The sequence below is a fragment of the Arcobacter roscoffensis genome, assembly GCF_024267655.1.
GTDB classification, from domain to species: domain Bacteria; phylum Campylobacterota; class Campylobacteria; order Campylobacterales; family Arcobacteraceae; genus Arcobacter_B; species Arcobacter_B roscoffensis.
The window spans coordinates 1,903,164-2,018,506 of record NZ_CP100595.1; the positions used below are offsets into that span (position 1 = coordinate 1,903,164).

A 115,343-nucleotide genomic window follows, 5' to 3' on the forward strand; every position below is an offset into this window, starting at 1 on the left:
TTGTCGGTTTATAAGATGTAAGTTTTACATCTCCACTAATAGTTGTTCCAGCTCCTGCGTCTGTCTTTTTGTTGTTAAACTCAATTTCAAAAGCAACTAGCTCATTTGCATCATAAGCAGCTTCTGCTTCTGCATGAAAACTACCTGCCGTTTCACCATAAGGTAATTGAAAATTAATAGACTCATACTCTTTAAATCCAACATTTAAAAATACTGTATCATCATAGGCAACTTTTTTACTTGTACTTCTTTGACTACCTAATCCGTTAACATCAAATAATGTACTAGTTACAACTTCTGTTCCTCCTGGTCTTGTTAGCTTTACCTTAACTTTTAAAAAACTTTCCATTTTAATACTCCTTAAATTTTATTTGGAATGTGATAATCTCTCTATGCCACTGAGTTTCTTCATCAAAATTATCTTCATAAGTTAATCTTTCTGGCAAATAATCAAATGAATAAAGAGCTTTTTTGACTTTGTATAAAATCGCTTTTAGTTCTGTATAAGATTTTGAAAAAATATCTAGTTGTACTTCTTCTATTTGTCCTACATAACCACCTAAAGAGCCTATATCCCCTCCCTTTGTAAAATATCTACAACATGGTGGATTAGTTTCTTTTGAAACTATATTTGCTTCAATTTTTCCTTGTAGCTCAGGAACATTGTCTTCAATATGTTGCATTAGTTTCTTTATCATCTTTTTGCATCTCCAATGATTTTATTTGCTCTTTTTACAAGATATTTTTTACCTGCTTCATATGCCTCATCATTCTTAGAGGTTGCCGTACTTAAAAAAGGTTTTGGCTGCATATATGCTGTACCTTTCTCTAAAAAAAAGGCTGCATAACCACTTGCTACCTCTCCTTTAATGCTCCATTTTTTACCATCAGATAAAGTAAACCTTTTTCTTTTAACTTTACTAGCTAATGGAACTACTCCATAATGAACTATATTTTTATCTTTACTTCTTTGTTTTTGAATAGTAAGGCTTTCTTTTGTTGAACCTGTATCAACAGGAACATTTTTCTTTGCTTCTTCTAATATGACTTTTGCACCTGCTCTTACCATTCCTGACAATGCCTTTTTTTGAACACTTTGAGGTAACTTTCTTAAAATACTTTCTGCAGTATCAAGTCCTTTTACTTTTACACCAATCATTTCACTAGTTCTCCAACAATAAGTAACTCTCTTTTTCTTCTTGATGGATCAACAACTTCTTTAATGTCATAATTCTCTTTTTCAAAAACTATTCTCATATCAGTTGTAACACCATCTATATATCTAAGACGAAACTTTTTGACTATTTTGTCAGTATATTTACCATTAAAATATTTTTCATTCGAACTTACATGAGATACTTGTGTTCTTGTTTCTACAAATGGTTCAAAAGTTTTTACTTTTTCTTTATATTCATTTGATGTGGTAATTGATTTTTCAATTACTATTACATCTCTCAATGAACCTGCTCTCATTACATTGACCTTATTCTATATCTATCTAAAACACTATCAACATGACCAAGTTTTGTACTTATAGTTCCAAGAACAAGTTCTTCTCTATGTTCATAAAGAGTATTAACTCTTACTTTCAGCCATTGTCTTAACATTGCAGGGAATTTATCTGCAGTTTCATATCCACTTGTAAAAGTGATTTTTACAGCTTGTGGATGAACTTTTAGACCTGGAAGATTTTCAAAGACTAAAGTTCCTACTTCTAACTCTTCATAAAAAAAGTAATTCGCAGTTTCTAATGTTTGATAATTTCCATCTTGGTCCATATACTCAATCTTTGAAACTCCTTGAATAGGATTCTTAGGAAGTCTCATATTTTGAGTAAATTTTGGAAGTGTTAACTCGTAAGTAGCACTTGCAAACTGTCTATTTGTAATATCTTCTGCATCATTTATTGCTGCTTTTATTAAATCGCTCATAACTTTGTCATCATGAGCTCCTACAATATTTGCAAATTCTTTTGCATCTTCTAAAGATAAAATAGCTTCAATAGATTCAGTTGTTGGTGCTACTGTTTGCTTTAACATCTACTTTCCTTTACTCTCTTGTGATAAATCATCTTTTTTACTGTCATTAGAGTTTTCATTTTTTGTACTCTCTTTCTTTGCTAAATCTTCTGCAAGTGCTACATAAGATTTATAGTATGTTGCACCATCACCAAGAGCATGAGTAATCTCATCAATTTGAGCTTGATGATGTTCTCTTTTTTCTTTTAACTCTTTTGCATGAAGAAGTGCAGTTGCTTTTTGTTCATTTTCTTCTTGAAGAAGTTTCTCTTCACTTAATTTTTTAAGATAGTCAGTATAAATTTTTTTATTTGTAGGTTCAGCTAATTCTCTTACTATCATTCTATGTGCGGCATCATCAGTAAATTCTTCTTCTTCGCCTACGGTGAAATCTTTATTTTCACCGCTTATATATGTTAAAAATCTAATTTTCATAATTTAGACCTATGAAGCTGGCATTTTTAATTTTTTTACTGCTTCAGGAAGTACTAATTTACCATCCACTCTTTTATCAATTCTAAATCCAACATGCCCTGTATCTGCATATTTTTCATTTAATCTTTTTAATGTCATAACTTTTCTATCTTTGATGTGATAATAAGAAAAATCACCATAAGCAATAGGAGTTGTATTAGCAGCAATATCAGGCATATACTTATTAATTCTAATTGGCTTATTATCAAAAGTATCTGGGTTTCCATTAAATCCTTGTACCCATAAATATTGGCCGTCTGAACCTTTTAATTTTCTAAGTTTTGCTCTTGTGTTTTTATTCATCATAAGCCATGCATTTCCTTCATAATCTTCATCCAATGAAGCCATAAAGTCAATCATTTCATCTCCAGATATTCCAATAGTAGCTGTTGTTAAACCTGTTTCTGCAGTTACTAAAACCCCTTTTGGTTTTTTTGTTCCATCACCACTAATAAATGCAGCTTCTTCTGCTTTTGTAGTTGACTTTGAAAATTTCATAGCAACATACCCTTCAATAGCTGGAACAGAATCTTCAAGTGCTTCATCTGTAACTTTTACAATTCTTCCTGTTTTCCATGCAGATAATTGAACATTCCCAATTGTTGGATCAGATTCAGGATAAGTTCCTTCTTCATCAATCCACCCATTTTCACCATCATCACCTTCAACTGGAATATTCTCAGTATGAGATGAAAGTGTAACTGTTGCCAAATCTCTAATATAAGATTTTTCAGTAGTTTTTTGGATAATAGTATCTGCGAAAGTCTCTGGAACTAAATACCCACCTTTTGAATCATTTGTTGTTACAAGTGCTCTTGATTCCTCAGGAGTCAATGCTTCATTTCTTGCCATTTTCCAAAAAGCTCTTTTCCCAATATCACTTGAATCTTCATCATCATTATTATCATTAGAAGTTCCATTTTCATATGCAGGATTTGTAGTTTCCTGATTCATGTAACTATTTCTTTTTGATGCTCTTTCTAATCTTTTAATTTGTTTTTCATCTCTCTCGTACTCTTCTTCAATTGAATCGTATCTTTGAGATTCTTCATGTGTTAAACCTTTTTCAGAATCAGCACCATCTAAAATTGCTTGTAATTGTTTAAATCTTTTAGCTTGTAAAGCTCTTAATTGTTCTAATGTCATTTTTGTTAACCTCTTTTTAATAAATTTAATTTTCTTTTATAGAACTCATGTGAGAATCTTTTCTCATCTTCAATATTTTCAGGTTTATTTTTTTCAATTTTAAAGGCTCCTGAATCTGCCCCTTTCCATACAGCTGACAATTCAACAATGTCAAAATCTGTCACTAAAATATGATTTGGTTGATCTTTATATTTTGTTTCTACTATTTCATTAATTCTATATCCAATAGAAACATCTGTTAAGATTCCCTCATCATATTTAAGCTTCACATTTTGAGAATATTCATCGCTGCAATATCTAACATCTGCAAAAAGTTCTTTACCTACTTTTTGTTTATTCTCAATAGCACCAATTGCAGTGTCTACTCTAGGATTATGATCTGTAAAAAAAGTTTTTAAGGCTTCATACTTAGCACCATCTAAAGACAATTCTTCAATAAATATTTCACCTTCCCACCAGTCATATCTTTCACAAGCATTGTTTTCTGAAATTAATACAAATCTGTGATTATTTTCATTTAATTCAGCTTGGTTATCTGCTCTTGATTCTTCATTTGATTTTGGAATTTGCATAACAGATGCATTTCTGTAAAAGACTTGTCCGCAAAGCAACTCTCTAATATTAATCTTCATTACTATTCCCTTCAGTAGTAGTCATATTTAATGGTTGTAAGTATTTTTCACCCCCTGGTATTGGATTCATTTCTTCTTTTGCTCTAATTTCATTAGCATTCATCCATCCTCCATTTCTTGCAACATTGTATGCTTCATATCTTGTTTTAACATCACCTCTTAATAGCCCCTCAACATTAAATTTTGCATAATATTTTTGTTTTTCTGATTTAGTTAATAATTGCTTATTTATTGATTGTTCAATTCTTATAATGTAAGGTTGATATGTATATTTAACTAGCTCTTGAGATTGTTCTTGAATATTATTAAAAGATGATTTTGATAAATCAGCAATCAAGTGAGGAGGAACTCTAAAAATTCCACAAATTTCACTCTTTTGAAATTGTCTTGTTTCTAAATATTGACTATCTCTATTTGAAACTGACATTGTTGCAATTTTCATTCCACCTTCTAAAATTGCAGGAACATGTTTATTTTTGCCACCTTGTGAAATTATCCAGTCTTTTTTGAGTCGTTCATATGCATCGTTTTTAAGTGTTGCTGGGTGTTCTAAAGCAAAATTTGGTGTTGCATCATTTTTAAAAAATCTTGCACCATGTTTTTCACTAGATTTTGCAAGTCCTAAAGTTTCAACTTGATAAGAAATTGGAGAAAGTCCTGTAAATCCATCTAAAGACATACCCATAACTTCAAATATTTCATTTTGTTCAAAGTGTATTGTTTTACCATTGATTTGGTACGTATAGAAAATCGTACCATCTTCAACTCTCCATTTTGTTACATTATTTGGAATAAATGGAATTAATCTAGTTACGTGTCCTAATCTATTTCTTATGATTTGAGCATAGAAATTTCCATATAAGCACAAATGCATAATTGACATTTCCCAAAAAGTGATAGCTGTATTTTCAGTATTTGGTTCAGATTGTAAAATATTGTATAGAGGATGTATTCTTGCTTTTTCTATATTTTCACCCTCTTGTTTATAAAGATGAAGAGGAAGAGAACTTATTCCCTCAGATAGAACTCTAATACATGAAAAAACTGTAGATATTTGCATTGCATTTTGTTTAGTAATTGACTCACCCGATTCTGTTTTATTACTACTAAAAATTTCACTCATTCCTTCTTTGTCAGAGGTTAGAACAGTATTGTTTCTAGTTTCCATAAAAGAATTAAAAAAATTTCTCATTTTTCAACTCCTTCATTAGCAAATATCAAAAATAAAACTACCATCACACAAGACATTATAAGCCCTAAGCCAAGCACATATACAAAAGTTTTAGCATAGAACAAGGCCGTTCCTATACTAAAAACAATCGAAATTAAAACGAATAAGAATAGTAATGCGATTGATAGTTTTATTTTTTTCATGAAGAAAGTTTAATAAATTGCCGACCACTTTTGTGGTCGTTAGCTTTTTTTTTAAAGAAATTTTCAAATTTATCAGTTTAAAGTTAATAAACCTCTACTTTCATAAATACTTGTTTCATCTGTTGCATCAAAGTAAGATAGTGCATTTATTATGGCAGCAGCTCCATCTATTTTATTGTCAGGGTCTTCTTTATCAGGCTTTATATTTCCCCCTGGTCCATTTAGAACTATTAGATTAAATACCATCCAGGTGGTAACTGGGTTTCCATCATGTCTAAATAAATTTAGCTTCACCAGGTCTTTAAAAAACTTTGTTGGAGAGGTAAGAGATAGATAACCTTGAGGTAAATTAGTCAATAACTCTTCATAACCATCTTCTGTAAATCTTTTTACTAGATGTTTAGCTTGAAAGGCATCATAAATAACACCATCACAATAATCAATACTTGGCTTCATATCCTCATAAATAAAATCATAGTCTATAACATCACCAGGTGTTGCATTTATATAACCTTGGTCTACCCAACTTCTAAGAGGTACATTTAGCTGTCTTGCTCTTTCATCGATATTATCATCAGGAATGTAGTAATTCATCTTTGCATAGAAGATTCTACCTATCTTATAAATTCTAGCATTAGCACTAAAGTCATCTGTAATTGAAAGGTCAAAACCTTGTACAAAGTTTTCTTCAATATCTTCTGCTAGTTCCCCAGTTATTAAGTTTTGCCATTTTTCATAAGGTATAAATGCATCAGCTGAGTTAGTCCATATATTCAAGTTCTTTATTTTAAAGTTAGGCAACTTCTCAGGTCTATCTTTTGCTTGTTTAGCTTGTCTTTCCATATAATCTTTTGTTACAGATATTCCATAGTTAGGATTTGCTTTAAACCATGTAAGCTCATCAAAAGGATCATCATCTTTATCAGGTTGTGCAACAAATGCAAAGAAGTTATCATCTTCAATTACACCTTCTAAAACTTTCTGTGCATGGTCATGCATCAGCTTTGCAGGACTTGTAATCTTTTTACCACTTGTAGTGATACTCATCATCAATGGCTGTTCTCTTGCACCTTGACTTGATTCTACAACTTCATATAGTGAATCATCAGGGTGTGCATGATATTCATCTGCAACACCAACTGATACATTTAGTCCATCTTCCGTATCACTATCTCTTCCAAGAGTATCAAAAGTAGTATCTATTTTTTTTAATGTAACTACTCCATATGATGAGTGATAATCTTTTTTTAAATCAGGATGTGCAGCAATCATCTTTTCTATACCATGCCATGCTAATTTAGCTTGTTTCTTTTTTGTAGCAAAGATTACAACTTCGCCACCTATTTCAAATCTAACTAAACTATCTACTATCGTGATAGCCGAGGCTAAAAGTGTTTTACCATTTTTTCTAGGAATAAAAATAAAGATAGTATTAAATCTTCTAACCCATTTCCCATCACTGTTTTTTTGTTCCCATCCAAAAGCAATAGCAATAACTTTCTTTTGCCAATCTTCAAGAATCAATGGTTGTTTAGCCCATTTACCTTTATAGTGTCTTAGGGTTTGAATAAGTTCTACATAAAGCTTACCTAGCTTTTTGTTATATCTAAGATTTGGCTTTTCGGCATTTCTTACTGCTTCTAAATCTCTGTAGTGTCTTTCAAATGTCTTTTCATAGTAACAGTATACTTCTTGACCTTTAAAGAATGCCATCTTGGTCCTCTTCATTTTCACTTGACTTATTAACACTTTCTATTATGTCGTAAATTGTTGTTTGGCCTTCATCCTCTTTTCCTAGATCTAATCCTATTTTCTTTCTTGCTGCTATTGACAATCCAAGCTGTTGAGCAATAGACACTAGACTCTTTTGAAGTGCAAGCATTGCAGTAAAGTTTGGTGACATATACTCTGTGCCTGTTTTCACACTTTTAGAGAGTATACCTCTTGTATTTAGTTCTTGTTCTAGTTCCAAATACCTTTCATAATTCTTAGCATACATCACAATTAGTGGTTCATCAACATTGCTGTACTTGTTCCCAAGTTCATCTTTAAGTTCAATCATCTTTCTAATTGCTATTTTGCCTAGAACTTTCTCATGTGCAGGCTTTTCAGTTCTTTTTTTAGTGGAATTATTGGAAGATTTGGAAACCTTTTTGGAAACCCTATGCGATATGTTCCAACCATCTTGTTTTGCAATTTGAATCAATTTTGTGTGGCTTACATCATGTTCTTTAGCTATTGCACGATATGACTGCTTTGTATTTTCGACTTTATCTTTTGCTAATTCATAGTTTTCCATTATACCCCACCCCTCGAAAATAGAGTTTGTAAAAATTCAAGAGGGGGTTCGGTGTTTAGGCTTTTACTCTGTAGGATTTGAACTACCCCTCCCCTTATGATTTTTACCATCTGTTACCTTCTTCAATTTCTTTTTTATTATGGCAGCTGTTACACATTGGCTGTAAATTATTTAAATCTAATTTTGCACCACCATCTTTGATTGCTTTTTTATGGTCAACCATTTGTGCAGGATGACCACACTCTACACAAAATGGATTTTCACTAAGAACTAAAGCTCTTGTGTTTTTCCATTCTTTGCTATGATAAAACTTATCAAGCTCTTTATTTCTTCTAGTTCTATCATAAGTTTTGTTTCTATCCTTTGTACATTTAGGACATCTTTGCTTTGCATGAGTTTGATTCCAAAACCCATGAATTGGACATATTTTCTTTTTCATTTATAAAATCCTAAAATAGTATTTTTAGTAAGCTTGATTACATGATCATACTCATCTACTTCACCAGGCTTAATCTTTGCACCAACAAATCCATCTTTAAGCAGCTTAATAATCTCATCATCTAATTTCACATAGATATGGCCATGCATATTTTGAATACTTGCTTTTATCTCATAACCTTTTCTAAGTGCAATTGAGAAATAACCTTTGTTTAGTTCGAGCTTCTTCTCAACATAGAATGCAAGCTGATAATCATCCCAGTTCTTAGGAATTGGAAAGTTAGTAAATATATCATTCAAAACTTCTTTTGAGATCTTATGTTTCTTTTCTACTTGCTGCATATAGTCAAGTAAGTTATCAGGAACTTTAGACATTAATCCTCCTTGATTCCAAAGTAATCATTTTTCATAAGCTTAGATACAAGCTCTGCATTTAGTGGAACTTCTTGACCTTTATCGCTTACAAACTTGTTTTCACTTTCGTGATATAAACCTTGATGGGTAATACCTTTAGCATCTTTGAACCATGCTCTTTGAGGTAAGTAACTATCTATCACACCATTTAAAAAACCATCAAAGTGTTTTTCATATCCTGGTGTCATTTCTTCTTTTGCTTTTTTAATAGCAATTTCTAAAAGTTCTAAGTCTGTATGTTTCCATCTTTTTTGAAAAATAGTTAAAGCTCTTTTTTTATTTGATTGTTTAACATCATACAAATTCCAAAGAATACTAAAATTTTTAGGATAGATTGTTTTTGATTTAGAAGAAGCATTTGTCGAATCATTTTCGACATTTATATTAATAAGATTCTTATTAGAATCTTTGTTCAGTTTTTGTTCAGTTGTGTTTTTAGTAGTGTTCAGTTGTGTTTTTGAAAGTTCCGATACTGTCGGTGTTTTATTGGTATTTAACTGTTCAGTTGTGTTTTTAGTAGTGTTCAGTTTTTGTTCAGTTGTATTTGCAACAGAGGTATGGTGTGAATCGTTTTGAATCATCCAATAACTAAAATATCTATCTATTTCATGCTTAAAATCTTTAATCCAGCTATTTACTGTTCCTACAGATTTTCCCCAACTCTTACCATAGAATCGAACAGAGTTAACAGTCTCATTGTGCATATCAAAGTAATACTCCATAAATGCACGAGCTTTATCTCTTTTGCCTGTCTGTTGTAAGTCCTCTATATAATTAGATGGAATAGTAACATAATGTTTTCTAGTTTTAACTTGGGCTTCTTCTTGTCTTGCCATGATTTATCCTCTTAAACTGGTATATTCTTATTTAAAAAATGTTAGGAACTTCTATTTGTTCCTCATCTTGATATGTCTTTGCTTGGCTATTTTCTGCACTATTTTCAAAAACTACTTCTACAGGTATATCCTTATTCCCAAAAAGATTATAAGGACCATTGAAGTAAGTATTTACTGTTCCACTTTGTCCGTCTCTGTTCTTAGGTATAATAAGCTCTGCAGGGTTTACATCTTCTTCCTTTTGATTTCTATCACTTCTTTTATAGTAAGACTCTCTATGAGGAAAGATAACAATATCTGCATCTTCTTCTAATGTTCCAGTCTCTTTGATGTCCGATAACTGAGGTCTGTTTTGTTTTCTATTTGTGATTTCTCTATTTAACTGAGTTAATATAAATAGATGTACTCCAAACTCATCACATATATTTTGTAAAAGCTGCGTACCTTCTGCTATCTCATTTCTTTTTTGAAATGGATTTGGTGTAAGTATCTTTACTTTTCCAACATGATCTATAAGCCATGCTTTGATAGGTCTGTCCTCTTTTTGTGCAGTTCTAAACACTTTCCTAGCTTTTGCAGCTAACTGCTTAAATGTAAGACCTTTTATATCATGTAGTATAAAGTTTTTATTTGCTGCATAGAATCTTAAAGAGTTTTGATATTTAACTAAGTTTTTTACAACACCTCTTTTTAAATCTGATAAACTCTCATGATTTTTACAAGCTATAAGTCTTTTAAGTATATCCTCTGCTTGCATTTCTAAACTATCTACTAGAACTGCACCATCTTTGTTTATTGATATATCTAAGAAATCATTTACAAAGTTACACATTAAACTCGTTTTACCCATCGACGGCCTAGCACCAATTACAGTTGTTTTACCTGGTTCAAATGCTCCTATTAGATTGTTTAGGTAACTAATAGATGTTTTTAAACCTATTGGTCCATTTTGTTCTTGTGCAAGTTTCATTTTTATTTCAAAATCTTTTACAATATCAGCTGTAGTTCTTACTCTATCAAGCTCATTGTCTATTGCATTTAGTTCTTTTTGAACTGTATCAAGCCCATCTGCTGCAGTAACTTCTGTATCGCTTGATAGCTTTTGAACTAATGGAGCAATTTTTAAAAGTTTTCTTTTTTTACTATTTTCTTTTATCTCATCTTGATAAGCTATGATATTTGAAATAGGTGTAGAGGATAATATCTCAACAAGTATTGTTTCATCAAGCTTATTTGCTTTATACTTTTTCTCTAAGAAAGACTCATCTATTGGTAGTTGTTCATAGTGCAGCTCTTGCATAAATGAAAAACATTTTTGATGTCCAAGATGATAAAAATCATCAGCTTTTATTTGTAGTTCTTCAAAAATAGAATTGTCAAATAGAATAGAGCTCAAAAGAGTTCTTTCCATGTTTACCAATAGTTGTGTATCTATCATCTATATATCCATGTAGTATTGTGAAATAGTTGTTTGCTTACTTACATGAAGTTGTTTTGATTTTATTTCATGTCCTGCTTCTTTTAAGTCTGCAACTCTTTGAGCTAATGTCATGCAACCAAAAAGCTCATAGGCATCTTTTGCAGTGATTTTATTTCCATTTTTCATATACTCTAAAATCTTTGCAGATTGACTTGTATTTTTAATTTGTCTTTGTTTTTTAGGGTTTTTACTCATGATGATTACTCCCAATCTTTTGCTTTTTCTGTTTTAAGATGTAGTTTCAAAGTTTGTACAAGTAACTTTTGAGTACATCTTGCTAGTTTTTTTGCTTCATATGTATCTAAGCTTGTATCTTCATCATCAAGTATCTTTGTAGCTTTTTCTGTAAGACTGCCAAGCTCACCCATTGTTTCTAAAACTGCATTTTTAAATTCAGATTCAGAATCATACTTCTCTACTTTTTGAGTAGTGATGATAGGATATGCATACTCACCTATCTCTTGAAGGATAAGTGCTACTTGCCATGATGTAAGATTTGTAGTGTTGAAAGCTTTGTTTACTTGTTCTGCTCCTGTAGGACTATTTGGAAAAAGTAAATCTCCAAAGTAGCAGCTCCAAGTAACACCTTTGTCATTTGCATATGCAATAACACTTGATTTTAGTTTTGCATGAAAATCTTTGTTTTCTTTGATTTGGTTATTATGTTTCACTTTATTTACTCCTAATAAACCTAAATTTGTTTTTGTTCATCTGTTAAACTGTTTTTAATAAAAGACTTTATATCTCTCCATGCATGGATAGGGATTCCATATTCATCCTCCAAAATAAATAGTTTTTTGGCAGGAGGACAAAACTTTCCTTGAAAAATTTTGTCAACAGAGTCTTTTTTATAACCGAGTTTAAGTAATTTTTTTTCCAATTCTGCTCTTTTCATGCATAATGGTATAAAAAGTCCTCTTAATTAAGTCTTAAGCGAGGTATTTAAAATCCTCCTATTAATGGTATTATTTATACCATAAGTTAAAAGGTATATTATGATTGAATTTGATAAGAAAAAATATAAAAATTTAGTACTAAGTAAATATGACAGTTATGAAAACTATGCATATATTCTGACAAATAGATTTGGTTTAGAGAAAAAGAAAGACGCAGTTACAAAATGGGGTCAATTAACAAACACAAATGTTCCCACAGCTAGAGACTTACCAATTGTTGCAAAATCATTAGATTTACAAGTTACAGACTTATATACAAATGCAGAAGAAGTTAGAGAAGAAATCACTAAAGAACAAATAAAAAAGAATCCAAATAAATATGAAGTTTCAAATAGTGAAAATGTTATTAACTTAACTTACTACAAAGATAATTATGTTTGTGCAGGTTCGAACGAGATTGTTAATGAAACTGTAAATACAAAACCTATTTCTTTTGATAGATCATTCCTAGAGGAGCAGCTAGGCAAAATAAACTTTGATAACCTTCATATAGTTAATACTATTGGTAATAGCATGGAACCTACAATTAAAGAGGGCTCTCAACTTGTTGTGAATCCTATTGAAAAAGAATCTGCAATTGTTAATGGTGCAGTTTATACAGTAATTTACTATGGAGCACCTCAGGTTAAAAGGATTCAGCACAACCCTAAAACAAATGAGATCACTTTAATTAGTGATAATAAAGACTATGAAAAAATTAATATTATTTTAGAAGAAGATGCAAATGATTTTAAAATAATTGGAAGAGTAGTAGCACATTTTAATTTTATTTAATTATTCTTTTGTTTTTAAATAACAATTAATCATCCTTTGGTATAATAAATACCATTATATCAAAGGTGGTTAAATGAATACTTCAAACACTTCAATAACCTATAATGGGACTAATTTAAATATCAAATTTAAAACTTTAGACAAACGCACTCGTATAAAAAAATGTATTAATAAAAAGGATGTTTATGGAACTAAAAGAACAATTAAAAAACTTATCGGAAAGAATTAAATCTTTAAAAGACAGTGTAAATACAGAAGAGGCTACAAAACACTCTTTTATTATGCCTTTTATAAGTACTTTAGGATATGACATATTTAATCCGAATGTAGTTATTCCTGAATTTACAGCAGATATAAGTAAAAAAAAGAATGAAAAAGTTGACTATGCTATTATGCATGATGATGATCCTTTGATTTTAATTGAAGCAAAATGTCATACAGAAAACCTTAATCATCATGCAACACAACTAGAAAGATATTTTACAGTTACAGAAAGTAAATTTGCAATCTTAACAAATGGTATTGAATATAAAATTTTTACAGATTTAGAGAAACCAAATAGAATGGATGAAGTACCTTTCTTTAGTTTCAATCTTCTAGAACTTAAAGATAGAGATATTAAAGAAATTTCTAAATTTAAAAGTGAAAACTTTAATATTGAAAACATTGTTAAAAGTGCAGGGAATAAAAAATATATATCTGGTATCAAAAGTATTTTTAAAGAAGAAGTTAAAAACCCTTCTGATGATTTTGCAAGATTTTTTGCTTCGAAATTATCTGATAAGGTTTTAAGACAAAATGTTATTGATGAATTCAAAGGATATTCTAAAATTGCATTTTCTGAAATAGTTTCAGATATGGCTCAAGAAAAGATTAATTCTTTAAAATCAAAACTTAGTGTTGAAATCTCAAGCGATGATGAAAAAGAAGTTGAGGATACTCCTGATGATGGAATTGTTACAACAGAAGAAGAGCTACAAGGCTTCTTTATTGTGAAATCAATATTAGCAGAAAATATAAACTTAGATAGAATACATGCAAGAGATACAAAAAGTTACTTTGGAGTACTTTTGGATAATAATAATAGAAAATGGATTTGTAGACTTCTTTTTAATACAAAACAAAAATATTTATCTATACATATTGAAGATAAAAAAGAAGAGAAAATAGCATTAGACAAAATTGAAGACATTTATAACTATAAAGAACAGCTTCAAAAAGTAATTCAAAGACTAGACTCATAATAACAATACCTCCTGCAGAAAAAAGGCTAAGTGTTTTCACTTAGCCTTTTTTTTATTTTCAAAAATTAAAACAGATTAAAAATACTTTCATTTTTTTCAATAAAAGGATTATTTATACCTTTATTAAGTTTATTTTAAGAGGATTAATAATACCATTTCAACATAGCTTATCAAAAACAGCTATTAAGTTCTTTTAAAACATATTGTTAAACCCTTGAAATATAAGGATGAAAATCAAAGCATTCTTATATGTATATATACAAGAAGTAGAATATATAAAGGTATCAATCGCCCTGGTGGTTAAAGATTGATTTGAGTTTATTGAGGTATGTGCACGGTACCAAGAAAAGAAAAACTGTGTAACTATATATAAGACTATAATTTGATACAATATTATATTAAAAAAAAGGTCTTATTCATGAATAAAAAAAACTATAATTTTATTTTAATTTTTTCTTTACCGTTCATAATTGGAGCATGTACAACAGGCTATTATCAAAATAAAATTGATAAATATAATGCTTTTGAAATTGCAAGTAAAATTGAATCTAATTACAATAAAGACTTAACAAGTAAAAATATAGAGAAATTCCATTCTGTCTTTATTAAATATGATTCAGTAAAAGCAGATAGACATATAGTTAAATCAAAGATTTCTATATATAATGCTAATAAGCTTGATAATATAGCTACATTTAGAGAAGACTTTATAAAAAGCATTTGTAGAGAGTCTGAAACAAAGGCAATATTTAATAAAGGTGTTGCTTATGATTTTAATATATCTTTTGATAATGGTATAAAAAATACAAATTTATTTATTGATAAAGATTTATGTGAGGTATTCTAAGTTTAAATACTTATATTCAAGTCATTTAGTTTGAAATGATTAGATGATTTGATAGTGAGTATAAAATTTAAGATTGGATTATATTATCTGAAAGGGTGGCAAGAACTTGTGGTGTTAGTTCTTGCCTAGTCATCACTAGTGACCACTAACCGCCTTGTAGAAATAAACAGCTCCAAGAGTTGTATATGCCGCAGCGATTATTAAAGTTGGGATATTAAAATTTATCCCTAAAAAAACGTTAATCATTGTAAATCCTTCTAGATGATTAAATAGATTAAACCCTAAAGGGAACCAGTATAAAAAAGAGCATATGGCACTGACCTACATTTCCACATCTGAAAGATGCAGTATTATCAGCGATGAAGTGCTTGACTTCTAGGTTCGGAATGGTTCTAGGTATTTCCACTTCTCTATAAGCACCATATTTTAAGCAAAAAAAAACTCAAGTATTTTAATACTTGAGTTTCTTTGCTCTTTTCTTATACTGACGATTAACAATTTTTTAGTTCAAAATAAAATATCCATAAAAAGGGTTCACCACAAACCCAAAGGATAATTATGAACTAACAGATAAACAGTTAATTCAACAAAACAACTTGTAAAGTTATCTCTATGAATAAACGATATATCTCTTTTTTGTATCTGTACTGTATCAAAGAAACTATCCTTTGTCAATAGTTTTATTATATTACTATAATAAAATTATACTATTTCGCTGTTTTGTAACTGTTTGTAACTGTTTGTAACCGTATGTAATCGTTCAATATAGTTCAAACAAGTACAAATTGCAAATACTTACACCAAAGAGCAATAACTAATATATCAACCAACCTTTAGAGGAGGAAGTACTTATATTTATTATTTTGTATGTGAAAAAGTTTTGCAATAGACAAATGTCATGATCTATTGGAACTTGGTGTTAATTGCTCTTTGATGTGAGTATCAAATAAGGAGATAAATGAATAACTTAAATATTTTGATTTATGCAATCCCTGCAGTTATTGTTTGTGGATTGCTGCTTAAAAAAGAATGGAACATAAGAAACAAAAACAAAAAGAGGTTTAAATGAATAAAGTAAAACAAAGTGTAGATGAGTTTATAGAGTGGCTTGATAGCTTGACTTATAGATTTGGGGATTTTGTCTTTTAACATCTAATTGAGGGATTATCTTATATCCCCTCTTTTAGGTGTTAGGCTTGTTTCCTTTGCCTAGCACCGAATGGTATATATTCGTTGTTTGCTTATTACCCCTTAATAAGACAAAGAACTTTTTTCTTGAAATGATTAGATTAAAATCAAGTTTGATTTTGTGTGCCAATCAAACACTTTTTAGAGGACACTATATCAGCTAGTGTCCTTGTGAAGGTGTTTAGCTTTTAGCTTTGCACCGTAGCATAATATGCTCTTTATAAAGTAAAACGAAATAGTTGCCCTTTTGGGTTAAATCCTTAACAGTGTAAAGAAAAATGTTGCCCTTTTGGGGTTAATCAAATTTTATTAATTTTTCACATTTAATTTATGTCGAGTCTGTTTTTCTCAATTCAGAGATTTAACCCATACTTAGCCAAAGTATGATTTGTTAGTTACTACTTATTTTTTGTCTATAAAAGGGATTTTTTTGAATGCTCTTTTATAGATTGCGAGAGTAAGAGTCGCCAGCTCTTGCTCTTTTATTTAAATTCAAGATTATGTGTAGGACATTTATGTCCCCAACATCAATGTTGGAGACATAGTTTTGAATTTGAGTAAATAAAAGTATTCAGAAAGGATTGCTATGCAAGCTTCATTATTTGATACGGATACTATTCCTATGATTGAAACCAAAGCTTCTTTTCAAAAAGAAAATAAGTGGTTCGAGCCTTGGGATAGTTTAGCTCAGTGGGCAAGTGTTCAATCTGTAGATTTTGTAGCTAGTAACTATTTTCATTCATTGCTAAAAGTTGGGGATAAAGTAAAAGTTGATATGTCTAGATTTAAAGACTCATATTACTGGGGAAAGTCATATCACAACAAAACAGGAGTTATAAAGTATTTAGGAATTAGTTCTGCAGATGTACTCTTTGAAGAAGAAAAACCAGTATATATGAATACTGAAGATATTTGTGAAGTTAATGGTAAAAAGTTTAAATACCAAGATTGTATTCCAACTATAAATAAAATGATAAATGATGAAAAGGTAAAAACATGAGTCAAAACCCAATAAAACTAATCGACCCAACACATGGTTATCTAAAAATATTTAATACTTTCAATATAGATGAAATAAAAAAAGAGTCTATAACATTAAATGATATGCAACTTATACCAGGACAAAAAACATCTTTAAATAACTTCTTTGATGAAGAGGTTGAATTTCTTGGTATTCATGATGGATATATGCAGTTCAAAGTTGGTGAATGCAATGACCTTTTTAGTGAAGTTTGGTGCAATGAATTTAAAAAGATAGATGAAAAAAGAATTTGCACCTCATATTCAAGAGGAACTGTAAGAGATTATATATTTAAAAATGGAGTTTGGAAATGAGTGCAAACCCAACCATAAGTAAGAACTGGATTAAAAAGAAGTATTGGGAAGAAGAAAAAACAGCTGAGGAAATGGCAGCTATGAGAAAAGTAAAAACCTCTTATGTTCAAGCTTTGATTTCTAAATACAATCTAACTAAAAAGAAAAATGGCATAAAAAGAAAAGGCAAAAAAGGCTACAAAATGCCTGAGTCTGAAAAAGATAAGCATAAAGCTCAACCTCATGCTAAACCAATAAATGTATTTAAAGTTGAAAGTAAAGCATTTGTAGGAACATACAGAAGTATTGCTCATGCTGCAAATGAACTAGGATTGTTAAGAACTCATATAAAAGATTGTTTGAATCCTTGTAAGCCTAGATGGTCTTCCAAAGGCTACACCTTTGAACATAGAAAGTATAAAGGTGAAATCATAATTGAGAGAAGAATGAATCTTGATTTTACTGTGGAATTTGAAAAAGTCTGTGTTGGATTAACTTCAAAACTTCCTGACTATCCATACCAGGAAAGAATCCAACACTATAACAACAAGCTTGCAAAAGTTTGGGAAGAACTAATAAAGAAAGGTAAATTATGAGTACTTTAGAGTTTGCAACAAATATGAGTCCAAGTAAGATATTGAAAGCTCATATAAAAAGAGAGCTTCTAGTAAACAATAAATACGCGCAAGGTTTCTATAAAGGTTTAATTAGTTGCTTGCTGGTGCAAGGTTTTATAACAAATTCAAGTTTTAATAGATTGGATAGATTAATAGATCATTATGAAGCAAAATTATTTGAAAAGGGAAATCATGTTAAATGAAGTACTTAGACTAACAAAAGGCAACTTTTCAAATGTATTCAAAAAAAAGAAACATTTGTGCAGCAGCTGCATAAATAAAAGAATATGTGACTGGGCTAATTATGGTCAAATGAATACACCTGTTCATAAGTGTGATGAATGGAAAGAGGTATAGTAATCATGGAAGTTCATAATAATTGTCAGCCAACTGGATTTTTTGATTCACTTGAAAAAGAGGTTTATGAAGGTGATTTTTTAGTAAAAAATGAGGGATATTCTTCGGAAGGTATATATTTAGTTGTAAGAAGCATGACATCATACTTATTTGAGGTAGCACCTTTTACAATGAAACTAGTTCGAAGTGGAAATAAAAAATACAATGGTTTTTTTATTAGTAGACTTGCTATTGATAATTCATTTAGAGTTATTGGAAATATTGCTCAAGACTATATTTTATATAACGCACTCATTAAGAATAGCAATAGAAAAGAACGATTGTTTTCTATTCAAAAGAGAATAGAAAATTATAAAGTGGGGAGAGTAAGATGAGCGAAAAAATCAAAGATAAAATAGAAAAACTCTTAAATCTTTCAATGAGTGACAATGAGCATGAAGCAAAACTTGCACTTGAAAGAGCTTTAAAACTTATGAATGAACATAATATAACAAAAGATGAAGTTTATCGTCAAAACTTTGTAAGTAAAGAATTTGATATGAATTATAAAAGACTACCCGATTGGGTGGTAACTCTTTATGATTTAATGACAACTGTTTCAGGTTGTAAATTCACTTGGAAAAGAAATTATATGAACTCTGATTATGTTCAAAGAGGAAGAATTACAGGAAGAGAAAGGGATGTTGAAAATGCTCAATATTTAATTAGTTTTTTATTGAGAGAAATTGATAAGAAATCAGCTGTTTATAAAAAAGAAATTCAGGAAGTTTACACAACTAAATATTTAAGAATTTTGATGAAGTCTTATAAAAAAGGAATTGTTGAAAGTGTCTTTGCTAGGCTTATGGAACAACACAAAGTCTTTTTTAACGAACAAGCAAAAGGAACTGATTTAGTTTGTGTTGATTTAGAAACTAAACTTAAAGATGCAAAAGCATTTCTTGAAGAACTACTTGATAATAAGCCTAAAACGCATACTTCAAAAGCTCAATACGAAAAAAGAGGCATTAAAGATGGAATGAATGATGGTGAAAAAATTGAACTTAATCAAGCAGTTTCAAAGCAAGATGAAGTTAGACAAATTGGGGTTAAAAATGAAAGACATATATAAGGACACATTTATATTTAAAGTATGTAATGAACTTGGAATTGATATTAAAGAACTTGCTTTAATTTTAAATAAAACTAATAAATGTATAGAAAATTGGAGAAAAGATGAAAGCAACATTCCTGCAAGAGAAAAACAATATTTAAAACTATTACTTGAAAACAATTCTTTAAAAAATGAAATTAGAAGAATGGAGAAGCATAAAGTTCTATTAAGTGAGAATATTGATTCAAATGAATTTGGGGCAAGCAAAATAGATATAGCAGTCAAAAATGGTGTTCTAAAAAGACTTTGTAAGTACAAGATAATACTAGAAGAGGTATAACAAAATGAAAACTCATAAAAAAGGTTTAGATTGTGGCACTTGTCACAGATTAGAAACTGAAAACAACAATGAAGTTACTTGTAAAAAATGTCTTAGACTTATTGCAGATGATAAGCCAAGCAAGTTATATGAAGTTAGTTTTAATGTTATAGAGAATCTTTTTATTGAAGCTCCTACAGCTTCAAAAGCAATATATAAAGCTTTTAAAATGTTTTACTATGATGGTGAAGCTTGTGAAAGCATTGGTGAACAGTTTAGAGTTTTTAGAGCATATGACAAACCAAAAGCTTCTTTATGTAAAGACTCTAATCAGAAAAGAACTCTAACATATGAAGAAGAGCATGAGTTGATTAAAAAAGAAACTCTGAAAAAAGCAGATAAATTTAACGCTAAATATCCAGTTGGTACAGATGTTTTGTTTCAAGGTGATGGCAAAGATAGCGTAGTAGTTACACAAACTAGAAGCAAAGCAACAGCTTATGATTCGTACATGACTATATTCCTTGAGGGGGTAAGTGGTAGCTATAAATTAGATGATAGGTTTGTTAGAGTTTTAACAGATGAAAATATGAATTTAGAAAGATTGAGGGATTAAATCATGAGTGCAGCAATCGCAACAAAAGAAGATTTTGATAAGTTCCAAAGAACTATAGTTAAAATGTTAAAAGAAGTAAATAATTCTACTCAAAAAGAATGGCTAACAAAAGAAGAGTGTTTATCTTTATATGGTATCAAAGATAGAACACTCACAGAATTAAGACAAACTAGGAAAGTTGTATTTAGTAAAGTTGGTAATACATGTATCTATAAACATGATAGTATTATTGAACTAATTGAAGAAAACAAAATTGAGGCTATGAGTCACTAGGCTTATATGCCTCAAATAAACTATCTACAACATTTTTCACACTATCTCTATGAACTTTTGAATATCTTTGAGTCATATTTGCAGTCGTATGACCAAGAGTCTTTCCTACAACTTCTAAAGTAAATCCATTATTTACTCCATATCCCCCTACTACATGTCTTAAATCATGCATATTAAGATTTGCAAGACCTGTAGCAATCCTGATTTTATTCCAATGATAATCCATACCACATTTACCTATTGTTTGCCCAGGTTTAACACTTGATTCAAATACAAGACCACTTTCTTTTATTCCATACTCTTTTAAAGCTTCTATTAATGTATCAGTTAAACTATATTGAAATGTTTTATTAATTTTAGAGATTTTACTATCAATAGTATATATATTGTTATGAAAATCAATATCTTCCCATCTTATGTTTAAAACCTCACCTTTTCTTCTACCATGCAACAACCAAATAAATATTGTTCTGATTTTTATATCTTTATATTTAAAAATTGCTTCAAACAGCTTTTTATTTTCATCTTCTGTTAATTCAATAACTCTTGTATTATCAAATTTAGGAATTTTTATTGCTCTTCCAATATTTTCTATATTCTTTATGCCCAGTTCAGGAAGAAATTTATAAATAGCTACAATTATCTCTTTTATAGATTTTGCAGTTTGAGGAGCTCTTCCTGAATCTAAAATATCATTTATAATCTTTTGGCACATGGCAGTTGTAATATCTTTTGGTTGTTTACTTCCTATTACATCTTTTAAATACTTATGATAATTCTTTTCACTTGCATATAAATATGTATCAGTAACAGTATTTTTTCTTAATTCTAAATATTCTTTAAATAGATCATTTAAATTTTTTTTGATATTTTTCAAAGAATGGCCACTTTCTAACTCTTCTAAAATATCAAGTCTTAATTTATTTGCTGTCTTTAAATTTAAATTTGGTTCTTTTCCTAATGTTTTAGTTGTATCTCTACCATTTTTATATATTCTTGCAACATAAACTTTTTTACCATTTTTATCTATTCTATAATATAAACCATCATATTTTGTCTTAGTTAAAGCCATATTTTTCCTTCACCGTGTTAAAAATGAACCGTGTCAAGTTTTTGACACGGAGTTTAACACGGTTATAGTTGTAATTGTATGTAATTCAATGTAATATTATAATGGTATATTTTTTAATAAAGGCTTATTTTGTAAGTGTTTGTAAGTCATTGTAAAGTTATAAGGTAAACCAATAAGCCGAGTTCTGTTTTTAAGACAATAATTTATCTAGTTAGCAAATTACTTAGCTAATCTTGCGAAGACCAAAAATGTGAAGTAAATACCGGGTCTTCTTGCTGCTGGTTGGGTTTACAAAGCACTTAAGATTACTCAAAAGTCTGGTGAGCTCTTACCTCACCGTTTCACCATCACCGATAAATCGGCTGTCTACTCTCTGTTGCACTATCCCTTAGGTTACCCTAGCCATTCTCTAAATGGAACCATACCTCACTGCAGCCCGGACTTTCCTCTTGAACTTATGTTCAAGCTATTGTCTGGTTTACCTTAAAGAGGCGAAATTATATCCAATTTTTCTTAAACTTTATTTTCTTATGATGTCATAATAATCAGGAGCTGTAAATTTAAAAATATTATCTTCTATTTTATCATTTATTATAGAGTCACTAAATTTGATAGTTACACTATTTTCTAGTCTATCTTTATATGAAATAGTATCTATTTTATTCTCTTCATTTGAAGTTCTTATAAGATAGTCTACATTTTGATAGTTTGCTAAAAAGCTGTTTTTTTCTACTTCTTTTGCACCTTGTAAAAGTCTGATGATATTTACTTCTGTTTCTAAAGTAGTATAAATAGCTTGTTCTAGCTCTGGTTCGTCAATAATTGCGAAGTTATTTAAAACATAAACATTTTTTATGATTGGTGTTTTGTATCTCCATAAAATCTTTCCATCTTTTTTTATAAAAACGGCACCTTTATACTCTATAGTTTTTCCTGTTGTTGATTTAATACTTTGAGTAAAATCTGATTTGAATGTATCTAATTTTTCTATATTAATCGAAGCATTTGAAACTAATGTGAAACCAATTAGAAACAATCCTATTTTATAAAACATACTTTAACCTTTTTTTCTATATAATCTTAGGGATTATAACAAAAAGGAATTAATTTTATGTTTAATGTTTTTTCAAAGATTTTTGGTACTCGAAATGATAGAGAAGTAAAACAATATAGAAAAAGAGCTGAAGCTATTAATGCCTTAGAAAGTAAATACGAAAGCTTAAGCGATGAAGAATTACAAGACAATTTCAACGAGTTAAAAAAACAAGTACAAGAAGAGAATAGATCACTAGATGAAGTACTAAACGATGCCTTTGCCATGACAAGAGAGGCTAGTAAAAGAGTTCTTAATATGAGACCTTACGATGTACAGTTAGTAGGTGCTATGGTACTTCATGAAGGTAGAATTGCAGAGATGAAAACAGGTGAAGGTAAAACTTTAGTTGGTTCACTTGTAGTTTCATTAAATGCCTTAAGTGGTAAAGGTGTGCACGTAGTTACTGTAAATGACTACCTTGCATCAAGAGATGCAGCAGAACTAGAACCATTATACAACTTCCTAGGATATAGCGTTGGAGCTATTACTGGTGATATTAGAGATGATGGACTAAGAAGAGAACAATATATTTCTGATATTACTTACGGTACAAACAATGAATTTGGTTTTGACTACCTAAGAGATAACATGGTTTTAGACATCAATGAAAAAGTTCAAAGAGAACATAACTTCGTAATCGTAGATGAAGTTGACTCGATTTTAATTGATGAAGCTAGAACTCCTTTGATTATTAGTGGACCTACAAATCACAAAAACTCTAACTATTTAAAAGCAAATGAAATTGCTTTAGGATTAGAAAGAGGTGAAGTTATTGAGTCAAAAGATCCAACAGAAAAAGTTAAAACTACTGGTGACTATACAGTAGATGAAAAAAACAAATCTGTTTCATTAACAGAGCAAGGTATAGAAAAAGCAGAAGAACTTTTTGAAGTTGAGAATCTATACTCTTTAGAAAATGCTATGTTATCACATAGTTTAGACCAAGCTTTAAAAGCAAACTATATTTTTGAAAAAGATGTAGATTATGTTGTAAAAGACAATCAAGTTATAATCGTAGATGAATTTACTGGAAGATTAAGTGAAGGTAGAAGATTTAGTGAAGGTTTACACCAAGCTTTAGAAGCTAAAGAAAATGTATCTATTCAAGAAGAATCTCAAACTTTAGCAGATATTACATTCCAAAATTACTTTAGAATGTATGATAAATTAGCAGGTATGACAGGTACAGCTCAAACAGAAGCAACTGAATTCGCAGAAATTTATAGCTTAGATGTTGTATCAATTCCTACAAATGTTGAAATTCAAAGAATAGATAAAAATGACTTAATCTATAAAAGTGAAAGAGAAAAATTTGAAGCAGTATGTAACAGAATTAAAGAGTTACATGAAAAAGGACAACCAGTTCTTGTTGGTACTGCATCAATTGAAAAATCAGAAGCATTACATAAAATTTTAAAAGACAAAAAAATTCCTCATACAATCTTAAATGCAAAACAGCATGAAAAAGAAGGTAAGATTATTGCAGATGCAGGACAAAGAGGTGCTGTAACTATTGCTACAAACATGGCAGGTAGAGGAGTTGATATTAAATTAACTCAAGAGATTTTAGACCTTGGTGGTTTAGTTATCTTAGGTACAGAAAGACATGAGTCAAGAAGAATTGATAATCAGTTAAGAGGTAGAGCAGGACGTCAAGGTGATGTTGGTGAATCACAATTCTTCTTATCACTTGAAGATAACTTACTTAGAATCTTTGGTTCAGATAAAATCGCTGGTATCATGGAAAGAGTTGGTATTGAAGAAGGTGAGCATATCGAATCAAGAATGGTTACAAGAGCCGTTGAAAATGCACAGAAAAAAGTAGAATCAATGCACTTTGAAAGTAGAAAACATCTACTTGAATATGATGATGTAGCAAATGAGCAAAGAAAAGTAATCTACTCGTTTAGAAATGACCTTTTAAAACCTGATTATGATATTGATTCAAAACTTGAAGAAAATAGAGCTGAATATATTGCAAATATTTTAGCTGGTGCTGAAATTATAGATGGTATGCCATCAGAAGATTACAACTATGATTATATTCTTGCGAAATTCAAAGAAGAGTTACACTTAGTAGTGAAACTAGAAGATATTCAATCAGATTCTTATGAAGAATTAGAACAAAATTTAATCTCTATCATCAAAGAAGTTTATGAGAAAAAAATGTCAATAGCAGCTCCTGAACAAAAGTCAGAGATTGAAAGAGTACTTTACTTACAAATCTTAGATAATGCATGGAGAGAGCATTTATACTCTATGGATACTTTAAAAACAGGTATTGGGCTTAGAGGTTATAACCAAAAAGACCCTCTTGTTGAATATAAAAAAGAATCATATAATATGTTTATTGAATTAATCTCAAATATCAAAAATGAGATTATCAAGATTCTATTTACAGTACAACTTCAATCAAATGAAGATACACAAAAAGAACAAGAAGCTCTAAATAAAATGAAAGAGCAAATGGAAGAGGTAAATGAAGGTGCTATTACAAACGTAGAAGAAGAAAAAATCTTCGCAAATGACAAAAAAATAGCAAGAAATGACCCTTGTCCTTGTGGTTCAGGTAAAAAGTATAAACAATGTCATGGAAAAAGCGGACCTAAAAGAGGTTTAGCAGCAGGTAATTAATTTGAATAAAAAGTTAATTAACTTTATTGTAAAGAAATACCTAAGATTTGATAAGAAAAACCCTTTTATTTCTATAAGTGCCATTTTGGCATTTATAGGGGTTTCTATTGGTGTTATGGTTCTTATTTTATCTATGGCTATTATGAATGGAACAGCAAAAGAGTTTGAAAAAAAACTTTTTACTATGAATTATCCTCTTACTATTTATTCTAAATTCCAAAATGGTTTAGATGAAAGTATCTTAAATCAACTTCAAGAAAAACATCCAAACTTAATGTTTTCACCATATATTTCATCACAAGCTATTATTCAAAGTGGTGATACTATGAGTGGTGGTATGATTTTTGGTGTAGTACCACAAAAAGAAGCCAAGATAAACTCTATTTATAAAGATGCCTTAGGTGATTTAGAACTTAGAAAGTACGATATTATAACAGGTCAAGGAATTAGTGATAAGTTATATCTAAATAAAGGCTCTAAAGCTACTTTATATTTTACAGATTTAAATCCAACTGGTTTTTCAATGATTCCAAAAATGAAAAGATTTACTTTTCAAGAGTCATTTAGATCAGGTTTAAATGCCTACGATAAAGCATATATGTATACATCTATTGAAGCTTTAAGAACTCTTCTTAAAAGAGAAGAAGGAAGCTATGATGGTATTCATGTATATTCAAAAGATGCCTTTAAAGATATAAAACTAATTGAAAAAGATTTAGAAGGTACAGGTGCAGGTGTTATTGGATGGTGGCAACAAAATGGAAACTTTTTTGCAGCTATGAAGATGGAAAAAACAGCTTTATTTATAGTTTTAATGCTTATTATTTTAGTAGCTTCATTAAATATCATTTCTTCCCTTCTTATGACTGTAATGAGTAGAAGAAAAGAAATAGCCCTACTTTTATCAATGGGAGCAAGTGAAAAAGAGATAAAATCAATCTTTTTAAGACTTGGTACTATCATTGGTTTTTCAGGTATTTTATGTGGTGTTGCTTTAGGTTTTATAGGTTATTGGGTTTTAGATACCTTTGATATTGTATCACTTCCTGCTGATGTTTATGGATCAGCAAAACTTCCACTTGATTTAGCTACAAGTGATTTTGTATCTATTCTTGTTGGTGCTGTAGTTATTGTACTTATTTCATCATATTACCCTGCTTCAAAAGCAACAAAAATTGATGTAATTGATGTACTTAGAAACGAATAGAAGTAACAAATACTTCATTCGTTTTATTTTGGAATTATTAAGTTAAAAGTGGTTCCTACTTTTTCTTTACTCTCACAAGTAATTGTTCCCTCTAGTTTTGTAGTAACTAAGTTATACACTATACTAAGCCCTAATCCACTTCCTCCACTATCTCTGCTCGTAGTATAAAAAGGATTAAAGATTTTAGATAAATTCTCTTTTTTTATTCCTTTTCCATAATCTTTAAAAGCTATCATAATACTATCTTGATTTTGATCAACTATTATATCAATACTATTTTCCTCATCTCTTTCATAAGCATGTTTTAAACTATTCATGATTAGATTTGTAAAAATTTGAGAATATACACCAGCATAACTATTAATAGAAATATCTTTTTTACAGTCAATATTTATTTTAACTTTGGTTTTTTTTGTGATATTATTTAAACTTATAAGTATCTCTTCTAAATACTCGCAAAGATTAAACTCTCTTTTTTCATCACTTGATTGATCAACTGCAACTTGTTTGAAACTTCTAACTAACTGGGCTGTTTTTTCAAGATTAAGATTTATTGTTTTTGATAATTCATTTGATGTTTGAATAAATTCTTCAAACTCTTCTTCACTTAAGTTTCCATCCTTATAATCTTTTTCAAGCTTACTTGCCATTGACATAAAGTGTGTGATACCTGTAAGAGATAAACCTACAGGAGTATTTATCTCATGTGCAACTCCAGCAACTAATTCCCCTAAACTAGCCATTTTTTCTGATTCTATTAAGTTTTCTTGTGTTCTTTTTAACTCATCCATTGAATCTTTTAACTCTTTTGTTCTTAGCTCAACTTTTTGTTCTAATGTTTCATTTAAAACTTTTATCTCTTCTTGAGCTTTTTTTCTAGCTTCAATTTCTTCATCTCTTTGATTTACTTTCTCTTCAAGTTGTGAATAATGCTCTGTTAAAAGCTTCTCTTTTTCTTTGAAATAGTTAATTTTTTCACTAAACTGTTCAGGTGTAATTTTCATATCTTTTAAAATTTTTGCATATACATTTGAAAGACTTATACTTTCTTCTTCTGTAAAAATTTCACTGTTTTTTAATACACTATAAGCCCCAGCAGTTCCAAGGGTTCCTGCTAAAATCTTTTCAATATGAGCATAAGTTTTTGATAACTGTAAAATATTCATTTTTTCTTTTTTATATAATTTAAACTCTTTTTTTAACTTTAATAAAATCATACTTGTTTTACGAGAGCTAAAATAGTCTGATAAAATAGCCTCATATATTTTCATCTTTTCTTTAACTATAATACTATCTTCTAATTGACCTTTATAATGATTTTGCTCTTTATTTTCTAAAATATTTATAAAGTCAATTGCTACTTTTGTTTCAATTTGTGTTGATTTATTAAGTAATGAAAAGATTATGTATGCACTAATATTAAATATCATACTAAATAAAACAGCGTGGGGAATAGAACTAAAACTATCTAATCCAAATAAAGCAGTAGGCTTTAAACTTTCAATTCCAAATAATCCTTTATCTATAATATACGATGAAATCCATTGACTTTTTTCAAATTGAGGAATAATTAATGTATAAAACCACACAGTAAAACCTGTAATCAAAGCAGCTAAGGCACCTTTTTTATTTGCTCTTTCCCAAAATAGACCTCCTAAAATAATAGGAGCAAACTGTAAAATTGCAGTAAAAGAAATAAGCCCAATATTAACTATTAAATTTGTTTTTGAAACAAAAAGATAAAACAAGTAACTCAAATATATAATTAAAGTTACTATAATCCATCTAATAAAAAGTAGCCTTTTCTTTAAAAAGCCTAGTCTTCTACTTGATTGAATTAATGGTAAGACAAAATAGTTGCTAACCATAATAGCCATTGCCATAGAAGTAATCATTATCATACTAGTTGATGCTGAAAAGCCACCAATAAATGCAATTAACGCCAGTATTGGTTTATTCATATCTAAAGGAATAGTAAGAACATAAAAATCACTTAATGTATGATCTGTGGATATAAGCTCCCCTGCTAAAGCAATTGGTATTGTAAAAAAAGTAATTAATAAAAGGTATAAAGGAAACACCCACATTGCTGTTTTAATATGGCTTATATCAGAGTTCTCAACAACACTAATATGAAATTGTCTTGGTAGAAACATTACAGCAAACATTGATAGTATTAAAATACTTATCCAAGAAGAGTAGTCAACTCCAACACTTGAATTAATTTGTTTAAATAATCCATTAGATGAAGCCTCATCTAATATGCTAGAAATATCTGGAAATAAAAAAAATGATACAAAAATACCAATAATTAAAATAGCAATCAATTTTACTATTGATTCAATGGCAACAATAAAAACCATACCAAAGTGCCGTTCTGAGGGGTCAAGTTTTCTTAGTCCAAATATTATTGTAAAAAATGTCATTAAAAAAACTATAAGTAAACCAATACTATCAGTACTAGTATTTTCATTTACAAAATTTGAATGATGATTGATAGTTAAAATATCAATAGATTGTATTATAGCTTTTAGCTGAATAGAGATATAAGGGATTATTCCCACAAGTGTACCAAAACTAACTATTGCACCAATTAGCATAGATTTATCATATCTTACTGAAATCAAATCTGCTAAACTTGTCACTTTATATCTGTTTTTAATTTTAATCAATCTTTGAAGAATTATAGGCCATAAAAATATAATAAGTGTAGGTCCTAAATATACAGCTAAAAATATAATACCACTACTTGTAACCTTCCCAACACTACCATAATATGTCCAAGCAGTACAGTAAATAGCTAAAGATAATGAGTATAAATATGCTCTTGTTTGAGATGAGAAATTAAATCTTTTATTTTCAAGAAAATAAGCAAAAATAAAAAGAATTAACATATAACTAGAAAATATAGTTATTACTTCATATAATTCAAACATAATATTACTCTTTTATTTTAACTGAAGTGGATATAAATTTTAAAAGTATAATTATCATAAACCAAGATACATAGACCATAAGAAAACTTTGAAATAAATCATCTTTATCAAAAGTAAATATTACATAAATATTTATAAAGATAAATATTAAAACAAAGGCTAAAACTTGAAACACTTTTGATTGAAATAATTTTTTCATAAATAATCCACCAATTATTTTATATTTAATAACATAATACACTATTTAAAGAAACAATGTCAAAAATATGTTATCATGTATGAATAAAATATGAAAAAAGGCTAATTTATGGCTAACTTAAAATTTGCAAAAAAAAGAAAAGATGAAAATCCCTTAAGTGAAGAAAAATGGAAAATATTAATATGTGATGATGAAATATCAGTACACTCAATTACAAAAACTGTATTAAATGATTTTACTTTTAAACATAAAAAATTAGAGTTTTTAAGTGCATATAGTGCAAAAGAAGCTTTAGAGATATTAAAAAATGAAGATGATATAGCTGTTGTTTTACTTGATGTTGTTATGGAAACAGATCATGCTGGTCTTGATTTAGTAAAGATTATTAGAGAAGAGTTAAATAATAAATTAATTAGAATAGTTTTAAGAACAGGTCAGCCAGGTTCTGCACCTGAAAAAGAAGTGATTCAAAAATATGATATAAACGATTATAAAGAAAAGACTGAGTTAACAGATATAAAACTTTTTACTACTATGATAAGTGCTATTAGATCATACAAAGATTTAAGTGCTATTCATAAAAGTAAAAAAGGCTTAGAAAAAATTATTGATGCAACAAAAAATATCTATGAAACAAACTCATTAAAGCTTTTTGCTAGTGGTGTTTTAAGTCAAATAATTTCTATATTAAAACTTAATGGTCACTCTTTTTTAATAAATGCTGATGGATTTTCTCTAGAAAAAGAAGATAAAGATATTAATCTCTTAGCAACAACAGGAAGTTTTAGTAACAAAAATATAGAAGAGATATTAACTCCCCAAATAAAAGAGTTAATAAATGAAGCTATAGAAAAAAAAGAGTCTATTTTTTTAGAAGACAAATATATAGGTTATATACAAACAGAGAATAACAAACAAAATATTATCTATATAAATGGCTTTAATAAACTAAATAAATTGGATAAAAACTTAATAAATATCTTTTCAAATAATGTGTCTAGTGCTTTTAATAATTTATATTTAAATAAAGAGATAATTGATACACAAAAAGAATTAATTGAAACATTAGGTGAAACAGTTGAGAGACGTTCAAAAGAGGCTTCTCATCATGTAAGAAGAGTTGCTAATATCTCTTATGAACTGGCTATTAAATATGGGCTTAATGAAGAAGAAGCAATTTTAATTAGAAATGCCTCACCTATGCATGATGTTGGTAAAATAGGAATACCTGATTCTATTTTATTAAAACCTGAAAAGCTAACTGAAGATGAGATGAAAATCATGAAAACCCATGCCCAAATAGGAAGAGATATTCTAGCTCACTCAAAAAAAGATGTTTTACAAGCTGCCTCTATTATTGCCTATGAGCACCATGAAAAGTGGGATGGGTCAGGTTATCCAAATAGCTTAAAGGGTGAAGAGATTCATATTTATGGAAGAATTACAGCTTTAGCAGATGTATTTGATGCACTACTTCATAAAAGATGCTACAAAGAGCCATGGAGCTTAGAAAATACGATTAACTTAATCAATGAACAAAAAGGTAAACACTTTGACCCAAAACTAGTGGAAATACTTTTTGAAAATATAGAAGTTTTTAAGAAAATAGAAGGTTTAGAATAAACTAAACTCTCTATTTATCACCTAAATCTTTAATAAACTCAAAAAGTTTAATAGGAGATTCAAGTACCCTTTTTCCTATATTCACAGGAACAGAAAAAGCATCTTTTGTAAGGTTTGTAGAGATTTTTGGATTCTTTAAATCTCCAAAAATATTAACTTGTGTAGCTACTCTTTTATTCTCTCCAAGTAATACATAATTTACAACAGGTATACTTCCAACTATAGAAGAGTAATCTTTAAAAAATATCAATTTTATCTTTGAATCAAGGGTCATATTATTTAAATCTACTTTTCCTTTACCATCAAAATCAATTCCATTTCCAACAGTCACAAGCTTATTTACATCAAGGTTTTTCTTTTTATTATCATACACAAATTCTAAAACCCCATCTATAATCTTGTAACCTGTAAGATTGAAACCTTTATTAGATGCCATTGAAACAACTGAGGGTACTGCTAATAAAGGATTTATTAATGCAGGTGAACTATGAATAAATATCAAAAGATTATTTATAATTGCTAAATCTTTAATCTTTACATTTGTGAAAATAGTTTTTCCCTTTAAATTATGTTCAAAGCCATTTGCAATAAACATTAACTTCCCACCCTCAACAATTTGTTTTTTAAAAATAGTATTTACAAATTCATCACTTATATCATTTGCATAAATATCTATTTTCCCCTCTTTTGATTGTTTATAGGTTACATCTGTTTTTTTATGCATTAAATGAAGATATTTACTAGTATCTTCTTTTAATCTGAATTCGTAAGAATTAGCTAAAAACTTAAAATCTTTATTGATAATAAGATTTGAATTTTTAGCTTTCAAATTTATAATATCAAATTCACTTTCTTCTTCACTTTTTAAGTCTACTAAAACATCATAAGAATTAATATCTAAATCAATTCTGTTTTCACCAATAATTTCTAATCTTAAACTATCATCAAGTGTTTTTATTTTAATTCTTTCTTTTGATAAGGAACCTTCTAAATTTAAAGAAGTTACCTTTTTATCATTTTTTGATAAAGGAATATCAAGATTTTTTACAAAAGCATTAAAAGAAATATTTTCATCATTTATATGGGCATTAAAAGTATTTAAATAATACTCTGCATCTTTATTTTTTAAGCGAATATCTTCACCTTTTACTAATAATTTTAATTTTTCATTAGTATTATTTTCATTACTTATATCAAGTAGATAATCTTTTAGAAAAAGCTCTACTCTTTCTCCATCTATAAATAATTTAACTTTTTCATTTACTGAATTAATATATGTTTTAGAATCTTGCACTTTTCCTTTAATCTCTAAACTATCAAGCTTTGTACTATTTTCAAATAAAGGAAAATTGAGTTTTGAAACAATACCATTAAAGGTTAAATTTTTTTCATCTTTTATTTTTAGCTTTAAATTACCTTCTTTAATAGAGTTTTCTTTAAGAACTTGTGAATATTCATAAATTTTAGATAAGTCTTTAATATTTACATTTATTAATTCATCAATATAGATGTCTAAAGCTAAATCTTCAAGGGAAATACCAACAGCCTTTGAAAAATCAAGATTGATTTTACTTTTTTTATCTTTTACATTTAATATCTTTTGAGTTTTTGTTTCTACATCAAAACTATTTATTAATACCTCACCTTTTGCTTTTAAAGTATTTGTATCTAATTCAAGATTATTAATTGTTGCTTTGAGCATATCCTTGTCACTAAAGTCTGACTTTTTTATTCTAATTATTGAACCATCTAAAATCACATTTGCTTTTTTCGTATAAAACTCAAAGTTATTTGCTTTTATTTTTGCATCTTTTACAATAAATTGACCTTGGGTACTCATCTTTTTACTTAGTAAATAAGGTACCTTTAAAACTAAAGCAGTACTTGTAATACCTGTTTGCTGTATTAATGGAATATTTATATTATAAGTTTTCAATAAGTCCAAAATTGTTTGGTTTAATTTTGATTTTGATTTTATATTTACTTCAACTACTCCATTTTTCTCACTAGCTAAATTTCTAATTACTACAAAACTTCCATTAATATCTACATCTTTGTATTTTGGCTTTAAAAGATTAATATAAAGGTTTCCTTTTTTAAACTCTAAATCAATTTGTTTACTGACAACTGGACTTGCACCTTTTTGAAAGTTTACTTTTGCATCATAAAGTTTTGCAGTACCTTTTAAAGACTTTTCAATAACTCTTTTTCTTTCTAAGTCAACTGTTCCATAAAAGTCTTCAAGTTGTATATCTGCACTTACATTTTCATACATCCAGTCTTCAGCATCAACAGAAAGCCTAAAAAACTCTTTTAAAAATGATAAACTTTTAAATTTATTTGAGTTTATATAAAACTGAGCAATTTTATCTGTCATTTCTAACTTTAGCTCACCATTTACATCTTGATAGTAGTATTTTCCAAAATAGTCTAATTTTTCATTAAAATAATCGATTTTTACTTTTCCATCAAGCAATAAATCAAGATCTTTTAAATGTAGTGAATACATATCAAAGACTACCTGATGGGCTATAAAGTTAAACTTTGAAGAAAAGTTCACATATTTATTATCTAAATATATTGCTTCTTCATTTATTGAAACTGTAAACTCATTTCCATCAATTTTTAGTCTTTCAATATGTACTTTTTTAAAAATTTTTAAGATATTTGGTAAAAGCTCAATATTCTTTTTTAGGTCTTCAAAGGAGCTGGTAACTTGAGATTTTTTTGATTTATATTCGATATTTTCTATATCTACAATAAGTTTTTTATCTAGTTTTATATAAAATTGCGAGACATTTATATTATTAAAAGAGAAAGAGTCTATTTTTATGCCTGATAATAACAGCGAAAACACCGAAACTATAGTCAAAAAAAGAAAAACTAATAAAAGTTTAATTATCTTTAACATTATTGAATTATTCCTTGTAAGTTTAATAGTAGTTTTATTTTATGTAACAATTCCGATGAATTCCACAAAAGTTTTGTTTATACCAAAAGGTAGTACTAATTTTATTATATCTTACCTAAATAAAAGTGGCTTTGAGCTTAATATAATGGATAAAGTTATCCTAAGAGGAATGGGTTTTATTCAAAGTGGATGGATAGACATAAATCAAAATGAACTTACAAAAATGGATTTTTTATATAAGCTTACTACTTCAAAAGCAGCTTTAAAAACAATCACTTTAGTTCCAGGTGAGACAAACTATATTTTAATAAAAAAACTAGCTGAGAAATTTAACTTATCAGAAAAAAAACTTTGGGAAGTATATAATAAACATGCCTACAAAGCTGATGGAAATATTTTAGCTGATACCTATTCTTTACCTTATGGAATGAAAGAAGATCATTTAATGCTTTATCTTTTATCACAAACAAGTAAAAAGTACGAAGCATTTTCCAAAAAAATATTTGGTATTTATGATAAAAAGAAATGGTATTACTACATAAGTCTTGCTTCTATTATTCAAAAAGAATCAGCAACAATAGATGAAATGCCAATAGTATCAAGTGTTATTCACAATAGATTAAAAAAAGGTATGAAGCTTCAAATGGATGGAACTTTAAACTATGGTAGATATGCTCATATTAAAGTAACAGCGAAAAGAATTAGAGAAGATGACAGTTCATATAATACCTACAAATACAGAGGATTACCGAAAAATCCAGTTTCAGCAGTAGGATTAAATGCTATTAAAGCTGCAATCTTCCCAGTAAAAAGTAGGTATTTATACTTTGTAAGAAATAACAAAACAGGTTTACATAAGTTTGCGAAAAGTTACAAAGAACACGTAAATAACATTAATGCAAATAGAGGTGTTAAAAAAAGTTACACTAAAATTAAAGCTGTTGAAACAAAGATTGATAAAGAAGCTAAAACAATCATGAATACCGATGTAAGCAAGCAGAAGCCTACATCTATTAAAGATTTATGGATGAATGTAAAATAATAATTGTGCAAAATTGAAACAAACATATTTTTGACATATTTTTAATTATAAATTTCATTTATGATGAATTTAATAAGTGATATGATATTGAATCATAAAAATTTAAAATTTAGGAAATAACATGTCAAAGATCATTTACACAAAAGTTGATGAAGCGCCAGCATTAGCAACATACTCTTTCTTACCAATTATCAAAGCTTTCACAAAAAGTTCTGGTATTGAAATGCTTACAAAAGATATCTCTCTTGCAGGAAGAATTCTTGCAAACTTCCCTGAGAACTTAACTGAAGATCAAAAAATCGGTGATCATTTAGCAGAACTTGGTGAATTAACACAAGATCCAACAGCTAATATTGTAAAATTACCAAATATCTCTGCTTCAATTCCTCAATTAAAAGCAGCAATTGCTGAATTACAAGAAAAAGGTTACAATGTACCTAACTATGACGAATCTGAAGAAATCTCTGCTAGATACTCTAAGATTTTAGGTTCTGCTGTTAACCCAGTATTAAGAGAAGGTAATTCAGATAGAAGAGCTCCAGGAGCTGTTAAGAATTATGCTAAAAACAATCCTCATAGAATGGGTGAATGGAAAAAAGATTCAAAAACTGATGTAGCTCACATGAGTGAAAATGACTTTTATGGTTCAGAAGTAGCAACAACTATGACTGAAGCAAATGACGTTAAAATTTCTTTCTTCAACGAAGCTGGAGAAGAGACTGTATTAAAAGCATCAACTCCTTTAGAAGCTGGTGAAATTATTGATGCAACTGTAATGAGCGCAAAATCATTACAAGAATTCTACCAAAAATCAATTGATGAAGCTAAAGAAAGAGGAGTATTATTATCTCTTCACTTAAAAGCTACAATGATGAAAGTATCTGATCCAATTATGTTTGGATTTGCAGTAAAAGTATACTTCAAAGACTTAATAGCTAAACACGGTGAATTATTTGATTCATTAGGTGTAAACTTCAACAATGGTTTAGGTGACTTATACTCTAAATTAGACCAAGTTGATGCAGATAAAAAAGCTGAAATTGAAGCTGATATTGAAGCTGTATATGCGAGTCAACCTAAATTAGCAATGGTTAACTCAAACAAAGGAATTACTAACTTACATGTACCTTCTGATGTTATTATTGATGCATCTATGCCTGCTATGATTAGAGGTGGTGGTAAAATGTGGAATGCTGATGACCAAGAAGAAGATACATTAGCAATGATTCCAGATAGATGTTACGCTAGATCTTTCCAAGCAGTTATTGATGATTGTAAAGAAAATGGTGCATTAGATCCAAAAACAATGGGAACTGTTCCAAATGTTGGACTTATGGCTAAAAAAGCTGAAGAATATGGTTCACATGACAAAACTTTCCAAGCGCAAGCTAATGGTCAAATCAAAGTTATTGACAAAGATGGAAATGATGTATTTGTATTTGACGTAGAAGAAGGTGATATTTTCAGAATGTGTCAAGCAAAAGACGCTCCAATCCAAGACTGGGTTAAATTAGCAGTTACTAGAGCTAGATTATCTGATACTCCTGCAATCTTCTGGTTAGATGAAAACAGAGCACATGATGCTGAAATGATTAAAAAAGTTAATGCTTACTTACCACAACATGACACAACTGGTTTAGATATTTCTATTGCTGCACCTGTTGATGCTACAAAAACTTCTGTTGAAAGAATGAGAAAAGGTTTAGATACTATTTCTGTAACTGGAAATGTTTTAAGAGATTACAACACTGACTTATTCCCTATTTTAGAGCTTGGAACATCTGCAAAAATGTTATCAATCGTTCCATTAATGAAAGGTGGAGGATTATTTGAAACTGGTGCTGGAGGATCTGCTCCTAAACACGTTCAACAATTCCAAGAAGAAGCTTACTTAAGATGGGATTCATTAGGTGAATTTATGGCACTAGCTGCTTCATTTGAACATTTAGGAAATACTCAAGATAATGCTAAAGCAAAAGTATTAGCTGATACTTTAGATAAAGCAACTGGAACTTTCCTTTTAAATGACAAATCACCTGCTAGAAAATTAGGTTCAATTGATAATAGAGGTTCACACTTCTACCTAAGCATGTACTGGGCTCAAGAATTAGCAGCACAAGATGTTGATGCTGACTTAAAAGCTGAGTTTACTCCAATAGCTGAAGCTATGACTGCAAATGAAGATAAAATTATATCTGAATTAGTTGCTGATCATGGAAAAGCTGTTGATATGGGTGGATACTACTTACCAGATGATGCTAAAACATCAGCTGCGATGAGACCATCTGCAACTTTAAATTCAATTATTGGTTAATAATTAAACCACTACTTTAAAAAGAGAAGTTTAACTTCTCTTTTTATCATAAAACAAGCCTAACTTAATCCTTCAAATAAGTCCCAATTCGATATAATTATTTAAAATATTTTTACTAAAGGTTTCTATTTTGAATAATAAAAAAGTCGGTATTATTGGTGTAGGAAATGTTGGTTCTACTTTAGCTTTCACACTTGCTTCAAAAAATAAATGTTCTCAAATTTTATTAAAAGATATAAGAGAAAATATTGTTCAAGCTATGGCTTTAGATATTTCACAAAGTGCAAATGCTGCCAAATCAAACACAATTGTAAAAGCATGTATTAAAGATGAAGAGTTCAAAGATTGTGATGTTGTTGTAATTACAGCAGGAATTGCTAGACGTCCAGGAATGAGTAGAGATGACTTACTTCTAACAAATGCAAAAATAATGACACAAGTAATTCAAAGTGCAATTACGTTTAATCCAAATGCAATAATTATAGTTGTTTCGAACCCCCTTGATGCTATGGTTTACACAGCATTAAAAGCTGCAAACTATCCAAGAAATAAAATCATAGGTATGGCAGGTATTTTAGATAGTGCTAGAATGTCACACTTTATTTTAGAAAAATTAGGATATGATGCTGGGCAAATTGAAGCTTCTGTAATGGGAGGACATGGTGATGACATGGTTCCACTTCCTAATTTCTCAACTGTCGCAGGTGTTCCACTATCAGAAGTATTAGAGACTGATGATATAAATGATATAGTTGAAAAAACAAAAAATGGTGGAGCTCAAATAGTAAAACTTTTAGAAACTGGTTCTGCTTATTATGCTCCTGCTTATGCTACTTCACTTATGGTTGAAGCAATTCTTGAAGATAAAAAAGAAGTATATCCATGTGCTGTAAGATTAGAGGGTGAATATGGATATGAAGATATTGTCTCAGGAGTTCCAGTAATGCTTGGAAAAGATGGAGTTGAGAAAGTAATTGAACTACATTTAAATGATTCACAAAAAGAAGAATTTAGTAAATCAATAGCTTCAGTTAAAGAATTAGTTGATACTTTAGAAAATAAGTTTTTCAAATAATACACACAATCTCAACACAAAAAATATATAATTAAATAAAAAGGTGCAAATTATGAAACAAACATTTGAAGTTTATAATGTAAAATGTGGAGGTTGTGCAAATACTTTAATTAACTCTTTAAAAGATGAATTTGGAGAAGTTGAAGTAGATCTAGAAGTAAACCCAAGAAAAATAACACTTCATATAGAAGATGAAAAAAAAGAAGAATTAAAATTAAAACTAAGAGCACTTGGTTATCCACTAACTTCTGATGAATTATCAGGTTTTGACAAGGCAGCTACAACAGCAAAAAGTTTTGTTTCTTGTGCTGTTGGTAAGTTCAATGTAGCCACAGGGAAATAAATTTTCTTAGAGGATAAACTCCTCTTTCTTTAAAATAAAAATACATTATTTTAACAATTGTCATATAGTTGTCGTAACCGACAAAACCTAAAAAATGGTAATATTGTCATATATTTAATTTAGGAAATAAAAATGAGTATAAAAGATTTAAGAATTAAAAATGGCTGGTCACAGGAATATTTAGCACAATTAACTAATTTAAGCTCTAGAACTATACAAAGAATAGAAAAAGATAATAAAGCTAGTTTAGAATCAGTAAATGCTTTAGCAAAAGCTTTTCAACTTGAAGTATCAGAACTAAAAGAATTAATAGAAAAAAATAAAAATCAAGAAGAACTTAATTCTATATCAACTAATAATTTTATTAACTTTTTAAAACATGATAAAGGTCTTGTAATTTTTTTATTTGTAAATACTTTTCTTATTATAATAAATCTAATCACAAATCCAGAAGTTTTATGGTTTATTTACCCATTGCTTGGATGGGGTATACCTCTTTTTTATAAACGATATAAAAAATACTACATATAGAAGCACTAATTTTTTAGTACTTCTTGCAAAATTTATTTTTTTCCTATATACTATACCCCACTATATTATATTAAAGGTTTTATATGTCAAGAGAAAAGAAAATTCTGCTTATTATAATTGTAAATATCATCATAATTATCTCTGAAATTGTATTTGGTATCTTATCAAACTCATTTGCCTTAATTGCAGATGCCCTACATAATACAGGAGATGTATTAGCTGTTGTAGTTACTTATCTAGCTTTAGTCTTAGGAGCTAAAACTACAACTTTTAAACAAACATTTGGCTATTTAAGGGCTGAAATGATGGCTGCATTTGTTAATACTTTATTTTTATATATAACAATGATATATATGATTTATGAAGCAATAAATAGATTTTTGAACCCTGAGATTATTAATCCAATATATATGATTATTGTAGGTTTTATTGCTGTTATTGCAAATGGTATTAGTGCTTATATTTTAAATAACATTGGTGTTAGTTCTTGTGCTCATGAGCACGATCATAATCATTCACACTCGCATAATCATTCGCATAATCAAAATGAAGATGCAAATATAAAATCAGCCTACTTACATATGCTAAGTGATGCTTTAATCTCTGTTGCTGTTGTAGTTGCTGGTATTTTTATTTACTTTTTTGAAGTCTATTTTATTGATTCTATTTTAACAGTAATATTTAGTATTTATATACTTTTTCATTCATACCCATTACTTAAAAAAAGTTTTTTATCTTTAATGGATATGAATATCATAGATATTTCACAAGAAAAACTTGAGTTAATAATAAAAGAAAATACTAATGTGATAGAATATCATGACTTACACATTCATAAGCCTAGTTCAAAGCATAATTTCATATCATTTCATTTAGTATTAAAAGATATTGAGATGAATTTAGAAGAGATTGAAAAGATTACAAGTAATATTGAGCATAAACTAAATCATTTAGGATTTAATCATGTTCTAATACAAGTAGACACATCAAAAAAAATAAAAAGACATACTAATTGTATTTTATAAAGGATTAAAATGTACCAATGCGATATAGAAAATAAAAAATTAATTAACAGAATAAACAGAATTCAAGGACAAGTAAACTCCGTGAAAAAAAAGCTTGAAGATGATATTGATTGTAAAGATGAACATTTAGATCCATATGAAGTAATAAGACAGCTTACAGCAATCAAAGGAGCTGTAAATGGTATGATAAACTCTTATGTTGAACATTTTGCTAAAGGTCATTTAGTAAAAGAGATACAAGAAGCAAAAACTCAAGCTGATGCTATGGCAAAGATGGATGAACTTGTAAATATCATGAAAAGTTATAGTAAATAAATTTACTATAACTTTGAAATAAGTGAATTTAAAATTGAAGCTTTTTCTTCACTTGAAATACCTTTTTGCATAGCATCAAGCTTTACAGTACCATCAAAAACTTCTTTTATACTTCCATCTTTTTGAACCTTATATACATAATATTTATTTGGAATAACACTATTTAAACTAAGAACTCTTATAACTGCTCCATTTGAATCATTTATAAGCTTATTATTAGTACCTTTATATAGCTCTTCAAGTTTTCCATCTACAGCTAGTTTTTTTATTAGCCAAGGTGTTTGAGATACATTTGCCACAAGTACAATATCTTTTTTTATATATTTATCAAGCTCATTAAAAACAGCTAAAGAGTCATGATTTAAAACTATAATAGTTTTTTCTTCACCTTTTGGAAATACAACTTCTTTTCTAAAGTAATTACCCTCGCCTATTAACTCAAAGTGACTTGGGAAATAAGCCACATTTTTTTGAACTTTCATTTCTTGCTTTTTAGGAGCAAGTCTATCTTCAGGAGCTGTTAAATAAACTAAGCCAGCAAACCCTACAATACCTAAAAATACAATCTTTAAAACATTTTTAATCATACACTTTCCTATTTCTTTTTATTTTTTAATCTCTTAGCCCATCTTGTAAATAGTCTATAAGTTTCTATATCTTCACTTATCTCTTTTTTATTTATAATATGTTCAACTAACTGTCTTGCTAAATAAGGTGATAACACAAAACCTCTTCCACCTACCCCATTTAAAACATAAAGATTATCAATCATTTCTAAATTTTCTTTTTTGATAAAACTTCCATTTAAGATATGAGGAAACTTCTCAATACTTTTTTTAGAATCAACTAGTTTTCCAAGCATTGGAAAATAATCAACACTAGAAGCTCTTGCTCCTATTTTTACATCTAAAAGCTCAACATCATTAAGTTTTTTTATATCATTTGCTAAATTTAAAAGTTTTGAGGTATCTTCATTCATAAGTTTTAAACTTTTTTCATCTGGCTCTATATGATTAAAATCTGCTGTTTTTAAATCATAACATGTTCCACTCATATCATCTTCAAATCTATTGTGTGTTGCGCCAATACTAATCAAATTCTTAGATGTATTATCAAAAGGTTTTGACTTAGATAAAGAACATTCTTTATGATAATTTATATCTACTTTTGTAGATGACAAAATATTAATTCTTTGACCCCACACAGCTCTTATATTAAAATACTCTTCATCTATTAAATCTATATTAGCACCAGTAGTTAATATCAAATTTTTTGTTTTGATTTCATCATTTATAAGCCATAAACCATCAACTTTTTCTATCTTTGTAACTTCATAAGATAAAAGCTTTTTTATGTCTTTAGTTAAAGATTTACATACTTCATAAGAATCAACCTGAGAACCAATAGGGAAAAAATATCCATCTTCAAGCTCTTCATAGTCAAAATCCATAAAAGGTTTGTAGCTCTCAAACTTTTGTCTATCTTCATCATTTTTAGGAATTCTACATGTACCACAGTGTGAAATCAGGGAAGGTAAGTTTTCCTTATAAAAGTTTGTTGAGTATTTTAAAGCCTTTGTAATAAGAGATTTAAATTTATTATCCTTACCCAATAAAGGAGATAAAAAAGCACCAGCAGCACCACTAGCACCAAAACCTACATCACTATTTCTATCTATTAAAAGTAAATTTTTTGTATGCTTTTTTAATTCATTAGATACAAAAGAACCAGCAACTCCTGCACCTAATACCACATAATCGTATATTTTTTCAGACATTTTTATCTAACTCTTCCATTAATTGATAATTTGGTCTCCAATAACCTCTTCCACCTCTTAAACTAATACATTTATAATCTGGAAATTTTGACTTATAAAATTTTAATCTCTCTTTTGTAGATTTTCCAGTATCACAATAAAATACAAAAACTGTTCCTTTTGGATATTCTTTCATTTCAAAAGGATTATAAGTAATTGTTTCTATATTATCAATTGGCTTTAAAACTGTATCAACCAATACAACTTGAAGCCCTTGCTTTTCTAAATCTTTAGTGTATTTATATAGTTCTTGTTGTGTCCACTCATCTTTTTCAAACATTTTATATTCCATTCAAATTTATTAATACTATAGTTAAATAGACTCAATATAATATCATATTTAAGGTTAATAGTGCTAGATAATGTTTTAAACTTGATTGACTTAGACTCAACTTTTTGCTATAATATAAATCTTAAAAATATCTTAACAATTATATATAGGAATGAAAATGGCAAAAAGTTTATATGAAACACTTGAAGTTAGTGAAAATGCTAGCGTTAGTGATATAAAAAAAGCATATAGAAAGCTAGCAAGAAAATATCATCCAGATGTAAATAAAGACCCAGCTGCAGAAGAAAAGTTTAAAGAAATTAATGCAGCTTACGAGGTTCTAAGTGATTCAGAAAAGAAACAACAATATGATCAATATGGTGATTCTATGTTTGGTGGTCAAAACTTCCATGATTTTGCAAGAGGTCAAGGAGGAAACGTAGACTTAGATGAAATTCTAAGACAAATGTTTGGTGGAGGACAAGGTTTTGGTTCTTCGGGATTCTCGCAAGGAGGATTTTCACAAGGAGGGTTTGGTGGTTTTGATGAACCAGATTTAGATACTAGTGCCCAAATAACAATACCTTTTACAACTGCAATTTTAGGTGGTAAACAACATATTGCTTTAAACAATGACTCTTTTGATGTTAAAATTCCAGAAGGAATTAAAGATGGTCAAAAGATTAGAGCAAAAGGTAAAGGAAAGTCATATCATGGACAAAGAGGTGACTTAATTCTTAAAATAAATGTAGCACCTTCAGATGAGTATGAAAGAGATGAATCAACACTTATTAAAACTTTTGATGTACCACTTAAAACAGCATTATTTGGTGGAAAAATTGAAATTGAAACAATTCATAAAACTATCACTTTAAAAGTTCCGCAAAACACAAAACAAAATCAAAAATTTAGAGTTAAAGAGCTTGGAGTACTAGATAGAAAATCAAATACAAAAGGTGACTTACATCTAAAAGCTAATATTGTTTTACCAAAAGTTGAAGATTTAGATGAAAGTTTAGTAGAATTACTAAAAGAGAAGCTTCCTGAATAAAAGGATTTTTTATGGAAACAAATAGCTATATTGAACCTGTATATCTAATCTCAGCAGTTGCTGAAATCCTAAATATACACCCTCAAACATTAAGACAATACGAAAGAGAAGGTCTTATAAAACCTTCAAGAACAAATGGAAAAATAAGACTTTATTCACAAAAAGATATAGATCATATTAAATACGTATTAACACTTACAAGAGAGCTTGGAGTTAACCTAGCGGGTGTTGATATAGTACTTCAATTAAATAAAAAAATAGAAAAACTTGAAAGTGAAGTTCAAGAGTATAAGACTAAAATAAAAAGTATAAATAATTTAGCTGTAGTTCCAGATACAAAAGCTTTAGTTGTTCAAAAAACATCTTTTGATATAGTTATTATAGAAAAAGAGGATTAAAATCCTCTTTTTTAAAACTGGTATTTAACTACGTAATCTCTCATAAGTGGTGGTATATCTAAAAAGTTCTCATCATCAGATGATAAGTTTTTGTTAGCATCATCTTCATGCGAGTCTTCTTTTTCATTTTCTAAATCTTCTTTTGATTCAAAACCTGTAGCAACAATAGTAATTTTTACTTCATCTTTTTCAAGAGTTCTATCTGATGTTGTACCAAATATAATTTCAGCATTATGATCCATTCTATCATTGATACTTCCCATTACATTATTAATAGCAAATAATGATACTTGAGGATGAATATTAAAGTGAATTAAAATACCTTTTGCACCATTTAATGACATTTTATCTAATAAAGGTGATTCAATTGCATCTTCTAAAGCTCTTTGAGCAGCATCTTCGCCTTTGGCTTTACCAATACCCATAAGTGCCATACCTCTATGCTGCATGATTGTTTTTACATCAGCAAAGTCTGTATTAATATCTGAGTTACCTGGATTTAAAATAACCTCAGACATACCATTTACAGCTTGATAAAGAATATTATCAATAATTTTAAAGGCATCTTTCATACCAACATTTTCATCAATAATTTCTAACAATCTATCATTTGGTACAACAATAATTGAATCACTTACTTTTTTAAGCTCTTCTAAACCAAGACTAGCAAGCCCTGCTCTTTTTTTACCTTCCCAAGTAAATGGTTTTGTTACAACTGAAACAGTTAATGCACCTGCTTCTTTTGCAGCTTTAGCAACAATAGCAGCAGCACCAGTTCCTGTACCTCCACCAAGTCCAGCGGCAATAAATACAATATCAGCACCTTTTAGTGCAGATTTAATCTCTTCATAACTCTCAACAGCAGAATCTCTACCAATCTCAGGTTTCATTCCAGCTCCAAGACCTTTAGTTAGTTTAACACCTAACTGAATCTTTTTAGGGGCTTGTGAAATATGTAATACTTGTAAGTCAGTATTAGCAGCAATTAAATCAACTTTTTTGCAACCTTCTTTTATCATGTGGTTAATCATATTACAACCACCACCACCAATTCCAATAACTGAAATTTTTGCTACATTATCTGACAATACTTTGTTTGGCATTTCTTCTTTGATATCATCCACCTTAAATAAATTATCCATTTTAGAACCACTCCGATATTTTACTCCAGAACTTAGAAACACCTTTTTTCTTATCTTTTTCTAAAGGTGTTAACACAGCTGAAGTATCTCTATTTTCTTCATTTGGCGTACTTAAATCTCTATTAAGTTCAGCTCTCATTTGATCAGCTGAAACCTGCGAATTTTCAATTACTTTATTCTCAATTCTAGGCTCTTTCTTAATTGGTTTTACAAGTTGTTTACTTGAATCTAATTCATAGTTTCTTGTAGCTCCTAAAGAGTATTCTAATAAACCAACTATAGTAGACATACTTGGATCATCAAAATTTAAATATCCATTTTTAATATTTTTAGGGTTTGATACAGAAATTGGAATACCTTGATATATCTTTTCAGCTAAAGGTTTGATACCTTCTAAACTAGACATTCCACCTGTAATAACAATTCCAGAACCTATATTGTCTAAAATTCCACTTTTTTTAAGTTGATTTTTTACAAGTACTAATACTTCTTCAACTCTAGCATGAATAATAGTTTGAATATAATCAAGAGCAACTTCTGAATTTGTATCCTCATCACCAATTCTTGGTATCTTAACTTTTGTTACACCAAGTTCATTATTTGGTGTATAATCTTTTGTAAGAGAGCCATACTCAGTTTTGATTCTCTCTGCTGCCATTGGAGGAGTATGAAGCATAACTGATAAATCATTTGTTATATGGTTTGATCCAACAGGAATAAAACCATTATAAATCATTGAGTTACCTTTATAACAAACAAACTCCGTTGTAGTAGCTCCTAAGTTTATAACCGTAGTTCCAAATCTTTTTTGTTGATTATCTAAAATAGATATAGCAGATGCATAACCATCAAGTACAAATGTAGTCATATCTACACCTGAAACTTTTAAAGCTGATTTAATATTTGTAAGTGCAGTTCTTTTTGCAGTTACAATATACACAGATACTTCAAGTCTTGATCCATTCATATTAAGAGGATTGTCTACATCAACAGAATCGTCAACTTTGAAGAATATTGGTATTACATGCACTACTTCATACTCTGGAACTATTGTCGCATTATATAAAGCCATTTGCATTACTTGATTAATCTCAGTTTCAGTAATCAGTCCATTTGGTACATTTACAGAGCCTGAACTTCTTATACTTTTAGTATAACTTCCAGAAACAGAAACAATTGATGTTTCAATTGTTTCTGTTGTATTTCTTTTTGCTAATGTAACAGCATTTTTTATAGCTTTAGATGCCTCTTCAATATTAATTATTAAGCCTTTATTAACACCTTCGCTATTTTGGATACCAGTACCTAAAATATTAATATTATATTCTAAATCATGTTTTGCAATAACTGCTGTTATACTAGATGAACCAATATCAATTGCTAAGATAGTATTACTCAATTATTATTCCTTTGTTTCTATAGAAGATTGGATTTCGTAGCTATTCTCTAGTCTTTTAATTAAATTTGTCATTAATTCTTGTGATTGTAATTGAGTAAGTGTTGACTCAACTGCACTATTTCTAGTCTTATCATATGAACCAAATTTAGAATTATTTATTTTATATAAAACTACTTTGTCATTTAATTTAATAAATCCTTCTTTTTGAGTCGCTGAGAAAAGTTGATTTAAAAATTGAGCTGCTTCTTGTGCTTCTAATAAAGTAATTTTATCAATTGACTCTCTTGTAACACCTTTAATACTTACACCATTGAATGAAGAAACTTGTTCTTGTGCTGTTTGCTCTAATTTCTTTTGTTTTGTAACATAAATATAATCTTTTTTAGCCATCTCTTTTGCATCTTCATATGCTAAAGGTTTAGCTTTTTCAACTTTTACTAATTGAGTTATTACAAAAGTGTTATTTTCTAAAAATGGTTTATTTAAAGATCCTACTTTTGAATTGATAATAAGTTCATTGTTTTGCACAGAATAAGGCATTGTTGAAGCTGTAAAAGTAGCTACATCTTTTAACTGTTCGTCACCTTTTTTAATTTTTAGGTATTTTTTAAGTGCTTCTTTTTTAGTATGTTTTTCATCTAATTTTTCAATTATGTCAGTTTTTGCTTCTTCAAAAGATTTAATTTTCCCATCTTCTTTTTTGAAGTCTAATCTAAACTTATCATAATAACTTTTGATTTCTTCTTCATTGGCGTTTGAAGATAATAAAGGCATATCTAAAGACATCAGTTGATATTTTACTTCAGACATGTAAGCATTCTTATTTGCTTCCCAATATTTTTTAATCTCATCTTCTTTAGCTTCGACACTAATATCATTTAAAGTTAAAATCTTCATAGAAATATCATCTTCCAAGAAAAGTAATTTACTTAAATTTTCAATCTCTTTTTCATTTGCTTTTACATCAAAAAGTTTTTGAATTTTAGTTAATAAAATTCCTCTTTGTAAAGACTCTTCAAATTTTGCAGGTGTTGTTCTATTTTGAGATAAAACTTTTATGTAAGTTTCTTTATCAAATTTCCCATCTGTTAAAAATGCTTGATATTTAACTAATTCCTTAGCTATATCCTCATTTGTAACTTTTAAACCTAATGAGTCACCATATGATAAGATTAAGTTTTTTTGTAAAACTTGCTTATAAGCAACGTCTTTTAAGTTTAACTTATCAGCTGTTTCTTGGTTAAAACTGTCACCAAATAATCTTGCATATTGTTCATATAAACTTGAGTACTCTTCTTGATACTCTTCAACAGATACTTCTCTGTCACCTACTACTGCTACTACTCCACCTTGTTTGCCATACTCATATGAACCCCAACCAACAAAGCCAGCTCCAACAAATGCTATTGTACTTATCCAGATAGTAATAACTAGCCATTTTTTGTGTCTTTGCATCCAACTTATCATAAAACATAATCCTCTTAAAAATTTTAGATATATTACACTAAATTTTCTTTTAAGTTAGTTAAAGTTTATTTATGTATTGCTGAATTTATAATTGAGGTAATATTTCGTTTTTTATTAAGTCTTGTTTACTTAATAAGTCGTTTATTACAGACTCTCTAATAGTTATTTCTAATTTCTTACAAGCACTTTTAAAGGCTTCTTCTTCTCCCACAATAAAACACATTTTCTTAGCTCTTGTTATTGCTGTGTAAAGAAGCTTAGTATTATGCATTATGTAGTGAGAAAAACTCATAGGAATTAGAGCATTATCATACTCCATTCCTTGTGTTTTATGAATAGTCAAACAATAAGCTAAAGATAATAATGATGCAATATTATCAAAATCATAGAATACTACCATATCATCATTTGGATATAAAACTATACATTTTTCTTCATCAAAATCAAGCTTGATTATAAGACCTAACTGCCCATTAAATACACGCTTCTCCAAAAAGTCTGTTGAGCCACTTTTATACATCTGCATTGTTTGAGCTCTCATGTTTTCATTTTTTACATGTATTACTTTATCAGTAATTTTATACTCATAAAGTTTTGTCTGAAAAGCCTTGCCTTTAGTATGATTAAAAAGCTTCTGAAGTTGCATATTTAGATTCTCAACTCCTAAAATTCCATTCTTCATAGGTGTAATTACTTGAAATAAAATCAAAGCTTTGCTTATGTCTTTTTGTTTTATCAAATCATAATACTTTTGAATATATGAAGCTGAAATATTCAAAATATTATTTAGAATAAGTGTTGAGTTTTCACCTCTTATATTTGAAAATTCATTGGAAGAAACAGAGTTTTTTTGAGCATAATAGTTAGAAATCGAAACATTTTGAAAGCTGAAGTCTTCATATTTTTCATTATATTTAGGAATTTCACCTTTTCTAATATCATTTGCAATAACTGCTATTGCTTGGTTTTCATTTTGTCTGTAGATTTTTGTAAGCTTACAAATGGGAGCCAATTTATATTTTATTGCATCTGCTAAAATATTTCCAGCACCAATTGCTGGTAATTGTCCATCATCTCCAACAATTATAAAAATAGTGTCATCCGAAATCTTTGATATTATTTGATAAAAGGTAACAGAGTTCACCATAGATGCTTCATCTAAAAGTATAACTTTATGGGGGAAAAAATCTTTTTCCTTATGTTTTACTAATAAAGATTGAATAGTAGAAGAACTATATCCTGTAGTATCAGAGATTCTTTGACTTGCAATACCACTTAATGCAATAGTTATAATATCATCATAAGATACAACTTCTTCAAGAAGTTCTAAAATAGCCCTACTTGATGTGGACTTACCAGTTCCTGCGTAACCTATTAGAAAAAGTGTTTTATGACCATCATTTATAAGTTCAACTGCTTTTTTCTGCTCAGTACTTAACTCAAAACCTAAAGTCTTCTGTTTTTTTTCTAAATAAGCATCAAAATCTGCAATTATCTTTTTATTTTTTTCGTCTTCTCTTCTTTGAAAGAAATCTAAGATATTTTTTTCTGCATTAAAAAGCATTGACAAAGCATATCTATTCTCTTTTGTTACATAAATCTCTTCATCCACAAGCATTTTGGATAAGGCTTCTTCATATAAAGCATCTTCATTTGAAAAGTTCAAGGACTCATCAAGAAGTTTATATAAATGGAATTTATCAATTGAAGAGTTTCCATTATTGTCACAATATTCTCTTAAAGTATAATTTAAACAAGCCATTATCCTAAACTCACTTCTAGGGTCAATTCCTATAGCTTTTGCTATTTCATCAGCTCTTTTAAAACCAATACCTCTAATATTTATAAGCATATATGGATTTTTTTTGATTTTTTCAATTAAGTCATCAATTTCTCCAAAAGCTGAGTATATTTTAGTTATGAGATTTGAAGTTACTCCAAACTTAGCTAAAAAAGACCCTAGCTCTCTAAGATGTTTAAACTTTTGCCAAGAAGAGACTATTTTTTCAAGCTTTTTTTCTCTTATGCCTTTAAACTTTAAAAGTTCATCTGGATTATTGTTTAATATTTCAACTAATTCTTCTTCTGTATATTTTTCTAAAAGTTCATGGGCAAACTTATTTCCAATACCTTTTACAATTTTCGTTAAAAAAAAGAAAATTTCTGCTTCTTTTAATTCTAAAGTATCAAATTCAAACTGTACTCCATACTTTTTATGAGTAGTCCAGTTTCCAATAAGTATTATTTCTTCCCCTACTATCTTTTCAATATCAGTATCAAAATAAGTACCACAAATTTTTTGATTGTTTTCTAAAACAGCTATTATATATTTTGTTTCATCATTTTTATATAATACTTTTTTCAAAACCCCTGATAACTTAAAGGTTTTATACTCTTCTTGATTATCTGCCATTAGTACCCATCGTTAAATTTATGTTTTCTATGTTTATCTTTTGTATATGTTTTTTTCTTTTTTTCTTTTTGAATTAGGTTTGCTTGTTTTAATAAAGTAGACTTTTCATCATCAAAGTCTTCTGTATGATTTTCTATATACTGTAAAGTTGTATTTAAAAATTCTGTCAAAGAAGTAAGATAAGACGAGTGTAAAGGAACAGCTTCAACCTTTTTTAAATCTTCATAATTCTTTTTTGTTCTTTGTTTAAATAACTCAACATCAAAGTTTTCAAGCTTAAGTAAAGAAACTGTTCGTGTGAAAAACTTCTCTAAAACTCTAATATATCTTATTCTTTGTTGTTTTTCATGCATTATTTAAGTAGCTCTTCTAACTTTTCAATAGGTCTTGCAACAACAGCTTTTTCACCTCTTATTATCACAGGTCTCTCTATTAATTTTGGGTTTTCTATCATTGCATCTAGTAGTTTTTCTTCATTAGTTTCACTTTTTAAATCTAACTCTTTATAAACAGCTTCCCCTTTTCTCATAAGCTCTTGTACTGTCATATTAAGTTTGTTTAAAATCTCTTTTAGTTCATCTTTTGAAGGTGTATCATCTAAATATTTAACAACATTTGCATTAATATTTTTTTCTTCTAGTAAGTTAAGTGCATTTCTTGATTTTGAACATCTTGGATTATGCCAAATTGTAATATCTTCCATACTTTGTGTACCTTGTTTATAATTTTTATAAATTATATCTAAAAATATTTTACAAAGCTTGAAATATTACAATTTGTAAGAAAAGTAGTCATTAAAACAGAGTTTTAACTCCAATAAAAGGTCCTTTATAAGATAAGTCAACACCATCTGACTCAAACTCTTTTCCTTTATATCCAAGGATATATGATGACTCTTTAAATTCATCGTTTTGATAACCTAAGGTAAATTTATATTCTAAAGCATCTATATTATCACCTTTTCCAAGAGAACCTTCAACATCAAACCATAAGTTATTTATGTTTGATATATTTGAAGTATAGTTCCCTTGAATACTTAGATAATTTTCTCTTGCCTTTAAAGAGTTTGCGCTGATTTCATATCTGTTTAAACCTGCACCAATTTTAAATTTATCAAAAATTCTTTTATAATTTAATTTATAAACTTTTGTTTCAAACTTTTTATCTGTCATAAAAAACTCAAAGCTAAACTTATCATTATTGTTTTGTACTGATATTATAGGAGAAAAAGCGTTTGCACTTTCAGATAAACTTCCAGCACTCGATGAAATGTCTATGTCTGTAGGAGAGTATTCAAACTTAACTTCTATAATATTATTATCAATTGAAAAGCTACTTTTATTTTCTAAAACATCTTCTTGTTTTACCTCATCATTTAAAATACTCTTTCGCACTTCTATAACTTCAACTTCTTGCTTTACAGGTGTTTGTACAATTTCTTCTTTATACTCTGACACAGGTTCTACAACTGTTTTTTTCTTTTTTAGTTCTTGCTTTTTTTGTTTCTCTGTAAAATTATACTCAATCTTTTTATCATCAGAAAACTCACTTAAAGGAAGATAATCATCCATTTGAGCAAAACATATAAACGGTGTAATAGCAACTAAAATTAACTTTTTCATTAAAACTCCAAAACAAATTTATGATATTATTTTATCATAATGTTTTTTAATATATTCTGCGACCCTGAAAGAGTTTGCATATATAGTAAAAGTATAAGGTACACTTCCACCTGTGGGCATAAAACTAGCATCACTTACAAAAAGATTTTTTACTTCATGGGCTTGGCAATGCTTATTTAAGACAGATGTTTTTGGATTATCTCCAAATCTACAACCTCCAGCCAATAGATTTTGTGCAGGGAGTTCTGAGATATTTGAGTTTATGTCTTTTGCATTCATTTGTTTAAATAAAGCTATGGCTTTTTTCTCTAAAAATTTTGATACTTTTATATCCTCTTTAAATGCACCTATTCTAATATTTGCAACAGGAACTCCATATTTATCTTTATATTTTTCATCAACACTTATAAAACTATTGTCATTTGCTGTCCAGTCTACAAATATCTCCATATTTAATGTTCTAGTTTTAGTAAACTTTTCATAGATTTTATTTTGTAAAGCCTCACCTATTAAAAGTTTTGAGCCATCCCACTTTAAACTATTTGCTCTTTTTATAGGATTTGCATGATCAAATACTAACTCAATCATTCCACCTTTAAACTCATCTGTAAAGTAAAAATCTTTTATAGCTCTATTTACAAAAAGTCCTGGTTTTAAGAGTTCTTTTAAGTTCATATTTGTTTCATCAAAAGTTCCACTTACAATTCCACCTGCTGTGGATAAAAAGTTTTTACCTACATTTGAACTATTATTTGCTACTCCGTTTGGAAACTCTTTTGTCTTTGAGTTTAATAAAAGTCTTGAAGTCTCAACAGCTTGAGCAGCAACTACAAAAAGTTTTGCTTTTATTTCTTTGCTTTTCTTATCTTTAGTGTAGTAATTTACTGATACTATTTTTTTATCTTCATTTGTATTTAGTTTATATACAAAAGCATTTGCTATTATCTTTACATTGTTTGTTTTTAAAGCAGGAAGTATTAAAGATTCTCTACTACTTCCCTTTGCTCCACTAGAACAAGCATATGAACCACAATAATTAGAGTAATAACAGCTTTTTCTATGTTTATTATCCTTACTAAGTATTGCTCTTGGAGTTTTTACAATTGAAAAACCCAATTGTTTTGAAGCTTTATCTATATGCTTTACAATAGGATGTTCAAGTAGAGGCTTAAAAGGAAACTCTTTTGAACTTCTAGGCTCTTGATGTTCATAGTCACTAACCTCACCTGAAACTCCTACTATTTTCTCAACCTTATCATAAAAAGGTTCAAGTTCCTCATATGGAATAGGCCAATCTTCTATGTTTGAACCTTTTTGCCTTCCATAAACAGTTTTTAATTTAAAATCATTGGGTTTAAGTCTATAGAAAAAACCACTCATAAAGTTTGATGATCCCCCTAAAATATTTCCATTCCAAAAACTCCAACCTGATTCATAGGTAGGAAATTTAGTCCATTTTCCATCTATATTCTCTTCTATAGTATGGTATTCTTCATTTAAACTTGGTGTATAAATATCTCTTCTTACAGTTGCTATTTCATCTTTTGAAAAATCTTTTCTTTTGTAAATATCACCTTTTTCTAAAACACATACTTTAAAACCTGCTTTACTTAACTCATAAATTATAGGTCCAGCACCTGCGCCACTTCCTATAACACATACATCATAAATCATATTTTTTGTCCATATTTTAGCTTTGGTCTTGGGTACCCTGCTTTATGTTTTACACTATTCCAGCCTATTTGTTTTTTATTTCCACCATACATAGGATCCCCTAGCATTGCTTCTATGCCGTAATATACAAGTTTTGAAAGCCATGATTGAGCATAATCATTTGTATTTGACATTTCTTGGATTAAGATTTTTTTCTCATTTTTACCTAGATACATAAAATTAGGAAAACTACTACTAAAATCCTTTAAACCTTGTATAATAAAAGTTTTATCACTATTATCAAAACTTTTATGGGCTATGTTTTTTACTAAAAAATTTAAAGCTCCAAACTCTTTAGAACTTGGCATTTTTAAAGTTTTAGGAAACAAAACTTCATAAACTTCATCTAAAATTACTAAAGACTCTTTTGTAAAAACTTTTGCAAAAACTGTGGAACTATTTAGAGCAATAATTCCAATACTTGTAAATTTTATAAACTCTCTTCTTTTCATAGTAGTACTTTAGCAAAATAGTAGTAAAAGTTAATATATTTTAAATTATGCTATACTTTTAAGATGTTAGTATCAAATAATTCACTTTTAAATGTACTATTACCAAATGATAATAAAGCCTTAAAAGAGGTTTTAAAAGAGGCAGATTCAAAGACTCTTCAAGATATGATAAAAAACAAATCCGTATCTGTAAATGATGTTTTGAAAAACCTTTTTGATGATATTAAAAATGGTACTAAAACAAATGCCAATATAGAGAACATACTAAAAAACACTAATGCTTTTAAGGACTTAGGCTCTTTTTCTAAATCACTTAGTTCGGTTTTAGCACAAATTGATTCAAATTCAAATTTAAATAAATTCAAAGCAAATCTAGAATCATTTTTAAAAAACATCGCAAATATAGATGAAAATACTCTAAAAGAACAAATAAGTAAATCAGGAGTATTCCTAGAGTCAAAAATAGCTCAAAATACACAAAATAAGGGCACACTTCCTGCAAATGTAGAAAAGCTTTTAACACAAATACAAAACCTAGTAAAAGATATAAATTCACCTATTGCAAAGCAAGTAAGTGAGCTTATAACAAAAACTTTACAACAAGCCCCTACTTCAACAAATACAAAAAGTACTGAAAACCTAAAAGCCTTAGTTCCCTTACTTCAAAACCTAGTAAGTACACTACAAGGCAGCAGTACAAAAGATTTGTCAAATCTTACAAATCAACTAAAAAATATGGTATCACAAGGCTCACTTCTTGAGTCAAAACTTGATAATCTAAAAACAATAAGTTCAAACAATTCTGCAAATATAACTGCACCTACAAGTAAAAATGAGCAAACAGGAATTAACCAAGGGGTTTTAAATGCTCAAACACCCAAAACAAAAGAAGTAGTTCATTCATCTCAAACTCCTACAAATCAAGTAAGTGTACTTCAAAATACAAAAGAGCAAGTAAATACTCAAACCAAACAGTTATTAAATGAGATTAAAACTCAATTTAATATTAATAATGCAAGCAATCCAAGTGCGACAAAAGTTGTAAATGAACAAATTGATAATCTTTTAAAGTCAAATGACTTATTTGCAAAAAATGACAAACTTATAGAACCAAAAGCTTTATTAAATAATCTTCTTAATTCAAGTGAAATAAAACAAGCCTCAAATCAAAACCAAAATATCTCAAATCTAGTTTTAAACCTCAAAAATATATCTGAAAATATTTCTAACCTTGAAACAAAAGTGCAAAATTTTATAAATGTAACTAGTGAAAAAAACGCAACTTTATCAAACCTAAAAGAGAATCTAGCCTCATTAAAAACAGAGTTAGTAAATATTAAAAATGTAGATTTAAGTGTATCAAATAAAATAGTTTCAAAACTAGAAAACTTAGATAATTTATTTGCAAAAATAGAAAATCCAAATGCAAATACAGAAGTTATTAAAACAAGCTCTTTACAAACTTCTAATATGCCAAGTAATCAAAGTAATATATCAAGTAGCTTCCCAAATAACTTTGCAAATAATCTAAATAGTTTGATTTTACTTCTAAAAGAGAGTATTACAAACCTAACAAGTAATCAAAATAACCCAAATGCTCCTGCAGTTCAAAATCAAATACTTGAAGTAGTTGATAAAATTGAGTCAACTATAAAAGAGAGTATTCAAAACTCAAATATAAATCAAGCTATGAATTTAAATCAAACTAAAGAAAGTAGTAATCCTTTATCAAATGATATGAAATCAATACTCCTACAAATGCAAGATGAATTAGCTTCAAAAACAGACCAAAAATCTCAAGAGATATTTAAACAAGTGGATAAAATGCTTATGCAAATAGACTATCACCAACTTCTATCTATGAGTTCAAACTCCAATTATGTTTATGTTCCTTTTTTATGGGATATGCTAGAAGAAGGAAGTATTGGAATAAAAAAATCTAAAGATGAAGAAAAGTTTTATTGTCAAATTCACTTAACACTAAAGGATTTTGGTAAAGTTGATTTAATGATGGGACTTTATGATAAAAATAAAATTGATATAACAATATATGCTCAAAGAGAGCATTTCAAAGAAAAAGTTAGAGATAATCTACAAACATTAAAAAAATCTTTAAATAAAGTAGATTTAATTCCTGTAAATATAAAACTTCTTGATTTAAAAGAAGAGAATAAAACAGAAGATAAACCAACACAAACATACAATAAAAATGCATATGACAACTCAAGCTTTAGTTCTGGTATTGATATAAGAGTTTAAAATGCAAAAAGATATAAAACAAGAGAACTATACACCAAAAGCAGCAGCACTTAAATACGATATAGATAATGATAGTGCTCCTAAAATAACTGCTAAAGGAAAAGGTGAAACAGCAAATAACATCATAAAAATTGCTAGAGAAAATGATATACCTATCAAAAAAGATGAAGACTTAATTGAACTTTTATCTCAACTTGATTTAGATAAAGAGATTCCTGCAAGTATGTACAAAGCTGTTGCTGAAATTTTCTCTTTTATTTATGATATGACCAACCAAGGCAAAAAAATAGATGAAAAATTAGAAGAAAGATTACAAGATAAAGATTGATAAGCATATAAGAGAGTTTATAATATAATCCCCACTTTAAAATCAAATACAAAGTAATACAAATCAAATGAAATATAATAACTTAGACAGCCCAATTTTTTTATTTACACTAATTATTGTTGCAGTTGTTTTAAACCTTATTTCTTCAATCTATTTTTTAATTATTATGTTAAGTGGTGTTTTATTTATGGCTTTTTTTGTAAGCCTTAAAAATAGAAGAATGTATTCACTTTTTTTTATAGTTATTGCATTTTTATTTATTGAAATAAACTCAGGGTTAAAGCCTTTATCCCTTACTTTACTATCACTATTTTTATATATTTTTGTAACTCCACATATTAAAAGAACCCTTTCTTTTAGCTCTATTAATAGCTATATTTATGTAATTTTATTTTATCTTGGAGTGCTTTTACTTTGGTCTTTATCTACTCCTTTAGATGAAACTATTCTAAAAGCTGTAATTGCTAATATTTTTATTGATTTATTATTTATTGGAGCATTTATATGAATATGCGTTTAAATTTAATCTTTATTCTTATTTTTGTAATTATGACTACATTACTAGTTAGAGTATATTTTTTAAGTATTAAGTCAAATACATATTATGAAGAATTATCAAAAAGAAACTATATCAATAGAATAAATAAAGTTCCTGTAAGAGGTGTTATTGAAGATAGAAATGGCAAGAAACTAGCTATTAACCAAATGGGCTTTTCTATTTTAATTAAACCACATTTAAGATCATCAAAAAATAAAGAGAAATTAAATAATGCTGTGGAGTTTATTGAAAAGCATTTTCCAAAATATGAGAAGAAAAAGCTTCTAAAAAACTATAAAAGAAAAGACTCAGCCTACAATCATGACTTTGTAAAAGTAGTTGATTACATACCCTATGAAGATTTTTTTCCTAAATATACACTATTTGCTTCAAAAGAGAATATAAAAGTTGAATCAGCAGTAAAGAGATATTACCCATATAAAAATGTAGCTTCACATATTATAGGATATGTTGGTAAAGCATCTAGATTAGATATTGTAAAAAATGAACTTTCAGCTTATAGTGGGATAATTGGGAAAAGTGGTTTAGAAAAATACTACAATGACATTTTACAAGGTGAGATGGGATATAAAGATATAAAAGTAAATGCCTTAAATGAAGAAATTGAAGTTTTAGAAGAGAAAAAACCCTCATCTAACAACAATATAAAAATCTCTTTAGATATTGAACTTCAAAAATATATTCAAGATATCTTTAACTATAAAGGTGGAGCTGTTATTGTAATGGATTCTTCAAATGGTGAGTTATTAGCAGCTGCATCATTTCCAGAGTTTGACAATAATATTTTTGCTAGAGGTATTTCCGTAAAAGAGTGGAATAAAATGAGAAATGATTTTAATCACCCTTTTACAAATAAGCTTATTAATGGACTATATCCTCCTGGGTCTATTATAAAAATGGGTGTTGCCTTATCTTTTTTAGAAAATGGTGTAGAAGAAAACTATAAAGTAAATGATACAGGTTTTATTAAAATCGGTAATAGAAACTTTAGAGGATGGAAAAGAGGCGGTCACGGTATTGTTGACTTTAATAAAGCTATTAGGGAAAGTAGTGATGACTTCTTTTATAAAGGAAGTCTAAGAATTGGTATAAACAAAATATCAAAAACACTGGATAAACTTGGTATTGGAAGACAAACGGGAGTTGATCAAGTAAATGAGTTTTATGGAATAAATCCAAATAAAGATTGGAAGCAAAAAAAATACAATAAGCCTTGGTATGTAGGTGAAACTGTTATTACATCTATTGGTCAAGGAAATATGCTTACTACTCCTATGCAAATGGCTAGATATACAGCTTATATAGCAAATGGAAAGCTTCCAACTCCTCACTTTTATAAAAAAAATTATAAAGAACCTGTTGCTTTAGACTTTAAAGAACGACATTTAGAAATGATGAGAAAAGGAATGTATGAAGTTATGTATCATAGAAAAGGTACTGCTTCTAGACATATTAGATCAAAAGTGAAACTTGCAGGTAAAACAGGAACAGCTCAAGTAGTTTCAATACCTCAATCTGAAAAAATAAGAATGAAAGAGAGTGATTTAGACTATTATCAAAGATCTCATGCTTGGCTTACAACTTATGGACCATATAAAAATCCTAAATATGTAGTAACAGTTTTAGTTGAACATGGCGGGCATGGTGGAAGTGCAGCAGGAGGAATGGTAAGTAAAATATTTAATAAACTTCTTGAACTTGGATATATAAAAGAAAAGTAAAAAGAGAAGCTTTAATCTAACTTCTCTTTTTGTGCCATATCATATGCTTTTAGTAAAATATATGAGAAAATAATAGCAAAAACAACTCTTGCAACTACAATTATAGTAAGGTTTGCATCAAATATTACAAATAATAAAGTATCTTCTATAATAGCATGACATATCATCAAAAAAGTTCCCACATAAAATATATCTCTTTTACTTAAAGAAGAATTTTGAGCTTCTTTTATCAAAAGCCCTGCCCCATAAGTAATACCTAAAAAAACTCCTACCATTAATGAAAAGTTTTTTGATATATTCTTTTTAGATTCAACTATAAACTTTCTAGTTTTAATAAAATCCATTATAAATATAATAATTGAAATAAGAATTATAATTTTTATAGTTAAATCAATAGAGTTCATAAAAGATGTTGTTAAAACATCCATTAGGTTTTCATAGACTCTTGGTTCAACTGTTGCCTTTGAAATTACATCTGAAAAAACTTCTTTTGGCAAAAGAGTTACTAAGAAAGCTACAATAAAACCACCAATAACTCTCAATGAAATAGAGTATATATTTGAAATCCCAAGCTTTTTCATAACAGCTGTCTCAACTATAAGTGCATGACATATACCTAAAAATACTGCTAAAATAGTCCATTGTCTAGCTGTTAAATCTAAAGGTGCAGCAAATGCAATAGCTGCATAAAGATTTAGAAACATACCACTTATTATACTTAAAGCAGCCTCTTTTGGTAAATCAAGAAGAGTTGTTAAAGGCTCTACTAAAAAAGATACATAAGATAAAAGATTGTAAAAGTATAAAACTTCAGCAAGAATATATATAGGAATTATTAGTTTTATAATAATCCATGCACTTTTAAGTGCAGAAAGTAAAGTTTGTTTATAATTCAAGATTGTCTCCTAAATTAAAACAAAATAGCATAAAAATTATTACAATTTACTTATAATTTTTAAAACATTTTTTTATTACTTTTATCTGATTTTATATTTAGTCAGTTTTTAATCATTCTTTGGATATTATAATTTTTATTTTTCATAGGATTATATATTTGAAGGCACTTCTAACTTTACTAATTTTTAGCATTTCACTTTTTGGGGCAGATGACCTACCTATTGTTAATCTATCTGTAGCAGCACTTGAAGAACCTGCTCAATTTGTAAAGACTATTAATATTGCAATTATATTAGCTCTTCTTGTATTAGCACCTTCACTTTTATTGATGGTTACATCTTTCACTAGAATTATTATTGTATTCTCATTTCTAAGACAGGCTATGGGTTTACAGCAAACTCCACCTACGCAGATTGTTATTTCACTTGCTTTAGTAATGACTATATTTATTATGGAACCTTACGCCAAAAAATCTTGGGAAGAAGGTGTAAAGCCCTATATGGAGGAAACTATAGGTTATGAAGAAGCTTTTGAAAAAGGTGTTCAACCTTTTAAAGAGTTTATGATAAAAAACACAAGAGAGTCTGATTTAGCTTTATTTTATAGAATAAAAAAAGAACCAAACCCTAAAAATATAGATGATGTTCCTTTAACACTTTTAATGCCTGCATTTATTGTAAGTGAACTTAGAACCGCCTTTGAAATAGGCTTTTTAATATTCCTACCCTTCTTAGTAATCGATATTATTGTTGCCTCAATTCTAATGAGTCTTGGTATGATGATGTTACCACCTGTAATGATTTCACTTCCAATCAAGATAATATTTTTCATCGTCATTGATGGATGGCAGTTGATTATTGGAAACCTTGCCCAGTCCTTTAAATAAAGGTCTACAGAGGCAATTCTATAATAAACTTTGCCCCTTTACTAGTATTTTCTACTCTTAATTTACCATTTAAACTTTCAGTAACTATTTTATGACTCATATATAGACCTAATCCTGTTCCTTGAGATTGATGTTTTGTTGTAAAATATGGTTCAAATATATGATTTATTACTTTATTGGGAACTCCTCCTGCATTGTCTTCAATAGTAATATATACCCTACTTTTATTCTTTTCTAAATTGAATATAATTGTTGGATTTTCAATATCTCTTTCTTTGAAAACATCTTTAGCATTATTGATAATATTTACAATTACCTGTGATAGCTCTCCTGCTACAATTTTAATTTCAAAGGATTCAACTTCTTCTATATTAGTTATTAGCTCTATATGATTGTTTTTTAATGTTGCGGCTAAAAGATTAAAAATCTCTTTTATTCTGTCTTGAATAATTACAGTTTTATACTCTTTTTCTTCTTTTATAAAGTTTCTAAAAGTCTCTATTGTTTCACTAAGATATTTAGTACTAACATTAATACTATTTAGTTCATCAATTAATAATTCATCAGTTAATATACCCATTTCTTTTTGAAGTTTTATCCCCGTAGATGCTGTACTAATTATACTTAAAGGCTGTCTCCATTGATGTGCAATATTTCCTATCATCTCACCAAGAGAAGCCATTTTTGCTTGCTCTAGAAGTTGTATTTGCTGTTTTTCATACTCTTTTAGGTTTGTTATATCATAGTTTGCGCCTATTACATATAAAGGTTTATCAAATTCATCATATATAGTCTTACCAGAAGCTTTTATATATTTAAGTCCTTTTTTTGTTTTAATTCTAAAAGTAGTTTGAAATTTTGTTTTATTGTTTATAGAGTTATGAAGTTTTTCTTGTGCTTCTTGCATATCATCTTCATACAAAGCTTTTACCCAAAGTTGAAAATCTGATTGACTAGTGTTTCTATCAACTTCATATAAATTATACATTTCATCATCCCAGTCTAAATCATCTTTTACAATATCCCATTTCCATATTCCTATTTGTGCTGTTTTAGTTGCTTCTGATAATTTTAACGTCGTCTCTTTTAAATTGTTATATGACTTTTCTAAACTTTTAAATAAATATCTTCTTGTATTGTTTTTTAAAAAATATACAACAACTAAAACAATTAATAAAAGTAATACTTTTATAGATATTGTAGTATAAAAATAATTTTCATACTCTTCCAATAGTTTACTATTTAAGTTTTCAATCTTCGCATCTAAAATATTTAAAGGTATACCTGTTGCAATAATCCAGTTATATTTTTTATAGAGTTTTGCATAAGATATTTTTTTAGTAATCTTTAAAGAGTTTATCTCTTTAAAATAATAAGAGTAAAATACTTCTTTGTTTTTTAAGATACCTTCTAATTCTTTTTTATACGGAAGTTTTCCTTTTATATCTTTTGTATTTAAAGATAAATAACTACCCTCAGTTTCTTTTAAATTTGGATGAATCAATCTTTTTGCATATTTTTGTTTAATATCAATATTTTCAATCTTATTAATCCATGTGTACCTTTGCTTATCAAAAATACTGTTATATAAATAAGAACGAACCTCTTCTTCAAAAAGTATATAATTTAAGTCGTTTAAATAAGAAGAAGTGTTTCCATCTAACTTTTGTTCTTTAATATAAAAATCATGAAGATTATCAATAAAATATATTGTAGTATGAATTGATTCTTTTAATCTTTGCTTATATTCCTCAATAACATTTTCTTGAGTTATTTTTAATTGTTTTTCAATATTAACTTTTTTTGATTTTAAATCAATATATGTAGAAATAAAAACTAACATAAGTATAAGTAAAAAAACAGAATATAGATATTTATTATACTTATTTGCTTTTTTATTTAAACTTATGTCTATATTATCATTCATTATATAACCTTTTTATGCATAAATAAATTATTATCTAATATTTAAATAGTATAACATATTTTATATCTAATAAAAAAATATTAAATCTCATAATTTAGTCTAAATAAAGTATAATTCAAAAATTTTATTAAAAAAAGCAAGGATTTTAATATATGGCAATTGAAGTTAATCAAAATGTAAAAATATTTTTTGAAGTAAAAGTAGATGGTAAAGTAGTAGATGGAACAACTTCAAACAAAGCTTTTGAATTCACATTTGGTGTTGGACAAGTAATAGCAGGACTTGAAGAAAGAATCAAAGATATGCAAGCTGGTGATAGTGCAAGTTTTATAGTTCCAGCAGCAGAAGCCTATGGAGAGTATAATCCTCAGGCTAAACAAGTTTTACCAATAGAAGAAGTTGCAGGAATTCCTGATTTAAAAGTAGGTATGCAATTACAAGGTGAAGATGAAGAAGGTCAGCCTATTCAAGTTTTAGTAGAAGAAATTACTGATACAGAAGTTACACTTGATTATAATCATCCTCTAGCAGGAAAAGATATGGAATATACTGTAAAAATTGATTCATTATTGTAAAACTATAAAAAAAGCAGGTTTCCCTGCTTTTTTACTTACATTTTAAAGCATCTTCTTTAGAGTATAGATTTTGTATTTACACTCAAACCAAAGTTTCTCAGCTGCTACTTTCCAAGTCCAGTCTAGTCCACAATGTAAGCAAGCATTTTTTCTCTTTCACCTTTATACTGAGCATTTTTCATTTTCATAATGTTTACTTATATTAAATTAATATTAAACATATAAGTTTTTCAAATAATAATAGAGTTAATATAATAGTAGTTTATCCTTATTATAAGGCTTTTATATATAACTTTTATTTATGTTATTTCTTTTGATTTTTAACATTTCTTTTTATATAAATTCTGTACAATAGACTATAAAACAATATATGGAGAACTAAATGAATAAACTTTATTTATGTTTATTAATTGGATCTTTAAGCTTTGCAAAAAGTGTCGATTTTCAAGAAGTGTTAGATTTAACACTAACTAATAATAAAGACTTACAAAACTCAAAATTAGATATAGAACTATCTAAACTAGATAGTCAAAGAATAGATGCTATAAACCTAGGTAAACTATCTTTAAAAAATGAAACAAGTAGAACAAATCATTCAGGATATGTTTTCAACTCAAAACTATCTTCAAGAGAAGCTAGTTTTAATGACTTTGGAGCAGATGATTTTATAAATAATAATATGGATTCAAGTATTGAACCAAATAATCTAAACTACCCAAAAGCAAGAACAAATATCACAAATAAACTTACTTATGATTTACCTTTGTTTGCAGGTTTTAAACTTCAAAACCAAAAAGAGATTTTAAAGCTACAGCAAAAAGCAAATGAAGTAAAATATAATCTTGATAAAAAAGAGTTAGCTTTTGAAGTTCTAAAAGCTTACAACAACGCAGTAGTTGCAAAAGAATTTATACAAGCAGCCAAAAAAGCAAAAGAAGCAATTTCTTATGTGGTTAAATCAGCAAATGCATTTCATGAAGAAGGACTTGTAACAAAAATAGATGTAAAACAAGCAAAGGTTTATGAGCTTAATACAAATAGTAAACTAATAGATGCTAAAAACAATTTTGATTTATCACTAGCATATCTTAGATTTTTAACTTCAAATGACTCTATATCAGATGTAAAAGATTTAAAACATATCTACTGTGATATTTCAACTATGAATGAGCTTTATAAAAAAGCTTTATTAAATAGAGATGAATTAAAAATGCAAAACATCCAAAAACAAGCTATGAAAAAAAATATCAATATTGCAAAAAGTTCATATTACCCTACTATATACTCTCATCTAGAATATGGTTTTAATGATAATAAGTTAACACTTGATGAAGACAAAGACTACTATACAGCAATGGTGGGTTTAAATTATGATTTATTTGATGGTACTAGAAGTATTGAGAAACAAAAAAGTAAGATTGCTTATCAGAAAGCTGCGCTTAATTATGAAAAACTAAAAGATGCGGTGAAACTACAACTAGAAAAAGCCTTACTTGATTTAAGCTCAAAAGAGAAAATTCTAAAAGAAAAGCAAGAAGCAAAAAAGCTAGCCCAAGAAGTTTTTGATCAATCAGCTCTTATGTATAAAAACCAATTAATAGCTATGACAAATCTATTAGAACAAGAAGCAAACTTACGAAAAAATGAGGCTGATTTAATAGTAGCAAAATACAAAAGAAGTTTAGCCTTAGCAAAAGTTGCTACTGTTTTAGGTATTGATTTTTCAAATACTAAATATAATAAAGGAAAGTAAAATGATAAAAAAACTATTACTTATAATCTCAATATTTTTATATGTACAAGCAAATGATATAGAACTAACAGGAACAGTTATATCTGATAATGAAAAAGTAATCACAAGTAGAAATATAGGCTTTATAAAAGAGGTTTATGTAGTTGAAGGGTCATCTGTAAAAAAAGGTGATTTACTTTATGAGATTGACTCATCAAGTATTGATTCAAAAAAGCAAGAAGCTTTGCTTAATTTAAAAATTCAAGAAAATACTTACAATAATATCAAAACAAACTATGAAAGATACAAAAGATTATATGCAAAAGATTTAGTTGCTAAATATGATGTGGAAAAGTTAGAATTAAATCTTTTAAATGTACAAAATATGATTTCTATTGCAAAAGCACAATTAAAAGAAGTAAATGCTCAATATGATTACCTTAAAATCAAAGCTCCAAATGATGGGCTTATTATAAAAAAATCAATCAAAGCAGGAGAAATGGCAACACCAAGTATTCCTGCACTAATTTTATCAGATTTAAGTAGTCTAAAAATCAAAGCAGAAGTTAGTGAAAGCAACTTAAATAGTATAAAACTTGGACAAGAAGTAAGTATCTCAATTCCATCTATAAACTTTGAAGGAATAGGAAAAATCTCTGCCATTATTCCAAGTGTAAATGCAATGACTCACTCTTTTACTTTGAAAATTGCCTTTGATACAAAAGATAAAACAATATATCCAGGTATGTATACTAAGCTTTTAATTAAGTCATCAAATTAGGAAAAAATATGAATGAAGAAAACTTTTCAAAACATATAAATAGCAATCTAAACATAGCAGGAAGATTATCTTTAGGTTTCATAAACCACCCTTTGACTTCTGTTGCTATATTTTTTATTTTAGCCTTGGGTTATATCTCATTGATAGTGATGCCAAGGGAAGAAAATCCACAAATTAAAGTAAGTGGAGGTGCTGTAATAGTTGCAATGCCTGGAGCAAAACCAAGTGAGATACAAAAAGTAATCATTGAGCCTTTAGAGAAAAAAATACGAGAGATTAAAGGTGTTGAGCATATTTACTCTTTTGCAAAAGACTCTGTTGGAATTGTACAAGTTCAATACTATATTGGGGAAGATAAGGAAGAGTCAAATCTAAAACTATACGACCAAGTGATGAGAAATATGGACTTAATGCCCAAAGGTGCTATGCAACCTATTATCAAAACTATGGATATTGATACAGACATACCAATAGCTACTATTGCTTTTTATGCAAAAAAGATAGATGGAAAAGACGCCATCTCTCAAACACAACTTTTTCAAGAAGTAAACAAAATCACAAAAGAGATAAATAAAATAGAAAATGTAGCTTTGATTGATTTAAAAGGTGAAAAAAAAGAGCAATACAATATCTTGGTTGATTCTAAAAAACTTGGATCTTACAATCTATCACTTGTACAAATCATGAAGCAAGTTCAAGGCTTATCTTATAAAACACCAAATATTGAAGGAAGTACGACAAGTGGAAATCTAGTACTTTTCTCAATCAAACAAGCAATTGAATCAAAAGAAGATATTGAAAATATCATAGTTTCATATGTAAATGGTATTGCTATTTATCTAAATGATGTAGCAAAAGTTGAAAGAACTTTTGATATTCAAAACAAAAAAGAAGCCCTACTTTATCAAAAAAATAGCAATGGTGAAATTGAAGAATTACAGCAGCTAACTATGATGGTTTCAAAACTAAAAGGTACAAACTCAGTAATTATAAATGAAAAAGTATTTGAATATATGGACAGTATCAAAGATGACTTAGAACAAAAACATATAGCATACACTATTACAAGAGATGATGGATATACTGCAAATAATGCCGTAAATTCACTTGTTCAAAACTTACTTATTTCAATTGTAATTATTGCAATACTTCTTATTTTTACACTTGGATTTAAAGAAGCAATGATTGTATCTTTAACTGTACCTATGATTTTATCTCTTACGCTTTTTGTGGGATTTTTGCTTGATGAAACTATAAATAGAATTACACTATTTGCACTTATTGTAAGTCTTGGTATGTTAGTTGATGCAGCTATTATTGTAATTGAAAACATACATAGACATAGAAAACACAATCCAAATGGTGATATTACAGTAGTTTCAATCAATGCTACAAATGAAATAGGAAATGCTACAAATATAGCCACAATTGCAATAATCCTTACATTTTTACCTATGTTCTTTGTAGGCGGAATGATGGGACAGTTTATGCACCCTCTTCCTGTGTTTGTGCCTATTGCTTTAGTTTTTTCTTTAGTAATTGCATATGCTTTTACTCCATATTTAATAAAAAAATTCTTATAGGAACTTAGATGATAAAATTAGAAAACTTTATACACAGTATACTTGAATCAAAGTCTAAATCAATCCTAGTTTACGTAATAACACTTATACTTTTTATCTTAAGTGTAGCTACTTTTCCTACAGAAATCACAAAAGCAAAAATGCTTCCAAGTAAGGACTCAGATAGCTTTTCTGTATATGTAAACCTAAAAGATGGGTATAGTATAAATCACACAAAAGAAGTTACAAGATGTATCTCACAAGAACTTCAAAAAAATGAGAATATTACAAATATCTCAGTATTTGTAAGTGAAGGACAGCCCTTAGACTTTGCAGCACTAGTAAAACAAAGTGCACTAAAAGACAAACAATGGCAAGCTGAGATGATGGTAAACATCAAAAAAGCAGATAATAGAAACATCACAAGCTACAACCTTGTATCAAATCTAAGAGAAGAAGTAAAAACAAAATGTTCTTTGTATGAAGCAAATATCAAATTTATAGAACTTCCAGCAGGACCTCCTGTATTGGCTTCTATTGTTGCTGAGATATATGGAGGAGCGAGCTTTGAAAACAGAAGAGATTTTTCTATAAAAATTGCAAAGATTCTAAAAGAGCAAGCAACTTTAGTTGATATTGATATTATGGCAAGTCATGACTTTATAAAATACGAACTTGAACTAGACAACAACAAAATCATAAAAAGTGGTGTAAACCTAGAGCAAATAAAAAATGTACTTTATATAGCTTACGAAGGTATGCCAATATCAGTTGTAAATGAAAACAAAGCAGAAAATCAAATACCGATATTTTTAAGACTTGATGATTCAAGGCTACTTGATAGAAAAAGTAAAGAGTCTCTAAATAGCAAACTTCAAAACCTAAAAGTTATGAATCAAAATGGTTTTATGATAAGCCTATCAGAGTTTGTAACAATAAAAGAAGTGATAAAAGAACCTGAACTTACATCAAAAAATCTAAATCAAATGATAAATGTAATAGCAGAGACAAATAAAGATAGCCAAATCTATCCACTTTTAGATGCAAGAACACAAATGCTTGAAGAGTTAAGTAGTGATTATGAAGTAATCAAAACAGATATGCTAAATCTTGCTTTCGTAGATAAAAAAACAAATGAAAGATTTGACTTAGTATTTGATGGAGAGCTAAAAGTAACCCTTGATACCTTTAAAGACTTAGGAGGTGCGTTTATAATAGCTCTTGTTTTAATCTTCTTTTTGATGGTTATGTATTATAAAAGTTTTGCCCTATCAGGAGGAATAGTACTTGCTAGTTTTGTATCAATTGTGGGTGTTATCTTTGCACATATAATAATGGATGCTTTTACAGCTGATACTTTCTATTTAACAGCTACATCTTTGATAGGATTTATTGGTCTTATTGGTATTAACTCTAGAAACTCTACACTTATCATAGATTTCTCAAAACAGTTAGTAATAGAAGAAAATATGGAAATAAACAAAGCCATAGCAAAAGCAACTGCAACAAGGTCAAAACCTATCATCCTTACAGTTTTAACAATGGTATTTGCTTCATCTTTACTTGCAACTGATGCTGTGTTTGGTGGTCTTGGTATTGCACTTATTGGTGGTACACTTATATCTTATGTTGTATCTATGTTTTTTGTACCTGTTATTATCAAAAACCACTTACATAAAATCATCAAATAAACAATTCATTTACAAATAAAAGCTAAAATCATATCAAAGTTTCAAACTTTGATATGAAAGCAAATAAACAAGGTAATAAATGAATCCCAAAATAAAAAAATATCTAAAAGAATCAATAAAGTTTATAATAATTCTAGCAATAGCACTAAATGTAATAAGCTACTTCAAATCTCAAGATTTAAACAAAGATGATTTAATCTACACAAGTTACAAACTACTTGATAACAGTGAATACAATATGCCAAAAGATAAACCCGTACTAGTACACTTCTGGGCTACATGGTGTCCTACTTGTGAAGTAGAAGCAAGTAATATAGAAAAAATCTCAAAAGATTATGAAGTAATCACAATAGCAACACAATCAGGCTCAACAAAAGAGATACAAAACTATCTAAAAAAACATAATCTAAGTTTCAAAGTAGTAAATGATGAAGACGGTTTTTACTCAAGAACTTTCAATATCAAAGCCTTTCCTACAACACTAATCTATGATGAAAATAGAACCCTAAAATTTAGCGAAGTTGGATACACTTCAACACTTGGACTTTATGCAAGAATGTGGTGGGTTGATTAAATTAATCTTATAAATATAATTTTAAAAGAGCAAATAATACAAACATTATATACTTTTTACTATAATCTACTTGATTACTTAAAATAAACAGTAGAAAGGCATACCATGAGTTTTGAAGAACAAGGTTATTTTGACAAGGTTTACCATAGAAATGGAAGACTTTATAAAAAGGTTACTAAAGAGAGTATTCAAGAGATGATTGATGTTGTTAATAGTGACTCTTTTTCAAGTAAGGATTTACTTATTGTAGATATTACTGATGAAAAAATTAGAGACTATAAAAAAATGTTAATTAAACTTGAAGCTAGCGATATTGAAGAGTTGTCAATTAAGCTTGATAAACTTAAATACAAAGTATATCTAAGACTAAAAATAAAAAACTAAGGATTAAGGTAAAAACCTAAAACCTTAATCCTACGTATAAAATAAACCAAAAGGTTTATTTTAGTTAGAGATCTTATATTCTTAAAAGTATTCTTCCATATCTCAAAGTCCACAATACAAACAATACTATCCAAGCAATAAAGCTTATGTAAAGTAAATTCATAGAAAAACTTGAAGAAGCCATAAAACTAAGTGAAGATAATACTCTTAAAAGTAGAACTATTTGAGTAAAAACAAAAAGTGCAACAGTTATCTTATCAGCTTGAATAGGCTGTGTAGGTACAGCATGACCTAATGTAACTCTACTTCCAAAGCCAATAAGCATTGTAGTTATAAAACCTAAAGCAAAAATATGAAAAGAGAGTTTTAAAGTTTCTAATTCAAAAAGAGTCTCTGTAAATAATACAAAGAAACCTAAAGGTATATATATAAAAGCAAAAGATAATATACTCATAATAGCTGGCGTTTTTTTATAGATATTTAACTTTAAAACAATATAAGTAAAAAATATAAATCCAATAAAACTACTTAAAATAGAGACTACAACTAAATCAAATTGTAAACTTACACCTAAGATAAAAAGTAAAGCCACAACAGACTCTCTTGTATATTTAGGTTTAATCCAAGGCTTGATACCTGTTACATTAAAATAAAACATTGGTACCATTCTTAAAGCAACAATAAATACCATTGCTAATAGATAACTATAAAATACCATATACGATAAGTTTATATTAAACAAAGCCTCAAAAATTAAAAGTAATGCTCCAAATATAAAAATCATATTAATTAATATAGAATCTTTTTTATCATGAGCCTTTGAATTTCTTATTATTTTATAAAAAATATACGAAAAGTAAAACATACTAAATGCAACTAATATTTTTCCTATAAATGGATTTAAAAATAAAGTTAATAAAATAGATATTTCAAACAATACCCAAGGCATTAAATATTCACTCTTTTTTACTTCAGGATGAGCGTTATATTTGGGAATAACTGTGATTAAGAAACCTAAAAAAGCATTTGTAAAAACTGCATAATTTAAACCAAAACCATGAATAAGTGAAAATTCTAGTGAAAGTTGTCCTTTTAAAATAAGAAAACTAAGAAACATAAGAAATATTGAGAAAACAATAGCCATAGAAAAGAATAGTTGATGAGACTGAGAAGTATATCTTTGCCACCAAGACACTTCTTTTATAAAACTATTAGGTGTTTGTGAGAACTGCATAATAATCCTTTTTTTCAGGAATATTATAATAATTGAGAATTAGTATCATTGATATGTATCAATAATAAAAAAAATTAATATATTTCTTTATAAATAGAATTCCAAAGTTTAATTCTTAATTCTAAAGCTTTTATAGAAGTTTGTTTTACCTCTTCCCATTTATTTTCATCTGTTCCACACAGTTCATTCATCATAGTAAGAGACATAGGTCCATGTTCATGACCATCTACATCTATATGTCTATTTAAATAGTACTCAAACTTACTGATTTTCTCTTTATCATTACAATCAAAATTATCTACAAAAGTGATGAACATATCAGGTATTAAGTTTTCTCTTCCAAAAGTTAGAAGTGCTGAGATATTGTGAATTTCTTTTGACTCTATAATCTCAAAAGTAAAAGTTAAAAACTCTTTTAACTCATTAGACAACTCTAAACTTTTAATAATATCAAAAATATTTTCTTGTTTTTCAAGTTTAGAAATAAGTGTTTCTATATCTTTAGTACAAGCTTCTGATTGTTGCATACATTCTATATAAAACTCAAAATGACTTTTTATAATACCTTTATCATCATAATCACTCTCTTCTGATAAAACTATATCATTTATTAGTCTTCTTGAAACTATAGTTTTAGTATTTGGAGTCCAAGGATAAGTCATTGAAGTTAGTTCAAGTTGTAATGTCTTCACAATAGACATAAAATCCCAAACTACAAAAACATGACTTTGCATAAAAGTTTGCAGTGAATCTAAAGAGTTGATACTCTCATAAAGTTTATGATTTTTCAACTCTTCTTGTAAAGGAATTAAACTATTTTGAATTTCTTCTATATTTTGATTCATTTTATAAATCGTATACCATCGCAATTTCATCACAAATAGGAAAGTGCTTACATCTAATACAATCTGCCCATATTTTATGCTCAGGAATGTCTTCTTTTTCTATTTTTCTAAAGCCAACACTTTCAAAGAAACCTTGTTCATATGTAAGTGATAGTATTTGTACTAGTTTATACTCTTTTCCCTCTTTTATACAAGCATCAACTAATTTTTGTCCTAATTTAAGACCTCTAAAGTTTTTAGAAACTACTAAGCTTCTAACTTCTGCTAGTCTTGCTGAGTGTATATGTAAGGCTGTAAATCCAGCCATTACTCCATCCACTTCTACAACTGTGTATGATCTAATAGTATTAGCCATTTCATCTTCTGTTCGTAAAAGAATATTTCCATTATCAACCTCTTCTTTTACTAACTCTTGCATTATTGCAATATGAGTTACGTCAGGTTTAAAAAATTTGATTTCCAAATAAATGATCCGTTATTGCTTTTTGAAGGTCTAACATCCCTCTTTTCTTTAAATTAGATACAAATATTCCATCAGGATATGCTCTTTTTAATTTTTGTAAATCATTTTGTTTTAATTTATCTGTTTTAGTAAAAGCATTGATGATGATTTGATCACCTCTTTTGTGAGTTCTTAAAAACTCATCCACGTTTTTATCAATTTCTAAATTAGGATGCCTTGAATCTATTAAGTGTACAAACACTTGAAGATTTGGTCTCTCTTCTAAATATCCTGTTAGGTTTTTATTCCATGCTGCTTTTAAAGTTTTTGATACCCTTGCATATCCAAATCCTGGTAAATCCACAAACCTAGCAAAAAGATGTGGTATTTCTTCATTTTCTGTTTTAAACTTGATAGCAAAATAGTTAATCAACTGTGTCTTACCAGGTGTTGATGAAGATTTTGCTAAACCTTTTCTATTTGTTAAAGTATTTAACAAAGATGATTTTCCAACATTACTTCTTCCTAAAAAGGCAACTTCTGCCATATCAGGACTTGGTGAATCATCTATACTTTGTGCTGATTTCATAAATGAAGCTTCAACTATTCTCATTATTTATTTTCCCCGCCTTGTTCTATGTTTATGATGAATCTTACAGGTTTATTCTCACTACCGCTTACTTTTGCTTCTCCTGATAGTTGATTTACATAGATTTTATCTCCATAAATTTTTCTATCATCATTTTTCTCTTGTAAAAAGCCATTACCAAGTACTGTATACTCTTGCTTTGAAGGAGAATAAATTATCTTATTTCCTGTTCCAAGATAGTGTTTCTTTGAAGTTACTAACTCAAAGTTTACATTTCCTGTTGCTATATATTTTGAAGGAGTTTTTGTATTTGTTCCTTTATTTGATACAAAATATATTTCAACTTTATTTGCTTCTAACCTATCTTTTCCCATCTGGATTTTTACATCCCCTGTAAATGTAGAAATTCCTTTTGCATCACTTGCTTCAAATTTCTGAGCGTCAATAACAAGTTTTTGTGTTTGTCCCAAAAGAAGTGTTGAACAAACTAATAAACCAGCTAAATATTTCATCATAAACCTTTAATTTAATTTTTCATATCTATTTCAAAATGTACATTCTTTGACTTCATCGAACTATTAACTGAGTCCAAATATAAATCAGTTCCATCTACAGTACTTTTGTAATAATTTCCCTTATAAGCTACATCATTATAAGCTATTTTGTCTTTTGTATTGTAATATAATTTACTTGTATCAAGATTTATAAAATAATCTCTTTGATAATTAACATTACCTTTAAATGTTAAAATATCACCATGACTTATAATTAAATCTGATTTGATTTTATCTACTAAAAAATCTTTTTTTACTTTTTCATTTTTGATGATAATATTAGCATTAAACATCTCATCTCTATTTTGATATTTTACTGCATGACTTGCATTTACAACTCTACTTAATGTATTTTCTGAAAGAGTATACATTTTTGGATTTTCAAAAACTACTAAAGGAATATCTTTTATATCCTCTCTTGTTTTTTTATTCTCTACTGGAATAAAATATACTCCAATAGCTAAAACCAATAAAGCATTTACAAATATCTTTACACCCATGCAGCTAGGTATTCCTCTTCTAATCCATCTTGCTTAATAATATACTCAAGCATTTCTCTTACAGCACCCTCTCCACCTTTGTTCTCACAAACAAAGTCAACAAAACCTTTTAAATAGTGAGTTCCATTTGCAGGAGTTGCCGAGAAGCCTACTTTTTTAAGCATCTTGTAGTCATTTAAATCATCACCGATTGCTGCTACTTGATCCCAAGTTAGGTTTTCTTCTTTTAGTATGTTTGCTAATACTTCATCTTTATTATGAACTTTTTGATGTAAGTGAGTGATTTGTAAATCTTTTGCTCTTCTCTCAACTAATAAAGAAGTTCTACCTGTAATAATTGCAGCTTTTTTCCCAAGCTTTTTTGTCCAAGTTGCAATTGCTAAACCATCAGCTACATCAAAAGATTTTATTTCATCACCATTATTTGTATAAGTAATCTTTCCATCTGTTAAAGTACCATCAACATCTAATACTATAAGTTCAATCATAAAACACCTTTCGTACTAGGAATTCCCAGTCTTTCATTTTTAACTAAAGCACGTCTAAGAGCAACAGCAAAAGCTTTAAAAGCTGCTTCTAAAATATGGTGTTTATTTCTTCCCCTATCTTGTATAATATGCACTGTTAAACCTGCGTTTTTTGAAACGGCATGGAAAAACTCTTCTGCAAGTTCTACATCAAATGCCCCAACTTTACCATCAACATTTACTTCATAAACTAAATAAGGTCTATTTGATAAATCTAAAGCACATGTAACTGCCGCTTCATCCATAACAACAGTTGCATTTCCATATCTTTCAACTGCTTCAATAGGGAAAATCTCTTTTTTTAAAGCTTGTCCTATTACAATTCCACAATCTTCAACTGTATGGTGAGCATCAACATGTAAATCCCCATCACATGAAAGCTCTAAATTAATTCCACTATGTTTTGAAAAAGCTTCTAACATATGATCAAAAAAACCAACTCCTGTTTTAATAGTTGATTTTCCCTCACCATTTACTTCTATTTTACATTTAATATTTGTTTCTCTAGTTTCTCTATTTATTTCTATCATCTTCTTAACCTTACTTTTCTAATATCATACCGTTTAGACCATTTGAGTCTTTGAATAACTGCGCATGATTATATGAGTCAAAACCTGTAATAAAAACTTTATGCAAGTATCTTCCACCAGAAAGTATTTTTTCTACTTTTACATTATAGTTTCCATTAGTTAATGCTTCGTATTTAGCTTTAGTTTGCATTGCACCCTCAAGTCTTCCAAAAGCTCCAACTTGAATATTATATTTCCCACCGCTAACAATAGTTTTTTCTTCTATTTTCATAGGTTCTAGTTTTTCTACAACTGGCTTAGGCTGAATAACAGGTGTTCCTATATTTGTTTCTTGTTTTTTAGCTATATTTGTAAATACAGGTTCAGCAGTAGGAGCATCATGATTTTCAAGTTCTCCATTGTAACCAAGCACTGTAACTTTTACTTGTACTGTACCTTTTCTAACCATGTCAATAGCATGGGCTGCTTTATTTGATAAATCAATAATTCTTCCAGCTACAAAAGGTCCTCTATCATTGATTCTTACAATTGCACTTTTACCATTTTCAAGGTTATCAACTCTAACCATAGTATTCATAGGTAATGTCTTATGTGCAGCTGTCATTGCGTACATATTATAAATTTCACCATTTGATGTTTTTTTAGCATGAAACTTAGGTCCATACCAAGAAGCAATACCTCTTAACTCTTGCCCTACATTTTCTACCTTCGGGTAATACCTTACACCAAAGACACTATAAGGTTTAAGTGTCGCTCTATGCATTGCTTTAGAGTTTCTAATCTTAGTGTTGCTTGTTTGCTTGTAAACTTTACTAATATCAGCAGGAGTATATGAACCACCTGAATATGAGCTTTGTTTAGAAGAACAACCTGTAAAAATTATTGCACCTATTACAATACTACTATTTAAGCCATATTTTATTGTTTTATTAAGAAAACTCAAGTCTTCTCCTATGTTTTATTAAGACTCTTTGATAAAATTTCTATTGAAGTTTTTATAAGATAAGTGAATATCTTATTTAAAGAGTTTACTATTGTTCAAATAGTAAACATTATATCTAAGATATACTAGAAAACTCTTTAAATAATTTCTTAGCATTAGTAGTTGTAAGCTCTTCTATTTCATCCCTTGAAATATCTAGAAGTTCAGCTATTTTATCAGCTACAAATACTGTGTAGTAAGGTTCATTTCTTTTACCTCTATGAGGATGAGGAGTTAAGTATGGTGCATCAGTTTCAATTAAAAGTTTTTGCTTTGGTATTTTAGGAAGTACTTCAACTAACTTTTTAGCATTTTTAAAAGTTAAAACCCCACCAATTCCAAAATAAAAACCATGATTCGCTAAAGGAAGAAGATGTTCACTTGCATTATAACAATGCAATACTCCTCCAACTTCTTTAGCATTATATTGTTCTAAAATCTGCCGTGAGTCATTAGAGGCTTCTCTTATATGAACAATTAAAGGTTTTTTTACTTTTTTTGCAAACTCAATTTGCGAAATAAAAACCTCTTTTTGTTTTTCTTTGTAAGCTTTTTTCTCTTCTTCATCTTCTGGGAGTCTAAAATAGTCTAATCCACACTCTCCAACAGCAATACATTTAGGATGATTTATATACTCTTCAAGTACTTTTACATCATATTCTTCTGCATCATAAGGATGAGTTCCAACAGAAAAGTATACCTCATCATATTGTTCAGCAAGTTTTACAGCCTGTGGTAAATCTTTAAAATCAGCACCTGGAATTAAAAACCCTTTAACTCCATGTGAGATGGCATTTTGTATTACTTCATGAACATCTTCATAAAACTTTTCATTGTCTAGGTGACAGTGTGTATCAAGTATAATTTCTAATCCTTTTTATGATAAAAATCTCTTTTGTACTAAGTTAACTAAATTTTTGATTTGTGAGATATCTTCAGCTTTAATCCATGCATCAATACCAAAGTTTTTAAATGCATCATAATCTCCATCGTCTTCAACAATAGCTATAGATACAAACTTATCTGCACAAACTGAACCTTTGTTCTCTTCAAATTCAAAAATAGTATTAATATCTAATACAACAACCTGAGCATCACCAGATGTTCCACTTTGAAAGTGTTCTACTGTATGCTCAGAACCTAATAAAGACTCATCTATTTCACAAAATGTAACTATTTTCATATTATTTCTCCCAAAAAATCAATTATTCTTTATTCTAACTAAAAAATTATTAATTTTTTAAATATTAAAGAATATATCTTGCAATATCTTCATCATCTACGATTTTATCAAGTTTTTCCTCAACTAAATCTTTTGTTACAATTACTTTCTCACCTTGTTTCTCATCAGCATCAAAAGAAATATCTTCAATAACTTTTTCAATTACAGTGTGTAGTCTTCTTGCCCCAATGTCTTCTGTTTTTTCATTTGCAGTTTCTGAATACTTAGCAAATGCTCTAATTGATTCATCGTCAAACTCTAACTCAACACCCTCAACTTCTAATAGTGCTTTGTACTGTCTAAGAAGTGAGTTTTTAGTATTTATAAGAATTTTATAAAGAGCTTCCTCATCAAGTGACTCTAACTCAACTCTTAAAGGAAATCTTCCTTGTAACTCTGGTAATAAATCACTAGGTTTTGAAACATGGAATGCCCCAGCAGCAATAAATAAAATATGATCAGTTTTAACTTGACCAAATTTAGTTTGTACACTACTTCCTTCAACAATTGGTAATAAATCTCTTTGAACACCCTCTTTTGATGGGTCTTGATTTTGATTAGTTTTACCAGAAGCAATTTTATCAATCTCATCTAAGAAAATAATTCCACCAGATTCTGCTCTTTTAATAGCCTCAATCTTTATAGCTTCTTGATCAAGTAGTGAATCACTCGCTTCACCTTTTAAAAGAATTTTTGCATCTTTTATTGTAACTTCTTTTTTGATTTTCTCTTTGTTTAGTCCACCTAACATTTTGTTAAGGCTTTCTTGCATAGAGCTCATATCCATAGGCATACCAGAATCTATAATCTCTACATGACTTTTTTTAGGAACTTCTATCTCAATTTTTTTCTCATCAAGATCACCTTTTAAAAGTTTTGACTCCATAAGATTGTAAGTTTTGATAAAAGACTCTTTTGCACTCTCTGTTGCACTTTCAGGAAGTGGTGGTACAAGTTTTTCAATGATTTTTTTGTTTACTTCATCTTCAATTTTATCTTTGATTTTTTCTTCAAACTCTTTTGTTACAATATTGATTGATTCATAAACTAAGTCTCTAACCATAGATTCAACATCTCGTCCTACAAAACCAACTTCTGTGTATTTAGAGGCCTCAACCTTTACAAAAGGTAATCCCATCATCTTTGCAAGTCTTCTTGCAATTTCAGTTTTACCAACACCAGTACTACCTATCATAAGAATATTTTTAGGCATTATCTCTTCTTGTAAAGTTGGTTCTACTTTCATTCTTCTATATCTATTTCTTAGGGCTAAAGCAATAGTTTTTTTAGCATCTTTTTGACCAATTACATAATCATCTAAATATGCAACAATCTGCTTTGGTGTTAAATCCATATTCTATTAATCCTCTATTTTTAATAATTTAATATTTTGATTTGTGTAAATACATAATTCACCTGCAATCATTAAAGATTCTTTTACAACATCTTCTTCATCCATATCTGCATGTTTAGCAAGGGCTCGTGCAGCTGAAATTGCAAAGTTTCCTCCTGAACCAATAGAAGCAATTGCACCATCTTCTGGCTCAACAACATCACCATTTCCAGAAAGAATAAAAATATGCTCTTTATTTAATACAATCATCATAGCTTCTAGTCTTCTTAGAACCTTATCTTTTCTCCACTCTTTAGAAAAAGCAATTACAGCTTTTAGTAAATCACCTTTAGTGTTTTCTAAATGAGCTTCAAACATATCATAAAGATTAAAAGCATCAGCAGTACTTCCAGCAAAACCTGAAAGAATCTTGCCATCATATAGTTTTCTAATTTTTGTAGCATTACCTTTTAAAACAGCATTTCCGAAAGTAACTTGACCGTCACCTCCAATTACTGCTTTATTTTTTCCCTTGTATGCAAGTATCGTAGTAGCGTCAAACATCTATTCAACTCCAATAACATCTACTTTTAAAGTTGCATGAATTCCGTGACCTAATTTACAATCTGCTTCAAAAATTCCTGCAGCTTTTATTTTAGTTTTTAATGAGATATTTTTCTTATCAATTTCAATACCAAACTCAGCTTTTAAAGATTCACTAATCTCTTTATTAGTTACAGAACCAATTAAGTGACCGTTTGCACCCATTTTGTGTTTAATGCTTAATTTTGTAGAGTTTAATTTTTCAGCTAATTCATTTGCAGCTTTAATCTCTGCTGCTTCAATCTCTGCTTTTTTTCTTTGCTCTGCTTTATATCTGTTTAGAACCTCAGGTGTTGCATGTTTTGCTAAACCTTTACCAACTAGAAAGTTTTTACCATAACCATCTTTTACTTCTTTTACTTCACCAGTTTTTCCTAAACCTTTTACATCTTTAATTAATAAAACTTTCATATTATCTCCATATTAATAAATAGCGATTATTCTACAATAACTTATATGAAGTAAATATGAAAGATAGTTTAAATTTAATTGAAAGTTATCTCAAATACATTTTTATTATTATCAAATTTATGAGAAATGCTCATTTTATGCAAATCGAGAATTGATTTTACAATATACAATCCAAGTCCCATACCATGATTTTTATTTTCAGTGCTATTGTGAAAAGGTTTAAAATACTCTTCAAGATTTTTTTCTAACCTATTCCCATTAGATATAAAAAGAATTGATTTTTCTTTTATATGAATCTGTACTTTTTTGTCACTTGAATATTTCAAAGCATTATCACAAAGATTTTTTAAAACCATAGCCATTAAATCTAAATCAACTTTTAATCTAATATTTCTATCTATATTTAGTAGAATTCTTTCATCATTTTCATCAATCATCATGAAATTAAAAGCTTTATCCAAAACTTTTTTCAGCTCATAGGTATTTGTATTTAATTTATAATTTTGAGAAACAACTTTTTCAATTCTTGAAAAATCATTTACTAATGAATCTAAATTCTCAAAAATATTTACCATTCTATTTTTTTGTTTTTCATCATCAATTAATTCACTTACAATTCTTCCTTTTGCAATAGGTGTTTTTAATTCATGCATAATTGTTCTTAAAAAAAGTTGTCTTGAATTCAAAAGTAGTGATGTTTTTTTTGCCATATTATTAAACTCATTTACTACTTGAGCTATTTCATCTTTTCCATCACTTTTAGAAGAAGTCTCATATTCCCCATTTGCAAATTGTTTTATTTCTTTTTTCAAAATTGATAAGGGTTTTAAGGCTTTTAAAATCCAAAGATAAATAAACATAAGTAAAAAGAAAACCATGATAAACATAACATAAGGATAAATATTTTTTTCATATTTATTTGAGTCTTCAAACAATATTCTAAAATGAGGTGTTCTTATATGAAAATATAGTTTATCTTCAAATCTAAAACTTTCATAGCCAGCTGTAGAAAATGCTGTTTTCTTACCATCTAAGACTCTTCTTACATCCTCAACCTTTTTAAAATTCAATGACAAAATATACTCTTCTAATTCATAAGGATTCAATCTGTAAAAATGTGCATAATCAGAAATAGCTTTATGTTTACTTTGAATCTCTTTTGAGATTGAGTCTTCTTCAAATTTTAGAAAAGGTATAAATGCAGCCAAGAAAAGTATAAAAGCTATAAAAAATCCTATAGATATATTCGTTTTTAAAGAGCTAAAAATCATTGAGACAGCTTATAACCAAGGCCACGTATTGAGTGTATATATTTTGTATTTTTAGAATTATCACCTAACTTAATTCTTAACCTGCTTATAATCACATCTAAGCTTTTACTATAACTGTCACTTAGACTTATAGAACTATTAACTATTTGTTCCCTAGAAATAATTGAATTTTTGTTTTCTAGAAGAATTAATAAAACTTCATATTCAGCTTGAGTTAATACTAGCTCTCTACCTTTAAAAACTATCTTTTGTTTGCTTTTATCCCAGTTAAAATCACTACAAGACTCAAAAGTATTTTCAGTGTTGTTTTTATTCTTTCGTCTAAGTAAACTTAGAATAACGGCATACATTTCTTTTGGATCATAAGGCTTAGGTAAGTAATAGTCAGCCCCTATCTGTAAACCAAGGACTTTATCTGTAATATCAGATCTTGCACTTGAAATTATAATTGGTATATCATAATTGGCAGATATTTGTTTACAGACATCAAGTCCATCAATTCCCGGCAAAGTTAAATCTAAAATTAATATATCATATGAACTAATATTTGAAGAAAGACCTAAATAAGGATCCTCAAAGTTTGTAATTTTCATATTATATTTTGATAAAAACTCTCCTAAAAAAATAGAAAAATCAGGATCATCTTCTATCATAAGAATATCAATCATTTATATTCCATTTTTAAGCATAAAAGGATGTTGAATTATAGTTGTTCTCATTACTTAAAATATCTTGCAAAGAGTTTTTTATGATATTACTTACATCGCTTGATGATAATTGAGTACTATCTGGTTTATAATTTTCAAATAAATCCATTACTTGGTTTTTTGCATCATCATTTAAACTCAATATTCTACTTGTATAATCTAAAACACTATCAAATGTAGTACTATTACTATTATAAGCATTTGAATTGGATGTATTCGTGTTATCATCATCTTCATCATCCCCATATAAAAGCTCAGATAAAATATCACTAATCTCATCTTCACTCTCTTTTGGTGGTGGAGGGGGAGGCATACCACCTTGTCCTTGGGGACCAACACCAGCTAAATCACCAATTTCTTTAGCATCAAAGCCTAAACTACTTAATGCATTTTCAAAACTTCTTGAAGGTTCTATATTTGCATTTTGAAATGCACTTACAATTTCTAAAGCATCAGAACTTGAAAGATTATTTGAATCATAATTTGATAAAACATCTTGAATAGTCTCTTGTTGATCTAAAGATAAAGAAGAATCACTTGAACTTCGAGTGCTTGAAGAAGTATAATTATAAGAGCCTAAGGCAGATAATGAATCAATCATTTTAAATCCTTTTTTTTATTATAACAAAATTTTATCTAAGTTAATTAAATAAAGATTTAATAGAAAGTAAATGAAAGTAAATCAGTACTTACACTACTAGTTAAGTTTATACAATATTTACAAAATGATAAAGCTAAAATACTAATAAACATATTACATTTACAGATAAAATAGAATAAAAGTCAAATGTTTTCTATTTGTATGTATAAGTTTTAATATGCAATTTTTATTATCTTTATTTGAAGTAAAAGTACTATTTTAAGGCTTTTTATTAAGTTTTATGGATTTTTTATTTATCTTGATGGAGAGAAAAGATTTACTTAAAGTAAATCTTTTTAACCCTTGATATTGATTTTTTAGCTTGCTATATCAAGGGTACTAGGCAAATTTTCTCTGATTTTTCTCTTTTTAACATAATTATTTAATCCGATATGATTATTGTATCCAAGAAGTTTTGCTATCTTTCGTACAGATAAACCTACAGATAAAAGCTCTTCAATTTTATCTCTTTGTTTATCAAATTTAGACTTTTGAATAGTACCTTTTGGTTTCCCTAAACTTGCACCACTTAATTTTTTAGCAGTTAAGGCCTCTTTTGTTCTTAAACTCATTAAATCTTTATCAAGATTTACTGTCATTGATATTACACCTAATATCATTTGAGTTAACATATCCTTATCATCAACTAAGTCTAAATTTTGGTTTGCAACAAGAATTCTAATCTTATTTGAAAGTAAGAATTTCACAATCTCTAAAATATTCTCTACAGTACGACCAAATACATTTAAATCAGCAACAACAATTGTAGAGTTTCTTTCACAACCTTTAAGAAGTTCTAAAATATTTTTCTCATCACTTGAACTATTTATTTCAATTTCAATGCACTTATAAACATCAATTTTATTCTTTTCTACATAAGCATCTAAACTATCTTTTTGTGCTTGTGTATACTTTTCATTATTTTTGTTAATTCTTATGTATGTGAAATTCTTAGACATATTTTAACCTTTACAATAAGTATATTATTTAAATTAATATAAAAACATAGTGTTTACTTATATACATTTAAAATTTATACAAAATGTTATTATACATACACTTAATAAAAGCTTAAAACATTATTATAAACAAGTACTTTTTGTTATTAATTTTCTTTGTTTGAATTCAAAGCTTTTTTTTGATATTATTTTTTTACTTTATAAACAACAGAAAGGTTTCATTTGAAAATTACAGTTGCTATATCTGGGGCTAGTGGGTCTAATCTTGGACTTAATTTCATAAAAAAAATCCCCGAAAGTATTGAAGTTTTTTTGGTTGTTTCAAAAAGTGCAAAAACTGCACTAAAACTTGAAACAGGTATGTCATTAAGAAAAGAGTTTGAACAAAGAGACAATGTCACTATTTTTGATGACTCAAATATAGCTGCACCAATAGCATCTGGTTCTTTTCAAGTTGATAAAATGATTGTAATTCCTTGTTCAATGAATACTTTGGCGAAGTGTTCAGTAGGAATTTCTGATTCTTTAATTACAAGAGCCTTTACTGTTATGCTAAAAGAAAGAAGAGAAATCATTCTATGTCCAAGAGAAATGCCTTTTAATCCTATTGCTTTAGAAAACATGTTAAAACTATCAAAACTAGGAGTGACTATTGCTCCTCCTGTTTTAGGATATTATTCAGAGCAAAAAAGTTTAGAAGATATGGAAAACTTTTTAATTGGAAAATGGTTTGATTTATTAGAAATAGAACACAATTTATTTAAAAGATGGGAATAGTAAAATGTCTGAAACACAAGATAATACAACATATAGAAAAGCTATTTATAGTGGAACTTTTGATCCTATTACAAATGGTCATTTAGATATTATAAGAAGAGCTTCAAATATCTTTGATGAAGTAATCATTGCAGTTGCAAAAAGTGAAAGAAAAGGACCTATGTTCTCTCATGAAGATAGGGTTAAATTTACTGAAGCATCAACATCTCACATAAAAAATGTAAGAGTTGAAGGTTTTGATACCTTACTTGTAGAGTTTGCTACACAACAAAAAGTAAATACTATTATTAGAGGTTTAAGAGCAGTGTCTGATTTTGAGTATGAACTTCAAATGGGTTATGCAAACTCTTCAATCAATAATAAAATAGAAACTTTATATCTAATGCCTACATTAGAGAATGCCTTTGTTTCATCTACAATTGTAAGAGAAATTATTAGATTTGATGGAAAATTCCAACACCTTGTACCAAAAGAAGTTTTAGAATGTATATAGTAATTGAAGGAATTGACACAGCAGGAAAGTCAACACAACTTGCATTATTACAAGAAAAATATAAAGAAGCTATTTTTACAAAAGAGCCAGGGGGAACACCTATTGGCTCAAAGTTAAGAACTATGGCACTAAATGGTGAAGCAAACTCAAATATTGCAGAAATGTTTCTGTTTTTAGCAGACAGAGCTGAACATATAGAAGAAGTTGTAGTAAAAAATAAAGAAAAAGTTGTAATATCAGATAGGTCAATGATTTCAGGAATTGCCTATGCATCACTTTTTGAATTAGATAAAATGATAGAGTTGAATTTATTAGCAACTAATAACACTTTACCAACTCATGCAATTTTATTAGAGTTATCACCTTCTGAGTTAAAACATAGATTATCTCAAAAACAAAATGATGCTATTGAGCTTAGAGGAATTAACTACTTACTAAACATTCAAAATAGAATGAAAGAAACAATAAAAAAACTTGGAATTAATCATAAGTTTATTGATGCAAGTTTAAGTATAGAAGAAATAGAAAAACAAATAGAGGAATTTTTAAATGGCAAATAAACAAAACAATCAAACTATTCAAAGTCTAAGAGGAATGAAAGATATAGTAAATGATGAGAGCAAACTATTTACATATTTTGTGGATAACGCTTGTGCCATTGCTAAAAAATATGGCTTTTCATATATTGAAACTCCTATTTTAGAAGAGACTGCTTTATTTAAAAGATCAGTGGGTGAAAGTTCTGATATTGTAAACAAAGAGATGTACAACTTTGTTGATAAGGGTGAAAACCATGTTTGTATGAGACCTGAGGGAACAGCAGGTGTTGTAAGACACTTTGTAGAGAAAAAGCTTGATAGAGCTGGTGGAACTCAAAGATGGTACTACTATGGGCCTATGTTTAGATATGAAAGACCACAAAAAGGAAGACTAAGAGAATTTCATCAGTTTGGATGTGAAGTATTTGGAGTTGATTCTGTAATAGAAGATGCAAATATCATTATGATGATAAAAGATATTTTAGATTTCTTTGGTATTGGATTTAAACTTCAATTAAACTCACTAGGTGATCATAACTGTATGCCTCAATATAAAGAGAGTTTAGTTGAGCATTTAAACTCATTTAAAGATGATCTTTGTGAAGATTGTCAAAAAAGAATTGAAACTAATCCTATTAGAGTTTTAGATTGTAAAGTTGAATCTTGTCAAGAAAAACTTGTAGATGCTCCAAAAATTACTCATAACTTATGTGAAGCATGTGATACTGATTTTGAAAAACTAAAAGAGATTTTAGACTTCAATGGTGTAGATTATGAAATAGATACAAACTTAGTTAGAGGTTTAGACTACTACTCTAAAACTGCATTTGAGTTTGTAAGTGATGAAATTGGTGCTCAAAGTGCAATAGCAGGGGGTGGAAGATATGACAGACTTGTAGAGTTTTTAGGTGGAAGACCAACTGCTGGTGTTGGATTTGCTATTGGGATTGAAAGATTACTTGAACTTGTAAAAATGAAAGAAGAAAGAGAAGATGTAGTTTATATTGGTGCTTTAGATGAAGCTTCATTAAATACAGCTATTAAACTTGCTATTCAAAAAAGAAAAACAACAAAGACTTTAATAGAGTATACTCCAAGAGGTTTTGGTAAACACTTTAAACTTGCAGAAAAACAAGGTGCTAATATAGTTGCCCTAATTGGTGAAAAAGAGTTAACTGATGGAACAATATTTGTAAAAGATATTGAAAAAAGAGAAGAAAGTACTATTAAACAAGAGGAATTTTAATATTGAATAATTATGGTATTGATATATGGAGTGATGAGAACTTCATAATTGAAGATGGCTTAGCAAAAGTAAATCATAAGTGCAAGCCATCTTTAATCTCACTTGTAAGACAAATAAGAGAGCAAGATTTTAAAGGTCCCCTACTTTTAAGATTTCCACATATTACAAAAAAACAAATTAGTACTCTTTATGATACTTTTAATAATAGTATTAGTGAGTATAACTACAAAGGAAATTTTAATGCTGTTTTTCCTTTAAAAGTAAATCAGCTTCCAAACTTTGTACATCCTTTGATAAAGAATGGTGAAGAGTTCAATTATGGATTAGAAGCTGGAAGTAAAGCTGAACTTGTAATAGCAATGACTTATAACAATTCAAACTCTCCTATTACAGTAAATGGATTCAAAGATAAAGAGATGATTCATTTAGCTTTTATTGCAAAAAGCAAGGGTCATGATATAACTGTAATCATTGAGGGTCTAAATGAACTTGAAACTATTATTCAAGTACAAAGTGAAACAAACCTTCCTTGTCCAAATATTGGCTTAAGAGTTAGACTTCATAGTGGAGGAAGTGGACTTTGGGCAAAAAGTGGAGGTATAAACTCTAAATTTGGTTTATCTTCTACTGAGATTATTGAAGCCTATGAATTACTTGAAGAAAATAAAATGCTTGAATTCTTAACAATGATTCATTTTCATATTGGCTCAGATATGAATTCAATTAAGCCTTTGAAAAAAGCTTTAAGAGAATCAGGACATATTTATGCAGAACTTAAAAATCTTGGAGCAACTAGCTTAAACAATATTAATATTGGTGGTGGTTTAGCTGTTGAGTACTCTTCTTATGAAAGAACTAGATTTTATTCATTAAGAGAGTTTGCAAGTGATGTTATCTTTACATTAAAAGATATTGCAAAACAAAAAGGCGTTGATGAACCAAATATCTTTACAGAATCAGGAAGATTTATTTCTGCTGGCTCAACTGTTTTAATTACGCCAGTACTTGAGCTATTTTCTTCTGAGTATGATTTAAAGCATTTAAATCTAAAAGAAAACAATCCCCCTTTAATTGCTGAATTAAATGCCCTATATACGGATATGATAAAAAGAACAGCTTATGAGTATATGCATGATGCTATGGATCACATGGAATCACTTTTAACTCTATTTGATTTAGGTTATATAGATTTACAAGATAGATCAAATGCAGAGATTTTAACTCATCAAATTATCAAAAAAGCAATTGCCCTACTTGAAGTTGAAGATTATGAAGATTTAAAAAAGCTTGATGAGAATATTCAAGAAAAATATCTTTTAAACTTTTCTATGTTCCAATCATTACCTGATTATTGGGGAATAGACCAAGAGTTTCCAGTAATGCCTCTAACTCATCTAGATAAAAAGCCTACAAGAAGTGCAAGTTTATGGGATATTACTTGTGATAGTGATGGAGAACTTCCTTTTAACTCACAAAGACCTTTATATCTACATGATGTAAATTTAGAAAAAGAAGATTACTTCTTAGGTTTTTTTAATGTAGGAGCTTATCAGGATACTTTAGGAATGAAACATAACCTATTTTCACAACCAACAGAAGTAAATGTTGTTTTTAAAGAAAATGAGGTAAAACTAGAAAAAATCATAGAATCACAAAAGATTATTGATATTCTTGATGATATTGACTATGATACACGAGATATAAAAGACAGATTAAAAGAAAATTTAGATACTAATACATATCAAATATTAAAAAAATATTTAAATGAGAACAGTTATTTAAAGACGACATGGAGCTAAATCATGAGTGAAGAAAAAAACATACATGAAGAAATAAAAGAAAAAATATTAAAAGAACAAAGTAGTATTAGTCTTTGGCAACAAATAAAAGAAGATTTTTCAGTACCAAAACAAAACGACCCTGCACTTAATTCAAACTTTGAACTATTTTTAAATTACCCAGGTGTTTGGGCTATAGTAAATCACAGAATTGCAAATAGACTATACAACAAAGGTTGGACTAAACTTTCAAGATTTATTTCAGGAATCGGTTCACTATTTACAAAAACAGATATACATCCTGCTGCAACTATTGGAAGAAGAGTATTTATTGACCATGCTATTGGTGTAGTTATTGGTGCAACTTGTGTGATTGAAGAAGATGTATTAATCTACCAAGGTGTAACACTTGGTGGAGTAAGTCTTGATAAAGGAAAAAGACACCCTACTGTAAAAGCAAATGCTGTTATAGGAAGTGGAGCAAAGGTTTTAGGAAATATCATAATTGGTAAAAACTCAAAAGTTGGAGCAAACTCTGTTGTAGTTTGTGATGTACCAAAAAACTCAACAGCAGTTGGAGTTCCTGCTAAAATTATCAAAAAAGATAATAAAAACTGCAAGCTTGCACATGGTGACTTACCTGATATTAATAAAGAAATGTTTAAGTACCTTATTGAAAGAATTCATGTTCTAGAAGTTGCACTAAAAGAACAAGATGGAATTGATGTAAGTGACAAAGATAAAAAACTTGAAGAAGACTATAATAAGTTCATAAATGCAATGAACTCAATAAAAAAGAAATAATATGTTTGAATTAGCATCTTTTGGAATATTAACTGGGTTTATATCAGGTTTCTTTGGTGTAGGTGGAGGAATGATTCTTATACCTATGCTTTTAGTATCTGGTTTTGTGATGAAAGAAGCTATTGCTATTTCAATTATGCAAATGGTTTTTTCATCAATCTATGGCTCTTTTTTAAATACAAGAAAAGCCAAAAATATTCTAAAAGATGGTCTGATAATAGGAATCGGTGGATTTGTAGGAGGCTTACAAAGTGGCTTTATAGTTTCAAATGTATCAAATCTTACATTACAATATTTATTTATAGCTATATTAATTTTCTCAATTATAAAAATATTTATAGCTCCTGCTGAAAATAAAGGCGAAACACAAGAAAAAAGTAAACTAACACTTTTTGTAATTGGTTTTATTACAGGAATTATTGCGATGAGTATAGGTGTTGGAGGAGCTGTTCTTTTAACTCCAATCTTAGTTGGCTTTTTAAACTATGATTTAAAAGCTGCAACTGCTCTTGGTCTATTTTTTGTAATCTTCTCATCAGTTGCAGGATTTACATCTTTATCTTTAAATGGTCATATGCTTTTTACGGAAGGTGCTATAGTTGGACTTGCTTCACTTGTGGGTGTTTACTTTGGAATCAAAGTAAAAAACATGGTTCATTCAAACTCATATAAAAAGTATATTCTTTTACTAAATACAATTATTTTAATTGTAATGTTGTATAAAACTTTATAAATTTAATAAAAAATTTGATTTGTAAACTACTTTTCAGTACTATTCGTAATAAATAAAATATAAGGTTTAATTTGAAAAATAACTTTTTGAAGTTTATTGTTGAGAATAGTAGTGATATAGCTTATGAAATCGATTTAAAAACTAGAAAAATAAAATGGTATAAAGATATAAACACTATATTAGAGTACGAAAAAGAGAAGAATCTTAGTAATATAGACTCTTTTATTGAAATTATTAAAAAAAATCATCAAAAATACTTTTTAGAAAAAATTGACTCTAAAGATAATGAACAAAAAGAAATCAAATACAAAATTAAGAAAAATAATAAAGACTATCAAGAGTGGATAGATACTTTTATAAAAGTAGAAAATAAAATATATGGTATTTGTAAAATCAACTATAAAAAATTATCTGTTGAATTAAAAAAGAGTAAAAAAAGATACCAAAAACTTTTTGAAGCAAATAAAATACCTGTACTTGTAACCTCACTTAAAACAGGTAAATTAGTTAAAGTAAATAAAGCTGCTAATAAATTTTATGGATATACAAATAAAGAGTTTAAAAAGCTACATATTACAGATATAAATACACTTCCTTTTGATGAGATAAGAAGTGAAGTTTCAAAATCTTTAAATGGTGACAAAGATTGTTTTAACTTCAAACATAAGATTAAAAGTGGAAGAGTAATAGATGTTGAAGTTTATACAGGACCTATATCTTTAAAAAATGAAGATCTTTTATACTCTATAGTTTTTGATATTACAAAAAGAAAACAAGCCTTAAAAAAACTAAAACTATCTGATACTATTTATGAAAATACTAAAGAGGGAATTTTTATTACAGATTTAGATACAAGAATTTTATCTGTAAATAAAGCCTTTGAAGATATTACAGGATACAAAGAAGAAGAAGTAGTAAATAAAAAAGTAAGTATCTTAAAATCAAACAAACACTCAAAAGCCTTTTATAATAACCTATGGGGTTCAATAAAGTCAAAAGGTTCATGGGAAGGCGAGATTATAAACAGAAATAAAAGAGGTAACTTCTTCCATCAATGGGTTACAATAAATAGTGTTTATGATGATAATAACAAGCCTACAAACTACATCTCTGTATTTACAGATTTTACAAAACTAAAAGAACAAGAACAGCTTTTAAGAGAAAAAGATAAAATCATGTTCCAACAATCAAAGATGGCTTCAATGGGTGAAATGCTAAAAAACATAGCTCACCAATGGAGACAGCCTTTATCAGTTATAACCTCATCAGCCTCAGGTCTAAAACTTAAAAAAGAGTTTGGGATGCTAAGTGATGAAGACTTTAATGAATTTGCAGAAGGTATTTTAAAATCAGCAACATACCTTTCTCAAACAATAGATGATTTTTCAAACTACTTCAAAAATAGTTCAGACCAAGAAGTGTTTTTAGTAAATGATGTTATTGAAAAAGCTATTCAGTTAACAGATTCATCTTTAAAAAGTTGGGATATAAGTGTAAATACAAACTTTAAAAAAGATTGTGAGATATTTGGAATTAAAAATGAACTAATCCAAGTTCTACTAAACATCATAAATAACTCAAAAGATGCCTACAAAAATCAGAAAGACATAAAAAAAGTAATTGAGATTGAAACAAAAGAAGAATTATTAAACTCAAGTATTACAATAAAAGATTTTGCAGGTGGAATCGATGAGGGAATTTTAGACAAAATCTTCGAGCCATACTTTACTACAAAACATCAAAGCCAAGGAACAGGAATAGGACTTTATATGTCTAAACAAATTGTTGAAGATAGATTAAATGGTTCTATAAATGTGGAAAATATATATGAAGAGAATAAAAAAGGTGTAATGTTTAAAATACTTATTCCTATAAATGAGAATAAATAAACTGCTTGTTTAATAAGTGGTTTATTTTTTTATTAAAGCATCTTAAAGTATCAGGTGTTGAATTGTTAATTTGATTTTCTAAAAGTGAAAGTTTATAAACTAAAGATGATTAGTTATTTTACTAATCATCTCCTTTTATTTAATAGTTACTTTTTTTCCCAACACCTGGTGCATCACCAATTTTATGAAATGACTTTTTAGAATCCCAATCAATTCTAGTTTTTTGAGCATCTTTATATTGTATGAAAAAGTCACCTGATTGACAAGAGTAAATAGCTTCATAGTTAGAAATATCAGTTTTAACACATTTTTCTAAATGTTTTGGTGTTACTGTAGTGTTGTTTGCAAGCATCACACTAGAGATAAATAATGATGATAATAATATTTTTTTCATAAAGGTCCTTTAATAATTTTCATGAATAATATATTAATTATTTTTAAAACATGCTTAAATTATTACAATATTATTAAAGTACTACAAAGATTCAGTCGCCACCCTAAAATAACTTCAAAATTTTTCATTTTAAAATTATACAAATAGTTTTTTCTCTAATTCTTCAAACATATTTTCATGTGAGATAGTTTTATTATTTTCAAAATTACAAGGGATCAGGTCATGAATTTCCACTTTTTATAATTTTTGATATTGTAGAACTAGAAAGCCCTAAATATTTTGATATTTCGCTTTGTTTATATCCATCGTTAAATGCTTCTATTATAAACTTATCTCTTTCATCTTTAGTATTTACATTTTTGAAGTATTCATTTAATGTTTTTATTTTCTCTTTTTGTACTAAATTGTCTTCAATTTTGAACTTTTCTTTATGTAATTTTTCTATTGATTTAACTTCTCTTTCTGAAATCGGAATACTTAAATACATAGCTAGTTCTTTTACACTAAAGTTTTCTAATACAAAAGATTTTTTACAACAAGAAAGAAGATTGTTATTTAACATTGTAAAAGAAGATGAATAAGGGTATTGACCTATTCTTTTTGTCATATTTACTTTTACAGGATTTGATTCTATATATTTAAAAAGAATATATAAATAGTCTTCATCTAAGACATACCAAGATTTAAACCCATCTTGCCAAAGATGACCTACTCTTTTGTATTTTTTATTGTAATAACTTGCATACTTTGAATTTATCTGTCTCATAGCCAATGATAAGTTTTCTAACTTATTCTCTACTAAAAGATGGTAATGATTATCCATAATACAATAAGAATGAACAACCAACTTATATTTGTGCGCTGTTTCATTTACAATCTCTAAAAACTTGTCTTTATCTTTGTAGTTTTGTAAAATATATTTTCTTTCAACTGCTCTATTATATACGTGGTGATAACCTGCTAATTCTATTCTTGGTCTTCTTGGCATTCTATATTCCTTTTTTACATTATAGCATATTAATAACTTTTTACATTATATATATCACTATAGCTTGCTACTTAATTTTAGAATTCATAGAAAATATTGAATTTTTAAATAGTTTTTTATATAAATTAGTTGTGTTAGTTTTAATATTTTCAATTTTAGCAGTTGAGTTATATTTTTATCAAGAACTGAAAATTGAGGGATAGGTGTTGAATTGAAAATTTGACTTTTTTAAAAGTGGAAATTCATGACCTGACCCCTATTTAAAAGCGGTAGTTAATAAATGGCTACCATGGATTATTATTCTTTTTCTGATTGATTCATAGGCTTATTCTATAGCATAATCTCCTAAGAAAAAAAATGCTAACATATATTATAAATCATGGATATACTTCCAAAAGGTTAACATTGAAAATTATAATAGTTTTTTTATTAGTAATAAGCACTTTATATTCAAATATAATTATAGACAATGATATTCGTAAAAAAGACAATTTCACTCTAGAAATGTTTTACGATGATTCTAAAAAACTTACAATTGAAACCCTTCAAAATAAAACATTTAAAAAAATACCGAGTCAATTTACTTTTGGACATAAAAGAGGTAATTTTTGGTTCAAATTTACAATTGAGAATCATAGCACTAGTAAAGATTTTATTTTAAATTTCAGCGAACCATATTATGAAGAAATGAGTCTTTACAAAAAGGTAAATAACTATTGGGTAGAAGAGAAAAATGGTTTAATAAAACCTTTAAAGCAACGAGATGTTTTAAACCACAATCCAAGTTTTGAGCTAAAAATAAAACCAAATCAAATCAAAACTTTTTATGTAAAATCAAACTCTAAATTGACTACATCAGGAGAATTTGAAATATATAAAAAAAAGTATTTCAATTCTATACATGGTTATTATCATGATAATTTATATATGTTTTACTTTGGGATACTCTTTATTATTACAATAATAAACTTATTTATTTATTTTAGATTAAAAGAGAATATTTATCTTTATTACAGTGGATACACGTTTTTTTATCTTCTATGGGTTAGTGCTTATAGTGGGTTGATTTTATATACTCCGTTAGAAGAGTACTACTATAATTTTCTTATGGTTACACCTATGTTTATTATGTTCTTGATTCTTTTTTCATCTGAATTTTTAAATGTAGAAAAATATTTACCAAAAATCTATAAACCTTTAAATATCTTTGGATATATTTTTGGGGTGTTAGCACTTCTAATAGCTTTTAGTTTTGAACCTTGGTTTGAAATCATGAATAAATTAGCTTCTGTATTATTTTTAGTTTTATTCTCGGTAGCTATTTATATTCTAAGAAAAAAGAATAATACAAACACAAAATATTATCTTTTTGCTATGAGTATTTACATGATAACAATTTCATTAATGTCTGCAATGGTAAATGGCTGGATTGAAAATAATGACATCAATAGATACTCTTTCTTATATGGATCAATTTTTGAAATATTGTTTTTTACAATGTTTCTTGTAAATCGATTTTATGTATTTCAAAATGAAAAACTTACTATACAAAAAGAACTGTTAGAGTTGAAAGATAAAAATGAGATTATTTTAGAGGCAAAAGTACAAGACAGAACAAATAGCTTAACAATTGCAAATGAGGAGCTGAACCATTTAATGCAAGAAAAAGAATTGTTACTCAAAGACTTAAAACTACTTGCAATTACTGATTCAATGACAAAGTTATATAACAGAAGATATTTTACTGAAGTATCAGAAAATATTGTATCTTTATCTAGAAGAAAAAAAGAACTATTATCAATAATTATGATTGATATTGATAAGTTTAAAAATATTAATGATACATACGGACACCAATTTGGTGATGATGTGATAATATTATTATCAAATATACTTATTAAGAGTCAAAGAAAGAGTGATATTGTTTGTAGATATGGGGGAGAAGAATTTGCAATATTACTTCCTGATACCTCACTTAATTCAGCGGTAGCTGTAGCAGAAAAAATACGCCTACTTGTAGAATCATCAAGTATTACTCTTTTATCAAAAAAAGATTTTCATTTTACTATAAGTTCAGGTGTATCTCAAGTAAACCTAGAAAGTGAAAATAGTGTTGAAACTGCTTTAAAACGAGCTGACAATGCACTCTATCAAGCTAAAAATAGTGGTCGTAACAAAGTTTGTATATGATAAGTTTACAATGGTTCCTTTTTTACTAAAAAAAGGTACAGGTATTGAATTGTGAATTTTAAAGAGTGGAAATTCATAACCTCTCCCTTATTTACTAAATATTGACTTTCTAAATACTTTTTAGTATAATTAAACTAATTTATACAATACATTGAAACTCTTGTAGGAGTGACTACCTACTAGATTTACACTGAAGGTAAGGGTAAAACCTTACCTTTTTTTTTGCGGGTAGTGTTGGGTGGGAGTGTTCATTGAAAGGAGTTTCAATGTTGTATAAATTAGTAGTGTTAATTTTAATATTTTCAGTTTTAGCAATTGAATTATATTAATAAAAGGGGGAATTAGTCACTCCCCTGTCACTACTTCACTCAACAAATAATTTATAACCCCTTTATTTTTAAAATACTCTAACTCTAAATCATTTAGAAGTTTTACTTGAACTTCTATGATTTCAAGCTCATCAAATCTTTTTATTTTTATTTCTATTTTGCTATTTGAAGTTATATTTTCACAATCTATTGAAATAGTTTCATGACCTTTTAGTTTTAAACTTTCAATATCATCCTCTATAAAACATAAAGGAAGAATTCCCATTTTTACTAAGTCTGCTCTATGTTCTTCATCAAAAGATTTTGCAATCACACAGTTTACTCCTAAAAGCTTTGTAGCTTTAGCAGCCCAATCTGTAGACTCTCCTAGTCCATAGTTTTGCCCTGCTATTAAAACTAAATCATGGTTTTGCTCTTTCATTCTATGGCAAAACTCATATATTGGTAAAACTTCATAAGAGTCAAAGTCTTTTGTATATCCACCCTCTTTTGGTAACACCATCTTATTTTTTACACTTATATTTGAAAATGCCCCTCTTTTTAACAACTCACTATTTGATCTTCGTTTAGAAAAAGTATTAAATTCATCAGGTCGTAAACCCTTATCAAGTAAATAAAACGCAGCAGGAGAGTATGGTGGGATATTTCCACTAGGTGAGATAAGTTCACTTTCCATATTATCACCCAATAAAGCCACTATTTTTGCATCTTTTATTTCTAAGTTTTCTTTATCTATTATATGATAATCAGATTTTTGAATATAACTAGACTCATCATTCCAAGGGTAAGTTTCACTTTCTTTACACTCAATACCTTGCCAATACTCATCACCTTTAAATACATCCTTATAAACATTTTCATACATTTGGCTACTTATTTTTGATAAGTAGTCATTTACTTCTGAGATACTAGGCCATAAATCACTTAAAAATATATCTGTATTAATAGGCTCTTTTGTAACTGAAAAATTCATATTTCCTTTTAAACAATAAGCCACAACTAAAGCAGGAGACATTAACCAATTTGATCTTACTTGATCCCTTGATAAGCTTTCTAAATCAACTCCTGAATTTACAGATGATACATTTAGGTTAAACTTTTGGATATCTAAAACAACACTTTCTCTTAGCTCGTGGGTGTCACTTGCTAAATCTAAACTATTTATATCAACTATTTTAAAACCTAATTGCTCAAAATACTTCAATAAATCCAACTCTTCTAAATAGTTCTTTATTACAAGTGAGCCTAAAGTTAAACTTCTTTTGATGTTTTTATTTATTGTAAGATTTAGCATACAAGCTTTTTTTGCAAGCAAGCCTGCTTGAATTAGTAAAGTAGGATTTGAAGTTAAAGTACATGAAACAATATTTGCTAAAACTATATCATTGTCTTTTACAAAGTTTCCTATTTTAAAAGATTGAAGTTTTGAGGGTACATGCTCAACTGTTACTCTTTGCTCTTCACTTTTAGGTCCAGAAACTAAGGGTTTTATTTTTGAAAGTTCAAATATAAACTTTTTATCATAATCAAAGTCCCAAATATCTATAGAGTTATTAAATAAACCTTGCTTTTGAAAATAAGTTTTTATTAAAGTAGCGTCAACACCTCTTGTTTTCTCAATAAAATCAATTGTATTATTATCAATACAAAAGTATCCACAAGCAGCTCCACACTCAACAACTATTTGTGATAAATATGCCCTATCTTCAACTGAAATATTTTTTATTCCAGGTCCAAAAAACTCTATTATGGTATCACTTAAATCATCTTTTTCTAAAAGAGTTGATAGATTTAGTGTTGCATCTAAGATACTAACCCCTTGGGCTAGTGAACCAACAACCTCAACTCCTATTACTTTTGGAATGTGCATTTTTACTTTTGGCTCTAAAATAACACCTTGAGTTTCCAAAGTATTTAACTTCCAAGCTAAAATACCTAAAGAGTTTGTCATCGTAGCATTAAAATCAGTTCCAACAACACTTTCAGGGCATAAAAATATTTTCTCTTCTGAAGCTTTTACATCAAGCATAGTTACTAAGTGTTCTAAATTTACTTGATGATAAATACCAAAGCCAGGGGGAACTACTGTTAAGTTTTCATATCTATTTTCACACCATTTTATAAAGTGATGTCTTTGTTTGTTTCTTTGCATAGATTTATCTTGATTATCATCTACACTATCTTTTACAACTAAGTCTAAAGGAATTTTTGGTTTTACAAAATCTTTATTTTCTAAATTTTGCCTATCTTCATTTAGTGAACTTAAATCAACTAAAACAGGAACTCCATAATAATCATCCATTATTGCTCTATTTGGATAAAAGCTAATTCTTCTAAAACTATTTCTTTTTATAAAAGCATCAAGAATATAGTTTAAGTTCTCTTCTTGTTCATTTCTGATATTAGCTTCTAAAAGCAGTTTCAAACTAGCAGGCAGTCTTCTTAAAGATAAATCAGAGTCAATTATCTTTTTTAAGTCATAATAAAAAAAAGTATTGCCATTAAACTCAAAACTACTTATAAACTTATTCAAGAGTATTCCTTAAATTACTATATATTATTAATATTAAGATAACTAAGTTATGGTTAATAACTATTTAAAAATAGTAAATAAACTTGAGTAAAGAAAGATAATAAAGAAAAAAGATGCAAGAACTATCAAAACATCAATTAAGATTTTTTTATTTTCTTCTTTTCTTGTGGATGAAGTATAAAGTTTTTTTATAAAGTTTTGATTTTCTTCTTCTTGTTGTATTTTTAAACTATTTATTTTTCCCAAAGAAGTGTAAGAAATAGTTTTGAGTAAAGCTATCCAAAATGCTAATATCATAGGTAAAAGTAGCCAATCTTGTTTAAAAAAGGCTATCAAAAAAGAGCCTGTAAAACCTGTGATATAAAAATAGATTACTGTATTATATGAAAAATAGTAATTTCTTCTTAAAAAGAAAAACATACTAAAGCATACAAGCATTAAAATAGAGCTAATACCTACTGCTTTATAAGTGGAGTAATCCAAAATTTGAAAAATTGCAATTGTTAATGGCACCATTGCTATTAAGGCATAAGGCCATTGTATCTTAGTGTTTAAATTCATTTTAAGCCATTCTTTTATTATTTACTATTATATATTTTATTTTATAAAACTTCCTTTATCGATAATTATACATATGTATCATATAATACTAGCTTCAAAAATTCAAAGGTTATATTTATGCAAGATACTATTAAGATTTTTAACGCAAAAGAAAACAATTTAAAAAATATAGATTTAGAGATACCAAAAAATAAGCTTATTGTATTTACAGGACTTTCAGGGTCTGGTAAATCTACACTAGCTTTTGATACATTATACGCAGAAGGTCAAAGACGATATATAGAGTCACTATCAGCATATGCAAGACAGTTCTTAGACAAGGTTGGGAAACCCGATGTTGAAAGAATTGAGGGATTAACTCCTGCAATTGCTATTGATCAAAAGACAACATCAAAAAACCCAAGATCAACAGTCGGAACGATTACAGAAGTTTATGATTACTTTAGACTTTTATATGCAAGAGTTGGGAAACAACACTGTCACCAGTGTGGAGAGCCTATTTCAGAGATGAGTGCTTCTGATATTATTGAGCAAGTTTTAAAACTACCTGATAATTCAAAAGTAGTTTTATTAGCTCCTTTGATTAATAGAAAAAAAGGTACATTTGCTGATTTACTAGAAAGTCTTAGAGGAAAAGGTTATGTAAGAGCCATGATTGATGGCGTTATGGCTAGACTTGATGAAGATATAGAACTAGAAAAAAATAAAATGCACACTATTAAAGTAGTAATTGATAGAGTTGTAGTAAAAGAAGAAAATAAAGAAAGAATTGCCCAAGATGTAGAAAAAGGTCTAAAAGAGTCTTATGGAGAACTTGAAATTGAAGTTTTAAATCATGAAGATGTTGGAGTAGAGAAACATATACATTATAGTGAACACATGGCATGTTTTTCTTGTAAAATCTCTTTTGAACCACTAGAGCCTTTATCATTCTCATTTAACTCACCAAAAGGAGCTTGTACTTCTTGTGATGGTTTAGGAATAAGATATGCTTTAGATATGAAAAAAGTTGTAAATGAAGATTTACCTTTAGAAGATGGAGCTATTAGAATTATCTATGGCTTTAATAAAGGTTTTTATTTCAAAATGCTTATAGCTTATTGTGAAGCTGCAAAGATTGACACTACTATTCCTTTTAGAGACTTACCACAACATCAACAAAAAGCTGTTTTACATGGTGGAGTTGAAGAAGCTAAATTTACTTGGAAAAGACACAATCTTACTAGAAAATGGGAAGGTATAGTAAAATTAGCCTATGACATGATAAAAGATGAAAAAGATATGGCTGAATATATGACTGAAAAAGTTTGTGACTCATGTAATGGAAATAGACTAAAGCCCTCTTCTCAAAGTGTTATTGTTGCAGATAAAACAATAGGTGATGTTATAAATAAACCTATTGAAGAAGCCCATGCCTTTTTCCAAGATGAAAAAAACTTTGAATACTTCAATCCTCAAGAAAAAATGATTGCAGCACCGATTTTAAAAGAGATAAAAGAGAGAATTTTCTTCTTACATGATGTAGGACTTGGATATATTACTTTAGGAAGAGATGCAAGGACTATTTCAGGTGGCGAAGCCCAAAGAATTAGAGTTGCTTCTCAGATTGGTTCTGGTCTTACAGGTGTTATGTATGTGCTTGATGAACCTTCAATTGGTTTACACGAAAGAGATACAAATAAACTTATTAAAACACTAAAAGCCTTACAAGAAAAAGGTAATACTGTAATAGTAGTTGAGCATGACAAAGAGACTATTGAAGCTTCTGATTTTATAGTTGATATTGGTCCAAATGCTGGTAAATATGGTGGAGAGGTTGTATTTGCTGGTACTTTAAAACAAATGCAAAAAGCCAAAACTTTAACAGCCCAATATATGACTGGAAAGAAAAAGATAGATTATGTTCATAATAGACCACAAGAAGAGTTTATTAAAATCAAAAATGTAACTATTAATAATATTAAAGATTTAGATGTTCAAATTCCACTTAAAAATCTTTGTGCTATTACAGGGGTTTCGGGAAGTGGTAAATCATCTCTTATATTACAAACACTTTTACCAGTTGCAAAAGAGCTTTTAAATCATGCTAAAAAAGTTAAAAAAGTTGATGGTGTAGAAATTGAAGGTTTAGAAAGTCTTGATAAAGTAATCTACCTTGACCAAAGTCCTATTGGAAGAACTCCAAGAAGTAATCCAGCAACTTATACAGGTCTTATGGATGAAATAAGAACACTATTTTCTAAAACAAAAGAAGCACAACTTAGAGGTTATAAAATAGGAAGATTCTCATTTAATGTTAAAGGCGGAAGATGTGAGAAGTGTCAAGGTGAAGGTGAAATAAAAATCGAAATGCACTTCTTACCAGATATTATGGTTAAGTGTGATGATTGTGGTGGTCAAAGATATAACCCTCAAACTTTAGAGATTTTATATAAAGGTAAAAATATATCTGATGTTTTAAATATGAGTGTTAGTGAAGCCTTAGAATTCTTTGTAAAAGTACCTAAAATTCATGCTAAACTAAAAACATTAACAGATGTAGGTCTTGGATATATTACTTTAGGTCAAAATGCAGTAACACTATCAGGTGGTGAGGCTCAAAGAATTAAACTATCAAAAGAGTTAAGTAAAAAAGATACAGGAAATACATTATATGTATTAGATGAACCAACTACTGGTCTTCACTTTGCTGATGTTGATAGACTTACAAAAGTTTTACACCATTTAGTTGATTTAGGAAACTCTGTATTAGTTATTGAGCATAATTTAGATGTTGTTAAAAACTCTGACTGGGTTATTGATATAGGACCTGAGGGTGGTAATAAAGGTGGTTCACTTGTGGATGAGGGAACACCTGAACAATTAGCTTCAAGACATAAAAAAACTGGCTCTTATACAGGATACTATTTAGAAAAAGAACTTGAAGAAATGAAAAGATAATGAAAATAGATTATTCAGTATTTAATCAAAAAACAGCAATAGATAGATTTATCTTTGCTGTTGAAGAGGGTTATTATAGAGAAGCCCATGAACTTCTTGAAGATGATTGGAATGAATATAAAAGATTAGGTTTAAAGAAAAAAGCTTTAGCACTTAAAGGTTTAATAAATGGTGCAACAGCACTTGCTTTGTTTCATATCAAAAAAAGACCCCATGCTTATGCAAAAGTATGGCCTGTTTTTATAAAATACATGCCTTTATTAGAAGAAGTTGAGTTGGAAAATAAAGATAAGTTTTATTATGCAAGAGATTTATTAATAAAACTTAATAAAAAAATAGAAAATAAAAGCCAAGCTATTTTAGCTTGACTTTTATGAAGCACTCTCTTTAGCTTGATTCATTAAAAAAGCTTTTAATTTCATCATATCTTCTGTAGGAAACTGATTTTCAGACTCCCCTCTTTGTGTTCTCACATAAAAATCTTTTGAAGAACTATTAAATCCAAAGTTCATATTAGTTAATGTATATTCATAACTATTAGATGCTGTTTCATTTTTTGCTTTTTCAACTTGCGCAGCTTCACCTGCTTTTAAGAACTCTTCTCTTCTAAGCTCAGATAAATTGTTTCTTTCACCAAGTTTTGAAGTTTGAGTTGAGGCATGTACTTGTTCTAATTCAATTGTTTTATTGTCCCTAAATTGGTCAATATTTGATATTAATCCATATTCCATAACATACTCCTTTTATTAAAACTCGCTTAATAAATTTATTATACACAATTATGCTTATGTTTGTCAAAAATTAAGTTTATTTTGATATGATTAGTTACTATTTTTTTTAATTTAAAGGAGTCTTTATTGGAAGATAATTCCCCGAGGTGCAGTTTTATACAAAGTGAGCCCCAATGGAAATATTAGTCTTACTATTCTTAGTAGTTGTTGGAACATCTTTCTTATGTTCTATTTTAGAATCAATCCTACTTTCAACTAATGTATCATACATTTCTGTTCTTGAAAACAAGAATCCAAGTGCAGGAAAGCTTCTTAAAAAACTTAAAACAGATATTGACAGTTCTATTGCTTCAATTTTGATTTTAAATACTATTGCAAATACTTTAGGTGCAACTGCAATTGGTGTTCAAGCTCAAAATGTATTTGGTGGTGATAAAACACTAGTAATGGTAACTTCAATTGTTTTAACATTCTTGATTCTGTTTTTTGCTGAAATAATTCCCAAAACAATAGGTGCAGTTTATTGGAAGCAACTAGCTCCTCTTGCAGGAAGAATTATAAATATGTTTATTTTCGTAACATACCCTATTATTAAAATTACACAGTTTGTAACTAAAAAAATAGGTTCAGATAACAGTGACTCAATATCAAGAGAAGAGCTTATACACTCCACTTTACTGAGTGAAGAGGAAGGTGTTATTGGTGATTTAGAATCAGATATTATTGAAAATACTTTAACTTTAAACAATATGAAGATTAAAGAGATTTTAACACCTAGGTCTGTAGTATATGCAGTGGATAAAGAAACTTCAATAAAAGATATTATTGAAGATAAGAGAACTTTTAAGTTCTCAAGAGTTCCTGTATATGATGAAAGCATTGATAATATTGTGGGTTTAGTTCTAACTAAAAAACTATTCAAACAAGCTATCATAGATCAGGATGTTAGTATTGAATCAATAATGAAACCTGTAATTTCATTAAATGAGAACATTCCTGTTTCAAAAGCATTAAATATGTTTATCCAAAAAAAGGAACATATGTTTATTGTTGCTGATTCTTATGATCAAACTGAAGGTATTGTTACATTAGAAGATTGTATCGAGACACTTCTAGGATTAGAAATAATGGATGAGTCTGATACTACAGCTGATATGAGAAGACTTGCTTTAAATAAAATGAAAGCAAAGAGAAAAGAGAAGGAGAGAGAAAAAAATGAGTTCTAAAAGCACTATTATTAGTATTTTTGTTGTATTTGTTGTTGCATTGATGTTGGCTGAGGGTGAGCCAAAACCTCTAGCACCATGGTCTTATTCAGAAGATGAGGGTCCTGCAAAATGGTCTGAACTTGATGAAAGATACGCTATGTGTGAAAATGGTTTAAACCAATCACCAATTAACATTACAAATACAATTGATGCTAATTTAGTACCATTAAAATTTGAAGGTAACTCAAAAGGAACTGTATTTGAAAATACAGGACATGGAGTAAAAGTAGCTGTTTCAGGTGGAAATAAATTAACAATTGATGGAGAAGAATATTCATTAAGACAAATGCATTTCCATACACCAAGTGAAAATACAATTGATGGTAAATCATTCCCAATGGAAGCACATTTAGTTCATTCTAAAGGTTCAAGTTTAGCAGTTGTTGCTGTTATGTTTGAAGTTGGTGAAGATAACTTAGTATTAAATAAATTATTAAGAAATTTACCTGAAACTGAAGGTGACAAAAATGACTTAAAATCTGATGTTCAAGGATATGAGATTTTACCAGCAAACCAAGAATACTTTAGATTTAATGGTTCTTTAACAACTCCTCCTTGTACAGAGGGTGTTAAATGGTTAGTTTTAAAAACACCAGTAGAATTATCTCAAAGTCAATTAGAAGATTTCGAAGCTGTAATGGGTGAAAATAATAGACCTGTTCAAGATATTAACGCTAGAACTATTCTACACTAAACACTACATTAAAGGAGAAATCCTTTAATGTAAACTTTTATATAAATCAACACTTAAACTATTTCATGTTATAAATACTTCAAAATTTAATATAAGAAGTATTTAATGAAAAATGAAAAACTAATAGAATTCCTAAACTCGTTTCAAAGCCTTGTAATAAACTCTTTAGATGAGAACAAAAACCCTTTTTCTTCATATGCCCCATTTGTAAAATATGAGAACAGATATTATGTATATTTATCTAGTATGGCAAAACACTCTCATAATCTAAAACAAAATCCCAAAGCAAGTATTTTCTTTTGTGAAGATGAAAGCTCTTGTGAAAACATATTTGCTAGAAAAAGAGTAACAATGCAGTGTGATGTTATAACTTTAGAGAAAAACAGTTCAAAATATGAAGATATTCTTGACTCATTTGAAGAAAAATTTGATAAAAGTATGGTTCAAACACTAAGAGGAATGAGTGACTTTAATCTTTATGAATTCAAAGCATTTTATGGTGAAGCTGTATTTGGATTTGGAAAAGCCTATAATCTAGGTGGTGAAAACTTTAATGAGCTTGTTCAAAGAGAAAATACAAAAGGACATGGACATAAATAAAGTAGTTTTATAAACTACTTTACTTTAAACTAAAGACTCAAACTTTTTTATTAAGTATTGGATTTTTAAATCATATGCTAAACTTAAGGCACTATTTCCTAGCATATCTTCATGTTTAACACAAGCATTGTTTTCAACTAGATAATCTACGCTTTTTATTTTATTATACAAAACTGCGTATATTAATGCCGTAGAGTTTACATCATCAAGTTCATTTAAATCCAAACCACAATTTTTTAAGCATTTTAAGACTTTTACATCGTTTTTATAAACTGCATAATTTATAGCTGTTAATGAGCTTGTAACTTTTGTACTAACTCCTAATTCAAGTAGTTTTTTGATTATATTTATTTGTCTATGATAAATAGCCCAAAAAAGTGCATTTCTACCTTTTGTATCTCTAAAGTTTATATCTACACCTAAATTTATTAAATCATCTATTTTTTCTTGCTTACCTTTTGATATAGCACTAAATAGTTCATTACATAAAATATTTGAAAAGTCTTTATTTATTAAGATATTATTTGACATTTTCTTTCCTCTTTAATATTGATAATTGTTATCATATATAAGATAGGCTTAAAAGAAGATAAATATTAAAAGATAAAAAGAGCTTATTTCTCTTTTTTATCTTTACTCTTAGGATCAAAGATTTTACCATCTCCTGAGATTAGAATTGCTAAACCTTTTGTATTTTCAAATTGCGAAAGTATTATTAGTAAAATCATCATTAAAGGAACTGATAAAAACATCCCTACAGTTCCCCACATTGCTCCCCAAAGAACAAGTGATAATATTACAACAAATTGAGAGATATTAAGTTTATTTCCCATTAATCTTGGATAAATAATATTTCCTACTGTAAATTGAACAACAGCTAAAGAAGCTAATAAAAACAATACAGGTGAGAGTTCATTAAACTGAACTAGTGAAAAAAGTGTTGGTATTACAACAGCAATAATACTTCCAATAGTAGGAATAAAATTAAGAATAAAAGCTAAGAATCCCCAAAGAACTGCACCTTGTAAAGAAAAGAACTCACAAATAAAATAAGTAAGTATTCCAGTAAACAAACTAATAATTGTTGTAATTGATAAGTACATTCTAATAGTTTTTGAAACAGATTCTAAAACCTCTTTTGCCTTTGCTCTTGTATCATAGTTTTTAAATAAAGCATTTATTTTTGCATTAAAAAACCTTTGATCTATCAATAAAAAAAGTACATATAAAAGTATTTGCATAATATTACTTACAATTGAACTAAAAGCAGAGATTACTTTATTTATAAGTGATGCTAAACTAAACTGTTCAAAAAGCTTTTCAAACTTCTGGGATACATCAAAACCTGCCATTGAAGATAACTTCTCAATTATTGAAGTAAATTTACTATCAAGTTGAGAGATTGTGCCACTTAACTCAACCATATTTGAAGCAATAAAACTTCCTATTTCAAACATCAAATAGACTATAACAACTAAAGATAAAGGAATTGCAATCATATTTCCTATATTTGAATCAAAGTAAGGAAGCCTTTTTATTTGATTTGCAAGAGCGTTTATTAAAAACCAAATTAAAATAGCAATAGCAAGTGGAGTTAAGATATTATTTAAAGTAGATAAAGTATAAACTACTAAAAACATAAAAGCTAAAAAATAGAATGCCGAAGCAAAATTTGTATTATAGATTTTATCTTCTGATTTTGTCTTAGTGACAACATTTTTATTTAGATGGTCCAAAATATTAACCTTGTATTATTTTTAGCTAATAATAACAAATTAAATATTTAAAAGATATTTTAGTTCTCTAAGTGTTTTGATTCAAGTTCTTTTTGAAAATCAGTTTTTAGCATCTCTTGGATTTTTTTATCAATTATATCAAGTGTTTTTGATTCTGTTTCTTTTGAAACATTAGGTAATTCTTGCTGAAAAAGTTTTTGTGCTTCAAAGAAACCATCTTCGATTCCCTGTCTTGACTCTTTTAAAGCTTGTGGTTCATTTCCTGTTAAGTCCTCAACAAATTTAACTAATCTTTTTGAAGTCTCTTCTGAACCAAAAAACCCTTCATTTGAAAGTAATTCTTTTGCTTCTTCTTTTGAAAGTTGAGAGATAGGCTTTCCTGTATAACCCATCTCTTCTAATGTTAAAGTTTTTTCAAATTTTCTACCTTCAAAAAAGTTAACATAGTCAACCTTCCCTACTTCAAGATTTGATAAAACTTGTTGTGCGTTTGTATTTCCTTTCGAAAATTCTGCACTTTTTACATTTAAATAGTTTTGGATATTATGTGTTGATATAGAAATTGATACAGCAGCATTATGAAGTTTGCTTTCGCTTACTTCATCAATATAATTAGAAGCTGTAATATCTTTATTATCAAGTAAAGTTGTGTTCTTTTCATTAAAATTATTAAGATTCAAACTTAATTGATCTAGTCCTAAACCGTACATTATGTATCCTTTATGATACTATATTATACTTTTACAATTCTTATTTTTTTCTTAAAGAACCTTTAAACTCTTCAATCTCCTCTTTCATGGTATTTGCATACCCTTTTGCACTTGTGTATAAATAGAAAATCGATTGAACCATAAAGAAATAAAAGGCATTTACGTAACCAATGTAAACAAATATCACATCTGCAAGAAAAAAACAAATGAACGCTATTCCTCTTGTTTTATGATTCTTACTTGATAATAAAAAGCTTCCGTATATGGCAATAGCTGATGCTATTAAATCTACAGGTAATACAGTAAAATCAATATTTGACATATTTGGAAGAACTTTTAAATATAAAATAAAAAGATAAACAAATAAAATTATACTAATTAAAGAAACATCTCTTTTTCTTTCATTTGTTAATTTATAAATACCTAAAACTGCTGTTACAAAAAAGAGTATCATTTGAATAATCACAGGAACTTTTCCATTTAAAGTAAAGAAAGTTAAAAGGGCTAAATTTGAGATAAAAAAACTAACAAAACCCCAATAAATAGGTCGTGTATCAGCCTTTGTACTTCTGGACATAAGATATGCACCTATTATAGAAAAGATGGCTCCTACTGCTTCTAGTATTATCATGTATTCACTTTTATATTAAATTTTTGCAATTATATTCAATTTAGCAAAAATTACAATAAATATAATAAGTATTTAACTATAATTCTATAAAAAATTAAAGATTAAAATTAATGAACAAACAAGAATTTAAAAAGTGTTATAAGTGTTTTCGTCCAAAAAGCTCATGTAGCTGTAAAAATATTAAAACTCCCCTTGATACAAATACAAAATTTGTAATACTTATGCATCCAAAAGAGTTTAAAAAAACAAAAAATGGTACAGGGTATATGACTAAAAACTCTATTAAAAACTGTGAAATAATAATTGGTGTTGATTTTTCTGAAAACAATAGAGTAAATGAATTAATAAATAGCAAAATATACAGCCCCTATCTTTTATACCCAGATGAAAATAGCATTAAAATAAATAAAGAGATTATAAATGAAAATAAAAAACTTCTAATATTTATACTTGATTCAACATGGCCTTGTTCTAAAAAAATGTTAAAATCAAGTTCTAATTTACAGAATATTCCAAAACTTAGTTTTGAACATGATTTAAAATCAAATTTTAAAATTAAAGCACAACCTAAGGACTACTGTTTGTCAACAATTGAATCGACTTTTTGTTTACTTCAAGAGCTAAATAAACAAAGCTTAGAGAATATTGAAGCTAGTGATTTAAACATGTTTTTGCAACCTTTTAATAAAATGGTAGAATATCAAGTAAATTGCAGTAAGTTACATAGCAATTAAAGATATATTTGTATATAATTTAATAACTCAAAAGGATTATACGATTAATTATGTTTAAAATTTTACTTACACTTTTTGTATTGCTTAATATAAGCTCTTATGCAAATGAAAATATCAACAAAAATGACACTCAAATAGAAGAGATAAAAGAAGCCACTTTTAAAGAAAAAAGTCAAGAAACTATTAAAAACCTATTAAAAAATAAAAAAACAAAAACAATGTTTCTATCAAGGCACTCTTTAAGAAAATACTACAAACAGTTTGATTACCAACTAATTTGGGTTGATGAAAATGGAATAAAAGATATAGCTACTAATCTTTTTAAAACAATTAAAACAGACCCTGTTTTAAAGCCTGAGGTTGAGAAAATATTTAGATTTAGTCGTCTTATAAAAAAACTAGACAAACTAGATAAAAGACCTGAAAAATATATTGAGAGTATGGCAAAAATTGATTTTATGCTTGTTAGTATTTATAGTAAATATATGTCATATCTTGGAAGTGGATATATAAATTGGAAAGGTTTTAAAGCAACAATTAAAAAACTTGAAGAAAAAGATGACATTCATGTGGGATGGGAAAAATACAATATTAGAAAAAACAAAATCAAACTTTTAAAAGAAGCTTTAGAAAAAGATGATTTATCTGTGGCTTTTGATGCTGTAAATTATACTTTTCCTCAAGCAAGACAATTAGAAGATAAAATAAAAGAGTTTGAACAACTAGCACAAGCTGGTGGTTATGTAAAACTTCCTAAATTTAAAGTTTTAAAAGAAGGTTCAAATAGTAAAGCAGTAAATATTTTAAGACAAAGGCTATTACAAAGTAATGATTTAGTGAAGAATGAATGTGAAGTCATAATACATACTGAGAATCTAGTAACTAATACAATAGCAAAAAACAATCATACAGATGATAGTTTAAATGAAAATATGATTAGCAATCAAAATTCAAATATTATAGAAAATGATTGCTACAATGTTTTTGATAAAAATGTCAAAGAAGGGGTTATGTCTTTTCAAAAAAATCATGGTTTAGTAGCAGATGGAATAGTGGGGGCTCAAACTAGAAGAGCTCTAAATATGTCTGTTGAAAAAAAACTTGTAAAAATGAGACTAAACTTAGAGCGAATGAGATGGATGCCAAGAACTCTAGGAGAGAAGTTTTTACTTGTAAATATTCCTGAATATAAACTAAGAATGTACAAAAACAATGAAGTTGCTTTAGATATGAATATAGTAGTAGGAAAAAGAAAACACCCTACTCCGATTTTTTCTAATAGAGTATCTTATGTAGTTTTAAATCCTTATTGGAAAATTCCTGAAAGTATTGTGGAAAAAGAGCTTATTCCAAAAGTTCTGAAAAACCCTAATTACTTAAAAGAAAAAGGTATCAATATTCACGAGAATTGGGATTATAAATCAGATACATATGAGTTAAATGAAATAGATATTAAAGCTATGTTACCAAAAGAAGAAAATAAAGATATAGAAGAAATAAATCTTGAAGATGAAACAATTGTTCAAAATCAAGAAGTTATGCAAGAGCAAATAAAATATAGATTTATTCAAGTTCCAAGTAATACAAATCCACTTGGTAGAATGAAGTTCATGTTTCCAAATAGATATTCTGTTTATTTACATGACTCTCCTGCTAAAAAATACTTTAACTATACAAAAAGAGCATATTCTCACGGTTGTGTTAGATTAGCTGAACCTAAAAAACTTTTAGAAGCAATATCGAAAGAAGATAATAATTTTGATTTTGATGAAGCAAAAGAAGTATTAACGCAAATTGATAAAAAATCAATCGACTTAAAAAAGCAAATACCTGTACATATGGTATATCTTACATCTTGGGTTGATGAAAACGGTAAATTACAGTTTAGAAATGATATTTATAGATACGATAGAATTCAAAAAAAGCTTTTATATAGAATGTAAAAGCTTTTTATTCTTTGATTAAGAAAAGTTTATCTTTTATGAAATTAATATTTTTTACATAAAGCTTATGCTTATCTTCTAAAACTTTCATGAAAAACCTAACTTCTGCATTTGTAAAGCCATCTGGTTCTTTATCTTTTATAGATGCTTCACCATCTTCCATAAGTCTTATTCTTTTTAATACACCATTTGTAAGTTTAGCATAGTAAACAATATCTAATTGAGTTTGATTCACTTTTTCAATTGTTACTATAACTCTGTCATCTCTAACACTCATATTAAACGTAGGATATAAAACTGCAAAATCTTCACTATTTATATAACCAATATAAAGCTTAGTATAAATATCAAAATAAAGTCCAAGTTTGTAAGAAGAAAAGAACTTCAAATCAACAATAAATTTAGGATTTGATCTTGACTTTGTCAAAATCCACTCTAAAGTTGGGAAGTACTGAAATTTTTTGTATCTAACACTTAAAGCCTCAATAAACTTTTTATGAACTGGTGGCTTTAGAGTTTTTATATTTTTTTTATTTCTTTTTGAAAAGATAATCTTTTTGATTAAATCTTCATCTGATAAATCTTTTGTAACCCATACAGTTGCATAATCTGGAAAGTTTCTAATTCCAATAGAACCTTGAGTTAAAACTATTAAAGCTCTTATTTGCAAAGTAGGAAAAATCATTTTAAGTAAGGCATATTTTTTTGCAAGTCTTTTATTTAAACTTGAAGTTTTTTTAGATGTACTCATTTCTACAAAATAAACAGAATCTTTTGTAAAAAATAGTGCATCAAATTCACTTATATCTTTATATGCTGACTTATATACTATTTGAGAACTTCTATCTATTAAAAGTCCACTTTTAATGTATTTGTTTTCTTTGTCTTGATATGGACCTTTTACCACAAACCTAGTTATAAGCTCTTCTGTTTGGGCAAACTCCATTAGCAATTCATAAACTATGTTCTCGTAAACCTCTCCTCTAAAACTTCCATATGCTGATATGTAAGAAGGGTCATCTTCTGATATATTTTTTTTAAATAATGCCCTTAAGCTCTTACTATCATAAGAGTAGTGAAAAAGATTGTCTTTAATATTTGATATATCTAAATTTTTTATTTTTTGTGTAATTTTAAATTGATGCAATTGTCTTTAAGTCTATAATAAACTTATTTCCTTTTTAAGTTGAAATTATTATATCTAAATAGATTTTAATAAAGATTAACATAATATAATACACTAAATAATACACATAAAAGGTACTTAATGTCAAAAAATATTTTAATCACAGGATGTAGTTCTGGTCTTGGTTTAGCCCTTACTAACTTGTATCTACAAAAAGGTTTCAAAGTTTATGGAATTAGTAGAACAAAACCTGAAATACAAAATGATAATTTTATTTATAAAGAGTTTGATTTAGCTAATATTGAACAAATTAAACCTTCACTTCAAGAGTTTATTCAAAATATACATGATATTGAAACAGTATATTTAAATGCTGGAATGCTAGGAGAGATTAAAGCTTCAATTGATTTAGAAGTGCCACAATTAAAAGAAGTTTATGAGCTAAATGTATATGCAAATAAAGAGCTTTTAGATATATTTTCAACTATTAATGTAAATAATATTATTGCTATTTCTTCAGGAGCTTCTGTAAATGGCTCAAAAGGTTGGGCTTCATACTCACTATCAAAAGCAGGAGTTAATATGCTTATAAATCTTTATGCTAAAGAGTTATTAAATACAAAACTATTAGCAGTTGCACCTGGAGTTATTGAAACACCAATGACTGATTATATAAGATTTGATATAAATGATGAAGAGTTTCCATCAGCAAAAAGATTAAAAGAATCACATATTCAAAAGCCAGAAGAAGCAGCTCAAAGACTTCATGACCTAGTTATAAATATTGATAAGTTTACAAGTGGTGATTTTATAGATGTAAGAAATATTTAAATTCTGTTATTTATCTAGTTATATTCCTTTAAATCTTATTTTACATGGTTATTATTAAATTTTAAAATAATATTTTAAATATTAATAGGTTACAATATAAAATCTTTGTAAAATAAGGTTCCTTATGCAAAAAACTTTCAAAAACTATATATTTTCAAGTAAAATTCTCTTAGTTTCCATTATATTTATAATATGCTTTATATTTAGTACTTACTTACACACTACTTTAACAAAAGAAGAAGCATTAAAACAGTCAAATACTATTTCGAACCAAGTATTTTCATCTATGTATCAAATAATGAGAAAAGGATGGAGTAGAGAAGATTTAAACCTATTTACAAAATCCCTTGAAGAGAACTTCAAAAATAGTAACTATGAAATAAATATATATAGAGCCCAAAGTGTAAAAGATTTATTTGGAGAGATTAAAGAGAATCCAAAAGATCAAATATTACTAGATGTATTAAACTCAAATCAAGATGAAATAAAGTCTTTTGAAAACAATATCGTAAGAAATATTTTACCACTTAAGGCAAATCAAGAGTGTATGCAGTGTCATACAAATGTAAAAGAAGGTGATACATTAGGTGTTGTGGAAGTTACACAAGACTTAAGTGATATTTTTTATGAATCAAAGTTTCAATATATCATATTTTTCTTGATAATCATTCCTATATTTTATATTTCAGCTTTTATATCTTCAAGATATACAAGTAAAAAAATATCTAAAAGTTTAGACTTATTTAAAGAAAAAGTAGAAAACATCAACTCAATTGATGATTTTAAGAAATTTGACTCTAAAAATATAGACCTATACTTCAAAGAATTCAATGAAATTATTGTAAATGTTAATGGAATGGCTGATAAATTAAAAAATGTAGCTGTGGATAAAGAGCTTTTAGAGTTTGAGATTAAATTGCTTGATAAATTTATCATAACATCAGATGTTGTAAAAGATTGGAGAGAATATATAAGTGATTTACTTTTAGAAATAAATAAAATCATGGAAACCTATACTTTAATGACAATGTTTAGAGTTGGTGATGATCAATTTGAAGTTGATATTTTTTGGCTTGCAATTCCCCAGGAAGATGTTAAAGTAGTCTTTGAAGAGTATGTAGAAAATATGCTAAAAGAGTCTGAACATTTTAAAGGCATGAGTGATTTTAAAATAAAACATATTATTGCAAATAGACATGAAAAACTTGTAAACCTAAAAAAAGAAGATATAGAATACAGGTCAAAATCACTTTTCTTAGAGAGTCCTAAAATTGGTGGAATTGTAGGAATTGGTCTTCAATCAGCATTAACAGTTGATCCTGTAAGATATATAGTTATTGACTCTATTTTAACAACTATGGCAAACTTAGTTGGTTCTGTAAAAGCTATTCATAAATATACACAAGATTTAGAGTATTATGCAGCAAGAGATCCTTTAACTGATTTATTTAATCAAAGAGTTTTTAATGACATGATGTCATATGAAATTAAAAGAGCAAAAAGACATAATTACTCTTTTGCTTTAATGATTATAGATTGTGACAACTTCAAACATATAAACGACAATCATGGACATAGCTTTGGAGATAAGTTCTTACAAACAATTGCTGATATATTAGAAACCCACAAAAGAGATGAAGATATAGTTGCAAGATATGGTGGCGATGAGTTTACTATTATTCTTCCTGAGTGTGATGAAAATGGGGCTCAAACAGTTGCAAATAGAATATCAAAAGAGATTGATAATACAAAATTAGAAACTCCTGATGGAACAAAAATTGGACTTACTATATCAACAGGGATATGTGTTTATCCTACTCATACCATGTCACAAAAAGAGATGTTTATTATTGCTGATCATATGATGTATCAAGCAAAAGAAGAAGGTAAAAACCTTGTAAAACTTCCAACTCAAGAAGATATTACTTATGTGCTTAAACAAAATCAAGAAAAGTCACTACTTCTTTTAAATGCAATTGAAAACAATCAAATATACCCTTATTTTCAACCTATAAAACCAAGCCCAAGTAATGAGAATGATGTAATAATTCATGAACTACTAATGAGAATAAAACATGAAGATAAAATCATTTCAGCATATGAGTTTATAGAAATTGCCGAAGCTAGAGGCCTAATCAATAAAA

At 28.2% G+C, this 115,343-nt stretch carries 119 protein-coding genes, 1 rRNA gene and 1 other RNA gene (2 of these 121 cut by a window edge); 54 read left to right on the top strand and 67 right to left on the bottom strand.

Annotated features, from left to right (window positions below):
- The 18 genes from NJU99_RS08925 to NJU99_RS09010 form a co-directional block, all read right to left on the bottom strand.
- A protein-coding gene (locus NJU99_RS08925; protein ID WP_254575571.1) for a hypothetical protein crosses the window boundary here: on the bottom strand, window positions 1–349 show its 5' portion. The gene continues 74 nt to the left of window position 1, outside the view; the window shows 349 of its 423 coding nt (coding positions 1–349); it begins with the start codon at window positions 347–349; its stop codon lies beyond the left edge, outside the window.
- A gap of 1 nt (window position 350) precedes the next feature.
- Entirely contained in the window at window positions 351–698 is a 348-nt protein-coding gene (locus tag NJU99_RS08930) for a hypothetical protein (protein WP_254575572.1), read from the bottom strand.
- On the bottom strand, window positions 695–1,159 hold the full coding sequence (locus NJU99_RS08935) for an HK97-gp10 family putative phage morphogenesis protein (RefSeq protein ID WP_254575573.1): 465 nt from the start codon (window positions 1,157–1,159) through the stop codon (window positions 695–697). The genes NJU99_RS08930 and NJU99_RS08935 overlap by 4 nt, the downstream gene beginning before the upstream one ends.
- Window positions 1,156–1,473, bottom strand: a complete 318-nt coding sequence (locus NJU99_RS08940) for a phage head closure protein (RefSeq protein ID WP_254575574.1) — start codon at window positions 1,471–1,473, stop codon at window positions 1,156–1,158. The genes NJU99_RS08935 and NJU99_RS08940 overlap by 4 nt, the downstream gene beginning before the upstream one ends.
- Window positions 1,473–2,039, bottom strand: coding sequence for a head-tail connector protein (locus tag NJU99_RS08945; RefSeq protein ID WP_254575575.1), 567 nt, complete (start codon window positions 2,037–2,039; stop codon window positions 1,473–1,475). Before NJU99_RS08945 ends, NJU99_RS08940 begins: the two co-directional genes overlap by 1 nt.
- Window positions 2,040–2,453, bottom strand: coding sequence for a hypothetical protein (locus NJU99_RS08950; RefSeq protein WP_254575576.1), 414 nt, complete (start codon window positions 2,451–2,453; stop codon window positions 2,040–2,042).
- A 9-nt stretch (window positions 2,454–2,462) separates the two neighbouring features.
- Entirely contained in the window at window positions 2,463–3,638 is a 1,176-nt protein-coding gene (locus NJU99_RS08955; protein WP_254575577.1) for a phage major capsid protein, read from the bottom strand.
- A gap of 5 nt (window positions 3,639–3,643) precedes the next feature.
- Window positions 3,644–4,270, bottom strand: coding sequence for a peptidase (locus NJU99_RS08960; protein WP_254575578.1), 627 nt, complete (start codon window positions 4,268–4,270; stop codon window positions 3,644–3,646).
- Window positions 4,260–5,462 carry a phage portal protein gene (locus NJU99_RS08965; protein ID WP_254575579.1) on the bottom strand — a complete coding sequence of 401 codons (1,203 nt, stop codon included), beginning with the start codon at window positions 5,460–5,462 and terminating at the stop codon, window positions 4,260–4,262. Before NJU99_RS08965 ends, NJU99_RS08960 begins: the two co-directional genes overlap by 11 nt.
- A gap of 254 nt (window positions 5,463–5,716) precedes the next feature.
- Window positions 5,717–7,357 carry a terminase large subunit gene (locus tag NJU99_RS08970; RefSeq protein ID WP_254575580.1) on the bottom strand — a complete coding sequence of 547 codons (1,641 nt, stop codon included), beginning with the start codon at window positions 7,355–7,357 and terminating at the stop codon, window positions 5,717–5,719.
- Entirely contained in the window at window positions 7,344–7,943 is a 600-nt protein-coding gene (locus NJU99_RS08975; protein ID WP_254575581.1) for a P27 family phage terminase small subunit, read from the bottom strand. Before NJU99_RS08975 ends, NJU99_RS08970 begins: the two co-directional genes overlap by 14 nt.
- Before the next feature lie 103 nt (window positions 7,944–8,046).
- A complete protein-coding gene (locus tag NJU99_RS08980) occupies window positions 8,047–8,382 on the bottom strand; it encodes an HNH endonuclease (RefSeq protein WP_254575582.1) in 336 nt (111 codons plus the stop codon).
- A complete protein-coding gene (locus tag NJU99_RS08985) occupies window positions 8,379–8,756 on the bottom strand; it encodes a hypothetical protein (RefSeq protein WP_254575583.1) in 378 nt (125 codons plus the stop codon). Before NJU99_RS08985 ends, NJU99_RS08980 begins: the two co-directional genes overlap by 4 nt.
- Window positions 8,756–9,631 carry a hypothetical protein gene (locus NJU99_RS08990; RefSeq protein ID WP_254575584.1) on the bottom strand — a complete coding sequence of 292 codons (876 nt, stop codon included), beginning with the start codon at window positions 9,629–9,631 and terminating at the stop codon, window positions 8,756–8,758. Before NJU99_RS08990 ends, NJU99_RS08985 begins: the two co-directional genes overlap by 1 nt.
- Window positions 9,632–9,662: 31 nt before the next feature.
- A complete protein-coding gene (locus NJU99_RS08995) occupies window positions 9,663–11,069 on the bottom strand; it encodes a DnaB-like helicase C-terminal domain-containing protein (protein WP_254575585.1) in 1,407 nt (468 codons plus the stop codon).
- Window positions 11,070–11,306 (bottom strand): helix-turn-helix domain-containing protein, encoded by a 237-nt coding sequence (locus NJU99_RS09000; RefSeq protein WP_254575586.1) that lies wholly within the window; start codon window positions 11,304–11,306, stop codon window positions 11,070–11,072.
- Between the two features lie 5 nt (window positions 11,307–11,311).
- Window positions 11,312–11,782: a hypothetical protein gene (locus tag NJU99_RS09005; protein WP_254575587.1), complete on the bottom strand. Its 471-nt coding sequence runs from the start codon at window positions 11,780–11,782 to the stop codon at window positions 11,312–11,314.
- Window positions 11,783–11,802: 20 nt separating this feature from the next.
- Window positions 11,803–11,991, bottom strand: a complete 189-nt coding sequence (locus NJU99_RS09010) for a hypothetical protein (RefSeq protein WP_254575588.1) — start codon at window positions 11,989–11,991, stop codon at window positions 11,803–11,805.
- Between the two features lie 115 nt (window positions 11,992–12,106).
- On the opposite strand from NJU99_RS09010, the gene NJU99_RS09015 reads away from it, so the two are divergent.
- The 3 genes from NJU99_RS09015 (at window position 12,107) to NJU99_RS09025 (ending at window position 14,932) form a co-directional block, all read left to right on the top strand.
- The gene (locus NJU99_RS09015) at window positions 12,107–12,841 is read left to right on the top strand and encodes a S24 family peptidase (RefSeq protein ID WP_254575589.1); all 735 of its coding nucleotides are present in this window, start codon (window positions 12,107–12,109) and stop codon (window positions 12,839–12,841) included.
- A gap of 185 nt (window positions 12,842–13,026) precedes the next feature.
- Window positions 13,027–14,085, top strand: coding sequence for a type I restriction endonuclease (locus tag NJU99_RS09020; RefSeq protein WP_254575590.1), 1,059 nt, complete (start codon window positions 13,027–13,029; stop codon window positions 14,083–14,085).
- A gap of 418 nt (window positions 14,086–14,503) precedes the next feature.
- Complete coding sequence (locus NJU99_RS09025) at window positions 14,504–14,932, top strand: hypothetical protein (RefSeq protein ID WP_254575591.1); 429 nt, start codon at window positions 14,504–14,506, stop codon at window positions 14,930–14,932.
- A gap of 308 nt (window positions 14,933–15,240) precedes the next feature.
- On the opposite strand, the gene rrf is transcribed toward NJU99_RS09025, so the two are convergent.
- Window positions 15,241–15,356: ribosomal RNA gene (gene rrf / locus NJU99_RS09030) — 5S ribosomal RNA — on the bottom strand.
- Between the two features lie 1,350 nt (window positions 15,357–16,706).
- On the opposite strand from rrf, the gene NJU99_RS09035 reads away from it, so the two are divergent.
- The 9 genes from NJU99_RS09035 to NJU99_RS09075 all read left to right on the top strand — a co-directional run bounded on the left by NJU99_RS09035 (window position 16,707) and on the right by NJU99_RS09075 (window position 20,709).
- A complete protein-coding gene (locus tag NJU99_RS09035; protein WP_254575592.1) occupies window positions 16,707–17,120 on the top strand; it encodes a hypothetical protein in 414 nt (137 codons plus the stop codon).
- A complete protein-coding gene (locus tag NJU99_RS09040; RefSeq protein ID WP_254575593.1) occupies window positions 17,117–17,455 on the top strand; it encodes a hypothetical protein in 339 nt (112 codons plus the stop codon). The genes NJU99_RS09035 and NJU99_RS09040 overlap by 4 nt, the downstream gene beginning before the upstream one ends.
- On the top strand, window positions 17,452–18,030 hold the full coding sequence (locus NJU99_RS09045; RefSeq protein WP_254575594.1) for a hypothetical protein: 579 nt from the start codon (window positions 17,452–17,454) through the stop codon (window positions 18,028–18,030). Before NJU99_RS09040 ends, NJU99_RS09045 begins: the two co-directional genes overlap by 4 nt.
- Entirely contained in the window at window positions 18,027–18,254 is a 228-nt protein-coding gene (locus NJU99_RS09050; protein WP_254575595.1) for a hypothetical protein, read from the top strand. Before NJU99_RS09045 ends, NJU99_RS09050 begins: the two co-directional genes overlap by 4 nt.
- A 138-nt stretch (window positions 18,255–18,392) precedes the next feature.
- On the top strand, window positions 18,393–18,782 hold the full coding sequence (locus NJU99_RS09055; RefSeq protein ID WP_254575596.1) for a hypothetical protein: 390 nt from the start codon (window positions 18,393–18,395) through the stop codon (window positions 18,780–18,782).
- A complete protein-coding gene (locus NJU99_RS09060) occupies window positions 18,779–19,519 on the top strand; it encodes a DUF2786 domain-containing protein (RefSeq protein WP_254575597.1) in 741 nt (246 codons plus the stop codon). Before NJU99_RS09055 ends, NJU99_RS09060 begins: the two co-directional genes overlap by 4 nt.
- Window positions 19,503–19,841, top strand: coding sequence for a hypothetical protein (locus tag NJU99_RS09065; protein WP_254575598.1), 339 nt, complete (start codon window positions 19,503–19,505; stop codon window positions 19,839–19,841). The genes NJU99_RS09060 and NJU99_RS09065 overlap by 17 nt, the downstream gene beginning before the upstream one ends.
- A 4-nt stretch (window positions 19,842–19,845) precedes the next feature.
- Window positions 19,846–20,436, top strand: a complete 591-nt coding sequence (locus NJU99_RS09070) for a hypothetical protein (RefSeq protein ID WP_254575599.1) — start codon at window positions 19,846–19,848, stop codon at window positions 20,434–20,436.
- Window positions 20,437–20,439: 3 nt separating this feature from the next.
- Entirely contained in the window at window positions 20,440–20,709 is a 270-nt protein-coding gene (locus NJU99_RS09075) for a helix-turn-helix domain-containing protein (protein ID WP_254575600.1), read from the top strand.
- Here the strand turns inward: NJU99_RS09075 and NJU99_RS09080 are convergent.
- The 3 genes from NJU99_RS09080 to lolA form a co-directional block, all read right to left on the bottom strand.
- Window positions 20,696–21,781, bottom strand: a complete 1,086-nt coding sequence (locus NJU99_RS09080; RefSeq protein ID WP_254575601.1) for a site-specific integrase — start codon at window positions 21,779–21,781, stop codon at window positions 20,696–20,698. The genes NJU99_RS09075 and NJU99_RS09080 overlap by 14 nt on opposite strands.
- Before the next feature lie 157 nt (window positions 21,782–21,938).
- Window positions 21,939–22,266, bottom strand: an RNA gene (gene rnpB / locus NJU99_RS09085) — RNase P RNA component class A.
- A gap of 35 nt (window positions 22,267–22,301) precedes the next feature.
- Entirely contained in the window at window positions 22,302–22,835 is a 534-nt protein-coding gene (gene lolA, locus NJU99_RS09090; RefSeq protein WP_254575602.1) for a LolA-like outer membrane lipoprotein chaperone, read from the bottom strand.
- A 57-nt stretch (window positions 22,836–22,892) separates the two neighbouring features.
- Here lolA and secA point away from each other — a divergent pair, with 57 nt between their 5' ends.
- A complete protein-coding gene (gene secA / locus NJU99_RS09095) occupies window positions 22,893–25,511 on the top strand; it encodes a preprotein translocase subunit SecA (protein WP_254575603.1) in 2,619 nt (872 codons plus the stop codon).
- Window position 25,512: 1 nt separating this feature from the next.
- Window positions 25,513–26,718 (top strand): ABC transporter permease, encoded by a 1,206-nt coding sequence (locus NJU99_RS09100; RefSeq protein WP_254575604.1) that lies wholly within the window; start codon window positions 25,513–25,515, stop codon window positions 26,716–26,718.
- Window positions 26,719–26,741: 23 nt separating this feature from the next.
- Here NJU99_RS09100 and NJU99_RS09105 read toward each other — a convergent pair whose 3' ends face one another.
- Entirely contained in the window at window positions 26,742–29,654 is a 2,913-nt protein-coding gene (locus NJU99_RS09105; protein ID WP_254575605.1) for a sodium:solute symporter family transporter, read from the bottom strand.
- Between the two features lie 4 nt (window positions 29,655–29,658).
- Window positions 29,659–29,853 carry a hypothetical protein gene (locus NJU99_RS09110; RefSeq protein WP_254575606.1) on the bottom strand — a complete coding sequence of 65 codons (195 nt, stop codon included), beginning with the start codon at window positions 29,851–29,853 and terminating at the stop codon, window positions 29,659–29,661.
- A gap of 108 nt (window positions 29,854–29,961) precedes the next feature.
- On the opposite strand from NJU99_RS09110, the gene NJU99_RS09115 reads away from it, so the two are divergent.
- Complete coding sequence (locus NJU99_RS09115; protein ID WP_254575607.1) at window positions 29,962–31,476, top strand: DUF3369 domain-containing protein; 1,515 nt, start codon at window positions 29,962–29,964, stop codon at window positions 31,474–31,476.
- 10 nt (window positions 31,477–31,486) lie between these two features.
- On the opposite strand, the gene NJU99_RS09120 is transcribed toward NJU99_RS09115, so the two are convergent.
- A complete protein-coding gene (locus NJU99_RS09120) occupies window positions 31,487–34,387 on the bottom strand; it encodes a YhdP family protein (RefSeq protein ID WP_254575608.1) in 2,901 nt (966 codons plus the stop codon).
- A 145-nt stretch (window positions 34,388–34,532) separates the two neighbouring features.
- On the opposite strand from NJU99_RS09120, the gene mltG reads away from it, so the two are divergent.
- The 7 genes from mltG (at window position 34,533) to NJU99_RS09155 (ending at window position 41,032) form a co-directional block, all read left to right on the top strand.
- Window positions 34,533–35,429, top strand: a complete 897-nt coding sequence (mltG, locus tag NJU99_RS09125; protein WP_346731807.1) for an endolytic transglycosylase MltG — start codon at window positions 34,533–34,535, stop codon at window positions 35,427–35,429.
- Window positions 35,430–35,550: 121 nt separating this feature from the next.
- Window positions 35,551–37,743 carry an NADP-dependent isocitrate dehydrogenase gene (locus NJU99_RS09130; protein ID WP_254575610.1) on the top strand — a complete coding sequence of 731 codons (2,193 nt, stop codon included), beginning with the start codon at window positions 35,551–35,553 and terminating at the stop codon, window positions 37,741–37,743.
- A gap of 130 nt (window positions 37,744–37,873) precedes the next feature.
- Window positions 37,874–38,818, top strand: a complete 945-nt coding sequence (mdh, locus tag NJU99_RS09135; RefSeq protein ID WP_254575611.1) for a malate dehydrogenase — start codon at window positions 37,874–37,876, stop codon at window positions 38,816–38,818.
- A 52-nt stretch (window positions 38,819–38,870) separates the two neighbouring features.
- Window positions 38,871–39,161 (top strand): heavy metal transporter, encoded by a 291-nt coding sequence (locus NJU99_RS09140; RefSeq protein WP_254575612.1) that lies wholly within the window; start codon window positions 38,871–38,873, stop codon window positions 39,159–39,161.
- Between the two features lie 132 nt (window positions 39,162–39,293).
- Window positions 39,294–39,692 (top strand): helix-turn-helix domain-containing protein, encoded by a 399-nt coding sequence (locus tag NJU99_RS09145; protein ID WP_254575613.1) that lies wholly within the window; start codon window positions 39,294–39,296, stop codon window positions 39,690–39,692.
- A gap of 83 nt (window positions 39,693–39,775) precedes the next feature.
- The gene (locus NJU99_RS09150; protein ID WP_254575614.1) at window positions 39,776–40,717 is read left to right on the top strand and encodes a cation diffusion facilitator family transporter; all 942 of its coding nucleotides are present in this window, start codon (window positions 39,776–39,778) and stop codon (window positions 40,715–40,717) included.
- A 9-nt stretch (window positions 40,718–40,726) separates the two neighbouring features.
- Window positions 40,727–41,032, top strand: a complete 306-nt coding sequence (locus NJU99_RS09155; RefSeq protein WP_254575615.1) for a metal/formaldehyde-sensitive transcriptional repressor — start codon at window positions 40,727–40,729, stop codon at window positions 41,030–41,032.
- A gap of 5 nt (window positions 41,033–41,037) precedes the next feature.
- Here the strand turns inward: NJU99_RS09155 and NJU99_RS09160 are convergent, their stop codons facing one another.
- Genes NJU99_RS09160 through NJU99_RS09170 form a run of 3 tightly spaced genes read right to left on the bottom strand, consistent with a single transcriptional unit; the run spans window position 41,038 to window position 43,128 of the window.
- Entirely contained in the window at window positions 41,038–41,619 is a 582-nt protein-coding gene (locus tag NJU99_RS09160; protein WP_254575616.1) for a hypothetical protein, read from the bottom strand.
- A gap of 8 nt (window positions 41,620–41,627) precedes the next feature.
- Window positions 41,628–42,809 (bottom strand): FAD-dependent oxidoreductase, encoded by a 1,182-nt coding sequence (locus tag NJU99_RS09165; RefSeq protein WP_254575617.1) that lies wholly within the window; start codon window positions 42,807–42,809, stop codon window positions 41,628–41,630.
- Window positions 42,802–43,128: a hypothetical protein gene (locus NJU99_RS09170; protein ID WP_254575618.1), complete on the bottom strand. Its 327-nt coding sequence runs from the start codon at window positions 43,126–43,128 to the stop codon at window positions 42,802–42,804. The genes NJU99_RS09165 and NJU99_RS09170 overlap by 8 nt, the downstream gene beginning before the upstream one ends.
- A gap of 169 nt (window positions 43,129–43,297) precedes the next feature.
- Between NJU99_RS09170 and NJU99_RS09175 the strand changes: the two genes are divergently transcribed.
- On the top strand, window positions 43,298–44,170 hold the full coding sequence (locus NJU99_RS09175; RefSeq protein WP_254575619.1) for a DnaJ C-terminal domain-containing protein: 873 nt from the start codon (window positions 43,298–43,300) through the stop codon (window positions 44,168–44,170).
- Between the two features lie 11 nt (window positions 44,171–44,181).
- Window positions 44,182–44,568 carry a heat shock protein transcriptional repressor HspR gene (locus tag NJU99_RS09180; RefSeq protein ID WP_254575620.1) on the top strand — a complete coding sequence of 129 codons (387 nt, stop codon included), beginning with the start codon at window positions 44,182–44,184 and terminating at the stop codon, window positions 44,566–44,568.
- An 11-nt stretch (window positions 44,569–44,579) separates the two neighbouring features.
- On the opposite strand, the gene ftsZ is transcribed toward NJU99_RS09180, so the two are convergent.
- The 9 genes from ftsZ to NJU99_RS09225 all read right to left on the bottom strand — a co-directional run bounded on the left by ftsZ (window position 44,580) and on the right by NJU99_RS09225 (window position 54,776).
- Window positions 44,580–45,710: a cell division protein FtsZ gene (gene ftsZ, locus NJU99_RS09185; RefSeq protein WP_254575621.1), complete on the bottom strand. Its 1,131-nt coding sequence runs from the start codon at window positions 45,708–45,710 to the stop codon at window positions 44,580–44,582.
- Between the two features lies 1 nt (window position 45,711).
- Window positions 45,712–47,109 carry a cell division protein FtsA gene (gene ftsA, locus NJU99_RS09190; protein ID WP_254575622.1) on the bottom strand — a complete coding sequence of 466 codons (1,398 nt, stop codon included), beginning with the start codon at window positions 47,107–47,109 and terminating at the stop codon, window positions 45,712–45,714.
- A gap of 3 nt (window positions 47,110–47,112) precedes the next feature.
- The gene (locus tag NJU99_RS09195) at window positions 47,113–48,576 is read right to left on the bottom strand and encodes a peptidylprolyl isomerase (protein WP_254575623.1); all 1,464 of its coding nucleotides are present in this window, start codon (window positions 48,574–48,576) and stop codon (window positions 47,113–47,115) included.
- A gap of 85 nt (window positions 48,577–48,661) precedes the next feature.
- Complete coding sequence (locus NJU99_RS09200) at window positions 48,662–50,989, bottom strand: AAA family ATPase (protein ID WP_254575624.1); 2,328 nt, start codon at window positions 50,987–50,989, stop codon at window positions 48,662–48,664.
- Window positions 50,989–51,342 carry a hypothetical protein gene (locus tag NJU99_RS09205; RefSeq protein WP_254575625.1) on the bottom strand — a complete coding sequence of 118 codons (354 nt, stop codon included), beginning with the start codon at window positions 51,340–51,342 and terminating at the stop codon, window positions 50,989–50,991. Before NJU99_RS09205 ends, NJU99_RS09200 begins: the two co-directional genes overlap by 1 nt.
- The gene (gene arsC, locus NJU99_RS09210; protein ID WP_254575626.1) at window positions 51,342–51,692 is read right to left on the bottom strand and encodes an arsenate reductase (glutaredoxin); all 351 of its coding nucleotides are present in this window, start codon (window positions 51,690–51,692) and stop codon (window positions 51,342–51,344) included. The genes NJU99_RS09205 and arsC overlap by 1 nt, the downstream gene beginning before the upstream one ends.
- A gap of 91 nt (window positions 51,693–51,783) precedes the next feature.
- Window positions 51,784–52,611 (bottom strand): hypothetical protein, encoded by an 828-nt coding sequence (locus NJU99_RS09215; protein ID WP_254575627.1) that lies wholly within the window; start codon window positions 52,609–52,611, stop codon window positions 51,784–51,786.
- 18 nt (window positions 52,612–52,629) lie between these two features.
- Entirely contained in the window at window positions 52,630–54,285 is a 1,656-nt protein-coding gene (locus NJU99_RS09220; RefSeq protein ID WP_254575628.1) for a GMC family oxidoreductase, read from the bottom strand.
- On the bottom strand, window positions 54,282–54,776 hold the full coding sequence (locus tag NJU99_RS09225; RefSeq protein ID WP_254575629.1) for a gluconate 2-dehydrogenase subunit 3 family protein: 495 nt from the start codon (window positions 54,774–54,776) through the stop codon (window positions 54,282–54,284). The genes NJU99_RS09220 and NJU99_RS09225 overlap by 4 nt, the downstream gene beginning before the upstream one ends.
- Window positions 54,777–54,839: 63 nt before the next feature.
- Here NJU99_RS09225 and fliK point away from each other — a divergent pair, with 63 nt between their 5' ends.
- The 4 genes from fliK (at window position 54,840) to mrdA (ending at window position 59,643) form a co-directional block, all read left to right on the top strand.
- Window positions 54,840–57,035 carry a flagellar hook-length control protein FliK gene (gene fliK / locus NJU99_RS09230; RefSeq protein ID WP_254575630.1) on the top strand — a complete coding sequence of 732 codons (2,196 nt, stop codon included), beginning with the start codon at window positions 54,840–54,842 and terminating at the stop codon, window positions 57,033–57,035.
- 1 nt (window position 57,036) lies between these two features.
- Window positions 57,037–57,363, top strand: a complete 327-nt coding sequence (locus tag NJU99_RS09235; RefSeq protein ID WP_254575631.1) for an EscU/YscU/HrcU family type III secretion system export apparatus switch protein — start codon at window positions 57,037–57,039, stop codon at window positions 57,361–57,363.
- Window positions 57,364–57,430: 67 nt separating this feature from the next.
- Window positions 57,431–57,871, top strand: a complete 441-nt coding sequence (locus NJU99_RS09240) for a hypothetical protein (protein WP_254575632.1) — start codon at window positions 57,431–57,433, stop codon at window positions 57,869–57,871.
- A complete protein-coding gene (mrdA, locus tag NJU99_RS09245) occupies window positions 57,868–59,643 on the top strand; it encodes a penicillin-binding protein 2 (RefSeq protein ID WP_254575633.1) in 1,776 nt (591 codons plus the stop codon). The genes NJU99_RS09240 and mrdA overlap by 4 nt, the downstream gene beginning before the upstream one ends.
- Window positions 59,644–59,654: 11 nt before the next feature.
- Here mrdA and NJU99_RS09250 read toward each other — a convergent pair whose 3' ends face one another.
- Window positions 59,655–60,539: a nucleoside recognition domain-containing protein gene (locus NJU99_RS09250; protein WP_254575634.1), complete on the bottom strand. Its 885-nt coding sequence runs from the start codon at window positions 60,537–60,539 to the stop codon at window positions 59,655–59,657.
- A 158-nt stretch (window positions 60,540–60,697) separates the two neighbouring features.
- Between NJU99_RS09250 and fliP the strand changes: the two genes are divergently transcribed.
- Window positions 60,698–61,426 carry a flagellar type III secretion system pore protein FliP gene (gene fliP / locus NJU99_RS09255; RefSeq protein ID WP_254575635.1) on the top strand — a complete coding sequence of 243 codons (729 nt, stop codon included), beginning with the start codon at window positions 60,698–60,700 and terminating at the stop codon, window positions 61,424–61,426.
- A gap of 4 nt (window positions 61,427–61,430) precedes the next feature.
- Here fliP and NJU99_RS09260 read toward each other — a convergent pair whose 3' ends face one another.
- The gene (locus NJU99_RS09260; RefSeq protein WP_254575636.1) at window positions 61,431–63,353 is read right to left on the bottom strand and encodes an ATP-binding protein; all 1,923 of its coding nucleotides are present in this window, start codon (window positions 63,351–63,353) and stop codon (window positions 61,431–61,433) included.
- Window positions 63,354–63,505: 152 nt separating this feature from the next.
- Between NJU99_RS09260 and NJU99_RS09265 the strand changes: the two genes are divergently transcribed.
- The 7 genes from NJU99_RS09265 to NJU99_RS09295 all read left to right on the top strand — a co-directional run bounded on the left by NJU99_RS09265 (window position 63,506) and on the right by NJU99_RS09295 (window position 70,652).
- Window positions 63,506–63,928, top strand: a complete 423-nt coding sequence (locus NJU99_RS09265; protein ID WP_254575637.1) for an FKBP-type peptidyl-prolyl cis-trans isomerase — start codon at window positions 63,506–63,508, stop codon at window positions 63,926–63,928.
- 382 nt (window positions 63,929–64,310) lie between these two features.
- Window positions 64,311–65,681 carry a TolC family protein gene (locus NJU99_RS09270; protein ID WP_254575638.1) on the top strand — a complete coding sequence of 457 codons (1,371 nt, stop codon included), beginning with the start codon at window positions 64,311–64,313 and terminating at the stop codon, window positions 65,679–65,681.
- A gap of 4 nt (window positions 65,682–65,685) precedes the next feature.
- Window positions 65,686–66,441 (top strand): efflux RND transporter periplasmic adaptor subunit, encoded by a 756-nt coding sequence (locus NJU99_RS09275; RefSeq protein ID WP_254578091.1) that lies wholly within the window; start codon window positions 65,686–65,688, stop codon window positions 66,439–66,441.
- Window positions 66,442–66,449: 8 nt separating this feature from the next.
- Window positions 66,450–68,024, top strand: coding sequence for an efflux RND transporter permease subunit (locus NJU99_RS09280; RefSeq protein ID WP_254575639.1), 1,575 nt, complete (start codon window positions 66,450–66,452; stop codon window positions 68,022–68,024).
- Window positions 68,025–68,032: 8 nt separating this feature from the next.
- Window positions 68,033–69,694: an efflux RND transporter permease subunit gene (locus tag NJU99_RS09285; protein ID WP_254575640.1), complete on the top strand. Its 1,662-nt coding sequence runs from the start codon at window positions 68,033–68,035 to the stop codon at window positions 69,692–69,694.
- A gap of 79 nt (window positions 69,695–69,773) precedes the next feature.
- Complete coding sequence (locus NJU99_RS09290; RefSeq protein ID WP_254575641.1) at window positions 69,774–70,268, top strand: redoxin domain-containing protein; 495 nt, start codon at window positions 69,774–69,776, stop codon at window positions 70,266–70,268.
- A 105-nt stretch (window positions 70,269–70,373) separates the two neighbouring features.
- On the top strand, window positions 70,374–70,652 hold the full coding sequence (locus NJU99_RS09295) for a hypothetical protein (protein WP_254575642.1): 279 nt from the start codon (window positions 70,374–70,376) through the stop codon (window positions 70,650–70,652).
- A gap of 73 nt (window positions 70,653–70,725) precedes the next feature.
- On the opposite strand, the gene NJU99_RS09300 is transcribed toward NJU99_RS09295, so the two are convergent.
- The 18 genes from NJU99_RS09300 to NJU99_RS09385 form a co-directional block, all read right to left on the bottom strand.
- Window positions 70,726–71,886, bottom strand: a complete 1,161-nt coding sequence (locus NJU99_RS09300; RefSeq protein ID WP_254575643.1) for an NnrS family protein — start codon at window positions 71,884–71,886, stop codon at window positions 70,726–70,728.
- A 74-nt stretch (window positions 71,887–71,960) separates the two neighbouring features.
- On the bottom strand, window positions 71,961–72,731 hold the full coding sequence (locus tag NJU99_RS09305) for a DUF3050 domain-containing protein (protein ID WP_254575644.1): 771 nt from the start codon (window positions 72,729–72,731) through the stop codon (window positions 71,961–71,963).
- A 1-nt stretch (window position 72,732) separates the two neighbouring features.
- Window positions 72,733–73,194, bottom strand: a complete 462-nt coding sequence (locus NJU99_RS09310; protein ID WP_254575645.1) for an N-acetyltransferase — start codon at window positions 73,192–73,194, stop codon at window positions 72,733–72,735.
- Entirely contained in the window at window positions 73,175–73,786 is a 612-nt protein-coding gene (gene yihA, locus NJU99_RS09315; protein ID WP_254575646.1) for a ribosome biogenesis GTP-binding protein YihA/YsxC, read from the bottom strand. Before yihA ends, NJU99_RS09310 begins: the two co-directional genes overlap by 20 nt.
- On the bottom strand, window positions 73,786–74,274 hold the full coding sequence (lptA, locus tag NJU99_RS09320) for a lipopolysaccharide transport periplasmic protein LptA (RefSeq protein ID WP_254575647.1): 489 nt from the start codon (window positions 74,272–74,274) through the stop codon (window positions 73,786–73,788). Before lptA ends, yihA begins: the two co-directional genes overlap by 1 nt.
- 14 nt (window positions 74,275–74,288) lie before the next feature.
- Complete coding sequence (locus NJU99_RS09325; RefSeq protein WP_254575648.1) at window positions 74,289–74,816, bottom strand: LPS export ABC transporter periplasmic protein LptC; 528 nt, start codon at window positions 74,814–74,816, stop codon at window positions 74,289–74,291.
- Entirely contained in the window at window positions 74,807–75,304 is a 498-nt protein-coding gene (locus NJU99_RS09330; protein WP_254575649.1) for a KdsC family phosphatase, read from the bottom strand. Before NJU99_RS09330 ends, NJU99_RS09325 begins: the two co-directional genes overlap by 10 nt.
- A complete protein-coding gene (hisB, locus tag NJU99_RS09335) occupies window positions 75,301–75,873 on the bottom strand; it encodes an imidazoleglycerol-phosphate dehydratase HisB (RefSeq protein ID WP_254575650.1) in 573 nt (190 codons plus the stop codon). Before hisB ends, NJU99_RS09330 begins: the two co-directional genes overlap by 4 nt.
- Before the next feature lie 10 nt (window positions 75,874–75,883).
- On the bottom strand, window positions 75,884–76,816 hold the full coding sequence (locus NJU99_RS09340; RefSeq protein WP_254575651.1) for a septal ring lytic transglycosylase RlpA family protein: 933 nt from the start codon (window positions 76,814–76,816) through the stop codon (window positions 75,884–75,886).
- A 115-nt stretch (window positions 76,817–76,931) separates the two neighbouring features.
- Window positions 76,932–77,720, bottom strand: a complete 789-nt coding sequence (locus tag NJU99_RS09345; protein ID WP_254578092.1) for a TatD family hydrolase — start codon at window positions 77,718–77,720, stop codon at window positions 76,932–76,934.
- A gap of 12 nt (window positions 77,721–77,732) precedes the next feature.
- Window positions 77,733–78,038: a hypothetical protein gene (locus NJU99_RS09350; RefSeq protein ID WP_254575652.1), complete on the bottom strand. Its 306-nt coding sequence runs from the start codon at window positions 78,036–78,038 to the stop codon at window positions 77,733–77,735.
- A 64-nt stretch (window positions 78,039–78,102) separates the two neighbouring features.
- On the bottom strand, window positions 78,103–79,431 hold the full coding sequence (hslU, locus tag NJU99_RS09355) for an ATP-dependent protease ATPase subunit HslU (RefSeq protein WP_254575653.1): 1,329 nt from the start codon (window positions 79,429–79,431) through the stop codon (window positions 78,103–78,105).
- Between the two features lie 6 nt (window positions 79,432–79,437).
- The gene (gene hslV, locus NJU99_RS09360; protein ID WP_254575654.1) at window positions 79,438–79,974 is read right to left on the bottom strand and encodes an ATP-dependent protease subunit HslV; all 537 of its coding nucleotides are present in this window, start codon (window positions 79,972–79,974) and stop codon (window positions 79,438–79,440) included.
- Window positions 79,975–80,424, bottom strand: coding sequence for a 50S ribosomal protein L9 (gene rplI, locus NJU99_RS09365; RefSeq protein ID WP_254575655.1), 450 nt, complete (start codon window positions 80,422–80,424; stop codon window positions 79,975–79,977).
- Between the two features lie 74 nt (window positions 80,425–80,498).
- A complete protein-coding gene (locus tag NJU99_RS09370; RefSeq protein WP_254575656.1) occupies window positions 80,499–81,695 on the bottom strand; it encodes an ArsS family sensor histidine kinase in 1,197 nt (398 codons plus the stop codon).
- Window positions 81,692–82,363: a response regulator transcription factor gene (locus tag NJU99_RS09375; RefSeq protein WP_254575657.1), complete on the bottom strand. Its 672-nt coding sequence runs from the start codon at window positions 82,361–82,363 to the stop codon at window positions 81,692–81,694. Before NJU99_RS09375 ends, NJU99_RS09370 begins: the two co-directional genes overlap by 4 nt.
- A gap of 13 nt (window positions 82,364–82,376) precedes the next feature.
- Window positions 82,377–83,003, bottom strand: coding sequence for a hypothetical protein (locus NJU99_RS09380; protein ID WP_254575658.1), 627 nt, complete (start codon window positions 83,001–83,003; stop codon window positions 82,377–82,379).
- A gap of 356 nt (window positions 83,004–83,359) precedes the next feature.
- Complete coding sequence (locus NJU99_RS09385) at window positions 83,360–84,001, bottom strand: recombinase family protein (protein WP_254575659.1); 642 nt, start codon at window positions 83,999–84,001, stop codon at window positions 83,360–83,362.
- Window positions 84,002–84,223: 222 nt separating this feature from the next.
- Here NJU99_RS09385 and NJU99_RS09390 point away from each other — a divergent pair, with 222 nt between their 5' ends.
- The 8 genes from NJU99_RS09390 (at window position 84,224) to NJU99_RS09425 (ending at window position 92,260) form a co-directional block, all read left to right on the top strand.
- Window positions 84,224–84,778 (top strand): UbiX family flavin prenyltransferase, encoded by a 555-nt coding sequence (locus NJU99_RS09390; protein WP_254575660.1) that lies wholly within the window; start codon window positions 84,224–84,226, stop codon window positions 84,776–84,778.
- A 4-nt stretch (window positions 84,779–84,782) separates the two neighbouring features.
- Window positions 84,783–85,271, top strand: coding sequence for a pantetheine-phosphate adenylyltransferase (coaD, locus tag NJU99_RS09395; protein WP_254575661.1), 489 nt, complete (start codon window positions 84,783–84,785; stop codon window positions 85,269–85,271).
- Window positions 85,262–85,831, top strand: a complete 570-nt coding sequence (gene tmk, locus NJU99_RS09400) for a dTMP kinase (RefSeq protein WP_254575662.1) — start codon at window positions 85,262–85,264, stop codon at window positions 85,829–85,831. Before coaD ends, tmk begins: the two co-directional genes overlap by 10 nt.
- Entirely contained in the window at window positions 85,821–87,056 is a 1,236-nt protein-coding gene (gene hisS / locus NJU99_RS09405) for a histidine--tRNA ligase (protein WP_254575663.1), read from the top strand. The genes tmk and hisS overlap by 11 nt, the downstream gene beginning before the upstream one ends.
- Complete coding sequence (gene speA / locus NJU99_RS09410) at window positions 87,056–88,855, top strand: biosynthetic arginine decarboxylase (protein ID WP_254578093.1); 1,800 nt, start codon at window positions 87,056–87,058, stop codon at window positions 88,853–88,855. The genes hisS and speA overlap by 1 nt, the downstream gene beginning before the upstream one ends.
- Window positions 88,856–88,921: 66 nt before the next feature.
- Window positions 88,922–89,638 (top strand): serine O-acetyltransferase, encoded by a 717-nt coding sequence (gene cysE / locus NJU99_RS09415; protein WP_254578094.1) that lies wholly within the window; start codon window positions 88,922–88,924, stop codon window positions 89,636–89,638.
- Between the two features lies 1 nt (window position 89,639).
- Window positions 89,640–90,371, top strand: coding sequence for a sulfite exporter TauE/SafE family protein (locus NJU99_RS09420; protein WP_254575664.1), 732 nt, complete (start codon window positions 89,640–89,642; stop codon window positions 90,369–90,371).
- Between the two features lie 71 nt (window positions 90,372–90,442).
- A complete protein-coding gene (locus tag NJU99_RS09425) occupies window positions 90,443–92,260 on the top strand; it encodes a sensor histidine kinase (RefSeq protein ID WP_254575665.1) in 1,818 nt (605 codons plus the stop codon).
- Window positions 92,261–92,399: 139 nt separating this feature from the next.
- On the opposite strand, the gene NJU99_RS09430 is transcribed toward NJU99_RS09425, so the two are convergent.
- Both NJU99_RS09430 and NJU99_RS09435 read right to left on the bottom strand, forming a co-directional pair.
- The gene (locus NJU99_RS09430) at window positions 92,400–92,654 is read right to left on the bottom strand and encodes a hypothetical protein (protein WP_254575666.1); all 255 of its coding nucleotides are present in this window, start codon (window positions 92,652–92,654) and stop codon (window positions 92,400–92,402) included.
- A gap of 220 nt (window positions 92,655–92,874) precedes the next feature.
- Complete coding sequence (locus NJU99_RS09435; protein ID WP_254575667.1) at window positions 92,875–93,642, bottom strand: transposase; 768 nt, start codon at window positions 93,640–93,642, stop codon at window positions 92,875–92,877.
- A 405-nt stretch (window positions 93,643–94,047) separates the two neighbouring features.
- Here NJU99_RS09435 and NJU99_RS09440 point away from each other — a divergent pair, with 405 nt between their 5' ends.
- Window positions 94,048–95,832: a sensor domain-containing diguanylate cyclase gene (locus tag NJU99_RS09440; protein WP_254575668.1), complete on the top strand. Its 1,785-nt coding sequence runs from the start codon at window positions 94,048–94,050 to the stop codon at window positions 95,830–95,832.
- 345 nt (window positions 95,833–96,177) lie between these two features.
- On the opposite strand, the gene acnA is transcribed toward NJU99_RS09440, so the two are convergent.
- Together acnA and NJU99_RS09450 are read right to left on the bottom strand one after the other, a co-directional pair.
- Window positions 96,178–98,694: an aconitate hydratase AcnA gene (acnA, locus tag NJU99_RS09445; protein WP_254575669.1), complete on the bottom strand. Its 2,517-nt coding sequence runs from the start codon at window positions 98,692–98,694 to the stop codon at window positions 96,178–96,180.
- Window positions 98,695–98,754: 60 nt separating this feature from the next.
- A complete protein-coding gene (locus tag NJU99_RS09450) occupies window positions 98,755–99,255 on the bottom strand; it encodes a hypothetical protein (protein ID WP_254575670.1) in 501 nt (166 codons plus the stop codon).
- 117 nt (window positions 99,256–99,372) lie between these two features.
- Between NJU99_RS09450 and uvrA the strand changes: the two genes are divergently transcribed.
- Window positions 99,373–102,195: an excinuclease ABC subunit UvrA gene (gene uvrA, locus NJU99_RS09455; protein WP_254575671.1), complete on the top strand. Its 2,823-nt coding sequence runs from the start codon at window positions 99,373–99,375 to the stop codon at window positions 102,193–102,195.
- Window positions 102,195–102,563 carry a DUF309 domain-containing protein gene (locus NJU99_RS09460; RefSeq protein ID WP_254575672.1) on the top strand — a complete coding sequence of 123 codons (369 nt, stop codon included), beginning with the start codon at window positions 102,195–102,197 and terminating at the stop codon, window positions 102,561–102,563. Before uvrA ends, NJU99_RS09460 begins: the two co-directional genes overlap by 1 nt.
- Before the next feature lie 3 nt (window positions 102,564–102,566).
- On the opposite strand, the gene NJU99_RS09465 is transcribed toward NJU99_RS09460, so the two are convergent.
- The gene (locus NJU99_RS09465) at window positions 102,567–102,926 is read right to left on the bottom strand and encodes a hypothetical protein (protein ID WP_254575673.1); all 360 of its coding nucleotides are present in this window, start codon (window positions 102,924–102,926) and stop codon (window positions 102,567–102,569) included.
- A gap of 173 nt (window positions 102,927–103,099) precedes the next feature.
- Here NJU99_RS09465 and NJU99_RS09470 point away from each other — a divergent pair, with 173 nt between their 5' ends.
- The 3 genes from NJU99_RS09470 (at window position 103,100) to NJU99_RS09480 (ending at window position 105,488) form a co-directional block, all read left to right on the top strand.
- Window positions 103,100–104,152: a CNNM domain-containing protein gene (locus NJU99_RS09470; protein ID WP_254575674.1), complete on the top strand. Its 1,053-nt coding sequence runs from the start codon at window positions 103,100–103,102 to the stop codon at window positions 104,150–104,152.
- Window positions 104,142–104,888 (top strand): carbonic anhydrase, encoded by a 747-nt coding sequence (locus NJU99_RS09475; protein WP_254575675.1) that lies wholly within the window; start codon window positions 104,142–104,144, stop codon window positions 104,886–104,888. The genes NJU99_RS09470 and NJU99_RS09475 overlap by 11 nt, the downstream gene beginning before the upstream one ends.
- Window positions 104,889–104,993: 105 nt before the next feature.
- Window positions 104,994–105,488, top strand: coding sequence for a HugZ family pyridoxamine 5'-phosphate oxidase (locus NJU99_RS09480; RefSeq protein WP_254575676.1), 495 nt, complete (start codon window positions 104,994–104,996; stop codon window positions 105,486–105,488).
- A gap of 24 nt (window positions 105,489–105,512) precedes the next feature.
- On the opposite strand, the gene NJU99_RS09485 is transcribed toward NJU99_RS09480, so the two are convergent.
- From NJU99_RS09485 to NJU99_RS09500, 4 genes are all read right to left on the bottom strand, one after another.
- The gene (locus NJU99_RS09485; RefSeq protein WP_254575677.1) at window positions 105,513–106,019 is read right to left on the bottom strand and encodes an ankyrin repeat domain-containing protein; all 507 of its coding nucleotides are present in this window, start codon (window positions 106,017–106,019) and stop codon (window positions 105,513–105,515) included.
- Between the two features lie 83 nt (window positions 106,020–106,102).
- Window positions 106,103–107,224: an AI-2E family transporter gene (locus tag NJU99_RS09490; RefSeq protein ID WP_254575678.1), complete on the bottom strand. Its 1,122-nt coding sequence runs from the start codon at window positions 107,222–107,224 to the stop codon at window positions 106,103–106,105.
- A 59-nt stretch (window positions 107,225–107,283) separates the two neighbouring features.
- Entirely contained in the window at window positions 107,284–107,934 is a 651-nt protein-coding gene (locus tag NJU99_RS09495; protein WP_254575679.1) for a hypothetical protein, read from the bottom strand.
- Window positions 107,935–107,974: 40 nt separating this feature from the next.
- Entirely contained in the window at window positions 107,975–108,565 is a 591-nt protein-coding gene (locus NJU99_RS09500) for a nicotinamide mononucleotide transporter family protein (RefSeq protein ID WP_254575680.1), read from the bottom strand.
- Window positions 108,566–108,675: 110 nt separating this feature from the next.
- Between NJU99_RS09500 and NJU99_RS09505 the strand changes: the two genes are divergently transcribed.
- Complete coding sequence (locus tag NJU99_RS09505) at window positions 108,676–109,299, top strand: tRNA-uridine aminocarboxypropyltransferase (RefSeq protein ID WP_254575681.1); 624 nt, start codon at window positions 108,676–108,678, stop codon at window positions 109,297–109,299.
- A gap of 50 nt (window positions 109,300–109,349) precedes the next feature.
- Window positions 109,350–111,242, top strand: a complete 1,893-nt coding sequence (locus NJU99_RS09510; RefSeq protein ID WP_254575682.1) for a L,D-transpeptidase family protein — start codon at window positions 109,350–109,352, stop codon at window positions 111,240–111,242.
- Window positions 111,243–111,249: 7 nt separating this feature from the next.
- On the opposite strand, the gene NJU99_RS09515 is transcribed toward NJU99_RS09510, so the two are convergent.
- Window positions 111,250–112,389, bottom strand: coding sequence for a hypothetical protein (locus NJU99_RS09515; protein WP_254575683.1), 1,140 nt, complete (start codon window positions 112,387–112,389; stop codon window positions 111,250–111,252).
- Between the two features lie 120 nt (window positions 112,390–112,509).
- Here NJU99_RS09515 and NJU99_RS09520 point away from each other — a divergent pair, with 120 nt between their 5' ends.
- Both NJU99_RS09520 and NJU99_RS09525 read left to right on the top strand, forming a co-directional pair.
- Window positions 112,510–113,199 (top strand): SDR family NAD(P)-dependent oxidoreductase, encoded by a 690-nt coding sequence (locus tag NJU99_RS09520; RefSeq protein ID WP_254575684.1) that lies wholly within the window; start codon window positions 112,510–112,512, stop codon window positions 113,197–113,199.
- 124 nt (window positions 113,200–113,323) lie between these two features.
- Window positions 113,324–115,343 carry the 5' portion of a putative bifunctional diguanylate cyclase/phosphodiesterase gene (locus NJU99_RS09525; RefSeq protein WP_254575685.1) on the top strand. Its footprint extends 536 nt past the window's final position, so only the first 2,020 of its 2,556 coding nucleotides appear in the window; the start codon lies at window positions 113,324–113,326; the stop codon falls past the right edge of the window.

What these genes read in the sequence shown, in the direction of transcription:
- NJU99_RS08930 (WP_254575572.1), bottom strand. Translation starts at nt 698, where the DNA reads ATGATAAAGAAACTAATGCAACATATTGAAGACAATGTTCCTGAGCTA.
- NJU99_RS08935 (WP_254575573.1), bottom strand. Translation starts at nt 1,159, where the DNA reads ATGATTGGTGTAAAAGTAAAAGGACTTGATACTGCAGAAAGTATTTTA.
- NJU99_RS08940 (WP_254575574.1), bottom strand. Translation starts at nt 1,473, where the DNA reads ATGAGAGCAGGTTCATTGAGAGATGTAATAGTAATTGAAAAATCAATT.
- NJU99_RS08945 (WP_254575575.1), bottom strand. Translation starts at nt 2,039, where the DNA reads ATGTTAAAGCAAACAGTAGCACCAACAACTGAATCTATTGAAGCTATT.
- NJU99_RS08950 (WP_254575576.1), bottom strand. Translation starts at nt 2,453, where the DNA reads ATGAAAATTAGATTTTTAACATATATAAGCGGTGAAAATAAAGATTTC.
- NJU99_RS08955 (WP_254575577.1), bottom strand. Translation starts at nt 3,638, where the DNA reads ATGACATTAGAACAATTAAGAGCTTTACAAGCTAAAAGATTTAAACAA.
- NJU99_RS08960 (WP_254575578.1), bottom strand. Translation starts at nt 4,270, where the DNA reads ATGAAGATTAATATTAGAGAGTTGCTTTGCGGACAAGTCTTTTACAGA.
- NJU99_RS08965 (WP_254575579.1), bottom strand. Translation starts at nt 5,462, where the DNA reads ATGAGAAATTTTTTTAATTCTTTTATGGAAACTAGAAACAATACTGTT.
- NJU99_RS08970 (WP_254575580.1), bottom strand. Translation starts at nt 7,357, where the DNA reads ATGGCATTCTTTAAAGGTCAAGAAGTATACTGTTACTATGAAAAGACA.
- NJU99_RS08975 (WP_254575581.1), bottom strand. Translation starts at nt 7,943, where the DNA reads ATGGAAAACTATGAATTAGCAAAAGATAAAGTCGAAAATACAAAGCAG.
- NJU99_RS08980 (WP_254575582.1), bottom strand. Translation starts at nt 8,382, where the DNA reads ATGAAAAAGAAAATATGTCCAATTCATGGGTTTTGGAATCAAACTCAT.
- NJU99_RS08985 (WP_254575583.1), bottom strand. Translation starts at nt 8,756, where the DNA reads ATGTCTAAAGTTCCTGATAACTTACTTGACTATATGCAGCAAGTAGAA.
- NJU99_RS08990 (WP_254575584.1), bottom strand. Translation starts at nt 9,631, where the DNA reads ATGGCAAGACAAGAAGAAGCCCAAGTTAAAACTAGAAAACATTATGTT.
- NJU99_RS08995 (WP_254575585.1), bottom strand. Translation starts at nt 11,069, where the DNA reads ATGATAGATACACAACTATTGGTAAACATGGAAAGAACTCTTTTGAGC.
- NJU99_RS09000 (WP_254575586.1), bottom strand. Translation starts at nt 11,306, where the DNA reads ATGAGTAAAAACCCTAAAAAACAAAGACAAATTAAAAATACAAGTCAA.
- NJU99_RS09015 (WP_254575589.1), top strand. Translation starts at nt 12,107, where the DNA reads ATGATTGAATTTGATAAGAAAAAATATAAAAATTTAGTACTAAGTAAA.
- NJU99_RS09020 (WP_254575590.1), top strand. Translation starts at nt 13,027, where the DNA reads ATGGAACTAAAAGAACAATTAAAAAACTTATCGGAAAGAATTAAATCT.
- NJU99_RS09025 (WP_254575591.1), top strand. Translation starts at nt 14,504, where the DNA reads ATGAATAAAAAAAACTATAATTTTATTTTAATTTTTTCTTTACCGTTC.
- NJU99_RS09035 (WP_254575592.1), top strand. Translation starts at nt 16,707, where the DNA reads ATGCAAGCTTCATTATTTGATACGGATACTATTCCTATGATTGAAACC.
- NJU99_RS09040 (WP_254575593.1), top strand. Translation starts at nt 17,117, where the DNA reads ATGAGTCAAAACCCAATAAAACTAATCGACCCAACACATGGTTATCTA.
- NJU99_RS09045 (WP_254575594.1), top strand. Translation starts at nt 17,452, where the DNA reads ATGAGTGCAAACCCAACCATAAGTAAGAACTGGATTAAAAAGAAGTAT.
- NJU99_RS09050 (WP_254575595.1), top strand. Translation starts at nt 18,027, where the DNA reads ATGAGTACTTTAGAGTTTGCAACAAATATGAGTCCAAGTAAGATATTG.
- NJU99_RS09055 (WP_254575596.1), top strand. Translation starts at nt 18,393, where the DNA reads ATGGAAAGAGGTATAGTAATCATGGAAGTTCATAATAATTGTCAGCCA.
- NJU99_RS09060 (WP_254575597.1), top strand. Translation starts at nt 18,779, where the DNA reads ATGAGCGAAAAAATCAAAGATAAAATAGAAAAACTCTTAAATCTTTCA.
- NJU99_RS09065 (WP_254575598.1), top strand. Translation starts at nt 19,503, where the DNA reads ATGAAAGACATATATAAGGACACATTTATATTTAAAGTATGTAATGAA.
- NJU99_RS09070 (WP_254575599.1), top strand. Translation starts at nt 19,846, where the DNA reads ATGAAAACTCATAAAAAAGGTTTAGATTGTGGCACTTGTCACAGATTA.
- NJU99_RS09075 (WP_254575600.1), top strand. Translation starts at nt 20,440, where the DNA reads ATGAGTGCAGCAATCGCAACAAAAGAAGATTTTGATAAGTTCCAAAGA.
- NJU99_RS09080 (WP_254575601.1), bottom strand. Translation starts at nt 21,781, where the DNA reads ATGGCTTTAACTAAGACAAAATATGATGGTTTATATTATAGAATAGAT.
- lolA (WP_254575602.1), bottom strand. Translation starts at nt 22,835, where the DNA reads ATGTTTTATAAAATAGGATTGTTTCTAATTGGTTTCACATTAGTTTCA.
- secA (WP_254575603.1), top strand. Translation starts at nt 22,893, where the DNA reads ATGTTTAATGTTTTTTCAAAGATTTTTGGTACTCGAAATGATAGAGAA.
- NJU99_RS09105 (WP_254575605.1), bottom strand. Translation starts at nt 29,654, where the DNA reads ATGTTTGAATTATATGAAGTAATAACTATATTTTCTAGTTATATGTTA.
- NJU99_RS09110 (WP_254575606.1), bottom strand. Translation starts at nt 29,853, where the DNA reads ATGAAAAAATTATTTCAATCAAAAGTGTTTCAAGTTTTAGCCTTTGTT.
- NJU99_RS09115 (WP_254575607.1), top strand. Translation starts at nt 29,962, where the DNA reads ATGGCTAACTTAAAATTTGCAAAAAAAAGAAAAGATGAAAATCCCTTA.
- NJU99_RS09120 (WP_254575608.1), bottom strand. Translation starts at nt 34,387, where the DNA reads ATGTTAAAGATAATTAAACTTTTATTAGTTTTTCTTTTTTTGACTATA.
- mltG (WP_346731807.1), top strand. Translation starts at nt 34,533, where the DNA reads ATGGATAAAGTTATCCTAAGAGGAATGGGTTTTATTCAAAGTGGATGG.
- NJU99_RS09130 (WP_254575610.1), top strand. Translation starts at nt 35,551, where the DNA reads ATGTCAAAGATCATTTACACAAAAGTTGATGAAGCGCCAGCATTAGCA.
- NJU99_RS09140 (WP_254575612.1), top strand. Translation starts at nt 38,871, where the DNA reads ATGAAACAAACATTTGAAGTTTATAATGTAAAATGTGGAGGTTGTGCA.
- NJU99_RS09145 (WP_254575613.1), top strand. Translation starts at nt 39,294, where the DNA reads ATGAGTATAAAAGATTTAAGAATTAAAAATGGCTGGTCACAGGAATAT.
- NJU99_RS09150 (WP_254575614.1), top strand. Translation starts at nt 39,776, where the DNA reads ATGTCAAGAGAAAAGAAAATTCTGCTTATTATAATTGTAAATATCATC.
- NJU99_RS09155 (WP_254575615.1), top strand. Translation starts at nt 40,727, where the DNA reads ATGTACCAATGCGATATAGAAAATAAAAAATTAATTAACAGAATAAAC.
- NJU99_RS09160 (WP_254575616.1), bottom strand. Translation starts at nt 41,619, where the DNA reads ATGATTAAAAATGTTTTAAAGATTGTATTTTTAGGTATTGTAGGGTTT.
- NJU99_RS09165 (WP_254575617.1), bottom strand. Translation starts at nt 42,809, where the DNA reads ATGTCTGAAAAAATATACGATTATGTGGTATTAGGTGCAGGAGTTGCT.
- NJU99_RS09170 (WP_254575618.1), bottom strand. Translation starts at nt 43,128, where the DNA reads ATGTTTGAAAAAGATGAGTGGACACAACAAGAACTATATAAATACACT.
- NJU99_RS09175 (WP_254575619.1), top strand. Translation starts at nt 43,298, where the DNA reads ATGGCAAAAAGTTTATATGAAACACTTGAAGTTAGTGAAAATGCTAGC.
- NJU99_RS09180 (WP_254575620.1), top strand. Translation starts at nt 44,182, where the DNA reads ATGGAAACAAATAGCTATATTGAACCTGTATATCTAATCTCAGCAGTT.
- ftsZ (WP_254575621.1), bottom strand. Translation starts at nt 45,710, where the DNA reads ATGGATAATTTATTTAAGGTGGATGATATCAAAGAAGAAATGCCAAAC.
- NJU99_RS09195 (WP_254575623.1), bottom strand. Translation starts at nt 48,576, where the DNA reads ATGATAAGTTGGATGCAAAGACACAAAAAATGGCTAGTTATTACTATC.
- NJU99_RS09200 (WP_254575624.1), bottom strand. Translation starts at nt 50,989, where the DNA reads ATGGCAGATAATCAAGAAGAGTATAAAACCTTTAAGTTATCAGGGGTT.
- NJU99_RS09205 (WP_254575625.1), bottom strand. Translation starts at nt 51,342, where the DNA reads ATGCATGAAAAACAACAAAGAATAAGATATATTAGAGTTTTAGAGAAG.
- arsC (WP_254575626.1), bottom strand. Translation starts at nt 51,692, where the DNA reads ATGGAAGATATTACAATTTGGCATAATCCAAGATGTTCAAAATCAAGA.
- NJU99_RS09215 (WP_254575627.1), bottom strand. Translation starts at nt 52,611, where the DNA reads ATGAAAAAGTTAATTTTAGTTGCTATTACACCGTTTATATGTTTTGCT.
- NJU99_RS09220 (WP_254575628.1), bottom strand. Translation starts at nt 54,285, where the DNA reads ATGATTTATGATGTATGTGTTATAGGAAGTGGCGCAGGTGCTGGACCT.
- NJU99_RS09225 (WP_254575629.1), bottom strand. Translation starts at nt 54,776, where the DNA reads ATGAAAAGAAGAGAGTTTATAAAATTTACAAGTATTGGAATTATTGCT.
- fliK (WP_254575630.1), top strand. Translation starts at nt 54,840, where the DNA reads ATGTTAGTATCAAATAATTCACTTTTAAATGTACTATTACCAAATGAT.
- NJU99_RS09235 (WP_254575631.1), top strand. Translation starts at nt 57,037, where the DNA reads ATGCAAAAAGATATAAAACAAGAGAACTATACACCAAAAGCAGCAGCA.
- NJU99_RS09240 (WP_254575632.1), top strand. Translation starts at nt 57,431, where the DNA reads ATGAAATATAATAACTTAGACAGCCCAATTTTTTTATTTACACTAATT.
- mrdA (WP_254575633.1), top strand. Translation starts at nt 57,868, where the DNA reads ATGAATATGCGTTTAAATTTAATCTTTATTCTTATTTTTGTAATTATG.
- NJU99_RS09260 (WP_254575636.1), bottom strand. Translation starts at nt 63,353, where the DNA reads ATGAATGATAATATAGACATAAGTTTAAATAAAAAAGCAAATAAGTAT.
- NJU99_RS09265 (WP_254575637.1), top strand. Translation starts at nt 63,506, where the DNA reads ATGGCAATTGAAGTTAATCAAAATGTAAAAATATTTTTTGAAGTAAAA.
- NJU99_RS09270 (WP_254575638.1), top strand. Translation starts at nt 64,311, where the DNA reads ATGAATAAACTTTATTTATGTTTATTAATTGGATCTTTAAGCTTTGCA.
- NJU99_RS09280 (WP_254575639.1), top strand. Translation starts at nt 66,450, where the DNA reads ATGAATGAAGAAAACTTTTCAAAACATATAAATAGCAATCTAAACATA.
- NJU99_RS09285 (WP_254575640.1), top strand. Translation starts at nt 68,033, where the DNA reads ATGATAAAATTAGAAAACTTTATACACAGTATACTTGAATCAAAGTCT.
- NJU99_RS09290 (WP_254575641.1), top strand. Translation starts at nt 69,774, where the DNA reads ATGAATCCCAAAATAAAAAAATATCTAAAAGAATCAATAAAGTTTATA.
- NJU99_RS09295 (WP_254575642.1), top strand. Translation starts at nt 70,374, where the DNA reads ATGAGTTTTGAAGAACAAGGTTATTTTGACAAGGTTTACCATAGAAAT.
- NJU99_RS09300 (WP_254575643.1), bottom strand. Translation starts at nt 71,886, where the DNA reads ATGCAGTTCTCACAAACACCTAATAGTTTTATAAAAGAAGTGTCTTGG.
- NJU99_RS09305 (WP_254575644.1), bottom strand. Translation starts at nt 72,731, where the DNA reads ATGAATCAAAATATAGAAGAAATTCAAAATAGTTTAATTCCTTTACAA.
- yihA (WP_254575646.1), bottom strand. Translation starts at nt 73,786, where the DNA reads ATGAGAATAGTTGAAGCTTCATTTATGAAATCAGCACAAAGTATAGAT.
- lptA (WP_254575647.1), bottom strand. Translation starts at nt 74,274, where the DNA reads ATGAAATATTTAGCTGGTTTATTAGTTTGTTCAACACTTCTTTTGGGA.
- NJU99_RS09325 (WP_254575648.1), bottom strand. Translation starts at nt 74,816, where the DNA reads ATGGGTGTAAAGATATTTGTAAATGCTTTATTGGTTTTAGCTATTGGA.
- NJU99_RS09330 (WP_254575649.1), bottom strand. Translation starts at nt 75,304, where the DNA reads ATGATTGAACTTATAGTATTAGATGTTGATGGTACTTTAACAGATGGA.
- hisB (WP_254575650.1), bottom strand. Translation starts at nt 75,873, where the DNA reads ATGATAGAAATAAATAGAGAAACTAGAGAAACAAATATTAAATGTAAA.
- NJU99_RS09350 (WP_254575652.1), bottom strand. Translation starts at nt 78,038, where the DNA reads ATGAAAATAGTTACATTTTGTGAAATAGATGAGTCTTTATTAGGTTCT.
- hslU (WP_254575653.1), bottom strand. Translation starts at nt 79,431, where the DNA reads ATGGATTTAACACCAAAGCAGATTGTTGCATATTTAGATGATTATGTA.
- hslV (WP_254575654.1), bottom strand. Translation starts at nt 79,974, where the DNA reads ATGTTTGACGCTACTACGATACTTGCATACAAGGGAAAAAATAAAGCA.
- rplI (WP_254575655.1), bottom strand. Translation starts at nt 80,424, where the DNA reads ATGAAAGTTTTATTAATTAAAGATGTAAAAGGTTTAGGAAAAACTGGT.
- NJU99_RS09370 (WP_254575656.1), bottom strand. Translation starts at nt 81,695, where the DNA reads ATGATTTTTAGCTCTTTAAAAACGAATATATCTATAGGATTTTTTATA.
- NJU99_RS09375 (WP_254575657.1), bottom strand. Translation starts at nt 82,363, where the DNA reads ATGATTGATATTCTTATGATAGAAGATGATCCTGATTTTTCTATTTTT.
- NJU99_RS09380 (WP_254575658.1), bottom strand. Translation starts at nt 83,003, where the DNA reads ATGATTGATTCATTATCTGCCTTAGGCTCTTATAATTATACTTCTTCA.
- NJU99_RS09385 (WP_254575659.1), bottom strand. Translation starts at nt 84,001, where the DNA reads ATGTCTAAGAATTTCACATACATAAGAATTAACAAAAATAATGAAAAG.
- coaD (WP_254575661.1), top strand. Translation starts at nt 84,783, where the DNA reads ATGTCTGAAACACAAGATAATACAACATATAGAAAAGCTATTTATAGT.
- tmk (WP_254575662.1), top strand. Translation starts at nt 85,262, where the DNA reads ATGTATATAGTAATTGAAGGAATTGACACAGCAGGAAAGTCAACACAA.
- hisS (WP_254575663.1), top strand. Translation starts at nt 85,821, where the DNA reads ATGGCAAATAAACAAAACAATCAAACTATTCAAAGTCTAAGAGGAATG.
- NJU99_RS09420 (WP_254575664.1), top strand. Translation starts at nt 89,640, where the DNA reads ATGTTTGAATTAGCATCTTTTGGAATATTAACTGGGTTTATATCAGGT.
- NJU99_RS09430 (WP_254575666.1), bottom strand. Translation starts at nt 92,654, where the DNA reads ATGAAAAAAATATTATTATCATCATTATTTATCTCTAGTGTGATGCTT.
- NJU99_RS09435 (WP_254575667.1), bottom strand. Translation starts at nt 93,642, where the DNA reads ATGCCAAGAAGACCAAGAATAGAATTAGCAGGTTATCACCACGTATAT.
- NJU99_RS09450 (WP_254575670.1), bottom strand. Translation starts at nt 99,255, where the DNA reads ATGAATTTAAACACTAAGATACAATGGCCTTATGCCTTAATAGCAATG.
- uvrA (WP_254575671.1), top strand. Translation starts at nt 99,373, where the DNA reads ATGCAAGATACTATTAAGATTTTTAACGCAAAAGAAAACAATTTAAAA.
- NJU99_RS09460 (WP_254575672.1), top strand. Translation starts at nt 102,195, where the DNA reads ATGAAAATAGATTATTCAGTATTTAATCAAAAAACAGCAATAGATAGA.
- NJU99_RS09465 (WP_254575673.1), bottom strand. Translation starts at nt 102,926, where the DNA reads ATGGAATATGGATTAATATCAAATATTGACCAATTTAGGGACAATAAA.
- NJU99_RS09470 (WP_254575674.1), top strand. Translation starts at nt 103,100, where the DNA reads ATGGAAATATTAGTCTTACTATTCTTAGTAGTTGTTGGAACATCTTTC.
- NJU99_RS09475 (WP_254575675.1), top strand. Translation starts at nt 104,142, where the DNA reads ATGAGTTCTAAAAGCACTATTATTAGTATTTTTGTTGTATTTGTTGTT.
- NJU99_RS09480 (WP_254575676.1), top strand. Translation starts at nt 104,994, where the DNA reads ATGAAAAATGAAAAACTAATAGAATTCCTAAACTCGTTTCAAAGCCTT.
- NJU99_RS09485 (WP_254575677.1), bottom strand. Translation starts at nt 106,019, where the DNA reads ATGTCAAATAATATCTTAATAAATAAAGACTTTTCAAATATTTTATGT.
- NJU99_RS09495 (WP_254575679.1), bottom strand. Translation starts at nt 107,934, where the DNA reads ATGTACGGTTTAGGACTAGATCAATTAAGTTTGAATCTTAATAATTTT.
- NJU99_RS09500 (WP_254575680.1), bottom strand. Translation starts at nt 108,565, where the DNA reads ATGATAATACTAGAAGCAGTAGGAGCCATCTTTTCTATAATAGGTGCA.
- NJU99_RS09505 (WP_254575681.1), top strand. Translation starts at nt 108,676, where the DNA reads ATGAACAAACAAGAATTTAAAAAGTGTTATAAGTGTTTTCGTCCAAAA.
- NJU99_RS09510 (WP_254575682.1), top strand. Translation starts at nt 109,350, where the DNA reads ATGTTTAAAATTTTACTTACACTTTTTGTATTGCTTAATATAAGCTCT.
- NJU99_RS09520 (WP_254575684.1), top strand. Translation starts at nt 112,510, where the DNA reads ATGTCAAAAAATATTTTAATCACAGGATGTAGTTCTGGTCTTGGTTTA.